Origin of the sequence: Micromonospora sp. NPDC049060 (genome assembly GCF_040649055.1) — a bacterium.
Classification (GTDB): Bacteria; Actinomycetota; Actinomycetes; order Mycobacteriales; family Micromonosporaceae; genus Micromonospora; species Micromonospora reichwaldensis.
Genome location: NZ_JBEZEV010000014.1, coordinates 1 through 94,406 on the forward strand (window position 1 = coordinate 1; position 94,406 = coordinate 94,406).

The following is a 94,406-nucleotide window of genomic DNA, read 5'->3' on the forward strand; positions in this document are numbered from 1 at the left end:
CACCAGCAGCTTCTGACCGTCGCGGAACAGGCCGGCGCCGGGCACGTTGGCGACCCGGGCCCCGCGGCGTGTCCGTCCGCCGCGACGCGCGCGCCCCGGCGCAAGCCCGACACGCCGACCGGGCGGTTGCGCCGGTGGCGACCCGGCGGAACCGCCATGATGGTCGGGTGGGGGAGGGACGAGGCATCGAGGTCACGGCGGAGGGGACGGCCGGGCGGTCGGCGGGAGGCAGGCGTACGCGCGACGCGCCCGCCGCGACGCGGGGGCCGGACGATCCCGGTCCCCAGGTGCCGCGCGGGCTGGACCCGGCGGGAGGGCTGGCCGCGCTGCGCGGGCTGCTGGACCGGCCGCTGGCCTCCTACCACCTGCTGCTGTCCAGCGCCGGCCTGCTGCTGCTGATCGGCCTCACCATGGTCTTCTCCGCGACAAGCGTCCGGGACTACGCGGAGAACGGCAACGCCTCGACGTCGCTGGTCAAGCAGGCGATCTTCGCGGTGATCGGCATCGTCGCGTTCTGGGCGTGCCAGCGGCTGCCGGCGACGACCTACCGGGCGCTGGGCCGGCCGCTGCTGTTCACCGCCATCGGCCTGCTGCTGGTGCTCAACCTGCTGCTCGTGTACGCCCGGCTGACCAAGCAGGACTCGGCCCAGATCGGCCCGATCGAGGCCCGGCTGCTCTGGCTCTTCGTCGGCGGCATCCAGGTGCAGCCCTCCGAGTTCGCGAAGTTCGCCCTGGTGCTCTGGGGCGCCCACGTGATCGCCCGCAAGGGCGCCGCGCTGGGCTGGTGGCGGGAGCTGGCCACCCCGCTCTTCCCGGTGGTGGGCCTGCTCTTCGTCCTCGTCGGCTACAACGACCTGGGCACGATGCTCTGCCTGCTGGCCCTGGTGGTGGGGCTGCTCTGGGCGGCCGGGGTGCGTAAACGGGTCTTCGCCGCGCTCTCCGCGGTGGGCCTGCTCGGCATCGGCGTGCTGGTCGCGGTCGCCTCGCTCGGCGCCGGCTCCGGCGAGACGGGCGCGGAGAACTACCGGCTGGCCCGGCTGACCTCCTTCATCGACCCGCCTCCACTGGACGCGTGCAAGGACGCGGGCTGCTACCAGATCGCCCAGGCCCGCTACGCGATCGAGAACGGCGGCTGGTTCGGCGTCGGCCTCGGCAAGAGCATCGCCAAGTGGCAGTGGCTGCCGGCGGCGGAGAACGACTTCATCTTCGCCGTGGTCGCCGAGGAACTGGGCGTCGTCGGGTGCGTCGTGGTGGTGACGCTCTTCGCCGTGCTGGCGTACACCGGACTGCGGATCGCCCGCCGGGTCGACGACCCGTTCCGCCGGCTCGCCGCCGCGGCGGCGACCACCTGGCTGGTCGGCCAGGCGGTGATCAACATCGGCGGGGTGGTCGGCCTGCTGCCGCTGACCGGTGTGCCGCTGCCGTTCATCTCCGACGGCGGCAGCGCCCTGGTCGTCACCCTCGCCGCCATCGGGATGCTCGCCTCCTTCGCCCGCGCCGAACCCGACGCCGCCAGAGCACTGCATGCCCGTCCGCCGGCCCGATGGGTCCGACTACTCTGGGCCCCGTTGCCGCCGCTTCCCGGGCGGCGCCGCCGTCCGGCGGCGCCCCCGGCTGCCCGAGGGTCCGTGCCCCGGTCGCGGGAGCGGCGGCCGGACGATGTGGCCGCACCGCGCGGTGTCCGGCTGGCCCGGACCCGCCGCGGGTCGGCGGACGAGAGGAGACGTTGATGGGTCCGCTGCGTTCGGTGGTGCTCGCGGGAGGTGGCACCGGGGGGCACATCTACCCGTTGCTCGCCTTCGCCGACTGCCTGCGCCGACACGACCCCGGCGTCCGGATCACCTGCCTGGGGACACCGAAGGGCCTGGAGAACGAGCTGATCCCGCCACAGGGCTACGACCTGCGGCAGATCCCGGCCTACCAGCTGCCCCGGTCGGTGAACATGAACCTGGTCAAGACCCCCGGCCGGATGTGGACCGCGGCCCGCGCCGCGGGCAAGGTCATCGACGAGGTGCGCGCCGACGTGGTGGTCGGCTTCGGCGGGTACGTCTCGGTGCCGGCCTACCTGGCCGCCTGGCGGCGCGAGCTGCCGATCGTGATCCACGAGGTCAACGTGCCGCCGGGGGTGGCCAACCGGCTGGGCATGAGGTTCACCCGCCACGTGGCGGTCGGCTTCCCGCACCAGCCCGCCCAGGCCGAGGCCCTGCGCGACGCGCGGGTCGTCGGCGTGCCGCTGCGCCGGGGCATCGCCGGGCTGGACCGGTTCGCCATGCGCAACGCCGCCAGGGCCCACTTCGGACTCCGTCCCGACCTGCCGGTGCTCTTCGTCGCAGGTGGCTCGCAGGGCGCCCGCTCGATCAACCTCGCGGTCGCCGGCGCGGCGAAGGAACTCGCCCGCAACGGGGTGCAGGTGCTGCACGTGATCGGCGCCCGCAACGAGCCGGTGCCGGTCCCCACCGACCTGCCGGTGCCGTACGTGACGCTGCCGTACCTGTCCGAGATGGAGGCCGGCTACGCCGCGGCGGACCTGATGCTCGGCCGGGGCGGGGCGATGACCTGCGCGGAGGTGGCCGCCATCGGGCTGCCCACCATCTACGTGCCGTACCCGCACAGCAACCAGGAGCAGAAGCGCAACGCGCTGCCCGTGGTGGAGGCCGGCGGCGGGCTGCTCGTCGACGACGCCGAGCTGACGCCGGACTGGGTCGAGCGGACGATCATCCCGCTGATCCGCGACCCGCACCGGCTGCACGCGATGGGCTCCGCCGCCGCCGCGTACGGCCGCCGCGACGGCGACGAGGCACTGCTCAACTTCGTCTTGGAGGCGGTGGCCCCGTGAGCGCGAGGAGTGAGCTTGCGAGCCCCGCAGTCGCGAACGAAAGGCAGGCGCCCGTGAGCGCGAGGAGTGAGCTTGCGAGCCCCGCAGTCGCGAACGAAAGGCAGGCGCCCGTGAGCGCGAGGAGTGAGCTTGCGAGCCCCGCAGTCGCGAACGACGGTGGCCCCGTGATTGGGCGCACCGCGACGGGAAGGTACTCGGCATGAACACCGCACAGTTCACCCCGGCCGGCACGCTCACCGCCGAGGACCTGGGCACGATCCACCTGATCGGGGTGGGCGGGGTCGGCATGAGCGGCCTGGCCCGGCTCTTCCTGACCCGGGGCATCCGGGTCTCCGGCAGCGAGCTGCGGGAGTGGCCCTCCCTGGCCGGCATGCGCGCCCTCGGCGGCACGATCCACATGAGCCACGAGGCGTCCAACCTCGACGGCGTCGACACGGTCGTCTACTCCTCGGCGATCCCGCAGGACCACCTGGAGATGGTGGAGGCACGCCGGCGTGGCCTGCGCGTGCTGCACCGCTCCGAGGCGTTGGCCGCCGCGATGACGGGCCGCCGGACGGTGGCGGTCGCGGGCACCCACGGCAAGACCACCACCACCTCGATGGTCACCATGGTGCTCCAGCAGGCCGGGCAGGACCCGTCCTTCGTGATCGGTGGGGAGATCTCCGAGATCGGCTCGGGCGCCCACCACGGCACGGGCGAGCACTTCGTGGTCGAGGCGGACGAGAGCGACCGATCCTTCCTCATCTACCGCCCGTACGTGTCGATCATCACCAACGTCGAGGCCGACCACCTGAACACCTACGGCGACCTCGCCACGCTGGAGGCGGCCTTCGCCGAGTTCGCCCGGCTCACCGACCCGGACGGCTTCATCATCACCTGCGCCGACGACCCGGGCGGGCGGCGGCTGGCCGAGACGCTGCGCGCGGAGGGCCGGCGGGTGCACACCTACGGCGAGGCGGCCGACGCCGACCTGCGGTTGACCGACATCGCCTCGTCGGCCCGGGGCGTGCGTTACCTGGCGAGCATCGACGGGCGGTCGCTCGGCGAGTTCCGGCTGCCGGTGCCCGGGCGGCACATGGGGCTCAACAGCGCCTCGGCCGTGCTGACCGCGTACCTGCTGGGACTGCCGCTGGAGGCGGCGGAGGGCGCGCTCGCGGCGTTCCCCGGCGTGCGGCGGCGCTTCGAGCGCAAGGGCGTCGCGGACGACGTGCTGGTCTACGACGAGTACGCCTACCACCCGACCTCGATGACGCTGGCGTTGCAGACGCTGCGTGAGGTGGCCGGGGACGGCCGGCTGATCGTGGTCTTCCAGCCCTACCGGCTCTACCGCACCCGCGAACTCCAGGCGGAGATCGCCGAGTCGCTGGCCATCGCCGACGAGCTGGTGCTGCTGGAGGTCTTCGGCCCGGGCGAGCTGCGCGAGCCGGGGGAGGGATCGGCGGCGCTGATCGAGGCGGTGGCGTTGCCGGCGGAGCGGAAGGTCTTCGTGGACTCGTGGGAGGCCGCGCCGGTGGAGGTGGCCCGGCGGGCCCGCCCCGGCGACGTCGTGGTGACCATGGGCGCCCCGCCGATCTCGCTGATGGGGGACCAGCTGCTGGCCGCGCTCTCGGCGCGTACCACCGATCCGGCGGCACCGGCGGGCACGACGCCCGGCGGCGACGCCGGCGGGACGACGACCATCGGCGGCACCGTCCCCGGCGTCGGCGGTGCCGGCGGCGCGGTCGCGGACGGCGCGGCGCCCGCGGCCGGATGAGTCCCGGTCCGGCGCGGGGGCGCACCACCGGCGCGGACGGCGGCGGCCGGCGCGGGCCGCAGCGGCGGTGGCAGCTGGTCCGGGCCGGCAGCGACGCGGTCCCCGCCTCGACCCGCCGGTTCATGGCCCGGGCCCGGCAGCGTCGGATGCGCGCGGCCCTGCCGTGGGCGGTCGCCGCGGGCGTGTTCGCGGTGGCCGGGCTGGTCGCCTGGACCCTGCTCGGCACCGGCCTGTTCGGGGTGCGCGAGGTCCGCGTCGAGGGCGCCGAGCTGGTCACGACGGTGCAGGTCCGCGACGCGGCCGCGGTGCCCGACGACGCCCCGCTGGCCCGGGTGGACCTGGCCGCCACCGCGCGGCGGGTCGGCGAGCTGCCGGCGGTCCAGCGGGCGGTGGTGACCCGGGACTGGCCGGACACGCTTGTCGTCCGGGTGACGGAGCGCACCGGCGTGGCGGCGGTGCCGCGCGGGGAGCAGTTCGTGGTGATCGACCGCGCGGGCGTGGTCTTCCGGAGCGTGCCGCAGCCGCCGGACGGCCTGCCGGTGGTCCGGCTCGCCGAGCCGGGCCCGGACGACGGGTCGACCCGGGCGGCGCTGGAGGTGCTCGGCGCGCTCACCCCGCAGCTGCGCGCCGAGCTGGTGGACGTGACCGTTGAGGGGCTGGCCCGGATCACGCTGCGGCTGCGCGGCGAACGGGTGGTGGTCTGGGGGGACGCGACCCGGGGCGCGGACAAGGCCCGGGTGGCCAGCGCCCTGCTCGACCGGAAGGCCGACACCATCGACGTCAGTGCGCCCGACGTGGTTACCCTGCGGTGACCGGCCGCTCAACCGGCGACGTGACCCGCCCCGCTCCGGCGGCGACACGCCGAGCGGGTCCTTGGCTCATCGCGTGAGGGCGCTTACGTTGCCCCGAAGGGGATCAGTGGTTGACATAACAGTAAGCCTCTAGTAGAGGGTGAGGGTTCAACCCTGATCCTCGCTGGTGACAGCTGTCGTCGGCCGCTGGTCTGGCCAGGCCCTACCCGGTCGGCCCATGCCAATCTCGAAGGGAAAGGACCGGAGATGACACCTCCGCACAACTACCTGGCGGTCATCAAGGTCGTCGGCATCGGTGGCGGCGGCGTCAACGCCGTCAACCGGATGATCGAGGTTGGGCTCAAGGGCGTCGAGTTCATCGCGATCAACACCGACGCGCAGGCGCTGCTCATGAGCGACGCCGACGTGAAGCTCGACGTCGGCCGTGAGCTGACCCGCGGGCTCGGCGCCGGCGCCAACCCCGACGTCGGCAAGAACGCCGCCGAGGACCACCGCGACGAGATCGAGGAGGTGCTCAAGGGCGCCGACATGGTCTTCGTGACCTGTGGCGAGGGCGGCGGCACCGGCACCGGCGGCGCGCCCGTGGTGGCGAACATCGCCCGCAAGCTCGGCGCGCTGACCATCGGCGTGGTCACCCGGCCGTTCTCGTTCGAGGGCAAGCGTCGCCAGGTGCAGGCGGAGTCCGGAATAGACGAACTGCGCAACCAGTGCGACACGCTGATCGTCATTCCCAACGACCGGCTGTTGGCGCTCGGCGACCGCAACATCAGCATGATGGACGCGTTCCGCACCGCCGACCAGGTGCTGCTCTCCGGTGTCCAGGGCATCACCGACCTGATCACCACGCCGGGTCTGATCAACCTGGACTTCGCCGACGTGAAGAGCGTCATGAGCGGCGCGGGCAGCGCCCTCATGGGCATCGGCAGCGCGCGGGGCGAGAACCGTGCCGTCGAGGCGGCCGAGGCGGCCATCTCCAGCCCGCTGCTGGAGCAGAGCATGGACGGCGCGCGCGGCGTGCTGCTCTCCATCGCCGGCGGATCGGACCTGGGCCTGTTCGAGATCAACGACGCGGCCCAGCTCGTCACCGACGCGGCCCACCCCGACGCCAACATCATCTTCGGCGCCGTCATCGACGACGCCCTCGGCGACGAGGTGCGGGTCACCGTCATCGCGGCGGGCTTCGACGGCGGCACGCCGGCGTACAAGGCGGCCGAGCCGCCCCGCAAGAGCAACCAGAACCAGCCGGCGCAGCCGAGCGCCCCGGTCGCGCCGCCGGCCACCATGCCGGCTCCGCAGCAGTCGCCCCGCCGGGTGCTCTTCGACGACGTCGACGTGCCCGACTTCCTCAAGAACGGTTCCTGAGTGCCGCCGATGACCGACAGCCCAGCCACGGTGCGCCCGGACCGGCGCGCCGAGATCGCGGCCGGCCTGGGCCGCGTACGGTCCCGGATCGCGGACGCCTGTGCCGTCGCGGGACGGGACGACTCCGAGGTCACCATGATCGCGGTGACCAAGACCTACCCGGCCGGGGACGTGGTGGCCCTGGCCGGGCTCGGCGTCGTCGACATGGGGGAAAACCGTGACCAGGAGGCGTCCGCCAAGTCGGCCGAGGTGGCCGCGGCGGGGGTGACGCCCCGGTGGCACTTCATCGGGCAGTTGCAGCGCAACAAGGCCCGGTCGGTGGTCCGCTACGCCGACGTCGTGCACTCGGTCGACAGTGTCCGGCTGGCGCGGGCGCTGGACGCGGCGTCGGCGGCGGCGCGGGACCGGCCGCTGGACGTGCTGGTCCAGGTGAGCATCGACGGCGACGCGGCCCGCGGCGGGGCGCTGCCCGGCTCGGCCGACCCGGGCGCCGGGCTCGGCGCGGTGGCCGAGGCGGTGGCCGGCGCGGAGGCGCTGCGGCTGGCCGGCCTGATGGCGGTGGCGCCGCTGGGCTGGGAGCCGGAGCGGGCGTTCGCCCGGCTGGCCGAGGTGGCCGCCGGGTTCCGGACGGTCCACCCGGGAGCCGCCGCGCTCTCCGCCGGGATGAGCGGCGACCTGGAAATCGCGATCCGGTACGGCGCGACACATGTCCGCGTCGGCAGCGCGTTGCTCGGAATGCGTCCCACGCTGCGGTAGCCTGACCGCGGGAAGCAAATTACATCTGTGTTGTTTGGGGGATCGGCATCCCGTTGTCGGGGGTCGTGGCACGCGACGCGAATCGCGTGCCAGGGGATTGCCGGTCCGCTCCGGTGGGCAGAAGTGGTCCACTCGCGACAAGCGACACGGTACGGGGGCGCGTGCCGCACGGCGGACGGGAAGGGCGCGGGATGGGTGCACTGCGCAAGGCGGGGGTCTGGCTCGGTCTGGTCGAAGAGGACGACGAGCGGGCCTACGACGACGGTGGCTACGACAAGGGTGGCTACCGCGATTCGCGTTACCGGCAGAGCCGGTACTCGGAGGAGTTCGCCGACGACGACGAGGACGACTCCGAGGAGCCGCCGGCGCCCCGGTCCCGGCTGAGCGACCGTGGCCGGCTCTCCGAGCGCGCCGCCGGTCGGGTTTCCGACGCCGAGCGGGGCGACACCGACCGGCCGGAGCGGGCCGAGCGGTCCAGCGTCCGCTCCATCACCCGGCCGTCGGCCGGCGACACGTCGGGCGCGCTGACCTACCACACCCGCGACAACCTGGCCCTGGCGCCGCAGGCGCAGCCCCGGGAGCGTGCGGTGGTCGCCGAGGAGGAGCAGCGCTACCAGATCACCACGCTGCACCCCACCACGTACCGGGAGGCGCGCACCATCGGTGAGCACTTCCGCGACAACGTTCCGGTGATCATCAACCTCACCGAGATGGACGAGGCCGACGCGCGCCGACTTGTGGACTTCGCCGCCGGCCTGGCGTTCGGGCTGCGGGGTACGATCGAGCGCGTGACCAATCGGGTGTTCCTGCTCTCACCGGCCAATGTCCAGGTCACCGCGGAGGACAAGGCCAAGATCGCCGAGGGCGGCTTCTTCAGCCTGAGCTAGCCCCGCCCGACCCGAGGGACGTCGCCTGCCGTGTTGTCGATCGTGCTGCAAGTGCTCTATCTGGTGCTCTATTTCTTCCTGCTCGTCCTGCTGGCCCGGTTCGTCCTGAGCGCCGTCCTCCAGTACGGCCGCCGCTGGCAGCCGGGGCGTGGGGCATCGGTGGGGCTGGAAATCGTGTGGAGCGTCACTGATCCCCCTCTCAACGCGTTGAGGCGTGTGATCCCTCCGTTGCGAATTGGTACCGTGAGCATCGACCTGGCCTCACTTGTGCTCCTGGTTATCCTGTTCGTGCTGATGGAGTTCGTGTTGAGGCGGTCGATCATCGGCACCGTCTGATGACCGACGCGCTTTCGCGGCCGCAACTGACCCGAGGAGTTTCGATGCCGCTGACCCCGGCCGACGTCCACAACGTCGCCTTCAAAAAGCCGCCGATCGGCAAGCGGGGCTACGACGAGGAGGAGGTCGACGCTTTCCTGGACGAGGTCGAGCGCGAGCTTGCCCGTCTCATCGAGGAGAACAACGAGCTGCGCGCCCAGGTGGAGCGCGGCGGCCGTGGTGGCGCCCCCGCCGGCCCCGGTGGCGACGCCCGTCTCGCGGCGGAGCTCAACGACGTCAAGGCCCAGCTCGACCGGGTGCAGCGCGACAAGGCGGCGGCCGAGCAGGCCGCCCGCGCGATGCAGGCCGAGCTGGAGCAGGTCCGCTCCGCCGGTGGCCCGGCCGTCGGCGGCGCCGACGGTGAGCAGCAGGCGCTGCGGGTGCTGATGATGGCCCAGCGGACCGCCGACGACCACGTCTCCGACGCCCGTCGCGAGGCCGACCAGCTGCTCTCCGAGGCCCGTTCCAAGGCCGAGGAGGTCACCCGCGAGGCCCGCGCCAAGGCCGACGCCCTGGAGCGCGACGCCCGCCAGCGGCACCAGGAGGCCATGGGCGGCCTGGACGCCAAGCGCACGGCCCTGCAGAAGCACATCGAGGAGCTCAAGCAGTTCGAGCGTGAGTACCGCACCCGGCTCAAGGCCTACCTGGAGAGCCAGCTGCGTGACCTCGACGGCCGCGGCCAGGGCCTGGAGGTCGAGATGACCCGTGGTGGTGAGGGCACCCGGGCCGCCGGCGGCGGCAACGGGCTGGCCACCGCAGGGCTCGCCGGCTCCTACGGCGGCGGCGGTCGCTCCGGCGCTCTCGAGACCGGGCGCTGAACCATCGGTCGGCGGCCGTCGTCACGATGACGGTCGCCGACCTCGCCTCATCAGCACGACGCGGCGGGGGTGAGCCGTGATAGTCGCCAGTCTCCTGCTCATCCTCGTCGCGGTGGTGCTGCTGGTGCGCGGCCTGGCCGGTGGCTCCAGCGTTCTCCTGACCATCTCCATCGCGGCCAGCCTGCTGGCCGCCATCGCGCTGGTCGCGGGCGCCCGCCAGGCGGCCGCGGACCGGGCGGCGGCGGACCCGGGCCGGCCGGGGTGGCGACCCCGTCGGGCGACCCGCCCGGCCGGACCGGCCTTCGCCGGTGGGCCGTCGGCGGAGCCGGAGATCCCCGTCCAGCACGTTCCTTCCACGGTCGACGCCGACGGCACCGGGTGGCGGCAACCGCCCGAGCCGCCGGTGGCCGACAGCGCCGTCGCGCCCGGTGCCGGCACCGTCCCGGCCGCCGCCACGCCCGGTGCCGGCCCCGCCGTGCCGTACGACGACGAGCCGCCCGCGCAGGACGTCACGCCGGGCGAGGCCGCCCGGGTGGCCCGCCTCGCCGCCGAGGTGCGGGTGGTCGACGGGCGGCCCCGCTACCACCTGGCCGACTGCGCGTACCTCGTGGGGCGGGAGCACGAGCCGCTTCCGGTCGCGGAGGCCGTCGACCTCGGCTTCACCCCGTGCGCCCGCTGCGCGCCCGACACCGCCCTGCTCGCCGACGCCGGTCGGATCTGAGCGGCGGGACGCTTCCTGATGGACGCCACGCTGACCGTCGCGGTCCGGGTCAAGCCCGGCTCCGCCCGGGCCCGCGTCGGCGGCCGCTTCGACGGGCCGCACGGGCCGGCCCTGGTGATCGCGGTGCACGCCCCCGCCGTGGACGGGCGGGCCACCGAGGCGGCCCGGCGGGCGCTGGCCGGGGCGCTGGGCGTACGGCCGGGCGTGGTGTCGTTGCGGGCCGGCGCGGCCAGCCGCGACAAGCTCTTCCTGGTCGAGGGGCCGGCCCCGGAGTTGACGGAGGCACTGCACCGGCTGCGTGACGGGGCCGCCGGGTGACGGACGCCGGGGCCGGGCGGCGGTGACGCCGGGGCTGGATCTCGCGCTCCTGCTCGGTGCGGGTGTCCTACTGGTCGCCGTCGGCGCGGTCCGTCTCTCCACCCGGCTCGGCGTGCCCAGCCTCCTGGCCTACCTGGCCCTCGGGGTGGCGATCGGGGAGGCGGGGCTGGGCATCCGCTTCGACGACGTCGACCTGACCCGGACCCTGGGCTTCTGCGCGCTCATCGTGATCATCGCCGAGGGCGGGCTGACCGCCCGGTGGAGCACCCTGCGTCCGGTGCTCGGGCTGGCCGCACTGCTCTCCACGGTCGGCGTGGTGGTCAGCATCCTGGTCGTCGGCCTCGTCGTGCACCTGCTGCTGGGACTGGACTGGCGGCTGGCCCTGCTCTACGGCGCGGTGCTCTCCTCCACGGACGCGGCGGCGGTCTTCGCCACGCTGCGCCGGCTGCGGCTGCCGCCCCGCCTGGTGGCGACCCTGGAGGCGGAGTCGGGGATGAACGACGCCCCGGTCGTGCTGCTGGTGGTGCTGCTGTCCCGGGAGGGCGTCAGCCACCCGTGGTGGTACGAGATCTCCCTGGTCAGCTACGAGCTGGGCGCCGGCGCGGCGATCGGTCTCGCGGCCGGCGTCGGCGGGCGGTGGGCGCTGCGCCGGGCGGCGCTGCCGTCGGCGGGGCTCTACCCGATCGCGGCGGTCGGGCTGACCGTGTTCGCCTACGCCGCCGGCGCGGTGCTGCACGCCTCGGGTTTCCTCGCCGTCTACGTGGCGGGGGTGATCCTCGGCAACGCCCGGCTGCCGCACCGGCAGGCGATCCTCGGCTTCGCCGACGGCCTGGCGTGGCTGGCCCAGATCGGGCTCTTCGTGCTGCTCGGGCTGCTCGTCTCGCCGGGCCGGCTGGGCTCGGCGGTGCTGCCGGCGGTGGTCGCCGGGCTGGCGCTCGTGCTGCTGGCCCGGCCGCTGTCGGTGGCGGCGTCCGCACTGCCGTTCCGGTTCGGCCTGCGCGAGCAGGCGTTCCTGTCCTGGGCGGGGCTGCGCGGGGCGGTGCCGATCGTGCTCGCCACCATTCCGCTGTCCGAGCGGGTGCCGGGCGCCGACCGGCTCTTCGACTCGGTCTTCGTACTGGTGGTGATCTTCACGCTGCTGCAGACCGGGACGCTGGCTCCGGTGGCCCGCCGGCTGCGGGTGACCGCGCCGGCCGAGGCGACCGAGATCCGGGTGGAGACGGCGCCGCTGGAGCGGATGGGCGCGGACCTGCTCCAGCTGGAGGTGCCGCCCGGTTCCCGGCTGGCCGGGGTGCACGTCGACGAGTTGCGGCTGCCGCTGGGCGCCTCGGTGACCCTGGTGCTGCGCGATGGGGCGGGCGTCGTGCCCGGCCCGGACTTCCGGCTGATGACCGGCGACAGCATGTTGATCGTGGCCACGGCCGGGGTGCGCGACGAGGCGGAGCGGCGGCTGCGGGCCGTCAGCCGGCGGGGTCGGCTGGCCCGCTGGTTTGGCGAGTACGGCCAGGGTCCCGACACGTGATCTGCTAGCGTTCCTTTTGCCCCGGTTAGGGATGACCAGGGGCCGAACGCCGGTACGTCGGAGCGGCACGTTGTCGTGCGCCTGTACGTTCCGTATTCTTGCGAATCTCCGGAGTGCGCGGCCCCGTCGCCGCGCGCCCCTTTTGTACCTGGGGGCGCCGATGCCGGCGGCCCCTGTCCAGGTGCCGCGGAACGCCGCGGTTCCGCGGCCGAGGGAGCGACGATGGCGAAGCCAGCCGACACCAGGACCGCCGGCCGGAAGCCGGTGGCGAAGGCCACCCGCAGCGCTGCGGAGACCGAGAAGATCCGGGCGGCCCTGGCGGCGCGGCGTGACGAGTTGCGCGCCGAGTACGATCGGACGCTGAGCGAGATCACCGAGCTGCAGCGCGACCGGCTGACCGACTCGGCCGGGGACGACCAGGCCGACACCGGGACCAAGACGTTCGAGCGTGAGCAGGAGATCTCACTCGCCAACAGCATCCTGGAACGGATCACGCAGGTCGAGCGGGCGCTGGAGCGGCTCGACGAGGGTGGCTACGGCTGGTGCGAGCGGTGCGGCAACCCCATTCCGGTGGAGCGGCTCGCCGCCTTCCCGTCGGCCACCCTCTGCGTGACGTGCAAGCAGCTGGAGGAGCGGCGCTGAGGCCCGCTCCCCGGCGGCCATGGGAGGCGGCGCGGACGCGTCGCCGCGAGCGTCGATGGGGAGCAGATGTCCGAAGCACCGCCCGCCGGGCCCGGCAGCGCTGAGCCGGGTGCCGACAGCGCCGAGCCGAGGTCCGGCACGCCCCACCGCCGGGCCGCGGCCACCCTGTTCGGCCTCGCGCTCACGGTGCTCGCCGCCGACGCGGCGACCAAGCACCTCGCCCTGGGCGCGCTCGAGGACCGCGAGCCGGTCAGGCTGCTCGGCGGTGCGGTCTACCTCAGCCTGACCCGCAACAGCGGCGCGGCGTGGAGCATCGGCGCCGACTACACCTGGGTCTTCCCGCTTATCACCCTCGGGGTGGTCGGTTGGATCGTCTGGATGGCGCTGCGCCTGCGCTCGCTGCCCTGGGCGATCTCGCTGGGCCTGGTGCTGGGCGGGGCGCTGGGCAACTTCGCCGACCGGGTCTTCCGCGCCCCGGGCTGGTTCGTGGGGCACGTGGTGGACATGGTCAGCGTCTTCGCCCCGTACGGCCGGGTGTTCCCGGTGTTCAACCTGGCCGACAGCGCCCTCGTCTGCGGCGTGCTGCTCGCCCTCCTGCTGGAGTTGACCGGCCGGCAGCGTGACGGCAGCCGGATCGGCCACGGCGAGTCCACCGACGAGGCGGCGGCCCAGGCCGACGCCGGGCAGCGGGAGCGGGCATGACCGCCGCCTTCGCCGCTGGCGGCGACCACCGTTCCCTGCCCGTTCCCGACGGCCTCGACGGCACGCGGCTCGACCAGGCCGTGTCGCGGCTGTTCGGGCTGTCCCGCACCGCCGCCGCGGCCCTGGTCGACGCCGGCGACGCGCTTGTCGACGGGGCCGCCCGGCCGAACTCCTACCGGGTGAAGGCCGGCTCCTGGCTGGAGGTGACCCTGCCCGCGCCGGTCGCCCCGCCCACCGTGGTGCCGCAGGCGGTGCCCGGGCTGCGGGTGGTGTACGCCGACGACGACATCGTGGTGGTGGACAAGCCGGTCGGCGTCGCGGCCCACCCGAGCCCCGGCTGGACCGGCCCGACGGTGATCGGCGCGTTGGCCGCCATCGGGCACCGCATCTCGACCAGCGGCGCCGCCGAGCGGCAGGGCGTGGTGCACCGGCTCGACGTCGGCACCACGGGCATCATGGTGGTGGCCAAGAGCGAGCAGGCGTACACCGCGTTGAAGCGGGCCTTCAAGTACCGCGAGGTGGAGAAGCGCTACCACGCGGTGGTGCAGGGGCACCTGGACCCGCTGCGCGGCACCGTCGACGCCCCGATCGACCGGCACCCCACCCACGACTACCGCTGGGCCGTGGTCTCCGGCGGCAAGCCGAGCATCACCCACTACGACACGGTGGAGGCGTTCCCGGCGGCGAGCCTGGTCGACGTGCGGCTGGAGACCGGGCGCACCCACCAGATCCGGGTGCACTTCTCCACGCTGCGGCACCCGTGCGTGGGCGACCTCACGTACGGCGCCGACCCGACCCTGTCCGCGCGGCTCGGACTGTCCAGGCAGTGGCTGCACGCCCGGTCGCTGAGCTTCCTGCACCCCCGCACGGGGGACGAGGTGCGCTTCGTCAGCGACTACCCTGACGACCTGGACCGCGCGCTCGAGATCCTCCGCGACTGAGCGTCGTCCCGCCCGTGACGATCCGACGAGGGGATCCCGCCATGTGTGCCGGTGCCCCCGCCCCGAGCGTGGGCGAAACGTCGGAACCCGCGCCGGGCGTGACGCGACCATCACCGACACCGGCCGGACCGACCGGCGGCGGGTCGCCGCCGGCCGTCCTGTCGACCTCCTGGTACGCCGGCGCCGACGGCGTACCGGGGCCCGTGCCGTGACGGGACGAAGAACCGAAGGTGCGTAGACGGGTGTGGTCCGAATAGGGTTTCGTTCGTAGCCTGTCAGACGGGCATCGATGGCGCTGGGAGGGCGAGCCTTGGAGGGCAGCGAGACCGGCTGGGGGCGGCCGGCCGAACCAGCACCGCGGTGGCGGGCGCTGCTCGACCGGGCCCGGCACGGCAGCCGCACGGCCGAGCAGGCCGAAGCCGACCGACACGCCGATCCGCCGCCCCTCCCGCCGGAGCCGCTGCCCCGCCGCTCGTCGGGCAACGGCTATGCCGCGCGGGTGCCGGCCATCGGGCGGGCCCCCGAGCCGTACGTGCCGGAGCCCGGCCCACCGCCGTACGGCGCGGACGGCCCACCGGCGTACGGCGCGGAGTACGGCCGCCCGGTCGACGCGGGCTACCGGGCCGAGGCCACCTACCGGGTGGAGCCGGCCTACCGGATGGACCCGCTGGAGCCCGCCTACCGGGTGGAGCCGGAACAACCGCCCGAGCCGTCCTACCGGTCTGATCCGGTCGAGCCGTCCTACCGGGCGGATCCCATCGAGCCGAGCTACCGGTCGGGCTCCATCGAGCCGTCCTACCGGGCGGACCCGATCGAGCCGACCTACCGGGCGGACCCGGGGTATCCGGCCGAGCCGGCGTACCGCGTGCCGGCCCAGCCCCCGCCGCCCCGCATCGAGACCGAGCCGCGCCGGGGCCCGGGGCCGGTCGAGTCGCGCTACGCGGTGCTGGACAACGGCTACCGGCACGAGCCGCCCCCGGTCGAGTCGCGCTACGCGGTGCTCGACAACGGCTATCGCTCCCGGCGCGCCCACCAGGCCCCGCCCGCCGCGCCGCCGCCGGCCGTGCCACCGCCGGCCGTGCCACCGCCAGCGGTGCCGCCGCCCGCCGCGCCGCCGCCCGTTGTGCCGCCGCTGGCCGTGCCGCCGTCCGCCGCACCGCCGCCCGCCGAGCGGGGCTACCCGGCGCGCGTCGAGTGGCGCCCACGCGGCACGGAGGACGAGGTGGAGCGCGCCGTCGGGGTGCTCCGCCGCGACCTGGGCACCCCCCGGGTGCTCGCGTTCGCCAACCCGAAGGGCGGCGTGCACAAGACCACCGCCACCGTGCTGGCCGCGGCGACCGTCGGCAGCGTACGCGGACGGGGCGTGCTGGCCTGGGACGACAACGAGCTGCGCGGCACGCTCGGGCTGCGCGCCGGCAGCGCCCGGCACGCCCGGACCATCCGGCACCTGGTCGGCGATCTCGCGCATGTCGAGATCAAGGAGGGCGCCGAGCTGCTGGCGCACCTGGACGACTACCTGCGGCACGCCTCCGACGGCTCGTACGACGTGCTGGCCGGCGAGGAGAGCCCCCGCTTCGCCCAGCGGCTCGACCAGTTCACCGTCCGGCGGGTGCTGGAGTTGCTGCGGCGCACCCACGACGTGGTCTGCGTGGACACGGGCAACAACGTGGAGAGCGCCAACTGGCGCACCGTCATGCAGGCGGCGGACCAGCTCGTGGTGACCACCGTGCCCCGCGAGGACGCCGCGTTCAGCGCCGACTGGATGCTGGACCTGCTGCACGAGGTCGGGATGGGGGAGCTGGCCGACAACGCGGTCACCCTGATCTCCTGCCCCACCCCGGGCCGCTCGCCGTTGCAGGACGACCTGGAGCGGCACTTCGCCACCCGTACCCGGGCCGTCGCCGTGGTGCCGTACGACCCGGCGCTGGAGACCGGCTCCTCGATCGAGTACCACCAGCTCCAGCAGGAGACCCGGCAGGCGTGGCTGAAGGCCGCCTCGGTGATGCTGGAGCCGTTCGCCCGGTGAGCGGGTGTGCCGCCACCGACGGCCCACGGCGCCCACGGGCCTGAGAGGATCACCGGGTGAGCGCGGACACCCCCGAACCCGACCGGCCCGGCCGCCTGCCCGACGAGCCGGGGGCGCCGGCCGCCTGGGCGGCACCCGACCCGCCGCACCGCGTCGGCCCCGCCGACCACCCGCACGCCGAGCAACCCGCCCCGCCGCACGACGCCACGACCGGCGGCCCGTGGCACACCACGACAGGCACGCCGGCGTACGCCCCGACCGGCGACGCGTGGCGGGCACCGGCCGGCGGGCCGCCGTACGGCGGGACAGTGGAGTACGTCCCCGGCGGGACCGGGCTGGAGTACGCCGCCGGCTACCCGCTCGCGCCGCCGGCGGAGCCGGACCTGCCGCGCGGGCGGGCGGTGCGGCTCGCCCTGCTGACGGCGCTCGTGACGACCGTGCTCGGGGTGCCGCTCGGGCTGCTCTGGGCCGCCCTCGCGCCGGACACGCCGGTGATCAAGGTCGCCGAGGGGGCGATCTACGCCGAGCCGCAGCCGGAGCAGCCGATCGCCGCCGACGGCTGGTTCAGCCTGCTGGGGCTGGGCTTCGGGGTGCTCGCCGCCCTCGCGCTGTGGTTCCTGCTGCGCCGGCTCCGGGGACCGGTCGGGCTGTCCGCCGCCGTGCTCGGCGCCTTCGGCGCGGCGCTGGTCGCCTGGCAGGTGGGTCGGCGCACGGGGCTGGCCGGCTACGAGCGGCTGCTGGAGAGCGCGCCCGTCGGGCAGGCCTTCGAGAAGCCGGCCGACCTGCGGGCCGGCGGGATCGAGTGGGTGTTCGGCGTGCTGCCGGTGCCGCACGGCAACCTGCTGCTGCCGGCGTTCGGCGCGGCCGTGACGTACACCCTGCTGGCCGGCTGGTCCCGCTGGCCGTCGCTGCGCCCGGAGCGCGAGCCCGGCGTGCCCGGGCTCAGTTGGGGGTCGGCGGAGACGCCAGCTCCGTCAGCGGCACCGGAACCGCCCGCACCTGGCGCAGCAGCGCCGCCTCACGGTTGAGCAGGCGCAGCTCGGCGCGGAGCCGGGCGGCGGTGTCGTCGATGGCGAGCAGCCGCTGCCGGTCGGCCACGGTCAGCACGGCCGTGGCGGCCACCAGGTGCGACAGCACCGTCGGATCCTCCGGCAACTGCTCGGACAGCTCCTCGGGATCGGCCCGGATCAGGCCCAGGTACTGCCGGAAGACCGAGATCACCCGGGCGGCGAGCAGGTCGGCGACCTCGTCGGGCCCGCCCGGCTCGGGCAGCCACTCCACGTCGGCGGTCAGGTAGGGCTCGGTGTTCCGGTCGACGTCGGCGACGCGGAACCTGCGCTTGCCCACCGTGACGATGTCGAAGCCACCGTCGGGGCGCTCGGTGACCTGCCGCAGCTCGGCGGTGCAGCCCACCTCGTGCAGGGTGACGTCGCCGCCACCGGGCAGCGGCTTGCCGTCCGGCCCGGTGGGGGCGACCTCCCAGCCGGTCCGGATGGCCACCACGCCGAACTCGCGCGGGGCGTCCTCGGGCAGCGCGACCAGGTGCCGGACCAGGGCGCGGTAGCGCTCCTCGAATATGTGCAGCGGCAGCACCAGACCGGGGAAGAGGACCATTCCGAGCGGAAACACCGGCAGCCGCGCAGTCACGCGTCGAGCGTAGCCCGATCCCGGCGCGGCGGCGTGGCCCGGCTCACCGTCCCGGCGTACGGGCGGCGCCGGTCGCCGTCCGGGCGGGCCGCCTAGACTCGCAAGGGTGTTGAACCGGATCGACCTGCGCGGCGGCGTCCGTGACCCGCGCCGCCTGCTGCCCCGTGCCCAACTCGACGTCTCCGTGGCCGTCGAGCGGATCCGCCCCCTCGTGGAGGCGGTCCGGGAGCATGGTTACCCGGCGATCCGGGAAGCCAGTGAGCGCTTCGACGGGGTCTCGCCCGAGGTGCTGCGGGTGCCCGCCGAGGCGATCGCCGAGGCGGAGGGCACCCTCGCTCCCGAGGTGCGCGCCGCGCTGCTGGAGTCGATCGCGCGGGCCCGCAAGGTGCACGCCGACCAGCGCCGCACCGACCACACCACCCAGGTGGTGCCGGGTGGCACGGTGACCGAGCGCTGGGTGCCGGTCGACCGGGTCGGCCTCTACGTCCCCGGCGGCCTGGCGATGTACCCGTCGACAGTGGTGATGAACGTGGTGCCGGCCCAGGCGGCCGGGGTGCGTTCGCTGGTGGTGGCGAGCCCGCCGCAGAAGGAGAACGGCGGCCTGCCCGACGCCCGGGTGCTCGCCGCCTGCGCCCTGCTCGGTGTCGACGAGGTCTACGCCGTCGGCGGCGCCCAGGCAGTGGCGATGCTGGCGTACGGCGCGGCGGTCGACGCCGAGGGTGCCGCGCACTGCGACCCGGTCGACATGATCACCGGGCCGGGCAACATCTGGGTCACCGCCGCCAAGCGGCTGCTGCGCGGCGTCGTCGGCATCGACGCCGAGGCCGGCCCGACCGAGATCGCCATCCTGGCCGACGACACCGCCGACCCGGCGCACGTCGCGGCCGACCTGGTCAGCCAGGCCGAGCACGACCCCCTCGCGGCCAGCGTGCTGGTGACCCCCTCGGTCGAGCTGGTGGAGGCCGTGGAGCGGGAGCTGGCCCGGCAGGTGCCGGCCACCAAGCACGCCGAGCGGGTCACCACCGCGCTCACCGGCCAGCAGAGCGGCGTCGTCCTGGTCGACGACCTCGACGCCGGGCTGCGGGTGGTCGACGCGTACGCGGCCGAGCACCTGGAGATCCAGACCCGGGACGCCCGGGAGTGGGCGCTGCGGGTACGCAACGCCGGGGCGATCTTCGTCGGCGCCTGGTCGCCGGTGTCGCTCGGCGACTACTGCGCCGGCTCCAACCACGTGCTGCCCACCGGCGGCTGCGCCCGGCACTCTTCCGGGCTGTCGGTGCAGTCCTTCCTGCGCGGCATCCACCTGGTCGACTACTCCGAGCAGGCGCTGCGCGAGGTGGCCCCGCACGTGGTCACTCTGGCCGGCGTCGAGGACCTGCCGGCGCACGGCCGGGCCGTCCAGGTGCGCTTCCCGGGGGAGCTGGCATGACCACCCTCGACGACCTGCCGATCCGCGACGACCTGCGCGGGCTGTCGCCGTACGGGGCGCCGCAGCTCGACGTGCCCGTGCGGCTGAACACCAACGAGAACTCCTACCCGGTGCCCGAGCCGGTGGTGGACGCGATCGGCAAGGCCCTCGCGGCGGAGCTGCGCGACCTCAACCGCTACCCGGACCGCGACGCCGTGGCGCTGCGCGCCGACCTGGCCGGCTACCTGGGTCACGGGCTCACCGTCGAGCAGGTGTGGGCGGCCAACGGCTCCAACGAGATCCAGCAGCAGCTGCTCCAGACGTTCGGCGGCCCGGGGCGCAGCGCGCTCGGCTTCGTCCCCGCGTACTCGATGCACCCGCTGCTGGCCCTCGGCACCGGCACCCGGTGGGTGCCGGCCCGCCGCGGCGTCGACTTCGGGCTGACCGCCGACGAGGCGGTCGCCCAGGTCCGCGAGCACGCCCCGGACGTGGTCTTCCTCTGCTCGCCGAACAACCCGACCGGCACGGCCCTCGACCCGGCGGTGGTCGCCGCGGTGCTGGACGCCGCGCCCGGCATGGTGGTCGTCGACGAGGCGTACGCCGAGTTCGCCCGCCCCGGCACGGTCAGCGCCCTGGCGGTGCTGCCCGGGCACCCGCGGCTGGTGGTGACCCGGACGATGAGCAAGGCGTTCGGGTTCGCCGGCGGCCGGCTGGGCTACCTGGCGGCCGACCCGGCGGTGGTGGCGGCGGTGCAGCTGGTCCGGCTGCCGTACCACCTCTCGACGCTCACCCAGGCCGCGGCCCGGGCGGCGCTGGCGCACCGCGACGCCCTCCTCGACACGGTGGCCGCGATCTGCGAGCAGCGGGACCGGATCGTGGCGCGGCTGCGCGAGCGGGGGGTGCGGGTGGCCGACAGCGACGCCAACTTCGTGCTGTTCGAGGTCGGGGGCGACCAGGCCGCCGCCTGGCGCACCCTGCTCGACGCCGGCGTGCTGGTACGCGACGTCGGCCTGCCGGGCTGGCTGCGGGTCACCGCCGGCACCCCCGCCGAGACCGACGCCTTCCTGACCGCGATGGAGAAGATCTGATGAGCCGGACCGCCCGCGTGGAGCGGATCACCAAGGAGACGAAGGTCCTCGTCGAGATCGACCTCGACGGCACCGGCCGGGCCGAGATCGGCACCGGCGTCGGCTTCTACGACCACATGCTGCACCAGATCGCCCGGCACGGCGGCTTCGACCTGACCGTGCGCACCGTGGGTGACCTGGAGATCGACGCCCACCACACGATGGAGGACACCGCGCTCGCCCTGGGCGCCGCGTTCGACCAGGCGTTGGGGGACAAGGCCGGCATCCGGCGGTACGGCTCGGCCACCGTCCCGATGGACGAGGTCCTCGTCCGGGCCGCCGTCGACCTCTCCGGCCGCCCGTACGTGGTGCACGACGAGCCGGTGCTGGCGCCGTACATCGGGCCGGTCTACCCGACCAGCATGACCCGGCACATCTGGGAGTCCTTCGGCCAGGCGGCCCGGATCACGCTGCACGTGGACGTGCTGCGGGCGGCCCGCCCTGGCGGTCACCCGGACGCCCACCACGTGGTGGAGGCCCAGTTCAAGGCGGTCTCCCGCGCGCTGCGCGAGGCCACGGCGATCGACCCGCGCGCGGCGGGCGCGATCCCCAGCACGAAGGGGGCTCTGTGAGCGCGAGGAACGCAGCGCAGCGGAGTACCGCAGTCGCGAACGAGTGCGGTGCTGTGAGCGCGAGGAACGCAGCGAAGCGGAGTCCCGCAGTCGCGAACGCGGCTGACCCTGTGAGCGCGAGGAACGCAGCGCAGCGGAGTACCGCAGTCGCGAACGGAAGGCGGTTCTGATGGGTGGGGTGCTGCCGACGTTGCTGCTGATCCTGGCCGGCGTGTTGGTCGGCGGGGCGTGGTCGCTGCACAAGCAGGGCGCCCCGCGTGGGGCGGTGGTCGTCACGGCGCTGCTCGCCGCGCTGGCCACGGTCGGCGGCGTGCTGTGGCTGCTGCCGGGGGAGGGCGCGTGAGCCGGGTGGTGGTGCTCGACTACGGGTCGGGCAACCTGCGCTCGGCCGAGCGCGCCCTGGCCCGCGCCGGCGCGGACGTGACGGTGACCGACGACCTGACCGCCGCCGCCGAGGCGGACGGCCTGGTGGTGCCCGGTGTGGGCGCGTACGCCGCCTGCATGGCCGGGATCGAGGCCCTCGGCGCCGGCCCGGTGATCGCCGAGCGCGTCGCCGCCGGCCGTCCGGTGCTGGGCATCTGCGTGGGCATGCAGGTGCTCTTCGAACACGGCGACGAGCACGGGGTCGTGACCAAGGGGCTCGGGCTGCTGCCCGGCGGGGTGACCAGGCTGGCCGCCCCCCGGCTGCCGCACATGGGCTGGAACACGGTCGCGGCGCCGGCGGGTTCGGTGCTCTTCGCCGGCCTGCCCGCCGACAGCCGGTTCTACTTCGTGCACTCGTACGGGGTCGGGGACCCGGGCGCGCTGGCGGAGGCCGGCGCCACGGTCACCACCGCCCACCACGGGACGGACTTCGTGGCGGCCGTGGAGCGGGGTCCGCTCTGCGCCGCGCAGTTCCACCCGGAGAAGTCCGCCGACACCGGTGCCGCGCTGCTGCGCAACTGGCTCGCCACGCTTTCCACCGGTGACTGAGCGCCTGCCCGGTGCGGCGGGCCCGCTCCGGCCCGCCGCCGGCCGCCCTGTCCCGCGTCGACAGCTACCCGGACGACCGCGCCCCCGGCGGGACACGCCGTGAGCAAGGAGCGGGCCCGGCGCCGGGCGGCCCGGGAGGCCGAGGCCGCCCGGGAACGGGCCGTCCGCGAGCGGCGGACCGCCCGGCGGTCGCGGCGGCGGGCACTCGTCCGCCGGTTGACGCCGTCGCTGCGCCGGGGGCGGACGGGCCGGCTGCCCCGGCACAGTCGCGGCGAGCGGGCCGCCATCGTGCTGCTGACCCTGGTGGCGATGGTCCTGATCTGGTCGCTCGTCGACGACCTGGCGCTGCGCATCGCGCTGGTCGTGCTGTTGCTGCTCGTACTGCCGGCGATCGTGGTGATCGCCCTGGACCGTCGCACCTGACTTCGAGGAGAAATACCGTGAGCCTCACCCTGTTGCCCGCCGTGGACGTCGCCGACGGCCAGGCCGTCCGACTCGTGCAGGGAGCCGCCGGCAGCGAGACGACGTACGGCGACCCGTTGGAGGCCGCCCTCGCCTGGCAGCGGGACGGCGCCGAGTGGATCCACCTGGTCGACCTCGACGCCGCGTTCGGCCGGGGCTCCAACGCGCACCTGCTGGCCGAGGTGGTGCGGCAGCTCGACGTGAAGGTGGAGCTGTCCGGCGGCATCCGCGACGACGAGTCGCTGCACGCCGCGCTCGGCACCGGCGCCGCCCGGGTGAACATCGGCACCGCCGCCCTGGAGGATCCGGTCTGGTGCGACCGGGTGTGCGGGGAGTACGGCGACCGGGTGGCGATCGGGCTCGACGTGCGGGGCCGTACCCTCTCCGCCCGGGGCTGGACGCGCGACGGCGGCGACCTCTTCGAGGTGCTGGAGCGGCTGGACAAGGCGGGCGCGGCGCGTTACGTCGTCACCGACATCACCAAGGACGGCACCATGCGCGGGCCGAACCTGGACCTGCTGCGCGAGGTCTGCGCCCGCACCGACGCCCCGGTGATCGCCTCGGGCGGCGTCTCCACCCTGGACGACCTGCGGGCGCTGGCCACCCTGGAGTCGATCGGGGTGGAGGGCGTGATCGCCGGCAAGGCGCTGTACGCGGGCGCCTTCACCGTGGCGCAGGCGCTGGAAACCCTGGCGGCGGCGTGACCGTCACGCGGCTCGGCTCGGGCGGCCCCTGGGAGTCGGTGTACGGCTACTGCCGGGTCGTCCGGGCCGGCGACCTGGCCTGGACGGCCGGCTGCACCTCGACGGTGGACGGCGTGGTCACCCACGTCGGGGACGCGGCGGCGCAGACCGCGCAGGCCCTGCGGATCGGCCTGGACGCGCTCGCCGAGGTGGGCGCGGAGCCCGGGGACGTGGTGCGGACCCGGATGTACGTCACCGACCGGACGTACGCCGACGAGGTGGGCCGGGCGCACAACGTGGTCTTCGGCGCGGTCCGTCCGGCGGCCACCATGGTGGTGGTGGCCGGCCTGCTCGACCCGGACCATCTGGTCGAGGTGGAGTTGGAGGCGTACCTCGGCGAGCGCTGAGCCCCGGGAAGCGCGCCGAGACGGTGCCGCCCGACGTGCGGCTGTGCGCGACCTGATCGGTTGCGCACAATCTAATCGCGCGCTACGGTTTCCCGGTGACCGACCATCTGGTGCTGCGCCGGCAGGTGTGCTTCGCGCTCTACGCCGCGTCGCGCGCCCTCACCGACGTCTACCGGCCCGTCCTCGACGAGTTCGGCCTGACCTACCCGCAGTACCTGGTGCTGCTGGTGCTCTGGGAGCGCGACGACGCCCCCACGGTCTCCGAACTCGGCGCCGCCCTGCGCCTGGACTCCGGCACGCTCTCCCCGCTGCTCAAGCGGCTGGAGGGGGCGGGGCTGGTCGTCCGGACCCGGTCGGCGCGCGACGAGCGGCGGGTGGAGGTGGGCCTGACCGGCGACGGGCGGGCCCTGCGGCACCGGATGGACGAGGTGCCGCTGCGGGTCGCCCGCGCCACGGGCCTCACCGAGGCGGAGCTGGTCGCCCTGCGCGACACCCTCACCCGGGTCACCGAGACGATCCACCGACAGAAGGAGCAGTGACCACCATGCAGGTGCTCTACACCGCGTCCGCCCGGGCCACCGGGGACGGTCGGGACGGCCACGTCCGCACCTCCGACGGCACCGTCGAGCTCGACCTGGCCGTGCCGAAGGAGATGGGTGGCGCCGGTGGCGCCGCCAACCCCGAGCAGCTCTTCGCGGCCGGCTACGCCGCCTGCTTCCACTCGGCGCTGCGCCTGGTCGCCCGCAGGGCGAAGGTCGACGTCTCCGGCTCGGTCGTCGAGGCCGAGGTCGGCATCGGCGCCAACGGCAGCGGCGGCTTCGGGCTGGCCGTCACCCTCCTGGTCGACCTCCCGGCCGTCGAGCGGGCCACCGCCGAGCAGGTCGTCGAGCAGGCCCACCAGGTCTGCCCGTACTCGAACGCCACCCGCGGCAACGTCGAGGTCACCCTCACCGTGCGCGAGGCGCTGTGAGCACCCGCAACCGGGAGATCCACCTGGCCTCCCGCCCGCAGGGCTGGCCGACCGCGGACAACTTCCGGCTCGTCGAGACCGAGGTGCCCACCCCGGGGCCGGGGCAGATCGTGGTCCGCAACCGGTACGTGTCGGTCGACCCGTACATGCGGGGGCGGATGAACGACGTCAGGTCCTACGTGCCGCCGTTCGCGCTCGACGCCCCGCTGGACGGCGGGGCGGTCGGCGAGGTGGTGGCCAGCGAGGTCGAGGGCCTCCAGCCCGGCGACACCGTGCTGCACGGCCTCGGCTGGCGCGAGTACGCGCTGCTCGACGCGCGGGCCGCCCGGAAGGTCGACCCCGACCTCGCCCCGGTCAGCGCCTACCTGAGCGTGCTCGGCATGACCGGCCTGACCGCGTACGCCGGGCTGCTGGACGTCGCCGGGATGAAGGCGGGGGAGACCGTCTTCGTCTCCGCCGCCGCTGGCGCGGTGGGCAGCCTGGTCGGCCAGATCGCCAAGCTGCGGGGCGCGGCGCGCGTGGTCGGCAGCGCGGGCTCGGCGGCCAAGGTCGAGCGGCTGCGCGCGCTCGGCTTCGACGCCGCGTTCGACTACCACGACGGGCCGGTGCGCGACTCGCTCAAGGCCGCCGCCCCGGACGGCGTCGACGTCTACTTCGACAACGTCGGCGGCGACCACCTGGAGGCGGCCATCTCCGCGATGAAGGTGCACGGCCGGGCCGCGATCTGCGGCATGATCGCGCAGTACAACGACACCGAGCCCCCGGCCGCGCCGCGCAACCTGGCGCTGGTCATCGGCAAGCGGCTCACCCTGCGCGGCTTCCTGGTCGGCGACCACGGCCACCTGCGCGACGAGTTCGTGCGCGAGATGGCCGGCTGGCTGCGCGACGGCAGGGTCTCGTACGACGAGACGGTCGTCGACGGCATCGAGAACGCCCCGGAGGCGTTCCTCGGCCTGCTGCGCGGCGAGAACCTGGGCAAGATGCTCGTCCGGGTGTGAGGAAGGGCCCCTTCCTGACCCCGGGGAGCGTGGCGGCGCGCCGCAGCGGCGGTGGTCGGCCTCACAGGTCGGTCACCGCCGGTGCCGGGAGGGATAGGCTCGCGGCATGACGGTGGCGGTGCGGGTCATCCCGTGTCTCGACGTGGACGCCGGTCGGGTGGTCAAGGGAGTCAACTTCCTCGACCTGCGCGACGCCGGCGACCCGGTGGAACTGGCGGCGGCGTACGACCGGGCCGGCGCGGACGAGCTGACCTTCCTCGACGTCACCGCCTCCTCCAGCGACCGGGGCACCATGCTCGACGTGGTCCGCCGCACGGCGGAGTCGGTCTTCATCCCGCTGACCGTCGGCGGTGGCGTCCGGCAGGTCGCCGACGTCGACACCCTGCTGCGCGCCGGCGCGGACAAGGTCGGGGTGAACACCGCCGCGATCGCCCGCCCCGAGCTGATCGCCGAGATCGCCGACCGTTTCGGCCGGCAGGTGCTGGTGCTCTCGCTCGACGTGCGGCGGGCGCCCGGCGGCGGCACGCCCAGCGGGTTCGAGGTGACCACCCACGGCGGTCGGCGCGGCACCGGGCTGGACGCGGTCGAGTGGGCCCGGCGCGGCGCCGAGTTGGGCGCGGGCGAGATCCTGCTGAACTCGATGGACGCCGACGGCACCAAGGCCGGCTTCGACCTCGACCTCATCGGCGCGGTGCGCCGGGTGGTGGACGTGCCGGTGGTGGCCAGCGGCGGCGCGGGCGAGGTGGCGCACTTCGCGCCGGCGATCGGCGCCGGCGCCGACGCGGTGCTCGCCGCCAGCGTCTTCCACTTCGGCGAGCTGACCGTCGCCGAGGTCAAGGACGCGCTGCGCGGGGCCGGGCACCCCGTCCGCTGACCGCCCCCGCGTGATCCGCCCGGTCCCTTCGACCCGCGTGATCCGCCCGGTGCCCCCGGCCCGCGTGATCCGCCCGGTCTCTCCGGGCCGCGTGATCCGCTCGGTCCCTTCGGCCCGCGTGATCCGTCGGCGCCCGCTCAGTCGCGGCGGGAACGGTTCTCGGGGGAGCGCCGGGGCGCCGGGATCGAGCGCACCACGTACTCCTGCACGGCGGCGGCGTGGTCGGCCTCGTCCAGGTGCCAGTCGGCGCTGACGGGGGCGTGTCGCCGGACCAGGACGCCCTGCACGGTGTCCACCGTGGTGGCCAGCCCGGCGTTCGGCCTGGTGCGCCAGAGGCGCTCACCGTCGGAGGTGATCCGGAACCAGCCGTCGGTGACGCTGACCAGCCCGGCCCCGACGAGGCGACGGACCGCCGCCTCCACCTCGTGCCGCTCGGGGATCGCCTGGTTGAGATGGTCGGCGGTGGAGAGCACGTCGGCGAGGCGTACGCCCTCGGGGCGGCGGCTGGCCGCCGCGCGGCGGTGCCGTCCTGCACCGCTGGCGATCACCACCGAGACGAAGATCCAGGCATCGGTCCAGCGCCATCCGTTCTCCCCCATGCGAGGATTCTGCCGGGCGTGGCGTCCGAAGGGAACACCCGGCGTCCGGGTCGGGTCAGGTGGCGGGGAGCGGCGCGACCGGGCCCGGGGCGGGGTCCTGCGGCCCGGGGACCGTGAACAGCGGCAGGAAGACCTGGGTCAGCGGGCCGATGCCCAGCGCGTAGGCGATCGTGCCGACGCCCACCGTCCCGCCGAGCAGCCAGCCCAGCGCCAGCACCGTGACCTCGATGGCGGTGCGTACGAGCCGGATCGAGCGGCCGGGCCGGCGGGCGACGTAGCCGGTCATCAGGCCGTCGCGGGGGCCGGGTCCGAGGCGGGCGCCGAGGTAGAGACCCGTCGCCGCCCCGTTGGCCACGATGCCGGCGACCAGCATCCCGGCCCGTACGCCCAGCGACCCGCCGGCCGGCATCAGCGCGAGTGTCGCGTCGACGACCAGCCCGACCACCAGCGCGTTGCTGACCGTGCCGAGGCCGGGGCGCTGGCGCAGCGGTATCCAGAGCAGCAGCACCAGCACGCCCACCGCGATGGTGACGGTGCCGATGGAGAGGCCGGTCAGCTCGGACAGGCCCTGGTGGAACACGTTCCACGGGTCCAGGCCCAGCCCCGAGTTGATCATCAGAGCCATGCTGACGCCGTAGAGGACGAGGCCCGCGTAGAGCTGGCTGAGCCGCCGCGCGGGACGATGTCGGAGATTGCCAATCGGTGTCACCCATGCCACGCTAAAGGCCAATTGGCGCAGCGTAAGAGCCAATCCGGGAGGAGTGGCCATGACGAGTCAGGTTCGGGGTGTCCAATTGGCCCGGCTCCTCGGTCAGTGGCATGCGCTTCCCGGCCGCCGGCGGAGCCCCGACTACGCCGCCCTGGCCGGTGCCGTACGCGGCCTGCTCGCCGACGGCCGGCTGCCGCTGGGCGTGCGGCTGCCCGCCGAGCGGGAGCTGGCCGAGGCGCTGAAGATCAGCCGGACCACGGTCACGGCCGCGTACCGGGAGCTGCGGGAGAGCGGGCACCTCGCCAGCCGGCGGGGTGCCGGCAGCTGGACGATGCTCCCGGGGACCCACCGGGTGGCGAGCACCGGGCTCTGGACCCCGCTGGACGACCGCGACATGATCGACCTCGGGGTCGCCGCGCTCGCCGCGCCGCCCGAGCTGCTGCCGGCCGCCCGCGCGGCCGCCGAGGACCTGCCCCGCTACCTGGGCGGCGCCGGCTACCACCCGACCGGGATCATCGAGCTGCGCGAGGCGGTGGCCCGCGCGTACACCGAGCGGGGTCTGCCCACCTCACCCGACCAGATCATGGTCACCAACGGCACCCAGCACGCCCTCGACCTGGTGCTCCGGCTGGCCCTCGCCCCCGGCGGCAACGTGCTGGTCGAGGCGCCCAGCTATCCGAACGCGCTGGCCGCGCTGGCCGCCCGCCGGGCCCGGATCACCACCCACGGCCTGGCCGTCGAGGAGCCCGGGTGGGACGCCGACCTGCTGCTCGGCGCCCTCCGGCAGGCCCGGCCCAAGCTGGCGTACCTGATCCCGGACTTCCAGAACCCGACCGGGCACCTGATGTCGGCCGCGCTGCGCGAGCGGGTGGTGGCCACCGCGCACGCCGTCGGCACCGACCTGGTCGTCGACGAGTCGTTCGTGGACCTGCCGTTGGACGGGACGGTGCTGCCCCCGCCCACCGCCAGCTTCGACCGGCACTCCCGGGTGGTCAGCATCGGCGGGATGAGCAAGCCCTTCTGGGGCGGCCTGCGGATCGGCTGGGTGCGCGCCTCCGCCCCGCAGGTGCAGCGGCTCGCCGCCGCCCGGGTCGGCGTCGACATGGCCAGCCCGGTCCTGGACCAGCTGGTCGCGGTCCACCTGCTCGCCGACGCGCCGGCCATCGTCGCCGCGCGCCAGGCCCAGCTCACCGTCCAGCGCGACGCCCTGCTGGCGGCGCTCGCGCAGCGCCTGCCCGAGTGGCGGGTCACCGTCCCGCACGGCGGGGTGACCCTCTGGGCCGAACTCGACGGACCGATCTCCAGCGCGCTGGCCCGGGCCGCCGAGGAGGTCGGCGTACGCCTGGCGCCCGGTCCCCGGTTCGGCCTGGACGGCACGTTGGAGCGCTTCCTGCGGCTGCCGTTCACCCTGCCGGCCGCCGATTTGGTCGAGGCGGTCGGCCGCATCGCCGCCGTCCGGTACGACCTGGACCGGGGCGGCCGGTCGCAGTGGCGGGAACCGGCGGTCATCGCCTGAGACGGGCCGGCGTGCCGGCCGGAACTTGCGGTGCCGTCGGTCAATCGCGCCTGCGCGGCGCCCCGGGGCTGCGAGACTGCGCAGGTGGGGGATGCGCGGGGGATACGGTGGCCGCGCGGGATCCTGCCGAGCGCCCCCGGGTCGCGCACCACCCGCCTCGAACTCTTCTACGACCTCGTCTTCGTCTTCGCCTTCCTCAACGTGACCACGGTGACGGCCGGCAGCCTGGACGCCCGCGGGCTGGTCCGGTTCCTGGTGGTGCTCGCCCTGCTCTGGTGGTGCTGGAGCAGCTTCGCGGCGCTGGGCAACGTGATCCGCACCGACCAGGGGCTGACCCCCCTGGTCGGGTTCGCCATCTCCGCCGCCGTGTTCGTGCTCGCGCTGAGCCTGCCGAAGGCGTTCGTCGACCGCCCCGGCGGGCTGCCCGGCCCGCTGGTCTTCGCCGCCTGCTACTTCCTGGTCCGCGCGACCCAGGTGGCGGTCTTCCTCTGGGCCGTGCGCTCCGACGGGGAGGTGCGCCAGCGGATGCCCGTGCTGATCCTGCCGCTCCTGGTGGCGACGGGGCTCATCCTGACCGCCGCGCTGGTGCCGCAGCGGATCTTCGACGACGGCGCCGAGATCGGTCTGCGGCTGACGTTGTGGGTCGGCGCGCTCGCCGTCGAGTACGGCGCCGGCCTGGCCCAGCACCGCGCGGGGTGGACGGTGCTCTCGGCGGGTCACTGGGCGGAACGGCACGCGCTGATCATCATGGTGGCGCTCGGCGAGACGATCATCGCGTTGGGGCTCGGGCCCGGCCCCATCGCCACTTTGCCGCTGACGTGGCCGGTGATCGTCGCGGCGTTACTCGGCATCGCGGTGGTCGCGGCGCTGTGGTGGGCGTACTTCGACACCCTCGCCCTGGCCATGGAGCAGGTGCTGCACCGCACCCGGGACCCGCGCACCCGTGCCGGGCTGGCCCGGCACGTGTACACCTACCTGCACCTGCCGCTGATCACGGGCGTGATCCTGTTCGCGCTGGGCCTCAAGGGGCTGATCCACGAGGTCGCCGACCCGGCGACCCCGAGCTGGGGGGTGCCGCTGCCCCGCTTCGACATGCTTGCCCTCTTCGGCGGGGTCGCGCTCTACCTGCTCACGCTGATCCTGCTCGGCAGCCGGATGCTGGGCGCGGCGCGCTGGCCGACGATCTGCGGGGTCCTGCTGCTCGTCGCGCTGACCCCGGCGGCCGGGCAGGTGCCGGAGTTGGCTGCCCTTGCCATGCTGGCGGTGGCCGCCGTGCTGACGGTCGCGGTGCAGACGGTCGTCGACGCCCCGCGGCGGCGGCGCGTGCGGCAGGTGGCGCTGGAGGAGCAGCTCGCCTCGGAGGCCGAGCAGACGCGGTGGCGGGGCCACCACCTGTGAGCCGGCACTCCGCCCGTCCGACGTCGGCGACCCCGTACGCAATGCGGGGCCGCCGACGTCGCGGGCTCAGAGCTCGGCCAGCGTGCCCGCGTACATCTTCTCGATCTCGCCGGCGAAGTTGCTCTCCACGCCGCGGCGCTTGATCTTGAGCGACGGGGTGATCTCGCCGTCCTCGATGGTCAGGTCGCGCGGCAGGATGGCGACCTTCTTGATCGTCTCCCAGCGGTTGAGCTTGGCGTTGAGCTCGGCCACGTACCCCTCGACCATGGCCTTCGCCTCCGGCGAGGTGACGATCTCGGTGTAGTCGCGGCCCTCCAGGGGAGTGCCGGCGGCCCAGCCCTTGATCGCCTCCGGGTCCAGCGTGACCAGCATCGTGCAGTAGTTGCGGGCCTGGCCGATCACCACCGCCTGGGAGGTGTACGGGCAGGTCGCCTTGAACATCCCCTCGATGTGCGAGGGCGCGATGTACTTGCCGCCCGAGGTCTTGACCAGGTCCTTCTTCCGGTCGGTGATCTTCAGGTAGCCGTCGGAGTCCAGGGTGCCGATGTCGCCGGTGCGGAAGAAACCGTCCTCGGTGAACGCGGCGGCGGTCTCCTCGGGCAGGTTGTGGTAGCCGCGCATCACCGGCCGGCCGCGCACCAGGATCTCGCCGTCGGTGTCGATCCGGCACTCCAGGTCGCCCATCGCCTTGCCGACGGTGCCGATCCGCAGCCCGTCCGGCGGGTTGACGAAGTTGCCGGCGCTGGTCTCGGTGAGGCCGTAGCCCTCGGAGATCGGCAGGTTCGCCGCGGCGAAGAAGGTGGCGATCTCCGGGCTGAGCGGGGCGGCGCCGGAGACGAGCACCCGGATCCGGCCGCCGAGGCGGGCCTGGAGCTTGCTGAACACCAGCTTCTCGGCCACCGTGTACTTCAGCTTCAGCCCCGTCGGGAGCGGCCGGCCGGCCTGCTCCAGGGCGACCTTCTCCTTGCCGACCCGGACGCCCCAGCCGAAGATCTTCGCCTTCGCGCCGCCGCCGGCCTGCGCGGTGGTCACCGCCTTGTTGTAGACCTTCTCGAAGACCCGGGGCGCGCCGCACATCAGCGTCGGCCGGATCACCGAGAGCAGCTCGACCAGCTTGTCGACCCGGCCGTCGACGTACGTCGGCAGGCCCACGTGGATCGCCCCGCAGAGCAGGGTCTTGCCGAACGAGTGCGACAGTGGCAGCCAGAGGTACTGCAGGTCGTCGTCGCGGAGCAGCCCCACCTCGACCTGCGCCACGCCCTCCCAGCACCAGCCGCCGTGCAGCAGCTCGACGCCCTTCGGGCGCCCGGTCGTGCCGGAGGTGTAGATCAGCGTGGCCAGGTGCTCGGGACCGATCCCGGCGACCAGCATGTCGATCAGGTCGGGCTCGGCGGCCAGCGCGCGGGCGCCCTGCTCCTCCAGCTCGGCGAGGGTGAGCTGGGGGACGGCGGCGGCCGGGTCGGCGGCGCCGTCGAAGAGCACGACGTGGGTCAGCGCCGGCAGGTTTGCGCCGGCGATCTTGGCGGCCTGTGCCGGGTTCTCGGCGAACAGCACCCGCGAGCCGGAGTCGGCGATGATGTAGGTCGCGTCGTCGGGCTCCGTGGTGGGGTAGACGGTGGTGGTCGCGCCGCCGGCGCACATGATGCCGAGGTCGGCGATCACCCAGTCGAGCCGGGTGTTCGCCAGGATCGCGACCGGATCCTCCAGGCCGACACCGAGGCCGTGCAGCCCGGCGGCGACCGCCTTGGCGCGACGGGCCATCTGCTCCCAGGTCAGCCAGACCGGCCCGGAGTCGTCGGGGGCCGGGTGGGCGAAGGCGTCGCGGTCGGGGGACGCCGCCACGCGCTTGAGGAACATGTCGGGGATGGAACGGTACGGTACATCGAGAGCCATCGCTGTAGCCGCCTTCGGGGGGTGGAGACGTGACCACGGTCACGTCGGCGTTCGTTACCGAAGGGTATTGCCTGCGCCCGGGCATCGGCTAGCCCTGTGGATCACGGCTGGGCCACGTCTCGGAGGATGGACGCCCGGCTCAGGCGTACCGGGCCGCCGCCAGCGACCAGTCGTAGGTGGCCCGGATCCAGTTGCGCCGCGCGGTGAGGGCCGGCCACAGGCCGTCGTCGCCGGTGGCCAGCAGCGCCGCCTCCGTCGCCAGGTACGCCGAGAGGCCCTCGTTGAACCGGTCGGCCGCCACCCGTAGGGCCGACGACTCGTCGCCGGCCGTCCGCCCTGCGGCGATCACCGCGACCAGATTGTGCACGTCCGGCTGCGCGAGGTGCTCCTTGCCGTACGAGAAGACGTCGTTGCACCAGCAGACCAGGTCGGCGGCGAGCAGGTCGAGCGCGACAAGCGACGGCTCGGCGCGGTGGGTCGCACCCGGCAGCGCCCCGGCGGCCAGCTCGGTGAGGGTGAAGCTGGGGTGGACCCCGCCGGTGTGCCGGCGCATCTGGACGTACTCGGCCAGCCCCGGCGCCCGGCCGTGCTCCCGGTTCGCCGCCTCCCAGAGCAGCGCCAGCAGATACTCCCGCACCTCACCGACGAAACGCAGCAGCGCCACGGGCCCGCCGGCGGCGTGGGCCCGCCGGCACAGCTCGCCCAGCGCCTCGCCGAGCGGCCCGGCCACGGTGGCGGTCGCGGTGGCGTCGGCCCGTCCCCCGTGGCCGTCCAGCACGTCCAGCAGGGCGGCCACGGTCGGCGCCAGCCGGGTGGGGGAGTCGCCGAGGCCGTCCTCGTCGCAGGCGTCGTCCATCACGAACAGCCAGGAGATCAGGTCGGTGAGCAGCCGCAGCCCCTCCACCGGACCCTCCGGGCAGGCCCGCCCGGCCAGCCCGGCGGCGTCGGCCCGGCGCAGCCGGTGCAGCCGGGGCCCGTCGCCGATCAGCCCGTGGCCGAGCGCCCACTCGATGCTCTCCCGCGCCACCCGTGCGGTGGCGTCGTGCTGGCGCGCGGGAAAGGGGGGTTCCCGCAGCGCCGAGATCGCGAAGGTCCGCATGGTGCCCCCCTGTCGCGGCGCCCCCCCGCGGGGCGGCGCGGGGCCGCGGACGGGGGGGCAAAAAGGTGTCAAAAGCTGGCCCGGTCGCCCCTCCGGACCGGGCTGCGGCTGTCCGCCTGCGGGGCGTCACATGCCCAGGTCGGCGCCCCGGAGCCGCTCGGCCGGTGCCGCCGGCCCGTCGATCTGCACCCGGGACACCCGCTGCCGGCCGCTGAGGAACAGGACCAGCTCGCCCGGCGCCCCCACCACCCGCACCGGTTCGCCGCCCCGGCCGACGGAGAGCTCCCCGTGGCCGGGCGCCTGGACGAAGACGTCCGCCGGGAAGCGGCGCAGCGCCAGCCGGGCCAGCCCGGTGCACCGCTTCCAGAGCGCCGCGTTAAGCCCCGCCCCGAGGTCGCGGGGGAGCCAGCCCGGGCGGGCGCGGCGCACGTCCTCGTGGTGGATGAAGAACTCCAGCGTGTTGGCCAGCTCGTCGGTGAGCGGGTTGCTGACCGGGCTCCACACCGGCGGCCGGCGCACCTCTTCGAGGAGGCGTGGCCAGGGACGCGCGGCGACGCGCAGGAACACCCGCTCGGCGTAGCCGCGCAGCGGCGGGAGCAGGATGCCGCCGGCGGCGTCGGGCCGGCGTTCGCGCAGCACCAGGTGGGCGGCGAGATCACGGGTGGTCCATCCCTCGTTGACCGTCGGCGCGTCCGGTCCGAGCGTCTGCATCAGGTCGACGAGCGCCTCGCGCTCCGTTCGGGCGTACCGCGGCATGCCCTGATCGTAGGCGCGCCCGGCCCACTCGGCGCGCCGAGCGGGCCGGCGGCCGTGACGGTGGACATAGCGGTCCGGGGCGGCGGAGCTGGCTCGGACCGGTAAGGATGAGGAGGATAGGTGCGGCTTACGGCGGGGGAGAGCGTGGCGAGCAGGACAAGTCGGGACGTGCTGGTGCGGGGGCTGGCCGTCCTCGGGCGGGCGATCCGGGAGCAGCCGCGCATCTTCGCGGTCGCGGTGAGCGGCAGCGTGCTCTTCGGCGCCATGACCGTGGCCAGCGCCTACGTGGTGGGTGCCGTGGTCGGCGACGTGGTGGTGCCGGCGATCGAGCGTGGTGAGGTCGGGGTCGGCGGGCTGGCCCTGGCGGCCGTCGCGCTGTTCGGCATCAGCGTGCTGCGGGTGGCCGGCATCTTCGGCCGCCGGCTCGGCGCGGGTTACATGCAGTACCGCCTCCAGGCCGCCTACCGGCGCCGGGTCACCCGCCGCTACCTGGAGCTGCCGCTGTCGTGGCACCACCGCAACGCCACCGGCACGCTGCTGTCCAATGCCAACTCCGACGTCGAGGCCGCCTGGTACCCGATCGCCCCGCTGCCGTTCGCGGTCGGCACCCTGGTGATGCTGGTCGGCGCGGTGGCGTCGCTCTTCGCCACCGACTGGGCGCTGGCCCTGGTCGGCGTCGCGGTCTTCCCGGCGCTCTTCGCGCTCAACGTCGCCTACTCCCGCCGGATGGCCCCCCGCCAGGCCCGGGCCCAGCGGCTGCGCGCCGAGGTCAGCGGCATCGCGCACGAGAGCTTCGACGGCGCCCTGGTCGTCAAGACGATGGGCCGGGAGGCACAGGAGACCGACCGGTTCGCCGCCCGCGCGGGCGAGCTGCGCGACTCGCTGGTGGCGGTCGGGCGGCTGCGCGGCGTCTTCGACCCGCTGCTGGAGGCGCTGCCCAGCCTCGGCACACTCGCCGTGCTGGTGGTCGGCGCGATCCGGCTGCAGCAGGGCGCGATCAGCGTCGCCGAGCTGATCAGCGTCGCCTTCCTCTTCACGGTGCTGGCGTTCCCCGTCCGGGCCATCGGCTGGGTGCTGGCCGAGCTGCCGCGCAGCGTCGCCGGCTGGGACCGGGTCCGCCGGGTGCTCGACGCGACTGGCGAGATGACGTACGGCGACACGACGCTCGACGTGACGGACCCCCGCCCGGCCACCCTCGCGTTCGCGGGCGTCCGGTTCGGCTACGAGCCCGCCGAGGCGCACCTGCCCGGCACCGAGGTGCTCGGCGAGGTCTCCTTCACCGTGCCCGCCGGGAAGACCGTCGCCCTGGTCGGGCCGACCGGCTCCGGCAAGTCGACGATCGCCGCGCTGGCCGTGCGGCTGGTCGACCCGCTGGCCGGCACGGTGTGCGTGGACGGGGTGGACGTCCGCCGGCTCACCGCCGCCTCGCTGGCGGGCACCGCCGCGCTGGTCGCCCAGGTGCCGTTCGTCTTCGACGACACGGTGCGGGCCAACGTGACCCTGGATCGGCCGGGCATCGGCGACGACGACGTCTGGGCCGCGCTGCGGCTGGCCGAGGCGGACGGCTTCGTCGCGGCCCTGCCCGACGGTCTCGACACGAAGGTCGGCGAGCGGGGCACCTCGCTCTCCGGCGGCCAGCGGCAGCGGCTCACCCTGGCCCGCGCGCTCGCCGGCCGGCCCCGCCTGCTGGTCCTCGACGACGCGACCAGCGCCGTCGACCCGCGGGTGGAGGCGGCCATCCTGGCGGGGCTGCGCTCCTCGGCGGGGCAGGCCGGGGCGCCGGCCGCGTCGATCCTGGTGGTCGCCTACCGGCGGGCCACCATCGCGCTGGCCGACGAGGTGGTCTACCTGGAACAGGGCCGGGTGCTCGCCCGCGGCCCGCACGCCGAGCTGCTGGCCACGGTGCCTGGCTACGCCGACCTGGTCACCGCCTACGAGCAGGCCGAGGTCGACCACGCGAAGGACGAGACGTACGACGAGGTCGCCCCGCTGACGTCGGGCCTGGAAGTCGAGGTGGACCGGTGAGCGCGAGGAGTGCAGCGCAGCGGAGCCCCGCAGTCGCGAACGAAAGGCCAGCACTGGTGAGCGCGAGGAGTGCAGCGCAGCGGAGCCCCGCAGTCGCGAACGAAAGGCCAGCACCGGTGAGCGCGAGGAGTGCAGCGCAGCGGAGCCCCGCAGTCGCGAACGAAAGGCAAGACCGGTGACCACTGCCACGGACACGCGGAAGGCCGAGGCCGAGGCCGCCGACGTTCCGGAGACGACCGAGACGACGTGGCAGACGCTGCGCCGCGGTCTGGCGCTCTCCCCGGAGCTGCGGGTCGGTCTGGCCGGCACGCTCGGCCTGGCACTGGTCTACATGGTCGGCCGGGCGGCCGTCCCGGTGGCGGTGCAGCAAGGCATCGACAACGGCATCGTCGGCGGCCTGGACCTGGGCGTGGTCTGGACGGTGGTCGCCGCCACCGCCGCGGTGCTGGTGGTGACCACGATCTGCGGCTACCTGATGATGCGCCGGCTCTTCACGGTCAGCGAAACCGCGCTGGCCAACGTGCGGATCCGGGCGTTCCGGCACGTGCACGACCTGTCGATGCTGCACCAGCAGTCGGAGCGGCGCGGTTCGCTGGTCTCCCGGGTGACCAGCGACGTCGACCAGATCACCCAGTTCCTCCAGTGGGGCGGCGTGATCCTGGTGATCAACCTCGGTCAGCTGGCGGTCACCACGCTTGTCATGTTCGCGTACTCCTGGCAGCTGACCCTGGTGGTCTTCGCCGCCTTCCTGCCCGCCGTGTTCGTGATCCGGCGGCTCCAGCGCCGCCTCGCCGGGGCGTACGGGGTGGTCCGGCAGCGGACGGGCACGCTGCTCGGCGCGATCGGGGAGAGCGTGGTCGGCGCGCCGGTGATCCGGGCCTACGGGATCGCCGGCCGGACGGCCCGCCGGCTCGACGAGGCGATCGACGGCCAGCGCCGGGCCCAGCAGCGGGCGATCAGGATCAGCATCATGGGCAGCTCGGTCGGGGAGCTGGCGGCCGGCCTGGCGCTGGCCGGCGTGGTGGTGCTGGGGGTGACCCTCGGCGCCGACCGCACCCTGAGCATCGGCGAGGTGACCGCCTTCCTCTTCCTGGTCACGCTCTTCATCCAGCCGGTGCAGATCGCCACCGAGGTGCTCAACGAGGCGCAGAACGCGATCGCGGGCTGGCGCCGGGTGCTGGACGTGCTGGACATCGAGCCCGACGTCGCCGACCCGGGCGAGCAGGGCCGCGAGCTGCCGTCCGGCCCGCTGGACATCCGCTTCGCGGGGGTGCGCTTCGCGTACCCCGGGGGTCCGCCCGTGCTGCACGACGTCAGCCTGGAGATCCCGGCGAAGAGCCGGGTGGCGGTGGTGGGCGAGACCGGCAGCGGCAAGACCACCTTCGCCAAGCTGCTCACCCGCCTGATGGACCCGACCGCCGGCCAGGTGCTGCTCTCGGGCGTGCCGCTGGAGCGGGTCCGCTTCGGCTCGCTGCGCTCGCGGGTGGTGATGGTGCCGCAGGACGGCTTCCTCTTCGACGCCACCGTGGCGGAGAACGTCCGCTTCGCCCGCCCGGAGTTGACCGACGCGCAGCTCTCGGCGGCGTTCACCGAGCTGGGGCTGGCGGACTGGCTGGACGGGCTCCCGTCGGGCCTGCACACGTCGGTGGGGGAGCGCGGCGAGGCGCTGAGCGTGGGGGAGCGGCAGCTGGTGGCGCTGGCCCGCGCGTACGTGGCCGACCCGGACCTGCTGGTGCTGGACGAGGCGACCAGCGCGGTCGACCCGGCCACGGAGGTGCGGCTGCAACGCACCCTGGACGCGGTGACCCGGGGGCGCACCACCCTCGCGATCGCTCACCGGCTCTCCACGGCGCAGGCCGCCGACGAGGTGATCGTGGTGGACAAGGGCCGGATCGTGCAGCGCGGTCCGCACGACGAGCTGGTCCGCGACCCGGAGTCGATCTACGGCCTGCTCTACGCCTCCTGGCTGGAGCAGACCCGTTGAGCAGACCCGCTGAGCCGACCCGCTGAGCCGACCCGCTGAGCCGACCCGGCGCGGGCGTCGGCCCGTGTGGCGCGCGGCCCGGCGGCGTGCCGGGCCGCGCGGTGGTCAGCGGGAGTAGAACTCCACCACCAGCTGCTCGTCGCAGATCACCGGCACCTCGTGCCGGGCGGGCTCGCGTAGCAACGTGGTCCGCAGCTCGGCCAGCTCCACCGACAGGTACGGCTGGCCGGGTCCCTCGGTGGCGTTGGCGCCCGCGGCGGCGAGCTGGAACGGCAGGGTCGTGCGGCTGCGTTCGCGGACGGCCACCACCTGGCCCGGACGCAGCCGGTACGACGGCCGGTCGACCTTGCGCCCGTCGACGGTGAAGTGGCCGTGCGCGACGAGCTGCCGGGCCTGGTAGATGCTGCGGGTCAGGCCGGCCCGGTGCACCACCGCGTCGAGGCGTCGCTCCAGGAGCGCGACCAGGCTCTCGCCGGTCTTGCCCGCGCTCCGGGCGGCCTCGTCGAAGGCGCGCCGTAGCTGGGTCTCGCTGACGTTGTACTGGTGGCGCAGGCGCTGCTTCTCCAGCAGTCGCACCTGGTAGTCCGAGGTCTTGCGGCGCTGCCGGCCGTGCACCCCGGGCGGGAAGGGGCGCCGCTCGAAGTACCGCACGCACTTGCGGGTGAGGGGGATGCCGAGGGCGCGGGAGAGGCGGGCCTTGGGCCTGGGTTGGTTCACGCTGGACGTCTCCGATCCGGTGCTCTAGTCTCCGAGTTAGGTAAGGCTAACCTACGAAGGAGTCGTTCATGCGGCCCAGCCCGGCGGAGATCGTCCGCACCCTCGTCGCGGGCCGGCTGCCCGGCATCGCCCACGTCGCGCACCGGCCCGGCCCGCACCAGGTCCGGCACGTGACCGACCCGGACGGCCGGGTGCTGCTGCTCGTGCCGGTCGTCAGCGACCTCGCCGCCGCGCTGCGCCCCGCCGACGGCGACTCCGAGGTCGCGCTGGTGCTGGACGTGCTGGACCTGCCGCCCGCCGCCGGCGCGCCGAGCCTCGGCCGGGCCTGGGTCTCCGGCTGGGCGGCCCGGCTGGACGGCGACGAGGAGCGCCGCGCCGCGCTGGACTTCGCGGCCGTGGAGCCGGCCGGCGACCTGCTCGACGTCGGCACCCGGTTCCGGCTGCACCGCTTCGAGGTGGTCGAGGCCCGCTGGGAACGCGGCGACACCGTCCGCCGCATCGACCCTGAGGCGTACGCCGAGGCGGAGCCCGACCCGCTGCACGCCGTCGAGGCCGAGCTTCTGGCCGACCTCGCCGACCACCACGCCGCCGAGGTGGCCGGGTACCTGCGCCGCCAGCTCGGCCTCGCCGACGGCGGCGGCGACACCGCGCCCCGGGTGGTCCGGATCGACAGGTACGGCCTGCTGGTCGTCCACGGCCGACCCGGCGCCCGCCGGCGCGTCCGGCTGGCGTTCCCGCGTCCGCTGGACTGCCAGGCGGAGCTGACCCGGCTCCTGCATCCGCTGGTCTGCCGGCACGCCCCGTCCCGGCACGCCGACCACGCCTGACCGGGTGCCGCCGCCCGGGCCGTCCGGTCAGCCGGCGAAGACCTCGGCGAGGTCGCCCGTCAGGTAGCGCTGCACGGTGGGGCCGACCGCCGCGACGAGGGTCTCCGGGGCGGCCGAGGCGACCGGTTCCAGCCGGACCACGTGCCGCATCATGGCCAGCCCGATCAGCTGGCTGGCCACCAGCGAGCCGCGCAGCGGCAGCTCGGCGGGGTCGACGTCGAGCTGGTCGAGGATCCTGCGCAGCACCTGGGTGACCAGGAACTCCCGCAGCAGCCGGGCGGTCCACTCGTTGCTCACCGCCGAGCGCAGCAGGGCCACGCCGGCGGTGCCGGCCGGGGAGTCCCAGACGCCGAGGAAGGCGCGCACCAGCCGCTCCCCGAGGCCCGCGCGGTCGCCCGCGAGCACCCTCGGCAGCAGCTCGGCCGGGTCGACCGGCGCGTGCATCGCGGCCAGGAAGAGCCGGTCCTTGCTGCCGAAGTAGTGGTGCACCAGCGCCGGGTCCACCTGCGCGGCGGCGGCGACGGCCCGGATCGAGGCCCCGTCGAAGCCCCGCTCGGCGAAGGCGGCGCGGGCCGCGTCGAGGATGGCCTGCCGGGTGTCCGGGTTGCCGGGTCGTCGTCCGGTCCGCCGCGCCATCGTCGCCCTTCGCTCCACAGTCGTCCCGCCGCCGGCCGCGTCGCGCCCCGCCGGTCGGGGCGGCGGCTCAGCCGCTGCGTCGCCGGAGGGTGGCCGCGGCGAGCACCAGCGCCAGCGCCGCCGCGCCGGCGACCACCGCCACGTCCCGCCACATCGTGCCGGTCGGCTCCGCGTGGGCGCCGACCTCCTGGAGCGCCTCGACGGCGTACGACAGGGGCAGCACGTCGCTGACCGCCTGCAACCAGCCCGCCATCTCGCCCCGGGGCACGAAGAGCCCGCAGAGCAGCAACTGGGGCACGACCACGACCGGCATGAACTGTACGGCCTGGAACTCGGTGCGGGCGAAGGCGCTGCAGAACAGCCCGAGCGCGACGGCGAGCACGGCGTTCAGCGCGGCGACCAGCACCACCAGCCCGCTGTGCCCGGCGGTGTCCAGCCCGAAGACGCCGTACGCGACCACGGACGCGACGACCGCCTGGAGCACCGCGGCCAGCCCGAACGCGATGCCGTAGCCGAAGAGCAGGTCGAGCTTGCCCAGCGGCGTGGTGAGCAGCCGCTCCAGCGTGCCCGTGGTGCGCTCGCGCAGCATCGCGATGCTGGTCACCAGGAACATGATTACGAAGGGGAAGAAGCCGAGCATCACCAGGGCGACCCGGTCGAAGGTCGACGGCTGCCCCGGCGGGGCGGGCTGGTCGACGTACATGGCGTGGACCAGGGCGAGCAGCACCGACGGGACCACCAGCAGCAGCGCCACGGTGCGCCGGTCGTGCCGCAGTTGGCGCAGGATGCGGCCGGTGGTGGCGGCCAGGATCCGGGGGTTCACGACGCGTCCCGTCCGGCGGCGCCCGCCCTGATCAACCGCAGGAACGCCTCGTCTAGGTCGTCGGTGCCGGCGGCGGCGCGGACCGCGTCGGGGGTGTCGTCGGCGATCAGCCGCCCCTCGCGGATCAGCAGCAGCCGGTCGCAGCGGGCCGCCTCGTCCATGACGTGGCTGGAGACCAGCAGGGTGGTGCCGGCGGCGGCCATGGCGTGGAACCGGGCCCACAGGTCGGCCCGCAGCACCGGGTCCTGGCCGACGGTCGGTTCGTCGAGGACGAGCAGTTCGGGCTCCCCGACCAGGGCGCAGGCCAGCGACGCCCGGCTGCGCTGCCCGCCGGAGAGGGTGCCGACCAGTTGGCCGGCGGCCGACCCGAGCCCGACCTCGGCGACCGCCCGGTCGGCTTCGGCCCGTCCCCGGCCGTGCAGGGCGGCGAAGTAGCGCGCGTTCTCGCGCACCGTCAGGTCGGCGTAGACGCTGGGCGCCTGGGTGAGGTAGCCGACGCGGCGGCGCAGCTCCGGCGACCCGGCGGGGCGCCCCAGCACGGTCACCGAGCCGGCGCCGAGCACCTGCACGCCGACCACCGCCCGCAGCAGCGTGGTCTTGCCGCTGCCGCTCGGGCCGAGCAGCCCGGTGACCGAACCGCGCGGCACGTCCGCGCTGATGCCGTGCAGCACCCGCCGTCCGCCCCGCTCGACGACCAGGTCGCGTACGGCGATCGCCTCGTCCACCGGCGCCTCCCGGGGAAACTCATCATCCGTTGAACTCGACGCTAACGGAGACCCCCGCCGGGCCGCAACGATCGACCCGCGCGGGACCCCGGTGCGGCGGGGAGATGGGTCGGGCATTAGCCTTCGGACCCGGACAGCGGGTCCGCCAACGGGCATCAGGCGCGGCATCGGGCATTGCGCCCTGATCGGACGTACGGCACGATGGCGCCGTGGGTCACGCTGCGTCACCGGACGAGAGGTTCCTCGGCGAATGGGCGGCCCGGTTGCTGGCCGGAGCCGAGCAGCCCGTGGTGGGCATCATGCTGCGCGGCAGCCACGCCCGGCGGGCCGCCACCGCGCACAGCGACGTCGACGTCGACGTGCTGCTCGACGGCGCCCCGTACGCCGCCCGCCGGGCGTTCCTGGCCGAGCACGGTGGCCGGCTGACCCACGTATCGGTGGCCGCCCGCGACGTGAACTCCTGGCTGACCCGCCTCGGCGAGCCCGCCGACTGGGCGTTCGGGCTGCCGGTGACGGCGCCGGCCCGGCTGCTCTGGGCGGACCCGCACTGGCGGCCCCGGATCGACCTGCCGGTGCTCTGCCATCCCGCCGGCGAGCCGCAGCTGGAGGAGCTGATCGCGACGCTCGGTAAGGTGGCCGGCGCGCGGGACGCCGACGACCACCTCGGCGTCCGGCTGGCCGCCGCCGATCTGGCCCGGCTCTGCCCGTCCGTGCTGCGGCTGGCCAACCCCACGGTCCGGGTGACGTCCCGGCGGGCGGCCTTCTCCGCCGCCCTGGACCTGCCGGTGGCGCCCCCGCACTACCGGGAGGACCTGCTGCTCTGCCTCGGCCTGCGGCCCGGCTCCGTCGGCCAGCTCTGCGCCGCCGCGGCCCGCCTCGTCACCGGCGTCCTGCCGCTGGTCCGCCCGTACGCCGCCGAGGTCGCGCGGGCCGCTGGCGCGGACCTGGCCGACGCCCTGACCGACGGCCGGCTGGACCGCTACGTCGACCAGCTCACCCGGCCCGCCCACCGGCCGCCGCGGCCCCGGCGGGAGCCGTCACCCGTGCCCGCCCCGCGTGCGGGACAATGGGTCACTGTGCCCGTACCTGACGCGCCCGTGACCGGCGCCCACCCCAGTCCGCAGGAGCCCGCGGCCGACGGCGCGGTCCGTCCGTCCCGGCTCGACCCGGCCATCGCCGCCCGACTGCGCCGCACCCCCGACGGCCTGGTGGCCGCCGTGGTCCGCCAGCACGACTCGGGTGAGGTGCTGATGGTCGCCTGGATGGACGACGAGGCGCTGCACCGCACCCTGACCACCGGCCGGGCCACCTACTGGTCGCGCAGCCGCCGGGAGTACTGGGTCAAGGGCGCCACCTCCGGGCACCACCAGTACGTCCGCGCGGTGTCCCTGGACTGCGACGGCGACGCGCTGCTGGTCGACGTCGACCAGGTCGGCGCGGCCTGCCACACGGGGCACCGCACCTGCTTCTTCACCGAGCTGCCGGTCGGCGGGGACGGGGCGGGTGCCCGGTGAGCGCGCAACGCGTCACGCCCGGCGGCTCCCGCACCGACGGCGCGGTCAGCCCCGACCCGGCCACCTTCGCCGAGCTGGCGGCCCGCTGGCGGGTCGTGCCGGTCACCCGCCGGCTGCTCGCCGACGCGGAGACCCCCGTCGGCGTCTACCGCAAGCTCGCCGGCGGCCCGGGGACGTTCCTGCTGGAGTCGGCCGAGCAGGGCGTCGGCTCGGCCGGCCTGGCCTGGTCGCGCTACTCGTTCATCGGCGTACGCAGCAGCGCCACGCTGACCGAGCGGGACGGTGCCGCGGTGTGGACGGGCCACCCACCGGCCGGCCTGCCCACCTCCGGTGACCCGGTCCGGGTGCTGCGCGAGACCGTCGAGGCGCTCGCCGGCCCGGCGTTCGACGCGGCCAGCGGCATGCCCCCGCTGACCGGTGGCATGGTCGGCTACCTCGGCTACGAGCTGATCCGGCGCTTCGAGCGGCTGCCCGAGCTGACCGAGGACGACCTGGGCGTGCCCGAGCTGGGCATGATGCTCGCCACCGACCTGGTGGTCCTCGACCACTACGACGGCTCGGCGATCCTCGTCGCCAACGCGATCCTGCCGCCGCTGGCCGAGCCGGACTCCGACGCCCAGGTCACGGCGGCCTACCACCACGCGGTCGGGCGGCTCGACGCGATGACCACCGCGCTGTCCCGGCCGATCCCGCCGATGGTCTCGACCGTCGGGCGGCCCCCGGCGGGCGAGGTGCGCAGCCGTACGCCCGAGGGCGGCTACCCGAAGGCCGTCGAGGCGGCCAAGGAGGCGATCCGGGCCGGCGAGTGCTTCCAGATCGTGCTGGCCCAGCGGTTCGAGCGGGACACGCACGCCGACCCGCTGGACGTCTACCGCGTGCTGCGCACGACGAACCCCAGCCCGTACATGTACCTGCTGCGCTTCGACGGCTTCGACATCGTCGGGTCCTCGCCGGAGGCGCACCTGAAGGTGACAAGCGACGCCGAGGGGCGGCAGCGGGCGCTACTGCACCCGATCGCCGGCACCCGGCCGCGCGGCGGCACCCCCGAGGCCGACGCCCGCCTCGCCGCGGAGCTGCTCGCGGACCCGAAGGAGCGCGCCGAGCACGTGATGCTTGTCGACCTGGGGCGCAACGACCTGGGCCGGGTCTGCCGCCCGGGCACGGTGGAGGTGCCGGAGTTCGCCACCATCGAGCGCTACAGCCACGTCATGCACATCGTCTCGACCGTGGTCGGCACGCTGCGCGAGGACCGTACGGCTTTCGACGCGCTGGCCGCGACCTTCCCCGCCGGCACCCTCTCCGGGGCGCCCAAGGTGCGGGCCATGGAGATCATCGAGGAGCTGGAACCGGTCCGGCGCGGCATCTACGGCGGCACCGTGGGCTACTTCGGCTTCGGCGGCGACCTGGACATGGCGATCGCGATCCGCACCGCGCTGATGCGCGACGGCAGGGCGTACGTGCAGGCCGGGGCGGGGGTGGTGGCCGACTCCGACCCGGCCGCCGAGGACCAGGAGACCCGGAACAAGGCCGCCGCCGTGCTCGCCGCCATCGCCGCCGCCGAGACCCTCCGGCCCGCCCGATGACGGCCGCCGAGCCGCGCGGGCGGGAGCCGGGGACGACTCCGGCCGCCGACGCCGGGGGCGCGCCGCCCGGCACGCTCCGGCGCGAGCTGACGTACGCCGTGCTGCTCTGCGTGACCGGCGCGGGCCTGGCGCTGTGGGCGTCGACCCGCACCTGGGCGGTCGAGTTGACCGCCCGGCCCACCCCGCTGCCGCCGGTACGCGACGCCCGCACGGGCGCCGGCCTGCTGCCCTGGCTGCCGGCACTGGCCCTGGTCGGGCTGGCCGGCGGCGGGGCCGTGCTCGCCACCCGGGGACGGGCGCGGCGGCTGCTGGGTGGGCTGCTGTGCGTGCTCGGCGCGGCCGTGGCGGCCGGCGGCGGCTACGGCCTGGTCGCGGCGTTCGACGGCGAGGTCGCCCGGCAGTGGCCGGCGCTCTGCCTGCTCGGCGGGGTGCTCGCCACGGCGGGCGGGCTGCTGACGGCGCTGCGGGGGCGGCACTGGCCGGCGATGGGCGCCCGCTACGAGCGGCGGCCTGCGGGCGATGCCGCGCCGGCCGCCCGCGGCGAGGGCGACCGGGTCACCGGCCGGCACACCACCGAGGCGTGGGACGCGCTGGACCGGGGCGAGGACCCGACGGTCAGCTGACCGGCTGGCGCTCGCGGGCGGCGGCCCGGGCCGCCGCCAGCTCCGCCACCAGGCGGTCCAGCTCGGCCCGCTGCTCGGCCCGGGCCCGGTCGGCGCAGACCGCCTCCCAGGCGTTGCCCCGCGCGGTCCGCATGCGGGCCTCGCCCACCACGGCGCGCTCGAGGGTGTGGACCACGCCGACGGCGAGCGATGCGACCGTGCGCGAGACGGTCGTCAGTCCGATGGGCTGGTGCGGCTCGACAGTGCTCATGATCACCCCGCGAGGATCGTTGGTGACGGTGGGGCAGGCGCGTCATCGAGTCTGCCCGAGGACGATGCTGGCTGGTTCACGTTTCGCCGTGGTGACCGACACGTCAACACTGCTCGCAGGGCCGCCACCAGGCAAAGGGCCGTTCGACCTTGAGGTAGGTCACACCATCGACCGGCGTCCGCGGCGGGCGCCGGACCGGGCGGCCGGCCGCGCCCTCAGATAGGATCACGTCGATGACCCGGGGGGCGGAGGCGGGAATGGTCGGGTGTCGTTCGTCGTGGGGTGCGGTCGCCCTGCGTGACATCCCGTTCACCGGAGGTCGGCCATTATGCCCCAGCCCATCTCGTGAGGCACGCCATACCCCCGGCGGCCGTCGCCAGGTGGCGCCCCCTAGCATCGGCCCATGACACCCGGAGAGGGGAGTCCGTTGGTGACTGCTGAGCATGCGCACGCGGAGGGGGACGACGCCGGTACGGCAGCGTCCGTAGGCGTGCTCGACGAGATCCTGGCCGGCGTGCGCGAGGACGTCGCCCGGCGCCAGGAGCAGGTTCCGCTGGAGCGGATCCGCGAACTGGCCGCCGCCGCGCCGCCGCCGCTCGACGCGTACGCGGCCCTGCGTAAGCCGGGCGTCGCGGTGATCGCCGAGGTGAAGCGCTCGTCGCCGTCCAAGGGGCGGCTGGCCGAGATCGCCGACCCGGCCGACCTGGCCGGCGACTACGCCGCCGGCGGGGCGCGGGCGATCAGCGTGCTGACCGAGGGCCGCTGGTTCGGTGGCTCGCTCGACGACCTGGCCGCCGTCCGCGCCGCCGTCCGCATCCCGGTGCTGCGCAAGGACTTCGTCGTCTCCAGCTACCAGGTGCACGAGGCCCGCGCGCACGGTGCCGACCTGGTGCTGCTGATCGTCGCCGCGCTGGAGCAGAACGCCCTCGTCGGCCTGCTGGAGCGGATCGAGTCGCTGGGCATGACCGCGTTGGTCGAGGTCCACGACGAGGAGGAGGCCGACCGCGCCCTGGAGGCCGGCGCCCAGGTCATCGGGGTCAACGCCCGCAACCTGCGTACCCTGGAGGTCGACCGCTCGGTGTTCGAGCGGATCGCGCCCGGCCTGCCCAGCAGCGTCGTCAAGATCGCGGAGTCGGGGGTGCGCGGCCCGCACGACCTCATCCGGTACGCCTCGGCGGGCGCCGACGCGGTCCTGGTCGGCGAGGGCCTGGTCACCCAGAAGAGCCCCCGCGAGGCGGTGGCCGAGCTGGTCAACGCCGGCAACCACCCGGCCACGCCCCGCCCGGTGCGCTGACCCCGCGCCGGTCCGTCAGCACCGAGAGGACGATCGATCCCGTGAGCGAGCGGAGCGAGCGAATCTTCAGGCTCAGCGCGAAGGTGCCTCATGGCGGCACGGAGCGAAGCGGAGTGCCGGCATGAGTGCCGACGTGACGGCCGCCGCGGCCGGTCCGCTGCCCGACCCCGCCGGTCACTTCGGCCGGTTCGGCGGCCGGTTCGTGCCGGAGGCGCTGGTCGCGGCACTCGACGAGCTGGACGCGGCGCACCGCGCGGCGATGGCCGACGAGTCGTTCCGGGCCGAGTTCGGCGCCCTGCTGCGCGACTACGCCGGCACCCCCTCGCTGCTCTACGCGGCGGAGCGGTTCTCCGCCAAGCTGGGCGCGCGGGTGCTGCTCAAGCGGGAGGACCTCAACCACACGGGGGCGCACAAGGTGCGCAACGTGCTCGGCCAGGCCCTGCTGACCAGGCGGATGGGCAAGCGCCGGGTGATCGCGGAGACCGGTGCCGGCCAGCACGGCGTCGCCACCGCCACCGCCGCCGCCCTGTTCGACCTCGACTGCGTGGTCTACATGGGGCAGGTCGACACCGAGCGGCAGGCGCTCAACGTGGCCCGGATGCGGATGCTCGGCGCCACCGTCGTCCCCGTCACCAACGGCTCGCGCACCCTCAAGGACGCGATGAACGAGGCGATGCGCGACTGGGTCGCCAACGTCGACGACACCCACTACCTGATCGGCACCGCCGCCGGGCCGCACCCCTTCCCGGCGATGGTCCGCGACTTCGTCCGGGGCATCGGCGACGAGGCGCGCCAGCAGTGCCTCGATCTCACCGGCGCGCTGCCGGACGCCGTCACCGCCTGCGTCGGCGGCGGCTCCAACGCGTTGGGCATCTTCCACGCCTTCGTCGGCGACCCCGACGTGCGGCTCTACGGCTTCGAGGCCGGCGGCGACGGGGTGGAGACCGGCCGGCACGCGGCCAGCATCACCGGCGGGTCCGCCGGGGTGCTGCACGGCACCCGGACGTACGTGCTCCAGGACGCCGACGGGCAGACGTGCGAGTCGCACTCGATCTCCGCCGGGCTGGACTACCCGGGCGTCGGGCCGGAGCACGCCTGGCTGCACGACAGCGGCCGGGCGACGTACCTGCCGGTCACCGACGAGGAGGCGATGGCGGCGTTCGAGCTGCTCTGCCGCACGGAGGGCATCATCCCGGCGATCGAGAGCGCGCACGCGCTCGCCGGCACCCTCAAGATCGCGCCGAAGCTCACCGCCGAGCTGGGCCGGGAGCCGACGATCGTGGTCAACCTCTCCGGGCGGGGCGACAAGGACGTGCACACCGCCGGCGACTACTTCGGCATCCTCGACAAGGAGCAGTGAGAACGTGAGCCGGATCGGGGTGGCCTTCGACAAGGCCCGCGCCGACGGGCGGGCCGTGCTGGTCGGCTGCATGCCGGCCGGCTTCCCGACCGTCGAGGGCAGCATCGCCGCGATGACCGCGATGGTCGAGGCCGGCGTCGACGTCATCGAAGTGGAGATCCCGTACTCCGATCCGGTGATGGACGGCCCGGTGATCCAGAAGGCCAGCGACATCGCCCTCGCCGGCGGCGTACGCACCCGCGACACGCTGCGCGTCATCGAGGCCGTCGCGGCCACCGGGGCGCCCGTGGTCACCATGACCTACTGGAACCCGGTCGAGCGCTACGGCGTCGACGCCTTCGCCCGGGACCTCGCCTCGGCCGGGGGCACCGGGCTGGTCACCCCGGACCTGATCCCGGAGGAGGCCGGCGAGTGGCTCGCCGCCTCGGACGCGTACGGGCTGGACCGCACCTTCCTGGTCTCGCCGTCCTCGACCGACGCGCGGCTGGCGATGACCGTCGAGCACTGCCGGGGCTTCGTCTACGCCACCGCGATCATGGGTGTCACCGGCGCCCGGGCGAAGACCTCCGACGCCGCCCCGATCCTGGTCTCCCGCACGCGGGAGGTCACCGACCTGCCGGTCGGCGTCGGGCTGGGCGTCGGCACGGGCGCGCAGGCCGGCACGGTCGCCGGGTACGCCGACGGCGTCATCGTCGGCAGCGCGCTGATCCGCTGCCTGCTCGACGCGCCCGACGAGGCGTCCGGGCTGGCCGCCCTGCGCGCGCTGAGCGCGGAACTCGCCGAGGGCGTCCGCAACCCCACCCGCTGACTCCGACCGTCCCCTGCCGCCCTCCCGGCCCGCCCGGGTCAGTGGCGCGGTGCCGGGCCTCCCGGCCCGCCCGGGGTCCGTGGCGCGGTGGGCCTCCCCGCCCGCCCCGGTCAGTGGTGCGTGCCCGGCCTTCCGGCCCGCACCGGTCAGTGGTGCGGTGCCCGGTCGGCCGGCGGGGTGCTCCGCTGCCCCGGTGGGTGGCCCGCCGTCGGCGCCGGGACGGCCGGGGCGGTGTCACGCAGCACGCCGGAGCGGCCCGCCAGGGCGTCGGTGAGCGCTGCCCGGGTGGTCGGGGTGAGCGCCTCGGGCAGCGCCGAGGGGTGGTGCCAGGACAACCGGCAGCCGCCCGCCGGGTCGCCGGCCGGCCCCGACCCCCAGGTACGCGCCCGGAAGACGTGCACCAGGACGTCGGGCAGCGGCCCGGCGCGTCCGGCCGCCGGGGCCGTACCGACCTGCGCCGCCGGCGCCGCCCCGTGCCGCCCGGCAAGGTGGTAGAGGCCGACCAGGTCGACGACCTCGACCTCCCACCCCGTCTCGGCCCGGATGTCGCGCGTGACCGCGTGCACGGGGCTCTCGGCCGGGCGCAGCCGCCCACCGGGCAGCCCGTGGCGCTCGCCCCGGCCCTGCCGGCACAGCAGCACCCGGCCGGCGTCGTCGGTGACGACCGCGGCGACCGCCCAGGTGAGCGCGCTCATGGACAAAGAGCCTACGGCGGCGCAAACCAGAAGTCACCGGGACCGGCGGACGGTGGACCGGGGTGCCACCGGAGGGGGCCACGGCGGTAGCGTGTGCACCCGTGACTCTCGCCTCGCTGACTCCCCAGGCGGCCCTGCCCAGCCCCAGCACCGCCGTCTGGCAGCTCGGACCGGTGCCGATCCGGGCGTACGCGCTGTGCATCATCGTCGGCATCGTGGTGGCCTGCTGGGTCACCGAGCGGCGGCTGCGCCAGCGCGGCGTCGCCCCCGGTGCGGTCCTCGACATCGCGGTCTGGGCGGTGCCGGCCGGCATCGTCGGCGCCCGCATCTACCACGTGATCACCTCCCCGGAGAAGTACTTCGGCACCGGCGGCGAGCCGATGAAGGCGTTCGCCATCTGGGAGGGCGGTCTCGGCATCTGGGGCGCGGTGGCCGGCGGGGCCGTCGGCGCGTGGTTCGCGGCCCGGCAGCTCGGCATCCCGTTCGGGGTGGTCGCCGACGCGCTGGCCCCCGGCCTGCCGCTGGCCCAGGCGATCGGCAGGCTCGGCAACTGGTTCAACAACGAGCTCTACGGCGGCCGGACCACCCTGCCCTGGGGTCTGGAGATCCACCGGATGGACCCGGACAACCCGGGCCACGCGCTGCGCGACGACGCAGGCAAGCCGATCCTCGAACCGGGCCTCTACCACCCGACGTTCGCCTACGAGCTGCTGTGGAACGTCGGCGTGGCCGCGCTCGTCCTCGTCCTCGACCGCAAGCTGCGCCTCGGCCGGGGACGGGCGTTCGCGCTCTACGTCATGGGCTACACGGCCGGGCGGTTCTGGATCGAGCTGATGCGCACCGACGAGGCGAACACCATCCTCGGCGTACGCCTGAACGTCTGGACCGCCGGCCTGGTCTTCCTCGGTGCCCTCGCCTACTTCGTGCGGGTGCGCGGCCCCCGGGAGTACGTCATCCCCATCGGCGCCGCCGCGACCGGGGAGCCGGCCGTCGGCTCCGACGTGTCCCAGGTCGACCTGTCCGCGCAGGAGGCCGGCGCCCGGCCGGCGGCCCCGCAGGGCTACCGGGTGGTGAGCGAGGAGCAGTACCGGCACTGGCAGGAGACCGGCGAGACGCCGGCCCAGCCGGACGCCGGGGCCCCGTCCGACGGGCCGTCGAGCGCGCCGGCCGGTGCGGCGGACACCGACGACGACCTGCCCGCCAAGTCGACCGCCGCCGGGGACGACGGCGCGCCCGCCGGGGAGACCCCGCAGGACCGGGCCGGGGCCACGGGCGCCCGGCCCGCCGAGCGCGACAGCTGAGGAGGAGCACCCGATGCGTAGCGCGGTCGTGGTCGGCGCCGGGATCGGCGGCCTCGCGGTCGCCGGCGCGCTGGCCCGCTCCGGCTGGCGGGTCACCCTGCTGGAGCGTGCCGACCGCGTCCGCCCCGAGCCGACCGCCGTGGCGCTCTGGCCCAACGGCGTACGCGCGCTGCGCGCCCTGGGCCTCGGCGCCGGCCTGGAGGCGATCGCCACGGGGCTGCCCGACGGCGGGGTGCGCCGCCCGGACGGGCACTGGCTGGTGCAGCCCCGCCCCACGCCGGCCGACCGGATGCCGGTGGTGGTGCACCGGGAGGACCTGCACGACGCGCTCATCGCCGGCCTGGGCGACGAGGTCGAGCTGCGCACCGGGGTGACCGTGCGGACGGTCCGCGCCGTCTCCGGGGAGCGCCCCTCGGTCGGCGACGGCCGGCACACCATCGAGGCCGACCTGGTCGTCGCCGCCGACGGCACGGACAGCGCGCTGCGCCGGCAACTCGCCCCCGAGTCCGGCGTGGTCAGCTCCGGCTGCGCCGCCTGGCGGGCGGTGATCCCCTGGTACCGGGCCCCGAAGCTGCCCGCCGACCGGCCCGTTGGCGGCGAGGTGCTCGGTGCCGGCTACCGCTTCGTGTCGGCCTCGCTCGGCGAGCGCGGCTCCTCCGGCGGCTCCAGCCGGGGCGGCATCTACTGGGTCGCCACCGCCGTCGGCGCACCCCGCCCGGAGCCGCCGGAGACCCAGCTCGCCCTGCTCCGCCGCTGGTACGCGGGCTGGCCCGCGCCGATCGCCGACCTGCTCGACGCCACCGACCCGGCGGACCTGGTGCAGCAGGAGATCCGGGAGCTGCGGCCGCTGCCGAGGTCGTACGGCTTCCCGACCGGCCCGGGCGGGGTGGTGCTGCTCGGCGACGCCGCCCACGCCATGCCGCCGCACCTCGGCCAGGGCGCCTGCCTCGCCTTCGAGGACGCCGCCACCCTCGCCTCGCTGCTGCGCGAGTCCCGCCTGCCCGACGCGGTGGTCGCGTACGACCGGGTGCGCCGGCCCCGGGCGGCGACGGTGGTCCGGCAGACCCGCCGGATGTCGGCGGTGCTGAAGGCCCGGGGCCCCCTGGCGCTGCGCGCCCGCGACGTAGCCCTGGGCGCCCTGAGCCCTCGCCTCCTCTCCACGGCGGCCACCACGGCCGCCCAGTGGCGCCCCCCGACCTGACCCGTCGGGCCGATGTGCCGCCCCGAGCGCTCGGTCAGGGGGTGACCGGGGCGGGTTCGGCGATGCAGGCGGTGCCGATGCGGCGGAAGCCGACGCGCAGGTAGACCCGGGCGATGTCCTCGCTGCCCGCGGAGAGGAAGACCAGGTCGGTGCCGGCGGCCAGCAGCTCGCGGGCCAGCGTGGCGGTGACCGCCGCGCCCAGGCCACGGCGGCGGACGGCCGGCAGGGTGGCCACGCCGGCGATCTCGGCGACGTCGCCGACCCGCATCGCGATCCCGCTGGCCAGCGCGCCCTCGGTGGGCGTCTCCGCCAGCACGGACAGCCGCCGGCCGTCTGCGACGCGGGTGCGCTCCTCGTCGAGCGCCGCCTCGTCCAGCTCGGCCATCGCGGCGTCCCGCTGGGCGGGCCCGGCCTCGCCGGGTGCGGTGCCGGCCGCGGAGAACCCGACGGCGGCGACCGCTCCCCGCGCCGCCAGGTCCGCCGCGAAGTCGGGCGCCGCCGCGTCGAGCATCCGCAGCGGTACGTCCGTGAGGGTGCCCGGGTCGGGCAGGGCGGCCGGGTCGAGCACCATCAGCGGTGCCTCCAGCACCGCCAGCCCCGCCGAGCGGGCCACGGCCAGCAGGTCGGGGGTGGTCTCGTGCACCCATTCGAGGGCCTCGGGCAGGCCGAGTTCGCGCTGCCGTTCGCGTACGGCCGTGATGTCCGCCAGCGACGGCGCACCGGTGGCGTCGAGTCGGGGCCGGGCGTAGAACGGCCAGCCGGCGCCTTCCCTGACGAACAGTACGAGCGGGCCGTACTCCTCCGTACGCGCCGCGTCCCGGGGCACGGCGTCGTAGAAGCGCTCCAACCGGCCGAACAGGTCCCTGTCAAGAAAATCCACCGCGCGAGACTACACGTCCCAGATTCTGGAAGGTGTGATCAATCTGCACTGGCCTTGCGCGGCGGACCCTAACGTAGACTCAATAGACCCTTGAGGGCCGACGTCGTCCCGATCGAGATCCACCCTGAGCGACGACAGGAGGCCCGGTGGCCTTTCCGTACCCTCACAGCAGCCCGAAGCAGGCCCCGCACCTCGGCCCGGGAGCGCCCGCGGCCGGGCTCTACGATCCCGCGCAGGAGCACGACGCCTGCGGTGTGGCCTTCGTGGCGGACCTGCACGGGCGGCGCTCGCACGCGGTCGTGGTCAACGGCCTCGACGCGCTCTGCCGGCTGGACCACCGGGGAGCCCGAGGCGCGGAACCGAACACCGGCGACGGCGCGGGCATCATGATCCAGATCCCGGACGCGTTCCTGCGCGCGGTGGTGGACTTCCCCCTGCCGCCCGCCGGCGAGTACGCCACCGGCCTGGTCTTCCTTCCCGACGACGACGCCGCCGAGGCCCGCGCGCGCCGCGTGGTGGAGAAGTACGCGCTGGTCGAGGGGGCCGACGTGCTCGGCTGGCGGGACGTGCCGGTCGACCCGGGCGGCCTCGGCGAGACCGCCCTCGCGGCGATGCCCCGGGTGCGGCAGCTCTTCCTCGCCGCGCGCCGGCTCACGGGCTCGGCGGCCGGGCCGGCCGGGTCGCCGCTGGGCGGCGTCGAGCTGGAGCGGGTCGCGTTCTGCGTGCGCAAGCAGGCCGAGCGGGAGAGCGCCGAGCGGGGCGTGCCGGCCTACTTCCCGTCGCTGTCCGGGCGGACCATGGTGTTCAAGGGCATGCTCACCCCCGACCAGCTCCCGGCGTTCTATCCGGAGCTGGCCGACGCGCGGGTGGAGAGCGCGATCGCGCTTGTGCACTCCCGGTTCTCCACCAACACGTTCCCGTCCTGGCCGCTGGCGCACCCGTACCGGCTCATCGCGCACAACGGCGAGATCAACACGATCCGGGGCAACCGCAACTGGATGCAGGCCCGCGAGGCGCTGCTGCGTACCCCGAATTTGCCGGGCAACATCCGCCGGGTCTTCCCGGTCTGCACCCCCGCCGCCTCCGACTCGGCGAACTTCGACGAGGTCCTCGAACTGCTGCACCTGGCCGGACGGAGCCTGCCGCACGCGGTGCTGATGATGATCCCGGAGGCGTGGGAGAACGATCCCGACATGGCCGCCGACAAGCGCGCCTTCTACCGCTTCCACGCGAGCCTGATGGAGCCGTGGGACGGGCCGGCCTCGGTCGCCTTCACCGACGGCGAGGTCGTCGGCGCCGTGCTGGACCGCAACGGGCTGCGCCCGGGGCGCTGGTGGCGTACGGACGACGGGCTCGTGGTGCTCGGCAGCGAGGCGGGCGTGCTCGACCTCGACCCGGCCCGGGTGGTCGCCAAGGGCCGCCTCCAGCCGGGCAAGATGTTCCTGGTCGACACCGTCGCCGGCCGGATCGTGCACGACGAGGAGATCAAGGCGGAGCTGGCGGCCGAGCAGCCGTACGCCGACTGGCTGCACGCCGGCCTGATCGAGCTGACCGACCTGCCCCCGCGCCGGCACACCGTCTACACCCACGACTCCGTACGCCGCCGCCAGCAGACCTTCGGCTACACCGAGGAGGAGCTGAAGATCCTGCTCGCGCCGATGGCGCGCACGGGCGCCGAGCCGCTCGGCTCGATGGGCACCGACACCCCGATCGCCCCGCTCTCCACCCGGCCGCGGCTGCTCTACGACTACTTCCACCAGCTCTTCGCGCAGGTCACCAACCCGCCGCTGGACGCCATCCGCGAGGAGCTGGTGACCAGCCTGGCGTCCACCATCGGGCCGGAGGGCAACCTGCTCGACCCGGGCCCGGCGAGCTGCCGGCAGATCGTGCTGCCCTACCCGGTGATCGACAACGACGAGCTGGCGAAGATCCTCTCCATCGACGAGGACGGCGACCTGCCCGGCTTCAAGGCGGTCCGGGTCTCCGGGCTCTACCGGGTCCGGGAGGGCGGCGCCGGGATCAAGGCCCGGCTGACGGAGATCTGCCGGCACGTCTCCGAGGCGATCGAGGACGGCGTACGCATCCTGGTGCTGTCGGACCGGGACTCCAACGCCGACCTCGCCCCCATCCCGTCGCTGCTGCTCACCGCCGCCGTGCATCAGCACCTCGTGCGCGAGCAGACCCGCACCCAGGTGGCGTTGATCGTCGAGTCCGGCGACTGCCGCGAGGTGCACCACGCGGCGGTGCTGATCGGCTACGGCGCGGCGGCGGTGAACCCGTACCTGGCGTTCGAGTCGGTGGAGGACATGATCTCCACCGGGGCGCTGGTCGGCACGGATCCGGCCAAGGCCGTGCGCAACTACGTCAAGGGCCTCGGCAAGGGCGTCCTGAAGATCATGTCCAAGATGGGCATCTCGACGGTGTCGTCGTACTGCGGGGCGCAGGTCTTCGAGGCCGTCGGGCTGGACGCCAAGCTGGTCCAGCGCTACTTCCGGGGCACCCCGAGCAAGATCGGCGGGATCGGGCTGGACGGCATCCACGCCGAGGTCGCCGCCCGGCACGCCGTGGCCTGGCCGGCGCCGGGCGCCGTGGCGTCCGACCGGCTGGAGGTCGGCGGCGAGTACCAGTGGCGCCGCGAGGGCGAGCTGCACCTGTTCAACCCGGAGACGGTCTTCCTGCTCCAGCACGCCACCCGCAGCCGCCAGTACGACGTCTTCCGCCAGTACACGGCCAAGGTCGACGAGCTGGCCGCGGCGGCCGGCTCGCTGCGCGGGCTGTTCACCCTGCGTACGGGCGTGCGGCCCCCGGTGCCGCTCGACGAGGTCGAGCCGGCCACCGAGATCGTCAAGCGGTTCGCCACCGGCGCCATGTCGTACGGGTCGATCTCGGCGGAGGCGCACGAGACCCTCGCCATCGCGATGAACCGCCTCGGCGGCAAGTCCAACACCGGCGAGGGCGGCGAGGACGTCGAGCGGCTGCACGACCCGGCCCGCCGCTCCGCCGTGAAGCAGATCGCCAGCGGCCGGTTCGGGGTGACAAGCGAATACCTGGTCAACGCCGACGACCTCCAGATCAAGATGGCGCAGGGCGCCAAGCCGGGCGAGGGCGGGCAGCTGCCCGGCAACAAGGTCTGGCCGTGGATCGCCCGCACCCGGCACGCCACCCCCGGCGTCGGCCTGATCTCCCCGCCGCCGCACCACGACATCTACTCCATCGAGGACCTCGCGCAGCTCGTCCACGACCTGAAGTGCGTCAACCCGTCCGCCCGGGTGCACGTCAAGCTGGTCAGCGAGGTCGGCGTCGGCACCGTCGCGGCGGGCGTGGCGAAGCTCAAGGCCGACGTCATCCTGATCTCCGGCCACGACGGCGGCACCGGCGCGTCCCCGCTGAACTCGCTCAAGCACGCCGGCACCCCGTGGGAGCTGGGGCTGGCCGAGGCGCAGCAGACGCTGCTGCTCAACAAGCTGCGCGACCGGGTCACCGTGCAGGTCGACGGCCAGCTCAAGACCGGCCGCGACGTGCTGGTCGCGGCGCTGCTCGGCGCCGAGGAGTTCGGCTTCGCCACCGCGCCGCTGATCGTCGAGGGCTGCGTGATGATGCGCGTCTGCCACCTCGACACCTGCCCGGTCGGCATCGCCACCCAGAACCCGGTGCTGCGGGAACGCTTCACCGGCCGGCCGGAGTTCGTGGAGAACTTCTTCCTCTTCCTCGCCGAGGAGGTCCGCGGCTACCTGGCCGAGCTGGGCCTGCGGTCGATCGAGGAGGCCATCGGCCAGGCCGAGCTGCTCGACGTGGCCCCGGCGATCGCCCACTGGAAGGCCGGCGGGCTGGACCTGACCCCCGTGCTGCACCTGCCGGAGCTGCCGGCCGGGGCCGCGCGCCGGGGCGTACGGGCCCAGGACCACGGGCTGGAGCTGGCGCTGGACAACGAGCTGATCGCCCTGGCCGGGCCGGCGCTGGCCGACCGTACGCCGGTGCGGGTGGAGGTGGCGGTGCGCAACGAGCACCGCAGTGTCGGCGCGATGCTCGGCGGCGAGGTGACCCGCCGCTTCGGCGGGGCCGGCCTGCCCGCCGACACGATCGAGTTCACGCTGCGCGGCACCGCCGGCCAGTCGTTCGGCGCGTTCCTGCCGGGCGGGGTCACCCTCCGGCTGCACGGCGACGCCAACGACTACGTGGGCAAGGGCCTCTCCGGCGGCCGGCTCGTCGTGCGGCCGGACGCCGCCGCCCCCTTCCTCGACGGCGAGGCCGAGCCGGGGCAGCGGGCCGAGGACCAGACCATCGCCGGCAACACCATCCTCTACGGGGCCACCGCGGGCGAGCTGTTCCTGCGCGGCCGGGTGGGGGAGCGGTTCGCCGTACGCAACTCCGGTGCGGTGGCCGTCGTCGAGGGCGTCGGTGACCACGGCTGCGAGTACATGACCGGCGGGACCGTGGTGGTGCTGGGCCCGACCGGCCGCAACTTCGCCGCCGGCATGTCCGGCGGCATGGCCTTCGTGCACCGGCTGGACCGCCGCCGGGTCAACGCGGAGCTGGTCGACCTGGCGCCGCTGTCCGGGGAGGAGCAGGCGGTGCTGCACGAGCTGGTGCAGCGGCACTTCGCCGAGACCGACTCGGCGGTCGCCGAGGGGCTGCTCAAGCGCTGGCCGGAAGCGGTGGCGGAGTTCACCGCCGTGGTGCCCCGGGACTACCGCCGGGTGCTGGAGATCATGCGGGCCGCCGAAGCCGCCGGCCGCGACGTCGACGACGCGGTGATGAGCGCACTCGCGGTGAACGCCGCCCCAGCTGCGCAGTCGGCGCCCTCCGCTTCGTCTGTTCCGACCCTGCCCGCCCCGCGGGTGACGGTCCAGGAGGTGGCTCGTGCCTGACCCGAACGGTTTCCTGCGCTACGACCGGCGGCTGCCCGCGCGCCGCCCGGTGCCGGTGCGGATCAGCGACTGGCGCGAGGTGTACCCGCCGGCAGGCGAGGAGCTCATCCGCGAGCAGGCCACCCGCTGCATGGACTGCGGCATCCCGTTCTGCCACGACGGCTGCCCGCTGGGCAACCGCATCCCGGACTGGAACGACCTGGTCCGCACCGGCGCCTGGGACGCCGCTGTCGAGTCGCTGCACGCCACCAACAACTTCCCGGAGTTCACCGGCCGGCTCTGCCCGGCGCCCTGCGAGGCGGCCTGCGTGCTCGGCATCGGCGGCGGGCAGCCGGTCACCATCAAGCAGGTCGAGGTGGAGATCGCCGACGCGGCCGTCGCCCGGGGCGGCCTGCTGCCGCGCCCGGCACCGGCGCCGACCGGACGCTCGGTCGCCGTGGTCGGCTCCGGGCCCGCCGGCCTCGCCGCCGCGCAGCAGCTCGCCCGCGCCGGTCACGCCGTCACGGTGTACGAGCGCGACGACGCGATCGGCGGCCTGCTGCGGTACGGCATCCCCGACTTCAAGCTGGAGAAGGTCCACATCGACCGGCGCCTGGCCCAGCTCACCGCCGAGGGGGTGCGCTTCCGCACCGGGGTGAACGTCGGCGTCGACGTCACCGCCGAGCAGTTGCGCGCCGAGCACGACGCCGTGCTGCTCGCCTGCGGCGCGCTGCGGGGCCGGGACACCCCCGAGACGCCGGGGCGCGGGCTGCGCGGCGTACACCAGGCGATGGACCACCTCGTCGCGGCCAACCGGGTGGTCGCCGCGGCGGCGGGCGGCCGGCCCGACACGGCGGTGCTGCCCGACGGCGACCCGATCGACGCGGACGGCAAGCACATCGTGATCATCGGTGGCGGCGACACGGCGGCGGACTGCCTGGGCGTGGCGCACCGCCAGGGCGCGGCCGGCGTACACCAGTTGGACCTCTACCCGCAGCCGCCGCAGGCGCGCGACGAGGCCCGGGACCCGTGGCCCACGTGGCCGTGGCTGCTGCGCAGCTACCCGGCGCACGAGGAGGGCGGCGAGCGGGTCTTCGCCGTCGCGGTCCAGGAGTTCGTCGACGACGGCACCGGCCAGGTGCGGGCGGTGCGGATCGCCGAGGTGACCGTGGAGAAGCGCGACGGGCGGCGCATCGTCACGCCGGTGCCCGGCTCGGAGCGGGAGCTGCCGGCCGACCTGGTGTTGCTGGCGATCGGCTTCGAGGGCACCGAGGAGCAGCCGCTGCTCGACCAGCTCGGGGTTTCCCGCAACGCCCGTGGCGCGATCGACGCCCGGTCCGACTGGCAGACCGGCACCGACGGCGTCTTCGTCGCCGGCGACATGCACCGGGGCGCCTCGCTGATCGTCTGGGCAATCGCCGAGGGCCGGGCCGCGGCCGCCGCCATCCACGCCCACCTCGGCGGGACGGGCACCCTGCCGGCCCCGGTGGACCCGGCCCGCCAACCCCTGGCCGCGCGCTGACCGGCGATCCCGGCCCTGTCTGGGGTGGCCCTGTCCCAGGCGGGCCTGCCCGGACCGGTACCTGACACGTGGCTCGGGTCGACGCGTTCGACCCGAGCCACGTCTGCGCCTGGCGCCCGGCTGGCGTGCGCCATCCCGTTCGGGCGGCGGGCTCCGCCGGCGTCCGGGCCCTGTCGTTCGGAATTCGTCGGCGCTCGGTGCCCTGTCGGTCGTGTCGGCGCTGTCGAGCTGATGTCGTAAACGGATCGCAGGGCCTACCGGTACATCGTGCGCACCTCGAGTGGGCCAGCTCATCGATGGGGCACAGGGCGAGAACGTTGGGTCGGATCGCAGGGCCTACGCGCGTCCCGTGCCCAGCACCTGGCGGTCTGCGGTCTGACCGGCGGCCGGAGAGCCCTCCTCGCAGTCCTCGCCTATGCCGTCCTGGTTCCGGTCTTGGTTCCGGCTCCGTTCCGGTTCCGGTTGCGGTAACGGGCGCGGGGATCGGCCGGCGCCCGGGCGGGTGAATCGTCTACGACATCAGCTCGAAAGCGTCAACGGCAGACTTCCCATCCAGCGCGTGCGAGGTCCGCCTCTGGCGTCTGAACGAGTGCCGAATCCCGCAAGAGGGAGGGAGACCGAGGTGGTTCTGGCGCTGCGGCGCGCCGCGCCGCGCAAAGGGCGTGAGCCGTGCGGAAGACGGCCGTCGGAGTGCGGATGGCACGACACGTCGGCCGCAGCCGCTCGCCTCCACCCGTCGCGCCGTAGGCCACAGGCCGGTGCGGGTGCCCGCCCCATGAGACGGGCGGACACCCGCAGCGCTCAGCGGGTCAGGAGCTGGTGCGACTCGCGGAGCTTGGTCCAGGACTTCGGTTCGGCCGGCGGGCCGGCCTTGCGGGCCGCGCCGGCCACCTCCGGCCGACCGGGGGTGAGCAGCCAGGTGGTGAAGAAGTCGTCCAGGTCCAGACCGGAGATCCGTTCGGCCAGGGCCTGGAACTGGGCGGTGGTGGCGTTGCCGTGCCGGTGCGCGGCCGTCCAGGCCGGCAGGAGTGCGAAGAACGCCTCGTCGCCGATGGCCAGCCGCAGCTGGTGCGCCGTCATCGCGCCCCGGTCGTAGACCGCGGCGTCGAAGATCCTGCCCGGTCCGGGCGCGCCCGGCGGCACCTGCCAGAACCCGTCGTCGGCCGGGTAGCTGGCGTACGTGAAGTCGAACAGCTCCTGCGCGGTGCCCTCGCCCTGCTCCTCCGACCAGAGCCACTCCGCGTACGAGGCGAAGCCCTCGTTCAGCCAGATGTCGCTCCAGTCCGTCAGCGAGACCGAGTTGCCGAACCACTGGTGGGCCTGCTCGTGCACCACCACGTAGGTGTTGGCGCCCCGGCGCCAGAAGCCCGGCCCGTACACCGGGCGGGTCTGCGTCTCCAGGGCGAAGCCGATGCCGTCGACGGGCCCGGCCACGCCGCCCTGCGCCTCGAACGGGTACGGCCCGAAGACTCCGCTGCACCACTCGACGACCTCGGCCGTGCGCCCGATGCTGGCCCGCGCGGCCGGCCCCAGCTCGCCGAGGCCGGCGCTGTACGCGTTGACCACCGGCTGGCCGCTGGGCGCCGTGTCGGTGACGATGTCGTACTGGCCGATGGCGAGGAACGACAGGTAGGTGGCGGTGGGTGAGGTGGTCCGCCAGCTCCACCGGGTGCGGTTGCCCGCCTCGACCAGCGGCGGGCGCGGCTGGACGCCGTTGCTGATCACCTCGACGCCGGTCGGCACCGAGACGGAGACGTCGAAGGTGGCCTTGTCCTGCGGGTGGTCGTTGCTGGGGTACCACCACCAGGCCGACTCCGGCTCGTTGACCACCATCGCCCCGTCGGCGGTGCGGGTCCAGCCGGTGTAGCCGCCGACCAGCGTCTCCGACGGCACGCCCGAGTAGCGCACCACGATGGTGAGCTGCCTGCCGGCCGTGATCGCGCGGCGCGGGGTGACCGCCAGCTCGTGCACGCCCTCCCGGGTGGCCGTGGCCTGCCAGCCGTCGACCCGCACCGACTCGACGTCGAGCAGGAAGTCCAGGTTGAACCGGGACAGGTCCTCAGTGGCCCGGGCCAGGATGGTGGTGGTGCCGGTGAGCAGGTCGGTGGCCGGGTCGTAGCGCAGCCGGACGTCGTAGTGCTGGACGTCGTAGCCGCCGTTGCCGTAGTCGGGGAAGTAGCTGTCGCCCAGTCCCGGGCCGCCGGGTTGCGGTGCGGCGGCGGGGACGGGCCGGCCCACGGCCGGTGGGGCGGCCTGGCCGGGGGTGCCGGCGACCAGGCCGCCGGCGGTGGTGACGGTCAGGGCGGCGATGGCCGCCGTGAGAGCGCGTCGCACGGGGTGGACTCCCTCCGTCGGGGTGTACGCACCGGCCAACCTAATCGACGATCGTGAACATGTTGGTCCCGTCGCCCAATCCGACCCATTCCATTGATCTGAATGTTTCGGTAGCATTACCGCCTGGTAACAAGCCCCGTCCCTGGCCACGCGCGCGGTCACCGGGCCCACCACCCCCTGTCCCGTGGAGGTCCCCCTCATGCCCCACCGCCCGCTGGCCCGTGCCCTCGCCGCGCTGGTCGCCCTGTCCACCGCCGCCCTCGGCGCGCTGCTCGCCCCCGGCACCGCCCAGGCCGCCGCAGCCGTCAACTACGTGGCCCTCGGCGACTCCTACTCCTCCGGCGTCGGCGCCGGCCCGTACGACCTGTCCACCTGCCTGCGCAGCCAGAAGTCGTACGCCCCGCTGTGGGCCGCCGCCAACGCGGTCACCAGCTTCGCGTTCCCCGCCTGCGGCGGCGCCGTCACCTCCGACGTCATCAACAACCAGGTCGGCTCCCTGAGCACCAGCACCACCCTGGTCACCATCACCATCGGCGGCAACGACGCCGGCTTCGCCGACGTGATCACCAGCTGCCGCTTCGGCAGCACGTCGAGCTGCACCAACGCCGTCAACGAGTCGAAGGCGTTCGCCACCACCACGCTGCCGGGCCGGCTGGACGCCACGTACGCGGCCATCCGGAACCGGGCCCCGAACGCGCGGCTGATCGTGCTCGGCTACCCGCGCCTGTTCGAGACCGGCTCCTGCGGGCTGCTGGCGATGAGCACCTACAAGCGGACCATCCTCAACGAGGCCGCCGACGTGCTCGCCACCGTCATCTCCGGCCGGGCCGCCGCGGCCGGCGCCACGTTCGCCGACACCCGCCCCTACTTCGCCGGGCACGGGGTCTGCGCGGCCGACCCGTGGATCCGTGACGTCAGCGGCGTCATCGAGGCGTACCACCCCGACGCCGACGGCTACCGGTACGGCTACCTGCCGGCCCTCAACGCCGTCACCGGCTGACCGCCCGCCCACCGCAGGACGGTGCCCTTCCTGTCGCTTCAGCGATAGGAAGGGCACCTTCCTTACCCCCCAGCCGACGCGCCCGGCTTCGTCACTGTCCGGTGTCGCCGGTGTCCGTTAGGGTCCTTGTGGATCAGGTGGGACGACGGCGACGGGAGCGGGAAGTGGGCAGGCTCGCGTCGGCGTACGGGCAGGCGGTCGCCGCCCACCGGGCCGCCCGCGTCCACCTCGAGAACGCGCGCACCGCGTGGCGTGCCGCGCCACCGCCCGCCGCACCGGCGGCCGACCCCGACCTGGTCGCCCGGCTGGCCCGCGTCGGCGGCGCGCTCGCCGCTCCCGCCCCGGGCACTCCGCTGACCGGTACGCCCCGGCCGGTCCGCCTCGGCGAGGCGATCACCGCCGGCGGCGGGTTCCCCGTGCTGGTGCCCCTCGGCGGCGGCCACCATCTGTCCGTCGACGTCGACGCCCGTGACCCGCGCACCGCCGCGCTGCTGCGGGCCGTCGTCCTGCGGATGCTGGCCACCGCGCCGCCCGGCGGGTTGCGGGTCGCCGGGCTCGACGCCGCCGCCCTCGGGGCCACCTTCGGACCGCTGCGCCCGCTTGTCGACGCCGGGGTGCTCGACCCGCCCGCCACCACCGAGGCGGAGGTGGCCGCGCTGCTCGACGACGCGGAGCGGCACGCCCGCGCCGCCCGCAACGGCGACCGCGTCGACCAGGAGCTGTTGCTGGTGGTGGCCGCGTCCGCCCCGTCGCCCCGCGACGCCGCCCGGCTCGCCGCGCTCACCCACGCCGGCCCGGCCGCCGCCGTCTGCGTCCTGGTCGGCGGCTGGCCGTCCGGGCCGTCGGCCACCCCACCGCCGCCGCTGGGCACCACCACCGCGCTGCGCCTGACCCCCGACGGGTACGCCCACGTCGGCGACCCGCCCGGCGCGCCGTTCAGCGCCGACGGCAGCGGGCTGGCCGTGCCGGTGCTGCTCGATGGCGACGCGCCGCCGGCGGCCGTGTCGGCCCTCGCGGAGCACCTCGACGCCGCCGTCCGCCGCCAGGCCGCCGTGGGCTTCGCCGAGCTGCTGCCCCCGCACCGGTGGACGGAGTCCGGCCGGGCCGGCCTGCGTACCGTCGTGGGGCGTGCCGGCCGGGAAGCCGTCGCCGTCGCCTTCGACGACGCCACCCCGCACTGGCTCGTCGGCGGGCGCACGGGCGGCGGCAAGACGGTCTTCCTGCTCGACGTCCTCTACGGGCTGGCGGCCCGCTACTCCCCGGCCGAGCTTCAGCTCTACCTGCTCGACTTCAAGGAGGGCGTGAGCTTCACCGAGTTCGTGCCGACCGAGCGCGACCCCGCCTGGCTGCCGCACGCCCGCGCGGTGGGCATCGAGAGCGACCGCGAGTACGGCGTCGCCGTGCTGCGCGAGCTGCGCCGTGAGCTGAACCGCCGGGCCACCCTGCTCAAGCGGCACGGCGTCACGAAGCTCGCCGACCTGCCCGCCGACGTCGCGGCCCCCCGGGTCGTGGCGGTGGTCGACGAGTTCCAGGTGCTGCTGGCCGGCAGGGACGCCATCGCCCGGGAGTCGGTGGACCTGCTGGAGGAGTTGGCCCGCAAGGGCCGCTCCTACGGGGTGCACCTGGTGCTGGCCAGCCAGAGCACGACCGGCATCGAGGCCCTCTACGGGCGGGCCGAGGCCGTCTTCGGGCAGTTCGCCCTGCGGGTGGCGCTGCCCGGCGGTGGTGGCGTGCTCGACCGCGACAACCCCTCCGCCGCCACCCTGAGCGTCGGCACGGCCGTGCTCAACACCGCCGCCGGGGCCACCGGCGCCGACACGGTCGTCCGCTTTCCCGACGCGCACGCCGAGACCGGCGTGCTGGCCCGGCTGCGCCACGAGCTGTGGCAGGCCCGCCCGGCGGGTGCCCGCCCGCCGTCGGTGTTCCGGGGCTACGAGGGGGCCCGCGTCGAGGACGACACCACGTTCGCCGGTCTGCGCCCCGGCGGCCGGCGTCCCCTGGCGCTTGTCGGCCGCACCGTCGACATGGACGGCACGTCCGCGCTGTTCATGATGGACACCAGCCCCGGCCGGCACCTGGCCGTCGTGGGCACCGCCGTCACCGCCGCCGAGGTGCTGCGCGCGGCCACCCTCAGCCTCGCCCGCCAGCACGGCCCCGGCGAGGCGCGGTTCCTGCTCGCCCCCCTCGTGGCCGCCGCGGACCCGGCCGTCGACGACACCGTCGCCGCGCTCGCGGCCGCCGGCCACACCGTGGAACGCCTCGACGCGCACGCCCTGCGCGACCGGATCGTGACGCTGGCCGCGCCCCCGCCCGACCCAACGGTGTCGACCGTCCCGTCGCCCGCGACCAGCCCGGCGCCTGCGACCAGCCCGGCCACGCCGACCAGTGGCGGGCCGGCCCGCAGCTACCTGGTCGTGTTCGGGATGGACGCCGCCTCCGCCGTGCTCGCCGCCGCCGATCCGGTGACGTTCCGCTCCGCCCACGATGACCTGCGTGCCCTGCTGCGTCAGGGGCCGGGACGCGGCGTGCACCTGCTGGGCTGGTGGCGCGGCCTGCGCCGGCTCGCCGACGACCTCGGTGGCACCCAGAACCGGGACGACGTGGCCTGCCTGGTCGCGTTGAACGTGACCGACGCCGAGCTGGGGCTGCACCTGGGCGTGCACGATCTGGCCTACCAGCCGCGCGCAGACCGGGCGCTGCTGGTCGACCGGCACGACCAGCGGGTACGCCTCATCGTGCCGTTCACCCGCGACGGGCACCCGCCGGACGGAGAGAGCTGAGTGTCCACCTTCGAGGACTATGCGGCGCTGGCCCGCCATCTCGCCGCCCAGCGGCAGGCCGGTGAGCAGGGCGCCGCCGCCGAGTCGGCCCGCCAGCGGGACCTGCACGCCGCCGTCGACTACCTCGACCGCCGGCTCACCGCGCAGGGGCAGCGCCTCGACCAGCTCGGCCACACGATCGGCAGCCCACCCCCGCCTCCCGGCCAGCCTGCCCCCGGCGCTGCCCCGGTCGCCCCGACCCCGGGTGCCCCTGCGTCGGGCGCGCCGGTGCCGGCTGCGCCCACCTCGGGTGCGCCGGTGTCGGCTGCGCCCACGTCGGGCGGGCCGGCGGCGGCTGCGCCCACCTCGGGTGGACTGTCGGCCGTCGGGGTGCCGTCGGCCGGGCGGCCCGACGGGTTGCCGCAACCGGGGGCGGGGTCGGTCGGCGGCGCAGCCGCCGCGCCGGGGCGGCCGGAGGTCGGGGCGTACCCCCAGGGGAGCCCGGGGGAGACGGCGCTGGCGGTGCCGGGCGGGGTGCCCGCGCCGCGCGCCGGGGAGCTGGACCCGGCGGCGGAGCTGGAGTCGGCGCGGCGCTGGGCCGACGAGGCCGACCGGCTGAGCCAGCAGGTCGAGCTGCTGGCCCAGCGCCCGGCGCTGCTGCCGACCTGGTCACCGATGGCCCGGGCGCTCGCCGTCTATCTCGGCTGTGCCGGCGTCGGCGTGCTGCTGATGCTGGTCATGGTGCTCGCCTCCGGCATCGGGGCGCTCGGCCTCGGCACGCTCTACACGTGGATGTGCGCCGGGCTGCCCGCCCTGTCGCTGATCGCCGGGTGGCTCATCCTCGGTCGCTGGGGCACGCCCGCCGTGGTCGCCGGCACACCGCCGCGCTACCCCCTGCTGGGCATCCTGGTCTGCTTCCTGGCCGTCCCGCTGGCCTACTGCGGCTACCTGCTGATGTTCCGCGCCCTGCGCTGACGCGCGCCGTCGCGCCGGGCGGCGGTCTCGGTGGCGGCGAGGAAGGCGTCCAGCTCGGCGGGGGGTGAGCCCCTCGTCCTCCAGCAGCGCCAGGAGCAGCATCGTGCCGGCGGTCACCGCCGGGGCGGTACCGGGCGGCGGCGGGCGCTCGCCCAGGGCCGCGCCGAGCAACGTCTCCGCCAGCGTCGGGTCGACGTCCACGCCGGTCAGGTCGTAGCGTTCCCGGGCCGCCGCGCCGATGGCATCCGCGCTCAGATCCAGTCCGGTGAGCTGTCGCCGGGCGACAAACTGCCGTCGACCTCCGAACTGTGTCGTCAGCATGACGTCTCGGCCATCGTCGTTCGGCAGGCAAGCAACGCGTTGAAGGTCGAGGGCCTGGTCGAAGGCGTCGGTGGGGTGGGCGTCTTCGTCGTGGACGAGTGACGTCCGCACCTGTGGTGCCGCACTGCCACCGCTGAGCGATCCTGGCGGATCGTCGGACTTCCCGTAGATCCTGCCAGCTTTCGGCTCTTGTTGGCCTATGTTCGAGGTTTCTGCCGACCAAACCTCGATGCGCAACTCACACAACGCCCCCGCGTCGGGGTTAGATGCGCCTGTTCATGGCGGCCTGGATCTTCAGCCAGGACGGGTCACTGTCTGACGCGTCGGTGACCGTCCCCAGATCGCCGGGCCGCCAGGTCCGGTATCCGTCGGTGAGATCAAGTTGGTCCATGTCGATGACCGAAGCTTCAGAGGTGCCGGCAAGGAACTCGGCCACTGCGGCAGTTGACGCCTCGGTGGGGCCGGCCCGTCCCCCCGACAGCACCAGAAGCGTGCCGTCACGGCCGGCAACGATCAGTTCGCCTGGGGCGGCGGCCGCCAGGGCGGTCACCATCGACCCGGGCAGCACCTCATGTTCGGTCACCTGTTTCCCGTCGATCTCGAACTCGATGACGGTACCCTCCGGCGTACCGATCCAGAGAACACCCGGAGATGGCCCGAACGCGACGTTGTGGCGCGACCAGGCGTGCATGCTGTCCAGCCACTCCTGCGGGTACGGGTACCCCGGACTTGGGTCCCCGAGTGTCAGGCCGAGAACGCGGCGCAGCGAAGGAAACTCGAACACCTCCAGCGAGTTGTCGTAGGCGTTGCCCCGCACCGCGAAATGCCGCCCGTCCGGGCTGAAGATTGGCGTCTCGTAGCCGTCGCAGTCGAGGACCAACGCCCGGCGCATTGGCCGCAGCACCGGCTCGGTGTCTCGAGAGAAGAGCACCAGCGTGGCACCCTGATCGCTTTGCAGAGTGGCCAAGAGGCCACCGCCCGGATACGCCGCGATTCCGGTGTCCCAAGGCGGGCCGACTGCGGTTGCGCCGGAGGCGAGGTCGAGCGTGGTGGAGGACTCCCAGCCGTCCTCTCCGGCGCCGGGCGACAACCAGAGCGTCTGACCGTCCGGACTGAACGCCACTTCCCGTTGGTACTCGGTCGGCGGAACACCATCGATCGCGGTGATGCCCGAAGGAGTCCAGCAGGTCGTGCTGTGGCCGTCCGCTATGACCAGCTGCGGCTCACCTGGATGCCAGGCGGCAGAGGGTGTCCGCTTGAACCGGTCATAGCCGATGGCGTCGTAGACAACCGGTTCCGCACCGACACTGCCAATCTCACGCAGCTGCCCGACCGCGTACTCCCAGATTCGGATCGCGGGGCGTTCGCTGTCCCAACCGGCTATCAACGGCAGCCTGGGGTGGCAGAGCAACCGCTCGATCGTCGCTCCGGACCGCATCTGGGTCAAGGTTTCCACGGCCACACCGTACCGGTGAGAAGCGCGCATAGACGGGCATGCCGGGCTGGTGGCTATGAACTCGAACTCGCCGACGCCGACCCGACTCTATTGGTAACCCAGCATGAGCCGCGGAAGGGGGCCACTGCGTCCGCAGCCACCGATGGAGCCGAAGCGGCAGGCAACCCGATCTGTATACGTCTGGCGTACCTGGCTCTGCGTTGAACCCGAATGCCGACAGATAGCCCTCGACAGGGCAATGTATCTCCGATACCTAGCCGCCGGTGTTGTCTTTGGGTGGTCGCGCGGTCGCGTTCGGTGCACTGATCTCGTACTCTCCTCTGTGGTCGTGGCCCGTGCGGGGGCGCGACGGTCATCCGTGGTGGATCGGGGGAGGGCACGTGAGCGCAGCGGAGATGATCGCCAGACTGGCGGCGGCGTCGCAGAAGCTGGACGAGGCCAAAGCCAAGACGGCGGCGGCAGCCCAGGATGCAGCTGAGGCCCGGCAGCTTGTCGCGGGCGCGTTGCAGGGCATTGGCGCCGGGCCGCTGATCGGCATGATCGACTCGTACCGGGAGGCGCTGATGCGGGCCGCGCAGGGCAGCGAGCCGGCCAAGCAGCAGGTGCAGGAGACGATCGCCAAGGTGCACGCGTTGGGAAACTGAGCACGGGTGGTGGCGGCACAACCAGCCAACCACCCATTGTGCTGCGGCAGGCAGTGCCGAACGCTGGACCGGCCGCTGCTGCCCGTCGAGCGGCGGACGCCCGTAGCGACGAGACGCCGGCACCTCGGCGCGAGCGAGTCAGCGCTGAGGCCATCGGGTTCTGGGCGTCAGCGGGCGCAGCTACTTGGGCAACGGTCTCCGAGTTCATGCCGGTGCTACCGAAAGCCGTGGCGGGGACTCTCCTGGCGGGGGCTGCCTCGGTCAGCGCTGGCAAGTCCTGGTTGAAGAAGCGTCGAGAGGATCGCGGTGAAGATTGACAGTTCGGTAGAGGCCGCCATGCGGGTCACCATCCACGCCGCCGTCAAGCGGGACTTCGGGATGCTCGACCAGCAACTTCAGACACTCAGAAGTGACGAACTTGCCCGTTCGACCGTGCAACTGACACTTGCGGTCGTGGGCTACCTGATGACGGACGTGCACGGTGGCAGGCCAACGCGGGAGCAGGTGACGGCGATTGCTACGGAGATCGCCAAGGCAGAGTCATGGGCGCAGCCAACCCGTGATGAGATCGAGGTCTTCCTCTCGAAGCTCATGAGCGGGGAGCCGTTCGGTGAGGCTGTTCCAATCGAGAACATCATTGTGCTCGCCTTCGTGGTTGCCGCGAACCTGTTGTCGTCCTGCCGCCGTGACGACGAGAAGTGGTGGGACTACCTGGACCGTGCCGAGGCCGCGATCGAGGCGGCGGGATGACCGGGGTGTCCGAGCCAATGACGCGTGACGGTGGGGTGCTGGACGGGTTCCACATCCGGCAGGTGCCGGGTGACATCGGCACTGAGGTCTCCGACTTCGCCAGCGAATGGGACGACGTCCGGTTCGCCACGCGGGTCTGGGAGCGGCAGACCGACGACGGTCACCAGGTCGACCTGCGCGTACATGTCATGCGGGGCGAGCGGTTGACCGACCTCGCCGCGCTGCGCGACTTTCTCACCGAGTATCACGAGCGCGACCTTGGCGACTGGCCGTTGACCGACTTCACGCACGGTGGGTCTGCGGGACTTCGCGACGACTCCCAGGCGTTCTGGCTCGCTGAGCCTGGCGTCGCCGTCAACGTGTTGGTCGACCCCGGACAGGTGGACCGAGGGCAGCTTCTGGCAACGGCGCTTGCAGTCGTGGCGGTATCGGAGCGAAATGGCTCAGTCAGCTCAGGTGTTGAACCGCCGGCCGCAGCACGTCCACCAGCGGACTAAGCCGGGCCTCAGCCCACTGGCTCGTTGTTCAGCAGGTCAACCGCCTGGTTCAAGGTGGCCGCGAATTCGTTTGGTGGGATTCTGGCGACGAAGACCTTGCCCACGTCTTCAGGGAAGGGATGATCGGCTCGCCGAAACGCGAAGACGATCACCAGGTCATCGTCGAGGTAGGCGTAGCACGACACGTTGTCGACGATCTCGCTCCACTGTATGAACCAGTACTGCTCGCGGAAGTCCGTCTCGTCGGCCTCAAGCTGCCGGAAGATCTCCTCCGGTGACTGTTCGGGAGAGGGGCAGGGCTGAATCGCGCGCTGGCGCACCTGTGCTGCCGCAGTGTGCATGTAGTAGCAGGTGGACGGTACGTAGGCCACGTTGTCATGGGTCGTCAGCTTTTTGCCTGCCGCCCACAGGTCGACGACGCGAAGGTTGGGAGACAGGGGCTCGCCGACCTCGACGCTGAAGATGTCCCGATTGCCGAATCGTCCTGTCATCGGCCCCGCAGGCTAGCAGCCAGCCGGCGGCGCGGCTGCTGACGGCGTGATGCAGAAGTCGGTGCCCGGCCAGCATTAGCGGTCAGGTTCGATCACCGCTGATCCGGGCGATTTCCTGAGCGACCAGATCGTCGGCGCTGGTGCGGCCGGACGCGACATCCCGGAGTCGATCCTGCCATTCCTCGTCGAACTCTTCGCCTTCGAGGGCGGCGTTCGCCGTGGCCAGGACGACGGCTGTTTCGACGCTCACGACCTGGCGGGCGCAGTACGCCTGCATCATGTCGACGTCGATCTCCTCGTTCGAGTTTGCGGCCTCCGGCAGAGCACCACGTGCGGCCCGCCAGGGAAGCTCGTTGTAGGTCACGGTGGCACCTCCTTCCGGGCACGACCTGCATACCATGCTGCGCCTGCCCACCGGCATCTTCTATGCCGGCGGGGTCAAGGCCAACGTGCTCTTCTTCGAGCGCAAGCGAGCCCGGGAACAGCCATGGACCCAGAAGCTGTGGGTGTACGACTTCCGCACCAACCAGCACTTCACCCTCAAGCAGAACCCACTGCGCCGGGAGCACCTTCAGGACTTCGTGGACTGCTACCTGCCGGGCAAGGACCGATCCGAGCGGGTCGAGACCGAGCGGTTCCGGGCCTTCACCTACGAGGAGTTGATCGCCCGCGACAAGGTGAACCTCGACATCACCTGGCTCAACGACGCCTCGCTGGAGGACGCGGACGCCCTGCTGCCGCCCGAGGTCATCGCGCAGGAGATCGTGGAGGACCTGGAGGCGGCCCTGCGAGAGTTCGCCGCCATCGCCGAGGCACTCGGGCGGCGTAGCCCCGACCCGACCTGATCCCGCGCGCCACCAGCTTCCCTGTCGCTCCATGGCTTGCCCCGTGCGGTCCCTGTCGAGCTGCCCCGTCCATGGGCCACCCTACGAACCCGGACGACGACGTGCCCGCCTGGTCGTGGCATGCCGGCCGGCAAGGCCGGCGGGGCTGCTGCTGGTGTTCGGCCACGCCTCGGCCGGCACGGGTGGAACACCAGGGGTGTCACCACGGCCAGGAGACACCCCTGGTGTTCCACCCGTGGCCGTGCCGCTGGTCGGCGCGGGCGGTAACAGCGAGTCGGGCGGGTCGTCGTGGGCGGAGGGCGGCGCAGGGTGACTGCGGCGGCAGGAACCCCGGGGCGTCAGGGCTTCGTGAACGTGAGGTGGGTGACGCCGGTGGGTGTCGAGACCGCCTCGATGTCGTAGCTCGCTTCGAGGGCTTCGAGGCCGTCCCACAGCCGCACCCCCCGGCCGAGCACGATCGGCACCTGGACCAGATGGATGTGGTCGACGAGTCCCGCCGCGATGAAGTCGCGGGCGACGGTCGGGCCGCCGCCGACGCGTACGTCTCTGCCGGCTGCCGCCTCGCGCGCGACGGCGAGGGCCTCGGCCGGCGAGGCGTCGAGGAAGTGGAACGTCGTGCCGCCGGCCATCTCGATCGGCGGGCGCGGCTTGTGGGTCAGCACGAAGGTCGGCGTGTGGAACGGCGGGTTGGGGCCCCACCATCCCTTCCAGTCGGCGTCGTCCTGCCAGCCCGGGGGTCCGAACTTGCCCGCGCCCATGATCTCGGCGCCGATGTCGGGCTCGTGCTGCTGAGCGAACGCGTCGTCGGTGCCGCCGGTGCCGCCCTTGCGTCCCATGATCGGAGCGCCGAAGCGGGTGGCGAACATCCACTCGTGCAGCCGGGTACCGGCGTGGCCCATGGGGGTGTCGAGGGACTGGCCCTCACCGGCGGCGAACCCGTCCAGCGAGATGGAGAGGTTGTGGATGCGGGTCCGGCTCATCTGCTCGCTCCGTGTGCTCGGCTGCTTCGTGGGCCTCGGCACTCGTCGCTCCCGTGCGGTCCCGCGCTGTCCGAGCGTAGTTGGTCCGTGACTGTCAGGGCGAGCGGACCGGCATCCAGTCCGTGAACCGCCTGTGCAGATCCGTCGACTGCACGCCGGGGTCGTGCTCGGCGAGCTGGGCGGCGGCCTCCTCCCGCAGCGTCACGAGGTGGACCATGAGCCCCGGCATGTCGCCCCGGTACCTCGCGAGGAGGAGCAGCTTCGCCGGGGAGTAGGGCCAGGCGATCCCGCAGGCCCGGCAGCGCCACGTCGGGCGGGACGGTACGTGGTCGCGGACGGGCGTCCTCACCGGCTGGTCCCCGCGTTCCGCCGGGCCGGAGCGCGCCGCTGCGCCGAGGGCTTACGCACGGCCGAGGGCGTCTGCGTGGGGCGCATCCCGTCGGGTCGCACGTACAACTCGCGTTGCTCGACCGCGTCGCCGCGCGCGTCGAGCTGGTACACCTCGATCCACGTCCAGCCGTGGTAGGTGACCAGGTCGGTGCGCTCGCGGATCACCCGTACCGTGATCGGCGTCGCGAACTGCGGCGACGCCTCGCGCGTCAGCAGGTACACGCCGGGGCTGACCCGTGGCGTCCCGTCCTCGCGGGTACTGGGCGTCGGGGCGGCGGGGCGCGCCGCCCAGCGCGACGCCGGTACGGCATTCGCGGGCCTCGACACGGGCACGGACGCCTCCTTCCATCGGTGAGTGGGAACGGGGGTCGCTGCGGATGCTCGCCAGCAGCGACCCCCCGTGACGTGCGCGCCCACCGGGTCGGGGGGACCGATTCCACCGGGCGCGCCGCCCTCCTTCCACCCTGGACGCACGCCCCCTAGGCTCGGAACAGTCACCGCGTGATCGCGGAACGTAGTGCGCGGTTTCGGGCCGGGAGAGAACGGTGCGGAGACTCGTGGAAGGGTGTGGAAGCTGTGGGAATCTCGCCGTCGGAGTACCTGCTGCGTGAGCTGAGGCGACGCCGGTCGGCCGCCGGGTTGACCCAGGCGCAGCTCGGTGAGCTGGTCTTCTGCTCGGACTCCCAGGTGAGCGCGATCGAGACCGGGACGAAGCCACCCACCCCGCCCTACCTGACCGCCGTCGACGGGGCGCTGGACACCGGCGGATACTTCACGACGCTCTGGAACGAGCTGGTCAAGGGCGACGCCGCGCCGATCTGGCTGCGCGAATGGATACAGATCGAGCGGGAGGCGACCGCCCTGCGCTGGTACGAGCACGCATTCGTGCCGGGACTTCTCCAGACCGAGGCGTACGCCCGAGCGACCTTCCGGGCGGCGCGGACGCCGGTTGCCGAGTTGGACCAGCGGGTCGCGGCGCGGATGGAACGGCAGGCGGTGCTCGCCCGCCTGCCGAGCCCACAGCTCTTCGTGGTGCTCGACGAGATGGTCGTCCGGCGGGCTTGCGGCGGTCCCGACGTGATGGCCGAGCAGCTCGAACACCTGCTGACCTGCGCCGAACAGCCGCATATCCAGTTGCAGGTCGTGCCGCTGTCTGCTGGCATCTACTCAGGACTGGCCGGAGCCTTCATCCTGGCCGATCTTCCCGATGGCTCGCGGGCGGGCTGCGTGGACCATCAGTTGGAGTCACAGACCACCGGGCAGCCTGACGCGATTGCTCGCGTGGGACTGGCGTGGGACGCTGTCCGAGGCGAAGCCCTCCCGCTCAGGCAATCACTCGACGTGCTCAAGGAAGCGGCGAAGACATGGACAATCTGACCGGTGCGCGCTGGCGCAAGTCGTCCAGCTCGTCGACGAACGGTGGGACCTGCGTCGAGGTGGCCGACAACCTGCCCGGCGTCGTCGGCGTACGGGATTCGAAGGACCCGGCCGGTCCCGCGCTGGTCTTCACCCCGACCGCCTGGCGGGCCTTCCTCGCCGAGATCAGCGACCGCGCCTGACGACCCGGCTCGCCGCTCGGGTGCCCGCCCGGCCGGCAGCGGTCAGACCCGTTCGACGACGACCACCGGGATCTCCCGGTCGGTCTCCTTCTGGTAGCGGGCGTACGTCGGGAAGACCTCCGTCATCACCTGCCACAGCCGGGGCCGCTCCTCGACGGTGGCGGTGCGCGCCGTGCCCCGGAACTTCTCGGCCCCGACCTGCACCTCCACCTGCGGGTCGGCGCACAGGTTGAGATACCAGGCGGGGTGCCGTGCCGCCCCGCCGTTCGAGGCCACCAGCAGGTAGCGGTCGCCGTCGCGGCCGTAGATGAGCGCGGTGCGCCGCAGCGTGCCCGAGCGGCGCCCCCGGGTGGTGATCAGCAGGCTGTCGTAGCCGTGGAACTTCCCGCCGTCGGCGCCGTCGCTCGCCACGTAGCGGCGCACGTGGCTGGCCACCCACTCGACCGGGCTGTCCTCAATGGTCTCCGCCATCCGGCCAGCCTAGCGGCCTCCCACGGTGATCGTCGGCCCGTCGGACGGCGCGGAAGCGGGGGAAGGGCACCGGTCAGGAATCGGTGAGCAGCAGCCAGTCGTCGTCCAGCGGGGCGACGGTCGTACCCTCGGGCCAGGCATGCGAGCCGGCGGCCGTCGCCCGCGCCTGGTCCACCAGGGGACGGCGGGCGAACGTCGCCCCGTCGAAGGTGACCGGGCCGTGGAAACGGGCCCGGCCGAAGTTCGCCGCCCCCTCGAACCGGGCCCGCTCGAACCAGGTCTGGTCACCGAACTCGGTCCACCGGAGCAGGGCCATGTCCGCGAAGCGGGTCTGCCGGAACCCGGCGTAGCCGGCGAACACGGCGTGGTCCATCGAGACCCCGCTCAGGAAGACCGCCTCGCGGAAGCTGACGCTGCCGGTGAAGCGGGTCGCGTCGAAACTCGCCGTCCGGTGCAGCGTGGTGCCCCGGAACGAGGCCCGGCCGATCGTCGCGCGCCGGCACGACAGCTCGCCCGCCAGCTCGGCCCGGTCGAAGGTGACCTGGCCTTCGACGCGGGCGTCGTCGAGGACGATCTCGGCGTCGCCGCGCAGGTCGTCGCAGGCCAGGTCCGCGAAGGTCGCGCCGAGGGCGAGCCGCCCGCGCACGGTCGCGCCGGCCAGGCTGGTGGTGCCGGCGCAGACCGCGCCGGTGAGGTCCGCGTCGTCCAGGGTGCAGCCGGTCGCGTCGAACCCGTCGAGCCGGGCGCCGGTCAAATCCAGCCTGACCCCGGGCCAGTAGGCGTCGTCGTCCGCGCGCAGGTGCCGGGTCAGGACCCGCTGGGCGGTGCGGCGCACCTCCGCCTCGCGCGCGTCGTCCTCCGGCGCCGGCATCCGCAGGTACGCGCAGAGCACCGCCACGATCGTCTCCCGCTGGGCGGGATTGTCCTGCCCGAGCCGCTCCAGGGCGTGCAGGCCGCCCAGGCGTACGGCCGCGTTGTCGTTGCCAAGCAGCGCGACGGCGCTGGTGTACAGCTCGGTCAGCCGGCGCTCGGCGGCGTCGCGCTCGGCGGCCTCGGCCTGCCGTTCCTGGTGGCTCTGCCCGGCCTCGGCGACCGCCTCCGCGTGCGCCTGCACCCGTTTTCGGTGCGCCTGGTCCTGCGCGGCGACGGCCTCCTGGTGCCGCTGGGCGCGTTCGCCGATCCACTGTCGCCGGGCGGCCAGCAGCAGGGCGAGCCCGCCGCCGGTGCCGGCGACCACGGTCAGCCCGGTGCGGATGGCGTCGATGCGCAGCGTCGCGCGGGTGTCCGGCTGGGCGGCGCGGTCGGCCTCGCCGAGCAGCCAGTCGAGCACCAGCCAGCCGAGCAGCGCGGCGACCAGCAGCCCGACGAGCACCAGCCACCACGGCATCACCCGCAGCGGCTCTTCGCGGGGCGGTGTCGAGCGCACGGATCACAGCATGCCACCGCACCAGCTCCGGCGGGGGCGCCGTCCCCTGTGGACTCTCCGGGCGCACGACCTGCCGTGATCCGCTCCGTGTTGCGGTGACGGGCCGCGCGGGTACGTCATGCGGCGACGATTGGTTGTTCGACCGGGTGAACGACCTGGCGGCAGTCGCGAAAGACGAGGATGACATGGAGTTTCTAGCCAGTCCCGAGCTGTGGATCGCATTCGCGACGCTGCTCCTGCTGGAGATCGTGCTGGGCGTCGACAACGTGGTGTTCATCTCGATCCTGGCCGGGCGGTTGCCCGAGCACCAGCAGGCCCGCGCCCGCACGATCGGGCTCTCGCTGGCCCTGGTGACGCGGCTGATCCTGCTGGCGTCGCTGTCCTGGGTGATCGGGCTGACCGCACCGCTGTTCACGGTGCTGGGTCAGGAGATCTCCGGGCGGGACCTGATCCTGCTACTGGGCGGATTGTTCCTTCTGGGCAAGGCCACCTACGAGATCCACGAGCACCTGGAGGGGGAGGAGCACGCCAAGTCGGGCAAGGTCGCCTCGTTCGGCGCGGTGATCGCCCAGATCCTCGTTCTCGACGTGGTGTTCTCCCTCGACTCGGTGATCACCGCCGTCGGCATGGTCGACCAGCTGTTCATCATGGTCGCGGCGGTGATCATCGCCATGATCGTCATGTTGGTGTCGGCCGGCGCCATCAGCCGGTTCGTCAACGAGCACCCGACGGTGAAGATGCTCGCCCTGTCGTTCCTGCTGCTCATCGGGGCCAGCCTGGTCGCCGAGGGCTTCGACCAGCACATCCCGAAGGGCTACGTGTACGGCCCGATCGCCTTCTCGATCTTCGTCGAGTTCCTCAACCTGCGGGCCCGCAAGAAGCGCCAGGAGGCGAAGCCGGTGCACCTGCACCCGACGTACGTCAAGAACGGCCAGGCCCAGCCTGAGCCGGAGTCGATGACGCCGGCCGGCTGACCGACGGGGCTCCGACGCCGCTCCCGCCCACCCGGGCGGGGGCGGCGTTCGTCGTGGTTGGACGGAGGGCGGGCGGACGCGGGATGTTCCGGGGTCACGCGGGAGCTACCCGCGCGTAACTTTCCATTGACGTTTCCGGATTGTGGCGGGCATCATCGTGTCCACGATCGATCGGAACCACCCCCGCCCCGCCCGGTGCCACCGGGTTCCTCCATGGGAGGTGCAGCTTTGCTGCTCCGAAAGATCGTCCCCGCCCTCGCCGTCACGGTCGCCGCCGTCCTCGCCGCCCCCGCCGCCGCCGTCGCGGCCCCCGACCGGCCCGCGGCCAGCGCAAGCGCCACCGCCCCCGCAGCCGGGGAACGCGTCACCAGCACCACCGCCGAGATCGCCGCCGCCGCGGCAGCCAACCCCGTCATCGTCGTCGGTGGCCTCAGCGGCATCGCCTCCGCGTACGAGCCGCTGGCCTCCCGGCTGCGCGTCGACGGGTACCGGGTCTGGGTCTACCAGCTGCCCAACCTCGGGCTCGGCGACATCCCCACCTCGGCCCGCGCGTTCAGCAGCTTCGTCGGGCAGGTCCGCGCGTCGACCGGCGCGGCCAAGGTCGACGTCGTCGCCCACTCCGAGGGCGGCCTGGTGTCCCGGTACTTCATCAAGAACCTGGGCGGGACCAGCAGCATCGACCGCTACGTCAGCCTCGGCACCCCGCAGTACGGCACGTACGTGGCCAACATCGTGAAGTTCCTCGGCCTGGGCAGCTGCGCCGGCATCGTCGCCTGCCAGCAGATGTCGATCGGCTCGTCGTTCCTCGCCGGCCTCAACGCAGGCGACGACACCCCCGGCACGGTCCGCTGGACGGCGGTGCGCACCCTCCAGGACGAGCTGGTGCGCCCCGTCGACAACGCCAAACTGGCCGACGGAGTGACAAACGTGCTGATCCAGTCGGCGTGCCCCCTGCGGGTCGTCGGGCACCTCGGCCTGGTGCTCGACGGCACCACCTACACGGTGATCCGGCAGGCCCTACGCGATCAGCCGATCCGCCCCAACTGCTTCGCCCTGTAGCGCTCGCGTGGGGCGGTCGGCCGTGTGCCGCCCGCCCCACTGCCACGTCGTCAGGCGGCCTCGGCGAGGGCCGCGTACTCGTCGTCGGTCAGCCGCACCTCGGCGGCGGCCACGTTCTCCTCCAGGTGCGCCACCGACGACGTGCCCGGGATCGGCAGCATCACCGGCGACCGGCGCAGCAGCCAGGCAAGCGCGAGCTGGGCGGGCGTCGCGCCGTGCCCGGTGCTGATCGCGTCCAGCGGACCGCCCGGCCGCGCCAGGTTGCCGGTGGCGATCGGGAACCAGGGGATGAACGCGAGGTCGTTGCGCTCGCAGTGCTCCAGGACGGCCTCCGCGCTGCGGTCCGCCAGGTTGTAGAGGTTCTGCACCGAGACGATCGGGGTGACGGCGCGGGCCGCCTCGATCTGCTCGACGGTCACCTCGGACAGGCCGATGTGCCGGATCTTGCCCTCCTGCTTGAGCAGCGCCAGCTCCCCGAGCTGGTCGGCGAGCGGCACCTGCGGGTCGATCCGGTGCAGCTGGTAGAGCCCGATCGCCTCCAGGCCGAGGTGCCGCAGGCTCAGCTCGCACTGCTGGCGCAGGTACTCCGGGCGCCCCACCGGGCGCCAGTCGCTTGGGCCGGAGCGGGTCAGGCCGGCCTTGGTCGCGATCACCAGGTCGTCGGCGTACGGGTGCAGGGCCTCCCGGATGAGCAGCTCGCTGACGAAGGGCCCGTAGGAGTCGGCCGTGTCGATGAACGTCACGCCCAGCTCGTACGCCCGGCGCAGCACCCGCACGGCCTCGGCCGGGTCCTTCGCGTCGCCCCACACGCCGGGGCCGGTGAGCTGCATCGCGCCGTAGCCGAGCCGGTCGACCTGGAGGTCGCCCCCGATCCGGTACGTCCCCGAGGCCTTCGCGGGCTGCTTGCCGGCGTCATTCGTCATGCGTGGATTCCCATCCTGTCGTCCGTCTCCGGCGGTCGATCCCACCACCGAGAGGCTTTCCCGCCGATCGTCGCCCACACCACCGCCGGGGCGGATCGAGACCGGGATCACCCGGGCCGCACGTGCACCGGGGCTGGCAGGTGATCGAGGTGGGTGTGCCGGAAGGGCCGGGTCAGCGGGCACGGGTCCAGCCCCAGCGCGTCGAGGATCGCCACGTGCTGGCACTCGGCGAACAGCCGGGGCGCGTCGTCGAGCGGCACCTCCCCGCGCAGGGCCGCGCCGAGCGCGGCGACGTCGACCGCGCCGACCCCCAGCGGCGCGAACACGGCCGGGTCGTCCCCGCTCGGGCCGGGCGGCGGCGGGGCGTCGAGCGGATGGATCGTGCCGTCGAAGCCGGCGAGGACCTCGTTGTCGTCGTCGTCCCAGTATTCCGTCACCCAGCCCCGGTCGGAGAGGTAACGGTGCGCCTCCCGGCCGTCGACATGCAGGGTGGCGGTCATGACGCTGGAGTCGAAGACGTCGAAGGTGACCGCAGGCTCGCGCGTGAGCAGGGTGATCAGCTGCGCCAGGTCGTCGACCTCGGCGTAGCCGCTCTCCTCCTCCTCGCGCGGGACGACCGCCCAGCGGCGCTCGCCGACCCGCGTCACGTACGCCTCGGTGCCGACGTCGGTCAGCACCCTGCGAATCTCCGTCAGCTCGCCCACGGCCAGGATCGTCTGGTAGCTCGTGCCCACGCCTGCAGCGTAGGACGGGGGTCGGACAGCGCCCGGCCGCCGCGTTCCGTGTGCGCCGCCCGCGTCCTGCCCCCACGCCGCCGGCGCCTTGCCCGCCGCGCCCGCTGGGCTGCGGAAACGGCGCGAGTGGGCCGCAACCGGGCCGGGCGGCCGGCGAAGTTGACCGGAGCGCCCGTGCCGGCCGGCTGCCCGTGCGACGCTGGGCCGTGCCGGCTCGACGTCGACCACGGGCGGCTCGCCCCGCCGGTCGGCCGAGCGCACGTCGCCGCGTGCGGCGCGACGCGGGAGGGAACGCCATGACGGGAGTGCCGCAGGTCGACTTCGCGCTCGACACGTACGAATGCATCGTGCTGTATCCCGGCGCGGCCGGGCGGGCGCTGCCGGCGGAGACGGTGCAGCGGTTGCAGGCCGAGCACCTGGCGCACATGCAGGCCCTGCAACGGCGGGGGATCATCCTGGTCGCCGGCTCGGTGGACGGCCCGGCCCGCGAACCGGACCCGCCGATCGGCTTCGGCCTGGCCCGCACCGGCTCCGTGGACGACGTACGCAGCGTGATGGAGGCCGACCCGGCCGTCCAGGCGGGGCTCTACCGGGTGGACGTGCTGACCTTCCTCTGCCCGGAGGGCTCGCTGGAATTCCCGCTGGTCAAGACGCAGAGCTGAGGGGCTTGGCTCTGAGACTCGGCCGTCCTGTATCCCACGTGTGGCGTGCGGCCGGTCAGCCGGAGGTGTCGGCGAGCTGGTTGACGAGGAAATCGAGTCGCTCCTCCTGGCTGTCCGGGGGGATACGGCCGCTGCCCGACAGGGTGGCGATGCCGTGCACCGCACTCCAGATGACCTCGGCGGCCAGTTCGCGTCGCGTGTTGTCCGGGCGGTAGCAGCTGACGAATTCGTCGAAGGCCGCGCGCAGCGGGGGCGGTGTCTCGGCGTGCGCGAACTTCACGTCGGTCGGCATGACGAACATTGCCTGGTAGAGGGCGGGTCGCTGGGCGGCGAACTCCAGGTAGGCGCGGCAGACGGCGCGCAGGGTCTGCGGTGGCTCGGGGCTGGCCAGTCGCGCCCGGCGCAGGTCGGCGGCGAGCTCGCCGAAGCCGTCGATCGCGACGGCCCGGACGATGGCGTCCTTGCCGCTGAAATGGCTGTAGAGCACGGGCTGGCTGTACTCGACACGCTCGGCGAGCCGTCGCGTCGTCATCGCCTCCCATCCCTCGGCCTCGGCGAGTTCTCGAGCCGCGGTGATGATCAGCTGATGACGTTGGGCGCGTTCTCGGTCACGGCGCTTCTCGGAGGCAGACATGACGTCATCCTAGCAGCGCTAGACATTCTGTCGAAGATAGCGCTATCTTCGACACGAGAACTAGCGTCGCTAGATTTTCGGTAGGCGCTGTTACCGAGAGGACTTCACCATGCTTTCCAACGTCGCCACCGCGCTCGCCGGACTGATCGGCGTGGGCGTCATCTTCATGGGCGCACTCGCCTTCCGGGCGCCGCAGGCCGCAGTCGGCTTCGGCATTCCCGGCACCCCGACCGAGGACCGCAGCTTCCAGGCGTGGCTGACCGTCAAAGCCGTACGCGACATGGCCTGCGGGCTCTTCATCTTCATCCTGGTGGCCAACGGGTCACCCCACCTGCTGGGCTGGTTCATGCTGGCCGCCACCTGCATCCCCGTGGGCGACGCGTTGATCGTGCTGCGCAGCAACGGGCCCAAGGCTGCGGTCTACGGCGTCCACGGCGCCACCGCCCTGGTGATGTTGGCGATCAGCGTGCTCCTGCTCGTCGCGTAACCGCCTGGACGTCCGTTCGCGCCGGGGGCGTACGATTCCCCGCGCGCGGTCGCCGATGCCCGCCGCCTCAACGTTCCGGCGTGGGTTCCGCCCGCCGGCTGCGCGCGTGACGCGCGTCGTTGGACAATGTTCCGCAGTCCGCAAGGGGTCGGCCCACAGCCAGACCCGGAGGAGAGACTAGCCTGATGGGCGTGACACGCCGCGCGAAGATCGTTTGCACTCTTGGTCCTGCCACCTCGTCGCCGGAGCGCATCCGGGGCCTCGTCGAGGCCGGCATGAACGTGGCGAGACTCAACTTCAGCCACGGCAGCCACGAGGATCACGAGGCGGTGTACCGGCTGGTCCGCGAGGCCGCGGAAGCGGCCGGCCGGCCCGTGGCCGTGCTCGCCGACCTCCAGGGCCCGAAGATCCGGCTCGGCCGGTTCGCCGACGGCCCGCACGAGTGGCGCACCGGCGACTCGGTCGTCATCACCGGTGACGACGTGCTCGGCACCAAGGAGCGGGTCTCCTGCACCTACCGCAAGCTTCCGCAGGAGGTCAAGCCCGGCGACCGGTTGCTGATCGACGACGGCCGGGTCGCCGTCGAGGTCACCGACGTCACCGGCAACGACATCCGCTGCCTGGTCACCGAGGGCGGCCCGGTCTCCAACAACAAGGGCGTCTCGCTGCCGAACGTGGCGGTCAGCGTGCCGGCGATGTCCGACAAGGACGCCGAGGACCTGCGTTTCGCCCTCGGCCTGGGCGTCGACCTGATCGCGCTCTCCTTCGTCCGCTCGGCGGACGACATCAAGCTGGTGCACGGCATCATGGCCGAGGAGGGCGTGCACCGGCCGGTGCTGGCCAAGGTGGAGAAGCCCGAGGCGGTCGACTGCCTGGAGCAGATCGTGCTGGCCTTCGACGGCGTCATGGTCGCCCGCGGCGACCTTGGCGTGGAGTTGCCGCTCGACCAGGTGCCGCTGGTGCAGAAGCGCGCCGTGCAGCTCTGCCGGGAGAACGCCAAGCCGGTCATCGTGGCCACCCAGATGCTCGACTCCATGATCGAGAACTCCCGGCCGACCCGCGCCGAGGCCTCCGACGTGGCCAACGCCGTGCTCGACGGCGCGGACGCGGTGATGCTCTCCGGCGAGACCAGCGTCGGCAAGTACCCGGTGCTCACCGTCAGCACCATGGCGAAGATCGTCACCACCACCGAGTCCGGCTCGATCGGCGTGCCGCGCCTCCAGCACGACCCCCGTACGCACGGTGGCGCGCTGACCGTCGCCGCCTCCTCGATCTCCCGGGCCATCGGCGCGAAGGCCCTGGTCGCCTTCTCGCAGACCGGCGACACCGTGCGGCGGCTGTCCCGGCTGCACTGCGACCTGCCGCTGCTCGCGTTCACCCCGGTGCCCGAGGTGCGCAACCAGCTCGCCCTCTCCTGGGGCGTCGAGACGTTCCTGATGCCGTTCGTCGAGCACACCGACGACATGTTCCGCCAGGTCGACCAGGCGCTGCTCGGGCTCGACCGGGCCAACCCCGGCGACTACGTGGTGATCGTCGCCGGCAGCCCGCCCGGCACCCCCGGCTCGACCAACACGCTGCGCGTACACCAGCTCGGATCGCTGGTCGACGCGGCGTCGGCGCGGGCCTTGCAGTGAGCGACGCGGACGTCGCGGTCGGGCAGGCCGCGGTCGACCAGCTCCTGGAGGTGCTCGACCTGGAGCACACCGGCGGGATGACCTTCCGGGGGATGAGCCCCCCGGTCGGTCCCCAGCGGGTGTACGGCGGCCAGGTCGCCGGCCAGGCGCTGGTCGCCGCCGGACGCACCGTCGACCCGGCCCGCTTCGTGCACTCCCTGCACGGCTACTTCGTGCGGCCCGGCGACCCGGCCGAGCCGATCGTCTACGAGGTGGAGAACGTCCGCGACGGCCGCTCCTTCTCGGTGCGCCGCTCGGTGGCGCTCCAGCACGACAAGCCGATCTTCTTCATGTCGGCGTCGTTCCAGCGGACGGAGGAGGGCCTGGACCACCAGGCCCCCACCCCGCCCGACGTGCCGGGGCCGGACGAGGTCCCGACGATGGCCGATCGGCTCGCCCGCTACCCGGAGCGGCTCGGCATCTGGGCGCAGATCCCGCGCCCGATCGACGTCCGCTACGTCGGCGAGCCCGGCTGGGTACGCCCCGGCGACCGCCCCGCCGACCCCCACCAGCGGGTCTGGATGCGCATCGACGGCAAGCTGCCCGAGGATCCGTTGCTGCACGCCTGCGCGCTGACGTACGCCTCCGACCTGACGCTGCTCGACTCGGTGCTCTCCGTGCACGGCGAGGTCTGGGGCCCGGGCGGCGTGGTCGGGGCCAGCCTCGACCACGCGCTCTGGTTCCACCGGCCGTTCCGCGCCGACGAGTGGTTCCTCTACGACTGCTGGAGCCCGTCGGCCTCCGGCGCCCGGGGGCTCGCCACCGGCCGCATGTTCACCACCGACGGGCACCACATCGCCAGCGCCGTGCAGGAGGGGCTGCTGCGCCGCGTCGGCGACTGACCGTCCCGACCGTCGTGGCGCGGCCCGGCCCGAGGCCGCCACCTTCCATCGGCTGTGCCGCGAGGTCGAACGCGGCTGCCCGTCGGGCTCGCCACCAGCGTCGTCTCCGACGCCGCCCGCGCATCGCCACCGGCCGATCGGTCGAGGGGTGATCGTCCGGGCGGGTCGGTCAGGCGACTAACCTTGCCACATGCGCCTCTCCGCCCGGGTCGACTACGCCCTCCGCGCGGTCGCCGAGCTCGCCTCGGTGACCGCCGACGCCGGGCCCGGGCGAAGCCGGCCCGTGACCGCCGACCAGATCGCCCGCGCCCAGGAGATCCCGCCGAAGTTCCTGGAGAGCATCCTGCTGCAACTGCGCCGGGGCGGCATCGTGCAGGCCCAGCGCGGCCCCGAGGGCGGCTACTGGCTGGCCCGACCGGCCGGGGAGATCTCGCTGGCCGAGGTGATCCGGGTGATCGACGGCCCGCTCGCGCACGTACGCGGGCAGCGGCCCGAGGAACTCGGCTACCACGGGGCGGCGCGCGCCCTCCAGGAGGTCTGGATCGCCCTGCGGGCCAGCGAGCGCGAGATCCTGGAACTGGTCACCATCGCCGACGTGGCCGGCGGCACCCTGCCGGGCCGGGTCGTCGAGCTGGCCGCCGACCCCCGCGCCTGGACCTGACCCGCACCGCGTCGGGATCGCGCCCGTCGCCGGACTCGTTCCGCAGTTCCGGTGCGCTCCGGAAGCCGAGCCCCACCTGGTCCGGCGCCTGAGGGCCCCGCGGTCCCGGTAAGTCCGGGCTGGCCTGGTGCCGCATCCCCGCCGGACTCCTCTCCGCTCCGCCTCGTGCTCGTCGTCGCCCCGGCCGGGCGGCGTCTGTCGTCTCACTGACCGGTTGGAGGCTTGACCGGGGCCCGCCCCGTGCCGCATTGTCGACCAAGTCGATAGGAGATGCCGAAAAGTCAGGGGGCGCTCGTGCGCAAGCTGCTGGTCCTCGCGCTGGTCGGGCTCGCCGCGCAACTCGTCGACGGCGCGCTCGGCATGGCGTACGGGCTGACCTCCTCCACGTTGCTGCTGCTCGTCGGGGTGGCGCCGGCCGCCGCGTCGGCGTCCGTGCACCTGGCCGAGATCGGCACCACGCTCGCCGCCGGGGTGTCGCACTGGCGGTTCGGCAACGTCGACTGGCGGGTGGTCGGCCGGATCGCCTTCCCCGGCGCCGTGGGCGCGTTCGCCGGCGCGACCTTCCTCAGCTCGATCTCCACCGAGTCGGCCGCCCCGTGGATGGCCGGCATCCTGTTCACCCTCGGCGCGTACCTGCTGGTGCGCTTCTCCCGGCCGCTGCGCACCGATCGGCGCGGCGGCCAGCTGCGCAGCCGCTTCCTCGGCCCGCTCGGCCTGGTCGCCGGCTTCGTCGACGCCACCGGCGGCGGCGGGTGGGGCCCGGTCGCCACGCCGGCCCTGCTGGTCAGCGGGCGGATGGAGCCGCGCAAGGTGATCGGCTCGGTCGACACGTCCGAGTTCGTGGTCGCCGGCGCCGCCAGCCTCGGCTTCCTGATCGGCCTCGGCTCCGAGGGCTTCCTGCTGCCCATGGTGGCCGCGCTGCTCGTCGGCGGTTTGATCGCCGCCCCGATCGCGGCCTGGCTGGTGCGCATCGTCCCCGCCCAACTGCTCGGCGCGGCGATCGGCGGCGTCATCGTGCTGACCAACGCCCGTACGCTGATGCGCTCGGCCGACCTCGGCGGCCCGGCCCGGCCGGCCGTCTACGCGCTGCTGGCCGTCGCCTGGGCCGCCGCCCTGGCACTGGCCGTGCGGGCGCTGCTGCGCACCCGCCGCCAGCGCGCCGTCGCCGCCACCGCCCTCGCGGCCACCGCCCTCGCGGCCGACGCCCCGAGCCCGGCGGCCGAGCGCCCGTTCTCGGCCGACGCCCCCTCGACGGAGTCCCCGGCCGCCGACCCTCTCCCGACCCCGGCGGCGGTCCCCTCGCTCAACAACCGCTGACCCCCGCCCCGGCGCCGCCCGCCCTGCCCTGCCCCGCCCCGCGTCGCCTCGCCCCGCGTCGCGTCGCGTCGCGTCGCGTCGCGTAGATCTTGGTAGAAACGTGCCCCTCCAGGGGCCGATTCCTACCAAGATCTCTAGCCGCACCGCGCCCGCAGCGGACGGTCAGCGGGGGAGGAGGGCCGTCGCGGCGTCGGTGAGGAGGGTCCACGCCTCGTCGACGTGGACCTCGGTGCTCTGCGGGGAGCCGACGGCCAGGCGCAGCGTGTAGCGGCCGTTCACCCGGGTGTGCGTCAGGTGCACCCGGCCCGTGGCGTTGACCCGGGCCAGCAGCTCCGCGTTGACCTCGTCGTCCGCCGCCAGCCGGAAGCACACCAGCGAGTACGGGTGCGCCCCCACCAGCGTGAACCGGTCGTCGGCGCGGACCCGGTCGGCGAACCGGGCGGCGAGCGCCACGCCGGAGCGGATGTGCGCGCGCAGCCCTTCGGCGCCGTACCAGCGCAGCACGAACCAGAGCTTCAGCGCCCGGAACCGGCGGCCCAGCGGCACCTGCCAGTCCCGGTAGTCGATCACCGCGCCGGACTCGGTGGCGGCGTTGCGCAGGTACTCCGGCAGCACGCTCAGCGCCTCGATCAGCTCCGCCGTGTCGGCCACCCAGAACGCGTCGCAGTCGAAGCCGGTGAGCAGCCACTTGTGCGGGTCGAAGCAGTACGAGTCGGCGTACTCCAGGCCGGCGTGCCCGAACCGCAGCTCCGGGCAGACCGCCGCCGCTCCCGCGTACGCGGCGTCGACGTGCAGGAAGACCCCGTACTCGGCGCAGATCGCGCCGATCTGCGGCAGCGGGTCGATCGCGGTCGTGGAGGTGGTGCCGACGGTGGCCACCACGATCGCCGGGACCACGCCGGCCGCCAGGTCCGCCTCGATCGCCGCGCGCAGCGCCGCCGGGGACATCGCCTGCGTCTCCGGATCGACCTCGACCGGCCGTACGCCGTCGGCGCCCAGCCCGGCGATCCGGGCGGCCTTCTCGATGGACGAGTGGCCCTGGGTGGAGGCGTAGGCGCGGTAGCGGCGGTCGACGCCGACCTCGCGCCACCGGCCGCCGCCGGCGCGGTGCAGCGCGACCAGGGTCGTCACCAGCGTCGCCGAGGACGCCGAGTCCTGGATCACCCCGCCGCCGCCGGAGCCGGAGCGGAACCGCTTCGGCAGGTCCAGCAGGTCGGCGAGCCAGTCGAGCAGCACCGTCTCCAGTTCGGTGCACGCCGGTCCGGTCGCCCAGAGCATCCCCTGCACGCCCAGCCCGGCGCTGACCAGGTCGCCGAGCACGCTGGGTCCCGAGGTGTTGGCCGGGAAGTAGCCGAAGAAGCCCGGGTGCTGCCAGTGCGTCAGCCCCGACGTGATCAGGGTGTCCAGGTCGGCCAGGACGGCCTCCACCGGCTCGCCGTGCTCGGGCGGGCCGGCGGGCAGCCGGGCGGCCACCGTCCCGGGCGGGTCCTGCGAGGTCACCGGACGCCGCTCCAGCGTCGCCCAGTAGTCGGCGATCCAGTCCACCACGGCGTGCCCGGCGCGTCGGAACTCGTCCGGGGTCATGTGCTCAGCCACGCCCTGAGTCGATCAAGAATCCGGGCCGGGGGCAAGGGAAGTGCCTGGTGCCCCCCCGCCACGGGGGAACCCGGAGCAGGGCGACGGGAGGACGGATTGTCCGCTGAAAGCGCTTGCCCTAGCATCGCAGGTGCGCGGAGCCACCCCTCGACGTCGCCCGCCGGAGCACCGACGCCGCACTGCCGGCGCCGGGGTGCCGACACCGGAGCGGCGGCGTCGACACCGACGTCGCACCGACGGCATCGGACCACCGCCGCAAGCGCGGCGTGTCCTCCCGCCGGCCCGGGCAGGCCGACGGCGACGGTCGCCGCGCGCCCAACCTCCCCGGAGGACACTCCCCATGCCCGTCACCCACCGCCGCCTCGCGCTGCTCGCCGCGGCCGCCGCGGCCGCACTCGCCGCCGGTACGCTCCCGACCCTCACCGCCTCGGCTGCCGCCGCCGGCTGCCGCGTCGAGCACCGGATCACCAACCAGTGGCCCGGCGGCTTCGGCGCCGACGTCACCGTCACCAACCTGGGCGACCCGGTGGACGGCTGGACCCTCACCTGGTCGTACGCCGCCGGCCAGCGGGTCACCCAGGCGTGGAGCGCCGTCGTCGACCAGTCCGGCGCCCAGGTGACCGCCCGCAACGTCGACTACAACGCGGTGATCGCCACCGGCGCCAGTGCCGCGTTCGGCTTCACCGGCTCCTGGGACGGCAGCAACCCGGCGCCGACCAGCTTCGCCCTCAACGGCACCGTCTGCACCGGCGCCGCGCCCACCAACGGCCCGACCACCCCGCCGCCGCCGAGCACGCCGCCGCCCACGACCCCGCCGCCCACCACGCCGCCGCCGACCACCCCGCCGGCCGGGGCGGTGCAGATGGAGGACCTCGACCGGGGACTGGTCAGCGTCCGCTCCGGCAGCGGCAACCTGGTCTCCTGGCGGCTGCTCGGCACCGAGACGACCGGGGTGGCCTTCAACCTCTACCGCGGCGCGACCAGGGTCAACGGCAGCCCGATCACCGGGGCGACCAACTACCTCGACAACGGCGCGGCGGCCGACGCGACCTACACCGTGCGCGCCGTCGTCGGCGGCACCGAACAGGCCGCCTCCGCGGCCGCGCTCCAGTTCCCCGCCGGCTACCTCGACGTGCCGTTGCAGGTGCCGGCGGGCGCGAGCACGCCGAGCGGCGAGAGCTACACGTACTCCGCGAGCGACGCCTCCGTGGGCGACCTCGACGGCGACGGGGACTACGAGTTCGTGGTCAAGTGGGAGCCGTCCAACGCCAAGGACAACTCCCAGTCCGGCTACACCGGCAACGTGTACGTCGACGCGTACACCCTCACCGGCACCCGGCTGTGGCGCGTCGACCTGGGCCGTAACATTCGCGCCGGGGCCCACTACACCCAGTTCCAGGTGTACGACTACGACGGCGACGGCCGCGCCGAGGTGGCCATGAAGACCGCCGCCGGCACCCGCTCCGGCACCGGCCAGGTGATCGGCTCCGCCACCGCCGACCACCGCAACTCCAGCGGGTACGTCCTCGCCGGCCCCGAGTACCTGACCATGTTCGACGGCCGCACCGGCGCGGTCCTCTCCACCGTCAGCTACGACCCGCCGCGGGGCACCGTCTCCTCCTGGGGCGACAACTACGGCAACCGGGTCGACCGCTTCCTCGCCGCCACCGCCTACCTCGACGGGCAGCGCCCCTCCCTGGTGATGGCCCGCGGCTACTACACCCGGGCGGTCGTGGCGGCCTGGGACTTCCGCGACGGCACCCTGCGCAAGCGGTGGACCTTCGACTCCAACGCCTCGGGCAACGGCGCCGCCTACGGCCAGGGCAACCACAACCTCTCCGTCGCCGACGTCGACGCGGACGGCCGCCAGGAGATCGTGTACGGGTCGGCCACCATCAACGACGACGGCCGCCTGATGTACGCCACCGGCTTCGGCCACGGCGACGCCCTGCACGTCGGCGACCTCGTCCCCGGCCGCGCCGGCCTGGAGGTCTTCACGATCCACGAGTCCGGCAACCAGCCGGCGGCCGACCTGCACGACGCCCGCACCGGTCAGGTCGTCTGGCAGCGGCCGAACAACGGGGGAGTCGAGGGCCCCGGCCGGGGAGTCGCCGCCGACATCCACGCCGGCAGCCCCGGCGCCGAGTTCTGGGGCGTCGGCACCCACATGGGCGACCTCTACAGCGCCACCGGGGCCGTCGTCGGGCGCCGGCCGTCCTCGGCGAACTTCCTCGCCTGGTGGGACGGCGACCCCGTGCGGGAACTGCTAGACGGAACCCGCATCGACAAGTACGGCACCGGGGGCGACACCCGCCTGCTGACCGCCAGCGGCGTGGCGGCGAACAACGGCACCAAGTCCACCCCGGCGCTCTCCGCCGACCTGTTCGGCGACTGGCGGGAGGAGGTCGTCTGGCGCACCAGCGACAGCCGCGCCCTGCGGATCTACAGCACGCCCACGCCCACCGGCACCCGGATCCACACGCTCATGCACGACCCGCAGTACCGGGTGGCGGTCGCCTGGCAGAACACCGCCTACAACCAGCCCCCGCACCCGGGCTTCTTCCTCGGCGACGGCATGGCCGCCCCGCCCACGCCCAACGTCTACCTGCGGTGAACCGGCGACCGGTCGGCGGTGCCTCGGGGCGCACGGTCGGCCGGTCGCGGGACGGAAAAGGCACCGGGCCGCAGCCGCGGAATCCGCACAGCTCCGGCCCGGTGCCCCACACCGCGGCATCCCCGACCCGTCCCGACCGGGAATGCCGTACCACCACCGAGGTCAAAACTAGGCGGGCCACGCGTCGCCCCGGTGACGCCGACGTGAAGATCGTGTTTCAGCCCTCGCGGCGCAGGCCGCCGGCCACCCGCTCGGCGATCAGCTCGTACGAGCGCACCCGGTCGGCCACGTCGTACACCAGCGTGGTCAGCATCAGCTCGTCCGCGCCGGTGCGCGCCAGCAGTTCCCCGAGCTGCCGCCGTACCGTCTCCGGGGAGCCCGTCGCCTGCCCGTCGCGGCGCTGCCGCACGAACTCGCGCTCGGCCTGCGTGTACGGGTACGCCGCCGCCTCGTCCGGCGTCGACAGCGGCTCCGGCCGACCCGAACGCAGCCGCAGGAACGACAGCGCCGCCGGCCCCGCCAGCCACTCCGCCCGCTCGTCGGTGTCCGCGCAGACCGCGTTGACGGCCACCATCGCGTACGGCGCGTCCAGCCACTTCGACGGCCGGAAGTGCTGCCGGTACAGCGCCAGCGCGGGCACCGTGTTCTGCGCGCTGAAGTGGTGCGCGAAGGAGAACGGCAGGCCCAGCAGCCCCGCCAGCTGGGCGCTGAACCCGCTGGAGCCGAGCAGCCAGACGGCCGGCTGCTCGCCGAGGCCCGGGGTGGCGGTGATCGGCCCCGGCCGCTCGCCGCTGAAGTAGTTCATCAGGTCCGCCAGCTCCCGGGGGAAGCCCTCCGCCGACAGCCCCTCCATCGTCCGGCGCAGCGCCAGCGCGGTCACCTGGTCGGTGCCGGGGGCGCGGCCGATGCCCAGGTCGATGCGGCCGGGGTGCAGCGCTTCGAGGGTGCCGAACTGCTCGGCCACCACCAGCGGTGCGTGGTTGGGCAGCATCACCCCGCCCGAGCCGAGCCGGATCGTCGACGTGTGCGCCGCCAGGTGCGCGAGCAGCACCGCCGGGGCGGAACTCGCGATCGCCGGCATGTTGTGGTGCTCGGCCACCCAGAACCGGCGGTACCCGAGTTCCTCCGTGCGTCGGGCCAGCTCGGTGGTGTGCCGCAGCGCCGCGCCGGCGGTGGCGCCGGCCGCGACGGGGGCGAGATCGAGAACAGACAGCGGTACGTTGATCACACGAGTGGCCAACCCCGCCCACCTCGGCTTTGTTCCCCGCGGCAACCAGGCTCACGGTGCCTGCCGGGCCTCACCCCATGCCGCGCGCCTGCTCGAAGATCAGGCTCGTCTGGGTGTGCAGCACCGCCGGATCCACGGCCAGGTGGTCCAGCACGAAGTCGCGCAGCGCGTCCGCCGAGGCCGCCCGAACGTGCAGCACGTAGTCCTCCGCGCCCGCCACGTGGAACACCGCCACCACCCCCGGCAGCCGCACGGACCGGGCCCGGAAGGCGTCCACCGCCGCCCGCTCGTGCGCGGTCAACCGCACCGACACCAGCGCCTGCAACGGCAGCCCCACCGCCGCCGGATCCACCTCCGCGTGGAACCCGCGGATCGCCCCGCGCTCCCGCAGGGCGCGGGTGCGGGTCAGGCACGTCGAGGGAGCCACCCCGACCCGCTCGGCGAGGGCGTTGTTCGGCAGCCGGCCATCGGCGGCCAGTTCCGACAGGATCGCCCGGTCGGTGTCGTCCAGGTCGGCGAACCGCCGCACATCATTCGTAGCAAGGGGCATGCAGGCATCTTCCATCGAATCCGCCCGCGCCTCCAAGTGCAATTACCGAATCATGTTCGGAACTATTGCCCCAGGTTGGCGCTATGTTCGATCCTTCCGGCATGACGACCGTGGACACCAGAGCCGTGCACGCCGGCCGCGACGACCTCGCCGCCCTCGGCGTCCACGTGCCGCCCATCGACTTCTCCACCACCAACCCGCTGCCGTCCGTCGACGCCGGCGGCGACGCGTACGAGGCCCTCGCCACCGGCGGCACCCTCCCCGTCGGCGGCAGCGCCGTCTACCAGCGCCTGTGGAACCCCACCGTGGCCCGCTTCGAGACGGCCCTCGCCGACCTCGAAGGCACCACCGACGCCGTCGCCTTCGCCAGCGGCATGGCCGCCCTCACCGCCACCCTGCTCGCCGCCACCCGGGACGGAAAGCGGCACCTCGTCGCCGTCCGCCCCCTCTACGGCGGCACCGACCACGTGCTCGCCACCGGCCTGCTCGGCACCACCGTCACCTGGGCCCGCGCGGACGAGGTCGCCGCCGCCGTCCGCCCCGACACCGCCCTGGTGATCGCCGAGACCCCGGCCAACCCCACCCTCGACCTGGTCGACATCGCCGCCCTCGCCCGGGCCGCCGGCGACGTGCCGCTGCTGGTCGACAACACCGTCGCCACCCCCGTGCTCCAGCAGCCCACCCGCCACGGCGCGGCCCTCGTGCTGCACAGCGCCACCAAGAGCATCGGCGGACACGGCGACGTCCTCGCCGGCGTGGTCGCCTGCGACGCCGACTGGGCCGCCCGGCTGCGCCAGGTCCGCGCCCTCACCGGCGCGATCCTGCACCCCCTCGGCGCGTACCTGCTGCACCGCGGCCTCCAGACCCTGCCGGTGCGCGTGCGCGCCCAGCAGGCCGGCGCCGAGAAGCTCGCCGCCTGGCTCGCCACCCACCCCGCCGTCGCCGTCGTGCACCACCCGTCGCTGCACGACCCCGCCGGGCTCGTCGGACGGCAGATGAGCGGCCCCGGCAGCCTCCTCGCCTTCGAGGTACGCGGCGGCGCGCCCGCCGCGGCCGCCGTCGCGAACGCCTGCCGGCTGATCACCCACGCGGTGTCGCTGGGCGGCGTCGACACCCTCATCCAGCACCCGGCCTCGCTGACCCACCGCCCCGTCGAGGGGGACGCCAAGCCGTGCGGGGGCCTGCTGCGCGTCTCCGTCGGCCTGGAGGACGCCGAGGACCTGCGCGCGGACCTGGCCCAGGCCCTCGCCGAACTCGGCTGACCAGCGCCGTCGTCGTCGGCCGGCCCTCGCCGAACTCGGCTGACCAGCGCCGTCGTCGTCGGCCGGCCCTCGCCGAACTCGGCTGACCAGCGCCGTCGTCGTCGGCCGGCCCTCGC

General features: G+C 74.1%; 92 protein-coding genes and 1 pseudogene. 65 read left to right on the forward strand and 28 right to left on the reverse strand.

What is annotated here, in order from left to right:
- Nucleotides 1-317 precede the first annotated feature (317 nt).
- The 17 genes from AB0B83_RS08735 to AB0B83_RS08815 all read left to right on the forward strand — a co-directional run bounded on the left by AB0B83_RS08735 (nt 318) and on the right by AB0B83_RS08815 (nt 17,499).
- Complete coding sequence (locus tag AB0B83_RS08735) at nt 318-1,730, forward strand: putative peptidoglycan glycosyltransferase FtsW (RefSeq protein ID WP_357577710.1); 1,413 nt, start codon at nt 318-320, stop codon at nt 1,728-1,730.
- Nucleotides 1,730-2,836, forward strand: coding sequence for an undecaprenyldiphospho-muramoylpentapeptide beta-N-acetylglucosaminyltransferase (gene murG, locus AB0B83_RS08740; protein WP_132236301.1), 1,107 nt, complete (start codon nt 1,730-1,732; stop codon nt 2,834-2,836). Before AB0B83_RS08735 ends, murG begins: the two co-directional genes overlap by 1 nt.
- Nucleotides 2,837-3,035: 199 nt before the next feature.
- On the forward strand, nt 3,036-4,589 hold the full coding sequence (gene murC, locus AB0B83_RS08745; protein WP_357577650.1) for a UDP-N-acetylmuramate--L-alanine ligase: 1,554 nt from the start codon (nt 3,036-3,038) through the stop codon (nt 4,587-4,589).
- The gene (locus AB0B83_RS08750) at nt 4,586-5,401 is read left to right on the forward strand and encodes an FtsQ-type POTRA domain-containing protein (protein ID WP_357577651.1); all 816 of its coding nucleotides are present in this window, start codon (nt 4,586-4,588) and stop codon (nt 5,399-5,401) included. The genes murC and AB0B83_RS08750 overlap by 4 nt, the downstream gene beginning before the upstream one ends.
- Before the next feature lie 246 nt (nt 5,402-5,647).
- Complete coding sequence (gene ftsZ, locus AB0B83_RS08755; RefSeq protein ID WP_132236307.1) at nt 5,648-6,763, forward strand: cell division protein FtsZ; 1,116 nt, start codon at nt 5,648-5,650, stop codon at nt 6,761-6,763.
- A 9-nt stretch (nt 6,764-6,772) separates the two neighbouring features.
- A complete protein-coding gene (locus AB0B83_RS08760; RefSeq protein WP_357577652.1) occupies nt 6,773-7,519 on the forward strand; it encodes a YggS family pyridoxal phosphate-dependent enzyme in 747 nt (248 codons plus the stop codon).
- Nucleotides 7,520-7,710: 191 nt separating this feature from the next.
- Nucleotides 7,711-8,406: a cell division protein SepF gene (gene sepF / locus AB0B83_RS08765; protein ID WP_357577653.1), complete on the forward strand. Its 696-nt coding sequence runs from the start codon at nt 7,711-7,713 to the stop codon at nt 8,404-8,406.
- 30 nt (nt 8,407-8,436) lie between these two features.
- Entirely contained in the window at nt 8,437-8,742 is a 306-nt protein-coding gene (locus AB0B83_RS08770) for a YggT family protein (RefSeq protein WP_088999245.1), read from the forward strand.
- A 44-nt stretch (nt 8,743-8,786) separates the two neighbouring features.
- Nucleotides 8,787-9,599, forward strand: a complete 813-nt coding sequence (locus AB0B83_RS08775; protein WP_311411629.1) for a DivIVA domain-containing protein — start codon at nt 8,787-8,789, stop codon at nt 9,597-9,599.
- Nucleotides 9,600-9,675: 76 nt separating this feature from the next.
- Nucleotides 9,676-10,320: a hypothetical protein gene (locus tag AB0B83_RS08780; protein ID WP_357577654.1), complete on the forward strand. Its 645-nt coding sequence runs from the start codon at nt 9,676-9,678 to the stop codon at nt 10,318-10,320.
- 18 nt (nt 10,321-10,338) lie between these two features.
- The gene (locus AB0B83_RS08785) at nt 10,339-10,638 is read left to right on the forward strand and encodes a DUF167 domain-containing protein (RefSeq protein ID WP_357577655.1); all 300 of its coding nucleotides are present in this window, start codon (nt 10,339-10,341) and stop codon (nt 10,636-10,638) included.
- A 22-nt stretch (nt 10,639-10,660) separates the two neighbouring features.
- Nucleotides 10,661-12,160, forward strand: coding sequence for a potassium/proton antiporter (locus AB0B83_RS08790; RefSeq protein ID WP_357577711.1), 1,500 nt, complete (start codon nt 10,661-10,663; stop codon nt 12,158-12,160).
- A 222-nt stretch (nt 12,161-12,382) separates the two neighbouring features.
- Nucleotides 12,383-12,802 carry a TraR/DksA C4-type zinc finger protein gene (locus AB0B83_RS08795; protein ID WP_121400566.1) on the forward strand — a complete coding sequence of 140 codons (420 nt, stop codon included), beginning with the start codon at nt 12,383-12,385 and terminating at the stop codon, nt 12,800-12,802.
- A 66-nt stretch (nt 12,803-12,868) separates the two neighbouring features.
- Entirely contained in the window at nt 12,869-13,504 is a 636-nt protein-coding gene (lspA, locus tag AB0B83_RS08800; RefSeq protein ID WP_151455896.1) for a signal peptidase II, read from the forward strand.
- The gene (locus tag AB0B83_RS08805) at nt 13,501-14,445 is read left to right on the forward strand and encodes an RluA family pseudouridine synthase (protein ID WP_311411633.1); all 945 of its coding nucleotides are present in this window, start codon (nt 13,501-13,503) and stop codon (nt 14,443-14,445) included. The genes lspA and AB0B83_RS08805 overlap by 4 nt, the downstream gene beginning before the upstream one ends.
- A 310-nt stretch (nt 14,446-14,755) precedes the next feature.
- Complete coding sequence (locus AB0B83_RS08810) at nt 14,756-16,471, forward strand: AAA family ATPase (RefSeq protein WP_357577656.1); 1,716 nt, start codon at nt 14,756-14,758, stop codon at nt 16,469-16,471.
- A gap of 335 nt (nt 16,472-16,806) precedes the next feature.
- Nucleotides 16,807-17,499, forward strand: coding sequence for a DUF2567 domain-containing protein (locus tag AB0B83_RS08815; protein ID WP_357577712.1), 693 nt, complete (start codon nt 16,807-16,809; stop codon nt 17,497-17,499).
- On the opposite strand, the gene AB0B83_RS08820 is transcribed toward AB0B83_RS08815, so the two are convergent.
- Nucleotides 17,414-18,118: an LON peptidase substrate-binding domain-containing protein gene (locus AB0B83_RS08820; protein WP_357577657.1), complete on the reverse strand. Its 705-nt coding sequence runs from the start codon at nt 18,116-18,118 to the stop codon at nt 17,414-17,416. The genes AB0B83_RS08815 and AB0B83_RS08820 overlap by 86 nt on opposite strands.
- Before the next feature lie 106 nt (nt 18,119-18,224).
- On the opposite strand from AB0B83_RS08820, the gene hisD reads away from it, so the two are divergent.
- The 12 genes from hisD (at nt 18,225) to hisF (ending at nt 26,591) form a co-directional block, all read left to right on the forward strand.
- Nucleotides 18,225-19,547, forward strand: coding sequence for a histidinol dehydrogenase (hisD, locus tag AB0B83_RS08825; protein ID WP_357577658.1), 1,323 nt, complete (start codon nt 18,225-18,227; stop codon nt 19,545-19,547).
- On the forward strand, nt 19,544-20,614 hold the full coding sequence (locus tag AB0B83_RS08830) for a histidinol-phosphate transaminase (protein ID WP_357577659.1): 1,071 nt from the start codon (nt 19,544-19,546) through the stop codon (nt 20,612-20,614). Before hisD ends, AB0B83_RS08830 begins: the two co-directional genes overlap by 4 nt.
- The gene (hisB, locus tag AB0B83_RS08835; protein WP_091104907.1) at nt 20,614-21,225 is read left to right on the forward strand and encodes an imidazoleglycerol-phosphate dehydratase HisB; all 612 of its coding nucleotides are present in this window, start codon (nt 20,614-20,616) and stop codon (nt 21,223-21,225) included. Before AB0B83_RS08830 ends, hisB begins: the two co-directional genes overlap by 1 nt.
- Nucleotides 21,226-21,394: 169 nt before the next feature.
- Nucleotides 21,395-21,568, forward strand: a complete 174-nt coding sequence (locus tag AB0B83_RS08840; RefSeq protein WP_165947807.1) for a hypothetical protein — start codon at nt 21,395-21,397, stop codon at nt 21,566-21,568.
- Nucleotides 21,565-22,197, forward strand: coding sequence for an imidazole glycerol phosphate synthase subunit HisH (gene hisH / locus AB0B83_RS08845; protein ID WP_357577660.1), 633 nt, complete (start codon nt 21,565-21,567; stop codon nt 22,195-22,197). Before AB0B83_RS08840 ends, hisH begins: the two co-directional genes overlap by 4 nt.
- Nucleotides 22,198-22,296: 99 nt before the next feature.
- Entirely contained in the window at nt 22,297-22,620 is a 324-nt protein-coding gene (locus tag AB0B83_RS08850) for a hypothetical protein (protein ID WP_357577661.1), read from the forward strand.
- A gap of 17 nt (nt 22,621-22,637) precedes the next feature.
- Nucleotides 22,638-23,363: a bifunctional 1-(5-phosphoribosyl)-5-((5-phosphoribosylamino)methylideneamino)imidazole-4-carboxamide isomerase/phosphoribosylanthranilate isomerase PriA gene (priA, locus tag AB0B83_RS08855; protein ID WP_357577662.1), complete on the forward strand. Its 726-nt coding sequence runs from the start codon at nt 22,638-22,640 to the stop codon at nt 23,361-23,363.
- Nucleotides 23,360-23,749, forward strand: a complete 390-nt coding sequence (locus AB0B83_RS08860; RefSeq protein ID WP_132236340.1) for a RidA family protein — start codon at nt 23,360-23,362, stop codon at nt 23,747-23,749. The genes priA and AB0B83_RS08860 overlap by 4 nt, the downstream gene beginning before the upstream one ends.
- 95 nt (nt 23,750-23,844) lie before the next feature.
- A complete protein-coding gene (locus AB0B83_RS08865) occupies nt 23,845-24,288 on the forward strand; it encodes a MarR family transcriptional regulator (protein WP_151454278.1) in 444 nt (147 codons plus the stop codon).
- A 5-nt stretch (nt 24,289-24,293) separates the two neighbouring features.
- Nucleotides 24,294-24,719 (forward strand): organic hydroperoxide resistance protein, encoded by a 426-nt coding sequence (locus AB0B83_RS08870; RefSeq protein ID WP_357577713.1) that lies wholly within the window; start codon nt 24,294-24,296, stop codon nt 24,717-24,719.
- Nucleotides 24,716-25,717 carry an NADP-dependent oxidoreductase gene (locus AB0B83_RS08875; RefSeq protein ID WP_357577663.1) on the forward strand — a complete coding sequence of 334 codons (1,002 nt, stop codon included), beginning with the start codon at nt 24,716-24,718 and terminating at the stop codon, nt 25,715-25,717. Before AB0B83_RS08870 ends, AB0B83_RS08875 begins: the two co-directional genes overlap by 4 nt.
- A gap of 106 nt (nt 25,718-25,823) precedes the next feature.
- Nucleotides 25,824-26,591: an imidazole glycerol phosphate synthase subunit HisF gene (gene hisF / locus AB0B83_RS08880; protein ID WP_357577664.1), complete on the forward strand. Its 768-nt coding sequence runs from the start codon at nt 25,824-25,826 to the stop codon at nt 26,589-26,591.
- A gap of 137 nt (nt 26,592-26,728) precedes the next feature.
- On the opposite strand, the gene AB0B83_RS08885 is transcribed toward hisF, so the two are convergent.
- Together AB0B83_RS08885 and AB0B83_RS08890 are read right to left on the reverse strand one after the other, a co-directional pair.
- The gene (locus AB0B83_RS08885; protein ID WP_357577665.1) at nt 26,729-27,190 is read right to left on the reverse strand and encodes a hypothetical protein; all 462 of its coding nucleotides are present in this window, start codon (nt 27,188-27,190) and stop codon (nt 26,729-26,731) included.
- 55 nt (nt 27,191-27,245) lie between these two features.
- A complete protein-coding gene (locus AB0B83_RS08890) occupies nt 27,246-27,899 on the reverse strand; it encodes a hypothetical protein (RefSeq protein WP_357577666.1) in 654 nt (217 codons plus the stop codon).
- 58 nt (nt 27,900-27,957) lie between these two features.
- Between AB0B83_RS08890 and AB0B83_RS08895 the strand changes: the two genes are divergently transcribed.
- Together AB0B83_RS08895 and AB0B83_RS08900 are read left to right on the forward strand one after the other, a co-directional pair.
- Nucleotides 27,958-29,415, forward strand: coding sequence for a PLP-dependent aminotransferase family protein (locus AB0B83_RS08895; RefSeq protein ID WP_357577667.1), 1,458 nt, complete (start codon nt 27,958-27,960; stop codon nt 29,413-29,415).
- Between the two features lie 84 nt (nt 29,416-29,499).
- A complete protein-coding gene (locus AB0B83_RS08900) occupies nt 29,500-30,813 on the forward strand; it encodes a low temperature requirement protein A (protein ID WP_357577668.1) in 1,314 nt (437 codons plus the stop codon).
- A gap of 66 nt (nt 30,814-30,879) precedes the next feature.
- On the opposite strand, the gene AB0B83_RS08905 is transcribed toward AB0B83_RS08900, so the two are convergent.
- The 3 genes from AB0B83_RS08905 to AB0B83_RS08915 form a co-directional block, all read right to left on the reverse strand.
- Entirely contained in the window at nt 30,880-32,706 is a 1,827-nt protein-coding gene (locus AB0B83_RS08905) for a long-chain fatty acid--CoA ligase (RefSeq protein ID WP_357577669.1), read from the reverse strand.
- Between the two features lie 139 nt (nt 32,707-32,845).
- Complete coding sequence (locus AB0B83_RS08910; protein WP_357577670.1) at nt 32,846-33,805, reverse strand: terpene synthase; 960 nt, start codon at nt 33,803-33,805, stop codon at nt 32,846-32,848.
- A gap of 126 nt (nt 33,806-33,931) precedes the next feature.
- Nucleotides 33,932-34,561 (reverse strand): TIGR03085 family metal-binding protein, encoded by a 630-nt coding sequence (locus tag AB0B83_RS08915; RefSeq protein ID WP_357577671.1) that lies wholly within the window; start codon nt 34,559-34,561, stop codon nt 33,932-33,934.
- Nucleotides 34,562-34,705: 144 nt separating this feature from the next.
- Between AB0B83_RS08915 and AB0B83_RS08920 the strand changes: the two genes are divergently transcribed.
- Both AB0B83_RS08920 and AB0B83_RS08925 read left to right on the forward strand, forming a co-directional pair.
- Entirely contained in the window at nt 34,706-36,586 is a 1,881-nt protein-coding gene (locus AB0B83_RS08920) for an ABC transporter ATP-binding protein (RefSeq protein ID WP_357577714.1), read from the forward strand.
- Nucleotides 36,587-36,842: 256 nt separating this feature from the next.
- Nucleotides 36,843-38,570 carry an ABC transporter ATP-binding protein gene (locus AB0B83_RS08925; RefSeq protein WP_357577715.1) on the forward strand — a complete coding sequence of 576 codons (1,728 nt, stop codon included), beginning with the start codon at nt 36,843-36,845 and terminating at the stop codon, nt 38,568-38,570.
- A 105-nt stretch (nt 38,571-38,675) separates the two neighbouring features.
- Here AB0B83_RS08925 and rpsD read toward each other — a convergent pair whose 3' ends face one another.
- A complete protein-coding gene (gene rpsD / locus AB0B83_RS08930) occupies nt 38,676-39,287 on the reverse strand; it encodes a 30S ribosomal protein S4 (RefSeq protein WP_151454269.1) in 612 nt (203 codons plus the stop codon).
- A gap of 68 nt (nt 39,288-39,355) precedes the next feature.
- Between rpsD and AB0B83_RS08935 the strand changes: the two genes are divergently transcribed.
- Complete coding sequence (locus AB0B83_RS08935) at nt 39,356-40,114, forward strand: DUF2470 domain-containing protein (protein ID WP_357577672.1); 759 nt, start codon at nt 39,356-39,358, stop codon at nt 40,112-40,114.
- A 27-nt stretch (nt 40,115-40,141) separates the two neighbouring features.
- Here the strand turns inward: AB0B83_RS08935 and AB0B83_RS08940 are convergent, their stop codons facing one another.
- The 3 genes from AB0B83_RS08940 to AB0B83_RS08950 all read right to left on the reverse strand — a co-directional run bounded on the left by AB0B83_RS08940 (nt 40,142) and on the right by AB0B83_RS08950 (nt 42,298).
- Complete coding sequence (locus AB0B83_RS08940) at nt 40,142-40,750, reverse strand: TetR family transcriptional regulator (RefSeq protein ID WP_132236364.1); 609 nt, start codon at nt 40,748-40,750, stop codon at nt 40,142-40,144.
- Nucleotides 40,751-40,817: 67 nt separating this feature from the next.
- Nucleotides 40,818-41,573: an ABC transporter permease gene (locus AB0B83_RS08945; protein WP_357577673.1), complete on the reverse strand. Its 756-nt coding sequence runs from the start codon at nt 41,571-41,573 to the stop codon at nt 40,818-40,820.
- Entirely contained in the window at nt 41,570-42,298 is a 729-nt protein-coding gene (locus tag AB0B83_RS08950; protein WP_357577674.1) for an ABC transporter ATP-binding protein, read from the reverse strand. The genes AB0B83_RS08945 and AB0B83_RS08950 overlap by 4 nt, the downstream gene beginning before the upstream one ends.
- Nucleotides 42,299-42,597: 299 nt before the next feature.
- On the opposite strand from AB0B83_RS08950, the pseudogene AB0B83_RS08955 reads away from it, so the two are divergent.
- The 4 genes and pseudogenes from AB0B83_RS08955 to AB0B83_RS08970 form a co-directional block, all read left to right on the forward strand.
- Nucleotides 42,598-43,194: pseudogene (locus AB0B83_RS08955) on the forward strand (phosphoribosyl-AMP cyclohydrolase); the annotation flags it as partial.
- Between the two features lie 180 nt (nt 43,195-43,374).
- Nucleotides 43,375-43,812 (forward strand): phosphoribosyl-AMP cyclohydrolase, encoded by a 438-nt coding sequence (hisI, locus tag AB0B83_RS08960; RefSeq protein ID WP_357577716.1) that lies wholly within the window; start codon nt 43,375-43,377, stop codon nt 43,810-43,812.
- Nucleotides 43,809-45,395 carry an anthranilate synthase component I gene (locus AB0B83_RS08965; protein WP_357577675.1) on the forward strand — a complete coding sequence of 529 codons (1,587 nt, stop codon included), beginning with the start codon at nt 43,809-43,811 and terminating at the stop codon, nt 45,393-45,395. The genes hisI and AB0B83_RS08965 overlap by 4 nt, the downstream gene beginning before the upstream one ends.
- Nucleotides 45,392-46,018 (forward strand): Trp biosynthesis-associated membrane protein, encoded by a 627-nt coding sequence (locus AB0B83_RS08970; RefSeq protein WP_357577676.1) that lies wholly within the window; start codon nt 45,392-45,394, stop codon nt 46,016-46,018. The genes AB0B83_RS08965 and AB0B83_RS08970 overlap by 4 nt, the downstream gene beginning before the upstream one ends.
- Here the strand turns inward: AB0B83_RS08970 and AB0B83_RS08975 are convergent.
- Nucleotides 46,011-46,268, reverse strand: a complete 258-nt coding sequence (locus AB0B83_RS08975; protein ID WP_101415126.1) for a hypothetical protein — start codon at nt 46,266-46,268, stop codon at nt 46,011-46,013. The two genes, AB0B83_RS08970 and AB0B83_RS08975, sit on opposite strands and share 8 nt — an antisense overlap.
- Nucleotides 46,269-46,758: 490 nt before the next feature.
- On the opposite strand from AB0B83_RS08975, the gene trpC reads away from it, so the two are divergent.
- The 3 genes from trpC (at nt 46,759) to trpA (ending at nt 49,730) form a co-directional block, all read left to right on the forward strand.
- A complete protein-coding gene (gene trpC / locus AB0B83_RS08980; RefSeq protein ID WP_192581374.1) occupies nt 46,759-47,562 on the forward strand; it encodes an indole-3-glycerol phosphate synthase TrpC in 804 nt (267 codons plus the stop codon).
- A gap of 121 nt (nt 47,563-47,683) precedes the next feature.
- The gene (gene trpB / locus AB0B83_RS08985; RefSeq protein ID WP_311411654.1) at nt 47,684-48,922 is read left to right on the forward strand and encodes a tryptophan synthase subunit beta; all 1,239 of its coding nucleotides are present in this window, start codon (nt 47,684-47,686) and stop codon (nt 48,920-48,922) included.
- A gap of 4 nt (nt 48,923-48,926) precedes the next feature.
- On the forward strand, nt 48,927-49,730 hold the full coding sequence (gene trpA / locus AB0B83_RS08990; protein WP_132236378.1) for a tryptophan synthase subunit alpha: 804 nt from the start codon (nt 48,927-48,929) through the stop codon (nt 49,728-49,730).
- 146 nt (nt 49,731-49,876) lie between these two features.
- Here the strand turns inward: trpA and AB0B83_RS08995 are convergent, their stop codons facing one another.
- Complete coding sequence (locus AB0B83_RS08995) at nt 49,877-50,425, reverse strand: NUDIX domain-containing protein (protein WP_357577677.1); 549 nt, start codon at nt 50,423-50,425, stop codon at nt 49,877-49,879.
- 101 nt (nt 50,426-50,526) lie between these two features.
- Between AB0B83_RS08995 and lgt the strand changes: the two genes are divergently transcribed.
- Together lgt and AB0B83_RS09005 are read left to right on the forward strand one after the other, a co-directional pair.
- The gene (lgt, locus tag AB0B83_RS09000) at nt 50,527-51,726 is read left to right on the forward strand and encodes a prolipoprotein diacylglyceryl transferase (RefSeq protein WP_357577678.1); all 1,200 of its coding nucleotides are present in this window, start codon (nt 50,527-50,529) and stop codon (nt 51,724-51,726) included.
- A 13-nt stretch (nt 51,727-51,739) separates the two neighbouring features.
- Complete coding sequence (locus AB0B83_RS09005; RefSeq protein ID WP_151456314.1) at nt 51,740-52,927, forward strand: NAD(P)/FAD-dependent oxidoreductase; 1,188 nt, start codon at nt 51,740-51,742, stop codon at nt 52,925-52,927.
- 34 nt (nt 52,928-52,961) lie between these two features.
- Here the strand turns inward: AB0B83_RS09005 and AB0B83_RS09010 are convergent, their stop codons facing one another.
- On the reverse strand, nt 52,962-53,807 hold the full coding sequence (locus tag AB0B83_RS09010) for a GNAT family N-acetyltransferase (protein ID WP_357577679.1): 846 nt from the start codon (nt 53,805-53,807) through the stop codon (nt 52,962-52,964).
- 146 nt (nt 53,808-53,953) lie between these two features.
- Here AB0B83_RS09010 and gltB point away from each other — a divergent pair, with 146 nt between their 5' ends.
- Nucleotides 53,954-58,675: a glutamate synthase large subunit gene (gltB, locus tag AB0B83_RS09015; protein ID WP_357577680.1), complete on the forward strand. Its 4,722-nt coding sequence runs from the start codon at nt 53,954-53,956 to the stop codon at nt 58,673-58,675.
- Nucleotides 58,668-60,176: a glutamate synthase subunit beta gene (locus AB0B83_RS09020; RefSeq protein WP_357577681.1), complete on the forward strand. Its 1,509-nt coding sequence runs from the start codon at nt 58,668-58,670 to the stop codon at nt 60,174-60,176. The genes gltB and AB0B83_RS09020 overlap by 8 nt, the downstream gene beginning before the upstream one ends.
- Nucleotides 60,177-60,977: 801 nt before the next feature.
- Here the strand turns inward: AB0B83_RS09020 and AB0B83_RS09025 are convergent.
- Nucleotides 60,978-62,510, reverse strand: coding sequence for a M1 family metallopeptidase (locus AB0B83_RS09025; protein WP_357577682.1), 1,533 nt, complete (start codon nt 62,508-62,510; stop codon nt 60,978-60,980).
- A gap of 199 nt (nt 62,511-62,709) precedes the next feature.
- On the opposite strand from AB0B83_RS09025, the gene AB0B83_RS09030 reads away from it, so the two are divergent.
- The 4 genes from AB0B83_RS09030 (at nt 62,710) to AB0B83_RS09045 (ending at nt 67,667) form a co-directional block, all read left to right on the forward strand.
- On the forward strand, nt 62,710-63,510 hold the full coding sequence (locus AB0B83_RS09030; protein ID WP_357577683.1) for an SGNH/GDSL hydrolase family protein: 801 nt from the start codon (nt 62,710-62,712) through the stop codon (nt 63,508-63,510).
- A gap of 164 nt (nt 63,511-63,674) precedes the next feature.
- Entirely contained in the window at nt 63,675-66,290 is a 2,616-nt protein-coding gene (locus tag AB0B83_RS09035; protein WP_357577684.1) for an FtsK/SpoIIIE domain-containing protein, read from the forward strand.
- The gene (locus tag AB0B83_RS09040; protein WP_357577685.1) at nt 66,291-67,244 is read left to right on the forward strand and encodes a hypothetical protein; all 954 of its coding nucleotides are present in this window, start codon (nt 66,291-66,293) and stop codon (nt 67,242-67,244) included.
- A 243-nt stretch (nt 67,245-67,487) separates the two neighbouring features.
- Nucleotides 67,488-67,667, forward strand: coding sequence for a GntR family transcriptional regulator (locus AB0B83_RS09045; protein WP_357577717.1), 180 nt, complete (start codon nt 67,488-67,490; stop codon nt 67,665-67,667).
- A 160-nt stretch (nt 67,668-67,827) separates the two neighbouring features.
- Here AB0B83_RS09045 and AB0B83_RS09050 read toward each other — a convergent pair whose 3' ends face one another.
- Nucleotides 67,828-69,021 carry a WD40 repeat domain-containing protein gene (locus AB0B83_RS09050; protein ID WP_357577686.1) on the reverse strand — a complete coding sequence of 398 codons (1,194 nt, stop codon included), beginning with the start codon at nt 69,019-69,021 and terminating at the stop codon, nt 67,828-67,830.
- 380 nt (nt 69,022-69,401) lie between these two features.
- On the opposite strand from AB0B83_RS09050, the gene AB0B83_RS09055 reads away from it, so the two are divergent.
- The 3 genes from AB0B83_RS09055 to AB0B83_RS09065 all read left to right on the forward strand — a co-directional run bounded on the left by AB0B83_RS09055 (nt 69,402) and on the right by AB0B83_RS09065 (nt 70,912).
- Nucleotides 69,402-69,665, forward strand: a complete 264-nt coding sequence (locus tag AB0B83_RS09055; protein ID WP_091076450.1) for a DUF6244 family protein — start codon at nt 69,402-69,404, stop codon at nt 69,663-69,665.
- 306 nt (nt 69,666-69,971) lie between these two features.
- Nucleotides 69,972-70,415: a hypothetical protein gene (locus tag AB0B83_RS09060; RefSeq protein WP_357577687.1), complete on the forward strand. Its 444-nt coding sequence runs from the start codon at nt 69,972-69,974 to the stop codon at nt 70,413-70,415.
- Nucleotides 70,412-70,912, forward strand: a complete 501-nt coding sequence (locus AB0B83_RS09065; protein WP_357577688.1) for a hypothetical protein — start codon at nt 70,412-70,414, stop codon at nt 70,910-70,912. The genes AB0B83_RS09060 and AB0B83_RS09065 overlap by 4 nt, the downstream gene beginning before the upstream one ends.
- An 8-nt stretch (nt 70,913-70,920) precedes the next feature.
- Here the strand turns inward: AB0B83_RS09065 and AB0B83_RS09070 are convergent, their stop codons facing one another.
- The gene (locus tag AB0B83_RS09070; RefSeq protein WP_357577689.1) at nt 70,921-71,403 is read right to left on the reverse strand and encodes a hypothetical protein; all 483 of its coding nucleotides are present in this window, start codon (nt 71,401-71,403) and stop codon (nt 70,921-70,923) included.
- An 82-nt stretch (nt 71,404-71,485) separates the two neighbouring features.
- Nucleotides 71,486-71,767 carry a hypothetical protein gene (locus tag AB0B83_RS09075; RefSeq protein WP_357577690.1) on the reverse strand — a complete coding sequence of 94 codons (282 nt, stop codon included), beginning with the start codon at nt 71,765-71,767 and terminating at the stop codon, nt 71,486-71,488.
- A gap of 1 nt (nt 71,768) precedes the next feature.
- On the opposite strand from AB0B83_RS09075, the gene AB0B83_RS09080 reads away from it, so the two are divergent.
- Complete coding sequence (locus tag AB0B83_RS09080; RefSeq protein WP_357577691.1) at nt 71,769-72,248, forward strand: N-6 DNA methylase; 480 nt, start codon at nt 71,769-71,771, stop codon at nt 72,246-72,248.
- Between the two features lie 338 nt (nt 72,249-72,586).
- Here the strand turns inward: AB0B83_RS09080 and AB0B83_RS09085 are convergent, their stop codons facing one another.
- The 3 genes from AB0B83_RS09085 to AB0B83_RS09095 form a co-directional block, all read right to left on the reverse strand.
- Nucleotides 72,587-73,228 (reverse strand): dihydrofolate reductase family protein, encoded by a 642-nt coding sequence (locus AB0B83_RS09085; protein ID WP_357577692.1) that lies wholly within the window; start codon nt 73,226-73,228, stop codon nt 72,587-72,589.
- A 94-nt stretch (nt 73,229-73,322) separates the two neighbouring features.
- Nucleotides 73,323-73,577, reverse strand: coding sequence for a flavin reductase (locus AB0B83_RS09090; RefSeq protein ID WP_357577693.1), 255 nt, complete (start codon nt 73,575-73,577; stop codon nt 73,323-73,325).
- Complete coding sequence (locus AB0B83_RS09095) at nt 73,574-73,951, reverse strand: hypothetical protein (RefSeq protein WP_357577694.1); 378 nt, start codon at nt 73,949-73,951, stop codon at nt 73,574-73,576. Before AB0B83_RS09095 ends, AB0B83_RS09090 begins: the two co-directional genes overlap by 4 nt.
- A 243-nt stretch (nt 73,952-74,194) precedes the next feature.
- Between AB0B83_RS09095 and AB0B83_RS09100 the strand changes: the two genes are divergently transcribed.
- Nucleotides 74,195-74,995, forward strand: a complete 801-nt coding sequence (locus AB0B83_RS09100) for a helix-turn-helix transcriptional regulator (RefSeq protein ID WP_357577695.1) — start codon at nt 74,195-74,197, stop codon at nt 74,993-74,995.
- A complete protein-coding gene (locus AB0B83_RS09105) occupies nt 74,983-75,177 on the forward strand; it encodes a DUF397 domain-containing protein (protein WP_357577696.1) in 195 nt (64 codons plus the stop codon). The genes AB0B83_RS09100 and AB0B83_RS09105 overlap by 13 nt, the downstream gene beginning before the upstream one ends.
- Before the next feature lie 42 nt (nt 75,178-75,219).
- On the opposite strand, the gene AB0B83_RS09110 is transcribed toward AB0B83_RS09105, so the two are convergent.
- Nucleotides 75,220-75,648: a nitroreductase family deazaflavin-dependent oxidoreductase gene (locus AB0B83_RS09110; RefSeq protein ID WP_357577697.1), complete on the reverse strand. Its 429-nt coding sequence runs from the start codon at nt 75,646-75,648 to the stop codon at nt 75,220-75,222.
- A gap of 73 nt (nt 75,649-75,721) precedes the next feature.
- Complete coding sequence (locus AB0B83_RS09115; RefSeq protein WP_357577698.1) at nt 75,722-77,074, reverse strand: pentapeptide repeat-containing protein; 1,353 nt, start codon at nt 77,072-77,074, stop codon at nt 75,722-75,724.
- A 185-nt stretch (nt 77,075-77,259) separates the two neighbouring features.
- Between AB0B83_RS09115 and AB0B83_RS09120 the strand changes: the two genes are divergently transcribed.
- Nucleotides 77,260-78,048 carry a TerC family protein gene (locus AB0B83_RS09120; RefSeq protein ID WP_357577699.1) on the forward strand — a complete coding sequence of 263 codons (789 nt, stop codon included), beginning with the start codon at nt 77,260-77,262 and terminating at the stop codon, nt 78,046-78,048.
- 228 nt (nt 78,049-78,276) lie between these two features.
- Entirely contained in the window at nt 78,277-79,107 is an 831-nt protein-coding gene (locus AB0B83_RS09125) for an alpha/beta fold hydrolase (RefSeq protein WP_357577700.1), read from the forward strand.
- A 50-nt stretch (nt 79,108-79,157) separates the two neighbouring features.
- Here AB0B83_RS09125 and AB0B83_RS09130 read toward each other — a convergent pair whose 3' ends face one another.
- Nucleotides 79,158-80,030 (reverse strand): aldo/keto reductase, encoded by an 873-nt coding sequence (locus AB0B83_RS09130; RefSeq protein ID WP_357577701.1) that lies wholly within the window; start codon nt 80,028-80,030, stop codon nt 79,158-79,160.
- A gap of 107 nt (nt 80,031-80,137) precedes the next feature.
- Nucleotides 80,138-80,764, reverse strand: coding sequence for a hypothetical protein (locus AB0B83_RS09135; RefSeq protein WP_357577702.1), 627 nt, complete (start codon nt 80,762-80,764; stop codon nt 80,138-80,140).
- A gap of 296 nt (nt 80,765-81,060) precedes the next feature.
- Between AB0B83_RS09135 and AB0B83_RS09140 the strand changes: the two genes are divergently transcribed.
- The gene (locus tag AB0B83_RS09140; protein WP_151456957.1) at nt 81,061-81,426 is read left to right on the forward strand and encodes a YciI family protein; all 366 of its coding nucleotides are present in this window, start codon (nt 81,061-81,063) and stop codon (nt 81,424-81,426) included.
- A gap of 55 nt (nt 81,427-81,481) precedes the next feature.
- Here the strand turns inward: AB0B83_RS09140 and AB0B83_RS09145 are convergent, their stop codons facing one another.
- Entirely contained in the window at nt 81,482-82,060 is a 579-nt protein-coding gene (locus AB0B83_RS09145) for a TetR/AcrR family transcriptional regulator (RefSeq protein ID WP_357577703.1), read from the reverse strand.
- Nucleotides 82,061-82,169: 109 nt separating this feature from the next.
- Between AB0B83_RS09145 and AB0B83_RS09150 the strand changes: the two genes are divergently transcribed.
- From AB0B83_RS09150 to AB0B83_RS09170, 5 genes are all read left to right on the forward strand, one after another.
- Nucleotides 82,170-82,547 (forward strand): DUF4267 domain-containing protein, encoded by a 378-nt coding sequence (locus AB0B83_RS09150; RefSeq protein ID WP_357577704.1) that lies wholly within the window; start codon nt 82,170-82,172, stop codon nt 82,545-82,547.
- A gap of 185 nt (nt 82,548-82,732) precedes the next feature.
- Entirely contained in the window at nt 82,733-84,181 is a 1,449-nt protein-coding gene (pyk, locus tag AB0B83_RS09155) for a pyruvate kinase (RefSeq protein WP_311413603.1), read from the forward strand.
- On the forward strand, nt 84,178-85,062 hold the full coding sequence (locus AB0B83_RS09160) for an acyl-CoA thioesterase II (protein ID WP_132236419.1): 885 nt from the start codon (nt 84,178-84,180) through the stop codon (nt 85,060-85,062). Before pyk ends, AB0B83_RS09160 begins: the two co-directional genes overlap by 4 nt.
- A gap of 190 nt (nt 85,063-85,252) precedes the next feature.
- Nucleotides 85,253-85,723 (forward strand): Rrf2 family transcriptional regulator, encoded by a 471-nt coding sequence (locus AB0B83_RS09165; protein ID WP_357577705.1) that lies wholly within the window; start codon nt 85,253-85,255, stop codon nt 85,721-85,723.
- Nucleotides 85,724-86,017: 294 nt separating this feature from the next.
- Nucleotides 86,018-87,040 (forward strand): sulfite exporter TauE/SafE family protein, encoded by a 1,023-nt coding sequence (locus AB0B83_RS09170; protein WP_357577718.1) that lies wholly within the window; start codon nt 86,018-86,020, stop codon nt 87,038-87,040.
- Nucleotides 87,041-87,202: 162 nt separating this feature from the next.
- Here the strand turns inward: AB0B83_RS09170 and AB0B83_RS09175 are convergent, their stop codons facing one another.
- The gene (locus AB0B83_RS09175) at nt 87,203-88,636 is read right to left on the reverse strand and encodes a pyridoxal-dependent decarboxylase (RefSeq protein ID WP_357577706.1); all 1,434 of its coding nucleotides are present in this window, start codon (nt 88,634-88,636) and stop codon (nt 87,203-87,205) included.
- 340 nt (nt 88,637-88,976) lie between these two features.
- On the opposite strand from AB0B83_RS09175, the gene AB0B83_RS09180 reads away from it, so the two are divergent.
- Nucleotides 88,977-91,250 carry a cellulose binding domain-containing protein gene (locus AB0B83_RS09180; RefSeq protein ID WP_357577707.1) on the forward strand — a complete coding sequence of 758 codons (2,274 nt, stop codon included), beginning with the start codon at nt 88,977-88,979 and terminating at the stop codon, nt 91,248-91,250.
- A 217-nt stretch (nt 91,251-91,467) separates the two neighbouring features.
- On the opposite strand, the gene AB0B83_RS09185 is transcribed toward AB0B83_RS09180, so the two are convergent.
- Both AB0B83_RS09185 and AB0B83_RS09190 read right to left on the reverse strand, forming a co-directional pair.
- On the reverse strand, nt 91,468-92,490 hold the full coding sequence (locus tag AB0B83_RS09185) for an LLM class flavin-dependent oxidoreductase (RefSeq protein ID WP_357577708.1): 1,023 nt from the start codon (nt 92,488-92,490) through the stop codon (nt 91,468-91,470).
- A 58-nt stretch (nt 92,491-92,548) separates the two neighbouring features.
- Complete coding sequence (locus tag AB0B83_RS09190; RefSeq protein WP_088999305.1) at nt 92,549-93,028, reverse strand: Lrp/AsnC family transcriptional regulator; 480 nt, start codon at nt 93,026-93,028, stop codon at nt 92,549-92,551.
- Between the two features lie 83 nt (nt 93,029-93,111).
- Here AB0B83_RS09190 and AB0B83_RS09195 point away from each other — a divergent pair, with 83 nt between their 5' ends.
- Nucleotides 93,112-94,290 carry a PLP-dependent aspartate aminotransferase family protein gene (locus tag AB0B83_RS09195; RefSeq protein ID WP_357577709.1) on the forward strand — a complete coding sequence of 393 codons (1,179 nt, stop codon included), beginning with the start codon at nt 93,112-93,114 and terminating at the stop codon, nt 94,288-94,290.
- Nucleotides 94,291-94,406 lie beyond the last annotated feature (116 nt).

Bases quoted from the DNA above. Each gene is read 5' to 3' on its own strand.
- AB0B83_RS09190 (WP_088999305.1), bottom strand. From the start codon at position 93,028: ATGCCCCTTGCTACGAATGATGTGCGGCGGTTCGCCGACCTGGACGAC.
- AB0B83_RS09030 (WP_357577683.1), top strand. From the start codon at position 62,710: ATGCCCCACCGCCCGCTGGCCCGTGCCCTCGCCGCGCTGGTCGCCCTG.
- AB0B83_RS08895 (WP_357577667.1), top strand. From the start codon at position 27,958: ATGACGAGTCAGGTTCGGGGTGTCCAATTGGCCCGGCTCCTCGGTCAG.
- sepF (WP_357577653.1), top strand. From the start codon at position 7,711: ATGGGTGCACTGCGCAAGGCGGGGGTCTGGCTCGGTCTGGTCGAAGAG.
- AB0B83_RS08905 (WP_357577669.1), bottom strand. From the start codon at position 32,706: ATGGCTCTCGATGTACCGTACCGTTCCATCCCCGACATGTTCCTCAAG.
- AB0B83_RS08840 (WP_165947807.1), top strand. From the start codon at position 21,395: ATGGGTGGGGTGCTGCCGACGTTGCTGCTGATCCTGGCCGGCGTGTTG.
- ftsZ (WP_132236307.1), top strand. From the start codon at position 5,648: ATGACACCTCCGCACAACTACCTGGCGGTCATCAAGGTCGTCGGCATC.
- AB0B83_RS08885 (WP_357577665.1), bottom strand. From the start codon at position 27,190: ATGGGGGAGAACGGATGGCGCTGGACCGATGCCTGGATCTTCGTCTCG.
- AB0B83_RS09085 (WP_357577692.1), bottom strand. From the start codon at position 73,228: ATGAGCCGGACCCGCATCCACAACCTCTCCATCTCGCTGGACGGGTTC.
- AB0B83_RS09130 (WP_357577701.1), bottom strand. From the start codon at position 80,030: ATGACGAATGACGCCGGCAAGCAGCCCGCGAAGGCCTCGGGGACGTAC.
- AB0B83_RS08750 (WP_357577651.1), top strand. From the start codon at position 4,586: ATGAGTCCCGGTCCGGCGCGGGGGCGCACCACCGGCGCGGACGGCGGC.
- AB0B83_RS09165 (WP_357577705.1), top strand. From the start codon at position 85,253: ATGCGCCTCTCCGCCCGGGTCGACTACGCCCTCCGCGCGGTCGCCGAG.
- AB0B83_RS09195 (WP_357577709.1), top strand. From the start codon at position 93,112: ATGTTCGATCCTTCCGGCATGACGACCGTGGACACCAGAGCCGTGCAC.
- AB0B83_RS09145 (WP_357577703.1), bottom strand. From the start codon at position 82,060: ATGTCTGCCTCCGAGAAGCGCCGTGACCGAGAACGCGCCCAACGTCAT.
- AB0B83_RS08940 (WP_132236364.1), bottom strand. From the start codon at position 40,750: ATGGCGCGGCGGACCGGACGACGACCCGGCAACCCGGACACCCGGCAG.
- AB0B83_RS08805 (WP_311411633.1), top strand. From the start codon at position 13,501: ATGACCGCCGCCTTCGCCGCTGGCGGCGACCACCGTTCCCTGCCCGTT.
- AB0B83_RS08785 (WP_357577655.1), top strand. From the start codon at position 10,339: ATGGACGCCACGCTGACCGTCGCGGTCCGGGTCAAGCCCGGCTCCGCC.
- AB0B83_RS08910 (WP_357577670.1), bottom strand. From the start codon at position 33,805: ATGCGGACCTTCGCGATCTCGGCGCTGCGGGAACCCCCCTTTCCCGCG.
- AB0B83_RS08870 (WP_357577713.1), top strand. From the start codon at position 24,294: ATGCAGGTGCTCTACACCGCGTCCGCCCGGGCCACCGGGGACGGTCGG.
- murG (WP_132236301.1), top strand. From the start codon at position 1,730: ATGGGTCCGCTGCGTTCGGTGGTGCTCGCGGGAGGTGGCACCGGGGGG.
- pyk (WP_311413603.1), top strand. From the start codon at position 82,733: ATGGGCGTGACACGCCGCGCGAAGATCGTTTGCACTCTTGGTCCTGCC.
- AB0B83_RS08995 (WP_357577677.1), bottom strand. From the start codon at position 50,425: ATGAGCGCGCTCACCTGGGCGGTCGCCGCGGTCGTCACCGACGACGCC.
- AB0B83_RS08795 (WP_121400566.1), top strand. From the start codon at position 12,383: ATGGCGAAGCCAGCCGACACCAGGACCGCCGGCCGGAAGCCGGTGGCG.
- AB0B83_RS08970 (WP_357577676.1), top strand. From the start codon at position 45,392: ATGACGGCCGCCGAGCCGCGCGGGCGGGAGCCGGGGACGACTCCGGCC.
- AB0B83_RS09105 (WP_357577696.1), top strand. From the start codon at position 74,983: ATGGACAATCTGACCGGTGCGCGCTGGCGCAAGTCGTCCAGCTCGTCG.
- AB0B83_RS09120 (WP_357577699.1), top strand. From the start codon at position 77,260: ATGGAGTTTCTAGCCAGTCCCGAGCTGTGGATCGCATTCGCGACGCTG.
- hisF (WP_357577664.1), top strand. From the start codon at position 25,824: ATGACGGTGGCGGTGCGGGTCATCCCGTGTCTCGACGTGGACGCCGGT.
- AB0B83_RS08760 (WP_357577652.1), top strand. From the start codon at position 6,773: ATGACCGACAGCCCAGCCACGGTGCGCCCGGACCGGCGCGCCGAGATC.
- AB0B83_RS09150 (WP_357577704.1), top strand. From the start codon at position 82,170: ATGCTTTCCAACGTCGCCACCGCGCTCGCCGGACTGATCGGCGTGGGC.
- hisB (WP_091104907.1), top strand. From the start codon at position 20,614: ATGAGCCGGACCGCCCGCGTGGAGCGGATCACCAAGGAGACGAAGGTC.
- AB0B83_RS08775 (WP_311411629.1), top strand. From the start codon at position 8,787: ATGCCGCTGACCCCGGCCGACGTCCACAACGTCGCCTTCAAAAAGCCG.
- AB0B83_RS09070 (WP_357577689.1), bottom strand. From the start codon at position 71,403: ATGACAGGACGATTCGGCAATCGGGACATCTTCAGCGTCGAGGTCGGC.
- AB0B83_RS09180 (WP_357577707.1), top strand. From the start codon at position 88,977: ATGCCCGTCACCCACCGCCGCCTCGCGCTGCTCGCCGCGGCCGCCGCG.
- AB0B83_RS09065 (WP_357577688.1), top strand. From the start codon at position 70,412: ATGACCGGGGTGTCCGAGCCAATGACGCGTGACGGTGGGGTGCTGGAC.
- AB0B83_RS08975 (WP_101415126.1), bottom strand. From the start codon at position 46,268: ATGAGCACTGTCGAGCCGCACCAGCCCATCGGACTGACGACCGTCTCG.
- AB0B83_RS08915 (WP_357577671.1), bottom strand. From the start codon at position 34,561: ATGCCGCGGTACGCCCGAACGGAGCGCGAGGCGCTCGTCGACCTGATG.
- AB0B83_RS09005 (WP_151456314.1), top strand. From the start codon at position 51,740: ATGCGTAGCGCGGTCGTGGTCGGCGCCGGGATCGGCGGCCTCGCGGTC.
- lspA (WP_151455896.1), top strand. From the start codon at position 12,869: ATGTCCGAAGCACCGCCCGCCGGGCCCGGCAGCGCTGAGCCGGGTGCC.
- AB0B83_RS08935 (WP_357577672.1), top strand. From the start codon at position 39,356: ATGCGGCCCAGCCCGGCGGAGATCGTCCGCACCCTCGTCGCGGGCCGG.
- AB0B83_RS09140 (WP_151456957.1), top strand. From the start codon at position 81,061: ATGACGGGAGTGCCGCAGGTCGACTTCGCGCTCGACACGTACGAATGC.
- AB0B83_RS09110 (WP_357577697.1), bottom strand. From the start codon at position 75,648: ATGGCGGAGACCATTGAGGACAGCCCGGTCGAGTGGGTGGCCAGCCAC.
- murC (WP_357577650.1), top strand. From the start codon at position 3,036: ATGAACACCGCACAGTTCACCCCGGCCGGCACGCTCACCGCCGAGGAC.
- AB0B83_RS08830 (WP_357577659.1), top strand. From the start codon at position 19,544: ATGACCACCCTCGACGACCTGCCGATCCGCGACGACCTGCGCGGGCTG.
- trpB (WP_311411654.1), top strand. From the start codon at position 47,684: ATGAGTGCCGACGTGACGGCCGCCGCGGCCGGTCCGCTGCCCGACCCC.